The organism is Tardiphaga sp. GW821-FHT12E02, from assembly GCF_058807155.1.
In genome coordinates, this window is the sequence record NZ_JBXAQK010000001.1 from 114,486 (window position 1) to 229,828 (window position 115,343).

Consider the following 115,343-nt stretch of genomic DNA (forward strand, 5'->3'; position numbering starts at 1 on the left):
TACGGCTGCGAACTTCTCACGCCCTCGCCACCCATCCGCGAAACGTCAATGCCGCGTAGAACAACGCCACATCGCTAAACCCTGCCTCGCGTAACAGCGTCTCATCTTCTTGCGGCGACAGCGCAGGCAAATGCTCCTCGAGCGCGGCTGGCATGGCTGCCGCCTGCTTCGCTTCGATACCATTCAACACAGCAAAAGCCGCAAAGCGTGACAGCCAGCGCCGCCCTTGCTCGCCTTTCGGATAGCTATGATGCGCCACCACAAAAGGCGCGCCCGGCTTCAGCCGTCGCCGAACCTCCCGCAATGTCCGCAACCGTTCGTCCCGCGGCAGGAAATGAAGCGTCAGCAGGCATGCCGCACCATCGAATGGCCCGAGCGGCGCTGCGTCGATTGTGCCTTCGACCAATTCAGCGTGCGACTGCAGCGGCCCCAATGTCGAACGGGCCAGATCCAACATTCCAGCCGATGGATCGACGCCGAGCAGTCGCCAGTCCTTTTGCGCCTCGGCAAACAGCTTCAGCTCCAGCCCGCCGCCAGCGCCGAGCACCAGAATATCACCTATGTCCGGCACACGCTCCGCCAGTAGCAACTGCGCCATGCGCTGCAGATCATTGAAGCCCGGCACCTGGCGCTTGGCGCGCTCGGTATAGCCCGCCACCGCCGCGGGATCGTTGAATGTCTGCGTCAGGCTCATGATTCAGCCGAACACAAGAGCCCGATGCGCGGAGGTTCCTGCGGTGACGCCATCGGCCGCTGCCCAGGTCACACTATGCGGCGCCCGCGCGATATCGCCGGCGGCGTAAACGCCAGGCACGGTCGTCATCTTGTCCGCGTCGGTTTTGATCATCGGCCCCATCGGACCATCCTCAATCATCACACCGAGTTGCTCCGCCAGCGGTGACGACAGGCAAGACTCCGGCGCTATATAGAGCGCATCCGCCGCGCTGCGCCGGCCGTCGTCCAGCGCGATCGCCGACAGCGCCGTGCGCTCGCCTTCTAGTCCGATGACTTTCGCCGCCTCCACCCGCACGCCACGGCGCGCCATGGTCTCCGCGCCTTCGGCATCCAGCTCATGCCCGTTGAGATAAAGCGTCACCGGTCCCCATTCCGCGACGATGGACGCCTGATGCACCGACATCGGCGTGCGATACAGCACCCCAAGCTGGCGATCGCTGAATTCGATGCCATGGCAATAGGGACAATGCAGCACCGTCTTGCCCCAGCGCTCCTGAATGCCGGGAATGGACGGCAGCGTGTCACGCAGGCCAAAGGCAAGGATCACTTTTCGCGTGGCCAGCGCTTCGCCATTGCCCAGCACCACCGAGAAGCCATCTGCGGCGACGCGCGCATTGGTGGCTTCGCCCTCGATCATTCGCACGCCGGGATAGGCTAGAACTTGTCGACGCGCCGTGGCGAGAATCTGCTGCGGATCGCTGCCGTCATGACCGAGAAAACCGTGCGAGGCATCCGCAAATCGGTTGCGCGGCTGCCGCGTGTCGATGACGACAACATTGCGACGCGCCCGCGCGAGATAGGTCGCGGCAGCGAGGCCCGCAAAGCCGCCGCCCACGATGATGGCATCAGTCGTCATGTGCTTTCTCCAGCTTGAACTTGTCGCGTTGCCCCTTGAACCGCGCATTGAAATCCGCGCTCAGCATGGCAAGCGTGACTTCACCAAAGCGGCGCAGCAGCAGTTCTTCGGCTTCATCGAAAGCCTTGCCGAGCGCGGCATTCACCGCCTGTTCCACCAGGCAGCCGGGCATGTCCGTGCGATTGCCCATGGCGAGAATGTCCGGCTCACCCAGTGCCTCATAAATGTCGCGCAACGTCACCTTGTTGAGGTCACAGACGACCCGCCAACCGCCGCCATGGCCCTTTTCGGAACTCACCAGCCCCTGCTCGCGCAGACCGGCCATGATCCGCCGGACCACAACAGGATTGGTGCACATGGCCCGCGCCAGGGCTTCGGACGTCTTGGGCGTATCGTCCTCGGCCATGTGCAACAGCACATGGAGGACGCCGGACAGGCGGCTATCTCGTCTCATGTAACTTCATATGATGCGTGATATGGAGGCTGTCAAGCCGTGCGCGTAGGATGGGTTGAGCGCAGCGAAAACCCATCAACCGAACGATGCTGCGAACTCCGCCGATGGGTTTTCGCTCTGGCGCGATGCGCCTGCGCTCAACCCATCCTACGGTTCCTGCATCCCACCCTCGCCAAATCTTGAGTGGACCCGCGCCGCCCCGCGCTTCAAACACACCGCACCCAACCAACAACGAAATGGATAAGCCCGTGGGACAAGACATTACGCTGACCGCATCGGACGGCTTCAAGCTCGGTGCCTATCGCACCCAGCCGGAAGGCAAGCCCAAAGGCGCCGTGGTCGTGATTCAGGAAATTTTTGGCGTGAACAGCCACATCCGCACGATCTGCGATCGCTTCGCCGTGCAGGGCTATGTCGCGATTGCGCCGTCGATCTTCGATCGCGTCGAGCCCAATTTTCAGTCAGGCTATTCAGCCGAGGAAGTCGCCATCGCGCGCAAATTTGTCGCCAATCCGGATTGGGCGGCCTTCCTGCGTGACACCCAGGCGGCGATCGATGCGGTGAAGGATGCCGGCCCGGTCGGCATTATCGGCTTCTGCCTGGGCGGCAGCATCGCCTATGCGGCCGCGACCAAGCTCGACGGCCTGAGCGCCGCCATCGGCTATTACGGCGGCGCCGTGGTACGCTTTGCCGATGACAAACCGAAGGTGCCGGTGCAGCTGCATTTCGGCGAGAACGATCACGGCATTCCGCTCAGCGATGTCGAGACCATCAAGGCCAAGCGGCCAGAGGTCGAGGTGTTCGTCTATGACGGCGCCGAACACGGTTTCAACTGCGACCAGCGGGCGAGCTACAACAAAGCAAGCGCGGATGTCGCGCGCGAGCGAAGCCTGGCGTTCCTGGCGAAGCATTTGAAGTAAGCGGCGCGCTGCACCGCTCCACAACACTCACTGTCATCGCCCGGCTAGACCGGGCGATCCAGTGCACTTGGCCGACACTTCTTCATCGCCAATTCTGCGTTTACTGGACCACCCGCTTTCGCGGATGGTGACAGTTCGTCAGCATTGCGAAAGCGGGCGTTTCACTCCCCCTTCACGCCAGCCGTCTTCGCCACAGTCGCCCAACGTTCGAAATCCCGCTTCAGCGTCTTTTCAAACGACTCCGCACTATCCCCGACCGGCACCAGATTCACCGCCTGCAACCCCGCGGTGCCTTCCGGTGAATTGATGATGCGGCCAAGCTCCGCCGACAGTTTGTCGACGATCGGCTTTGGCGTCCCCGCCGGCACGAACACACCGACCCAGCCTTCCGCCTCGAAGCCGGGATAGCCGAGTTCGGCCATGGTCTGCACATTCGGCAGCTTCGGCTTGCGCTTCTCGCCGCCGACAGCGAGCGGGCGGATCTTGCCCGCTTCGAGCTGCGGACCCGCGGTGGTGAAATCGAGGAATGCCGCGGTGACCTGATTGCCGAGCAGATCGTTGAGCAGCGGCGAGGCGCCGCGATACGGCACATGAGTCATGTCGATGCCGGTATTCTTCTTCAGCAGCTCGCCATAGAGATGCGAGGTGGTGGCATTGCCGAAGGTGCCATACGGATATTTGCCGGGGCTCGCTTTGGCGAGATCGATCAGCTCCTTCACCGTTTTCATCGGCTGCTGGTCGGGCACCACCAGTACGATGGGCGAGATCGCCACCTGCGTCACCGGCGCGAGATCCTTGAACGCATCATAAGGCAGTTTCGACATCAGGCTCGGCGCCTGGATGATCTGCGTGATGGCAATCAGCACGGTGTAACCATCCGGCGTCGCCTTGGCGACGAAGTCGTTGCCGATCACGCCGCCGGCGCCGGGCTTGTTCTCGACGGTGACGGTCTGCTTCCAGGATTCCTGCAGCTTCTGTGCAAGCAGACGTGCGGCCACATCGGTGGCGCCACCCGGCGCGTAGGGGACGACAAAATTGATGCGCTTGTCCGGATAGGATTTTACGGCGTCCTGCGCCTGGGCCGGCAAGGCGGACATCACCAAACTGGTTGCGCCCAGCATCGTCAAGGCAAGCGCGCGTCTGGTCATCGTCGAAGCGATCGTCATCGTTTCCCTCATCCTGAATGTTTTTGGCGCGGACAAGCGTCCGCACATGCGAGTGATCTCGCTCAGGTCTTCATACAGGAAGAAACTTGGTTCGGAACGGTACCTTGCGCGTAAACGCGAACCTGCGCGAAATCATCGCAGCATTTTTGTTGCTGTATGATGTCAGCCATTCCATCCCATAAAAAAATCGCCTGCAGGATGCCCCCTGCAGGCGATTTTGCATGATCATGAATCGGCGCGCGGATCGGCCGAGGCCACTATCCGCGCGACGCGATTGCGACGATCAAAACCAGCGTTCGCCGACCATCACCGTATCGCCGGGATCGACCGCCGTGCCGAGCGGCACTTCGGAGCGATACGATCCTTCCGGGCGATTGTGAGTCAGCATGACCGCATCGCGCTTGGCGCGCGGTGAGAAACCACCGGCGATGGCGACGGCGCTCTCGACGGTCATGTTCGGCACGTAGGGATATTGGCCGGGAGCAGCGACTTCGCCGAGAATGAAGAACGGACGATAGGTCTCGATCTCCACCGCCACCGACGGTTCGCGGATGAATCCATTGCGCAGGCGGCCGGTGATGGCGGCAGCCAGCGACGCCGGCGTCATGCCGCGCGCGGGCACGCGGCCGATCAGCGGCATGGTGATCGCGCCGCCGGCATCGATCGCATAGGAATTGGTGAGGCCTTCCTGCCCGTAAACCACGACGCGCAGCTTGTCGCCGGCATCGAGCTGGTACTGCGCATCATATTTCGAGGAAGGCACGGCATAGGCGACGGGCGGGCCCGAGCGGTTATAAGCGAGCGTGTCGAGAGACGCCGGCGCGGCCACCACGGCGACGGGGCCAGGTCGGCGCATGCAGCCGGTCATGGCGAGGGCCATGGCGGCAACGATCAATGGCAGGCGTAACGCGCGAAGTACGGGCACTGGACTCATCCCTCATAGAGACCATCCGGTTGTGCGCCCTTATGGTTAACATATGGTTGTCAGTACCGCTCAAAGCCACGCAAAAGCCCGTCTCCGAATGGTTCGGAAACGGGCTTTTTATCGGTGTTTATCTGCCCTTTAGGCGCTGACGCCGACGCCGATCGGGCACGACACGCCGGTGCCGCCGAGCCCGCAATAGCCACCCGGATTCTTGGCGAGATATTGCTGGTGATAGTCCTCGGCGAAATAGAATTTGTCGATCGGTGCAATCTCCGTGGTGATCGCACCATAGCCTTTGGCGTCGAGCGCCTTCTGGAAGGTGGCTTCGGATTCCTTCGCCGCCTTCAGCTGCGCATCGGAGAAGGTGTAGATCGCCGAGCGATATTGCGTGCCGATATCGTTGCCCTGCCGCATGCCCTGGGTCGGATCGTGATTTTCCCAGAACGTTTTCAGCAGCTGCTCGTAGGAAATCTTCGTCGGATCGAACACCACCAGCACCACTTCGGTATGGCCGGTCAGTCCCGAGCACGTCTCTTCATAGGTCGGATTCGGCGTGAAGCCGCCGGCATAGCCGACCGCGGTCGTATAGATGCCATTGCCGAGCTCCCAGAACTTGCGCTCCGCGCCCCAGAAGCAGCCAAGCGCAAACACGGCCTGCTCGAGACCGGCGGGGTAAGGCGGCAGCAGCTTGCTGCGGTTAACGTAATGGGTGGTCGCGGTCGGTATCGGCGTAGCGCGGCCGGGCAGAGCGTCGGCGGCGGGAACCATGGCGACGGGTTTGCGCGTGAACAGCATCGGTCGTCTCCTGCGTTTTTCTTCACCCTATATGGGTATCTTCGGGAGAAATGGCAGATCGTTACGCCGCTGAGATGCCGCATAGCTGCCGCAAGGAGGCCGCATCAATTTCGCGAATAACCGATCAAAGGTCGGCGCGGACGGCACAAAAGCATCAGCAAAATGCCGAGGATTCCCATCACAGCCCAGGACGGCTGATCGAGCAGCAATTTCAGGCCGCCGCGCAGCCACGGCGCATCGGCATCGATCATCGCAAGAAAGCTGCGCTGGCTGGCCTGATTGATATCGTTCCAGAATTCGCCGAGTTTGGTCAGCCGCAGCGCCTGATCGGCGATCGAACGAGCACCGTCATAGACCAGGAACACGAAACCCGCGGCCAGCAACAAAAGCCCAATCAGGCGGAAAAAACCGCGGATCATCCGAATCCCCTCATCGCTCGTCCTCTCGGCAATAATGGCTGGAAGCGAGAAATTCAACCGTTACAGCCACTTAACAAGGCGAGACAGCTCATTTGCCGCGCATTGGCGGTTTGAGAAATCGTTGACGCTGCAAAACACGGCCTCTATAAGAAGCGCCAAAGGCGGTGGGCGCGATCCCGCCGCCGCTGTTCTTTGAGCGGCGCGCCTCAAGAGCGAATAGCCGCTCCGGGGATAGCATTTCAGGAACACCCCGGAAACAGATCAGCGTTGGCCGCATCGGGCGGCAAACGTCAATCAGCCCGGCGCCCGGACGGGTCGCTGCTGAAGGATATTTGAGAATGGCCAATACGACCTCCGCCAAGAAGGCGACCCGCAAGATCGCGCGCCGCACCATCGTTAACAAGTCGCGCCGCACCCAGATGCGTTCGGCCCTCCGCACCGTTGAAGACGCTATCAAGACCGGCGACGTCAGCGCAGCGAAGGAAGCGATGAAGGCTGCCGAGCCCGCCTTGATGAAGGCCGCTCAGCAGAACATCGTTCACAAGAACCTGGCCAGCCGTAAGGTTTCGCGCCTGACGCACCAGATCGCGAAGCTCGCTCAGTAAGCGACATCAAGCATATGACTTCGAAAAGCCCGGCCTTCGCGCCGGGCTTTTTGTTTGCGTCACGTCGCGCGCGACATACTTTATGTACGGCGGGCATCACCCATCCGGATGATGAAGCAAGAAATTTGGATGACGCGAAAAGCCTATGAAATCAGGCACCGATGCGTTTCACGACATGTCGCGCGAAAGACACGGCGGGAACGGCAAGCATCGAACCGATGTCAATGCGCAGACTCTGCCTGCGCTGTCGTGATTCTCAAAAAGCAAGCGCGTTGCAATGCCGAAGCCGACGCCACGTGCAAGGTTACCCTGAGTCAGCGCACAGAAAAAATCGCGTCGCGATAATCACTTATCCACATAGCGACAGCGAGCAGTTCGAATCCGCGGATGCCGCCCGTGCTTTCGTAAATGAAATATGAATTTCTTTTTTCGGCTTACCGAATTTGCAACGCCACTGTCACAATGGGATTCAGTGCGCAGATTCAAAATCTTGTCGATATGTTTGAAAAACGAACCAACAAATTAGTCGCTGCAAGTGCGGCTTTCGCGAAGCTGCGAAAAAATGATTCCGTTGCGAGAAACGGGCCGTGCTGTATTTCTAAATCATTCGCAGCGCCCCGCCGTTCTTGAGATCAGAGCGATTTCGGAACGAGGGCGAGCCTGAAGATCAGCGACGGTTTCCAGGTTTGGCGATGCTTTCCAAGTCTCAAGCGAGTTGCAACTCATAGCAATATGAGAGCGGTCGTTCTGTGTCGAAATTTCTCGAGCATCCATGATGGATGCTTTGAAAGAGATACGAAGCAGAGATCGTGCACTGGCAAGACAAGGGGATCGTCCTGTGAAGAGGCGGGCTGAAAGACAATGCGACCCTGAACGCTTTGCCGCGTTGAGCGTTGCGCACTGACTTTGGACCATATTCGAAACTGACACCTTGCCGCGATGACCGCGGCGAGCGGGGGAGCTTCTATGCGCAAATCCATGATCACACGGCATTCTTCTTTGCGATCAGCGTCCGGCTCCAAGACTTTGGTAAAGTCCTCGGTTTCCATCTCCACCCGCCCCCCTTCGTGCGTTCCTGACAGAGCACTCAGTACGCACTGACCTCACCCGGCCCTTCTTCGACAGAGCTGATCCGCTCGCGGCGTGAACGCCGAACGGCGGAGCTTTGTCCGAAAGCAGCCACACGAGGTCACCGCGCGCTTGGCGCGCATGCTCATGGGCGCTTGCGCTCGACCAACACATTTGAATTGAGAAGCTGAAACGATGTCGAACATGGAACAGGATCACTGGACTCGCGTGAAGGGCCGTCTGCGATCGAGCGTTGGCGAGGATGTTTTCTCGAGCTGGTTCGCCCGTATGGATCTGGAAGCCGTGCAGGACGAGTCCGTGCACCTCTCCGTGCCAACCCGCTTCCTGAAGAGCTGGATCCAGGCCCATTATGCCGAGCGCGTGCTCGATGCATGGCGCGCCGAAATGCCGAAGGTGTCGCGCGTCGATCTCACCGTGCGTTCAGCTATGCGCAATGTCGCCCCGGCCAAGGAAGTCGCGGCGCAGGCCGAGCCGCGCCGTGCTGAATCCGTCGGCAATCGTCCTGCTGCAGACATCCGCAGCAACGCAACCGCGCCCGTGTCCGCCAGTCATGAAGCGCTCGGCGGCTCGCCCCTCGATCCGCGCCTGACCTTTGCGAGCTTCGTGCTCGGCCGCGCAAACACGCTGGCCCATGCTGCCGCGCGTCAGGTCGCCGAAGGGCGCCGCGGCGACCCGGTGATGTTCAACCCGCTCTATATTCATGCCGGTGTCGGCTTGGGCAAAACGCATCTGCTGCAGGCCGTGACCTGGGCCGGCAATTCGAATCCCGAGCGCAAGGTGCTGTACCTCACCGCCGAGAAATTCATGTACGGCTTCGTTGCCGCATTGAAGACGCAGACAGCACTCGCCTTCAAGGAAGCGCTGCGCGGCATCGACGTGCTCGTCATCGACGATCTCCAGTTCCTGCAGGGCAAGACCACCCAGGCCGAATTCTGCCATACGCTCAATGCGCTGATCGATGCTGGTCGTCAGGTGGTGATCGCCGCCGACCGTCCGCCGTCGGATCTCGAAAGCCTCGACGAACGCGTCCGGTCGCGCCTTGCCGGCGGCCTCGTCGTCGAAATGGGGACGCTTGGCGAAGAGCTGCGCCTCGGCATTCTGAAATCGCGCGTCGCCGCGGCTCGCGCGCATCACGCCTCGTTCGACGTGCCGGAGCCGGTGCTCGACTATCTCGCCCGCACCATCACCCATAACGGTCGCGATCTTGAAGGCGCGATCAATCGCCTGCTCGCCCATTCGAAGCTGAACGCCACCGCGGTGACGCTGGAAATGGCCGAACGCGAAGTGCGCGATCTCATTCGCCCGATGGAGCCGAAGCGCATCAAGATCGAGGACATCCAGCGTGTGGTGGCCCGGCAATACAACGTCAGCCGCTCGGATCTTTTATCCTCACGACGGACCGCCAATGTGGTGCGCCCGCGCCAGGTGGCGATGTATCTGGCCAAGACACTGACCTTGCGCTCGCTGCCGGAAATCGGTCGGCGTTTTGGCGGCCGTGACCACACCACGGTTCTCCATGCCGTGCGCAAGATCGAAGCGCTGGTCGGCAAGGACACGGCCCTGCAGGACGAGGTCGACAGCCTGAAGCGCCAGTTGGCGGAATAAGCCCAACCGCCCCATGCACTCTCCGCCCGGCCACGTGCCGGGCATCCTCGGCTTGAGCCCAGACCAAGACATGACTCAGGCTTCGGAATTTTGAGATGACGAGGAGCGTGCGGGAAATCACGACAGGCCTGTGACCATAAACGTGGGAGCTGCACAGCAATTCATCGCCAAATCTCTTGCACTTCCCGCGCTTTACCGTCACCTTGCGGTCCCCGCGGCGCTGTTCAGGCTGCCCGGAATTCCCATCGTTAATCGGGCGGATTTGTTATGAAGGTCACGGTCGAACGCGCGCAGCTCCTCAAGTCGCTCAGCCACGTGCATCGCGTGGTCGAGCGCCGGAACACGATTCCGATCCTCGGTAACGTGCTGATCCGCGCCGAAAATGCCCAGCTCTCGTTGAAAGCCACCGACCTCGATCTCGAAGTGACCGAGACGCTGGCAGCGGAAACCGGCACCCCCGGTTCCACCACCGTGCCAGCGCATATGTTCTACGACATCGTCCGCAAGCTGCCGGACGGTTCGCAGATCGTGCTGGAGAGCGATGGCGACCGCTCGGTCATGGCGATCCGCGCCGGGCGCTCGCGCTTCACGCTGCAGACGCTGCCGGAGAATGATTTCCCGGATCTCGCCGCGGGCGAAATGACGCATTCGTTCTCGCTTCCGGCCGCAGACATCAAGCGCCTGATTGATCGTACGCAATTCGCGATCTCGACCGAAGAGACCCGCTACTATCTCAACGGCATTTATCTGCATGCCGCTGGCACGGCTGCAGCCGCGACCCTGCGTGGCGTCGCCACCGACGGCCATCGCCTGGCGCAGATCGACCTCAAGCAGCCGAAAGGCGCCGAGGGCATGCCGGGCGTGATCGTACCGCGCAAGACCGTGGGCGAAGTCCAGCGCCTGATCGAGGATACCGAAGCCGAGATCACCGTCGAACTGTCGCAGGGCAAGATCCGCTTCACCCTCGGCAATGTGGTGCTGACCTCGAAACTGATCGATGGCACCTTCCCCGATTATGGCCGCGTGATCCCGCAGAACAACGACAAGGAACTGATCATCGACAAGAAGGATTTCGAGAATGCGGTGGACCGCGTCTCGACGATCTCCAGCGAACGCGGCCGTGCCGTGAAGCTAGCTTTGTCGGCCGGCAAGCTGGTGCTCTCGGTGACCAATCCGGACTCGGGGAGCGCGACGGAAGAGCTCGAGGTCGAATATGCCTCGGACGCGCTCGATATCGGCTTCAACTCGCGCTACCTGCTGGATATTGCCGCGCAGATTGAAGGCGAAGTGGCCGTGCTGCGGCTCGCGGATCCGGGCTCGCCGACGCTGGTACAGGACAAGGACAACAAGGGCGCGCTTTATGTGCTGATGCCGATGCGGGTGTAAGGCACTTCTGTTCGCGCTCTCGCTCATTCAATTGCGTCATGGCCGGGCCATAACACGAAGCGTTGCTTCGCTGGATGTCCCGGCCATCCACGTCTTTGGAGCCTCTTGGTAAAGGCGTGGATGGCCGACACAAGGCCGGGCATGACGAGAGAATTTTGCTGATGACCGCCTCCCGTATCCATCGCCTATCGCTGACCAACTTCCGCTCCTATCGCTCATCGTCGCTGGAGTCGTCCGCCGACATGGTCGCGCTCGTCGGGCCTAACGGCGCCGGCAAGACCAATTGCATCGAGGCAATCTCGTTTCTCTCCCCGGGCCGCGGCCTGCGCCGCGCTACGCTCGAAGATGTCGCCAATAATGAAGGCGACGGTTCCTGGGCGGTCTCTGCCACTGTCGAGGGCGAGGTCGGCCTGGCAACCCTCGGCACCGGCATCGACCCGCCCATCGAAGGCGCCTCCATCACGCGCCGCTGCCGCATTGATCGCGAACCGGTGGGCTCCGCCACGGCATTCGGCGATCACCTGCGCATGGTGTGGCTGACGCCAGCGATGGATCAGCTGTTCATGGGTGCGGCATCAGAGCGCCGGCGCTTCTTCGATCGCCTGGTGCTGGCCATCGACAAGGATCACAACAGCCGCGTCTCCGCGCTGGAGCGCAGCCTGCGCTCGCGCAACCGGTTGCTCGAACAACGCAGCAGCGACGGCCACTGGCTCGACGCTGTCGAACGCGAGACCGCGGAACTCGCAGTGGCGGTCGCGGCCATGCGCGGCGAGACAGTGACGCGACTGGCTGCGATGCTACACAAGCGCGGTGAGGCCTCGGCGTTTCCATCGGCGATCATTGCGCTCGACGGTTGGATGGAGCAGGCACTGACGAGTGAACCGGCGACGGCCGTGGAGGATCGCTATCGCGCGATCCTGCGCGACAGCCGCCCGCGCGATGCCGCTGCAGGTCGTACGCTGGACGGCCCGCATCTAACCGACCTGCAGGTCATCTACGCGCCGAAAAACATGCCTGCGCGCGATGCCTCGACCGGCGAGCAGAAAGCGCTGTTGATCGGCCTGATCCTGGCGCATGCGACTTTGGTGGCCGAAATGACCGGCATCACGCCCCTTCTGTTGCTCGACGAAATCGTCGCGCATCTCGACCCGGACCGCCGCCGGTCGCTGTTCGGCGAACTCGCGACGCTCGGCGCGCAGGTCTGGATGACCGGCGCCGACCCGGCTGCTTTCGTCGATCTCGGCGCCATGGGCGAACTGTTCGACGTCGTACAGGGCCGTATCACACGGCGGGCGTGATTGAACCAATCGGGCTGTTTCCAAGACTAGCACTCGACGCCGGTCGCGATGACGCGACCCGCCGGGCTGCATGATCCGGAGACAGTTATGGTTCGTTCAATGACCGGGGCATCTGTCCCGACCAGCCGATGGCTGCTGACCTTCACCGCACTCGCGGTCATTCTCGCCAGCGCGCCAACGGCACGCGCCGATATCGGCCTGGCGGATACCACCGCCTTGCCGCGGATCGAAGGCGCAGTGGAGAGCGACGCGCGCGGCAAGCCTGACACCTCGCGCACGAACTACAGTATAGCAGGATCGGCGGCGCAGGCGCGGGACAATGTGCGCAAACTGCTGATCGCCGATGGTTGGCAGCCTTATGTGCAGCCATATCAGCAGGGCGTATCCGGACAGTTTTTCAAGAAGGGCCGGCAAGCTCTGATCGTCTCGGTCACCATGACCGGCGGCAAGGCCGACCGCTCCACCGTCTCCTACTCGGCGTCGCGGATCGATACCAATGTGCCGATCCCCGCGGATGCAACCGACATCGTTTATGATTCCGCACGGCCTTATCTGAACTGCGTCACATCAGGCGCGGCGGACGCCACCGTCGGCTTTCTGCGCACGGGACTGGCCGAGGAAGGCTGGCAGCCGCTGCAGGCCAGCGAAGCAGGCCTGCGCTGGCCTGACGCCCGGCTCGACGAGCCTGTCGCTGGAGGCATGCGCGCCTTCTTCATCCATCCCGGCAAACGGTATCTCAAGCCGATCCAGCTGACGCTGACCTCGCAAGGCGACGGCAAGACGGTGATCGACATGCGTTCGGCGCCGTTTGCGCTGCCGCAGACATTGGAAGCGGACAGCGACATGGCAGGCCTGCCGCGGCCGGCCCAGACACGCGGTGCTTCCGGCACCGGCGCGTCAGACTCACCGCATCGGGAGATCAAGGCGGCTGTGCTCGCCGACCTGCCGGCGGTGACGGCGTTCTATCGCAGCGAGATGGAGAAGCGCGGCTGGCGCGAGGAGACGAAAGATACGGCTATCACCGCTGACGAGGTGAAGATGAAATTCACCTCGCCGGATGGCGAGGCGCGGATGCATATCGGCCGGCAGCACGATCTCGCCATCGTGCAGATGGTGGCGCAGGAATCTGCGGCTTCGCTGGCAGCGAAGGCCCGCGCGAAGAAGGAAGCCTCGAACCGCTTCATGCAGGACGCGCTGAGCGAGGCGCAATCGCTGATCGCGGCCGACGACAAGCGGCGCCGCAGCGAAATCGCGGTGGCGGCCACGACACCCGCCGAGAAGCTTGCCGCACAGCCCGCGCAGGGCATTCCAATCGCGATCCCCGATGGCGCGAGCGAGGTCAATCATGACGCATCGTCGGGCCAGCTCGATTTCAGCAGCAGCGCGAGCGTGAAATCGCTGGCGGCGTTCTATCGCGACGCGCTGAAGGCGCAGGGCTGGAAGGAACGGCCGTCGGTGATCAACAATCCGACCATGATGGTGCTTAATTTCAGCAAGTCAAAAGGCGACCTCGCTTTCACGATCATGCAAATGGGTCCGAAGGCGACGGTGCGTGTCAGCGGCGCTGGCCTGAAATTGACAAATGTTGCAGCGAAGCCTGCCGAGGCCACCACGGGCGTCGCCAAAGCCGAACCGGCACTGGACTCCGATGGTGATCCGACATTCCCGACACCCAAACAGCGCAGCATGCGCGTGCTCGGCACATCCGGCTGGCCGGGTGGCGCACCGTTCCGCCACGAGCTCAATGCCAGCATCCCAGCCGGGCTCGATGCGGTGCTCGGCTTTTATCGCACCGAACTCGGCAAGCTACAGTGGCAGGACATTGCGGGCGAAGCGGTGATCAAAGCCGATAGCATAAAGCTTAGTTTCAAAACTAAGGATGGCCCGGCAACGCTGCTATTGGGTCGCGACAAGAACGAGACCACGGTCCATCTCGTGCAACGGCATACGGATGTCGCCAGCAAAGCAGGCATCCTGCCAGCGCCGGGCAAAGTGCGCCTGTTGTTCGGCAATATGGGCGATGCGGAGGTGACAATTACCGTAGCCGGCAAGACGATCAAGGTAAAGGCTGGCGCCGGCACGCCGCAGGACCGCAACGGCCCGACGCTGGAACTGGCGCCGGGCGAACACAAATTGGCGATCCAGACAGCCGGACGACCAACGCATGAGGCAAAGCTCAACCTTGCCGCCAATGACAGCTGGGGCGTGATGGTGGCACCCGGCGGCCGGGACATCCTGCCGCTGCAGCTTTACTGAGCCGGAGACACGCAGCCGCGCTTTGGCTGCATGAATGATTGTGTGTTGCCCGATGTTCCGCTCCACGGCAAACATCAGACGATGCTGACATTCCTGCTGCTTCATTTGTCGCGGATCGCGCGCGCCGTCTGGGTCGAGATGCGCACGCTGCCAAAGCCTGGCCCACGCATGATCGACGAGATCGAATGCGCCTGCTCGGTGCTGCTTGCAATTCTGATCTCACATCAGATCGGCGCCGAGAATGTCGGCTGGGCTGCATTCTCCGGCTATATGGTGATGCGATCGCATGTGGCCGAGAGTTTTACCCGTGGCCTGTTGCGCGTGGTCGGCACATTGATCGGTGCCGGTGGCGCACTGCTGCTGGCGCCTTATCTGCTGCCGTCGCCATGGCTGCTTGCTTTCGGCTTGATGGTCTGGGGCGGCGTGACGCTGTATTTCGCCATTGTCGGCAAGCGGGCTTATGCCTGGCTATTCACCGGCCTCACCTTCCTGATGGTGCTGATCGAGGCAATGGAACACGCAAGTGAGCCGATCCAGCGCTTCGCCACGACGCGGGTGCTCGAAGTACTGGCCGGCACCATCGCCTGCGTCATTGTCAGCGCGATCTCGACCTGGACGATCCGGCGACGATTGCCTAGCCCGGACCGGAACCTGCGCGCCAAGCCGGTCGGCCTGCCGGCCAGACAATGGCAGGCGACGGTGGCGCGGCATGCGCTGACCGGCGCCATCGCGCTGGCGCTCATCCCCGCCGTGTGGCTGGCCTTCAAAATCCCGGAACTCAGCCAGTCCGCCATCACCATTTTCGCGGTCATGCTGGTACCTGCGGCAGCACTGGCGGATGGGATCCTCAGCCCGGTGTCGTCACGCGTGATGCAGCGGCTGGTCGGCTGCCTCGCCGGCGGCTTCCTCGGCGGCGCGATCCTGCTGCTGAGCCAGCATTCGCCGGTCGTGATGACCATCGGCCTCGTGCTTGGCGTCGTCATTGGCCGCCATATCGAGAACGGGCCGCCGTCCATGAGCTATGCCGGACTGCAATTCGTGCTCGCTTTCGTCGTGGTGCTGGTGCCCGACAACTATGACAGCGCCCAACTCACGCCGGGCTATGAGCGGCTGCTCGGCATCCTGTTTGGCATGGTGTTGCTGGAGCCAGTCGTGCTGATCGCGCATCTGATCGCGCGGCGTGGAGGCCGCAGCGAACCGCCAAAAGTGATCGAAAAATAGCGTTTTGAAGGGTTCGGAATCAGACTTCCAAAACGGCTGTTTGGCAGCTTGAAAATCAGCCTGAAAACTCCATCTATTCAACAACTTGCTGCGCATGACTTTGCGCTAGGTTCTGTGCGCAATTCGTGGCACAAATGACGGTGATCAGACGTCGCTCCCCGCGCTGATTCGGTACCATCTTCGAAGGCATTTCATGACTGAACCAGCCCGGCAGCCCATCGCCGAAACCGAGTACGTCATTCCGGCCGAATATGGCGCGGAATCGATCCGGGTCCTGAAGGGACTCGATGCGGTCCGCAAGCGGCCGGGCATGTATATCGGCGACACCGATGACGGGTCCGGCCTGCATCACATGGTCTATGAAGTCGTCGATAACGCCATCGACGAAGCGCTGGCAGGCCACGCGACGGCCGTGGAAGTCGTGCTCAATGCCGATGGCTCGGTGACCGTGCGTGACGACGGCCGCGGCATTCCCGTCGATATCCATAAGGGCGAAGGCATTTCGGCGGCCGAGGTCATCATGACCCAGCTCCATGCCGGCGGAAAATTCGACCAGAATTCCTACAAGGTGTCCGGCGGACTGCACGGCGTTGGCGTGTCCGTCGTCAACGCGCTGTCCAGCAAGCTGATCCTGCGCGTCTGGCGTAATGACAAAGAACACATCATCGAGTTCGCCCATGGCGACGCCGTGGCGCCGCTATCAGTGGTCGGCGACGCCAATGGCCGCCGCGGCACCGAGGTGACGTTCTATGCCTCGGCCGAGACCTTCACGATGGTGGAGTACGACTTCGCCACGCTCGAGCATCGCCTGCGCGAGCTCGCTTTCCTGAATTCCGGCGTCAACATCCTGCTCTCCGATCTCCGTCATCCCGAGGAGCGGCACGAGCGGATGATGTATGACGGCGGCGTCGAGGAATTCGTCAAATATCTCGACCGCAACAAGAAGGCGATGGTGCCGGTTCCAATCGTGATGCGTTCGGAACAGAACGGCATTAGCGTTGAAGTCGCTATGTGGTGGAACGACAGCTACCACGAGAATGTGCTGTGCTTCACCAACAACATCCCGCAGCGCGACGGTGGCACGCATCTGGCCGGTTTCCGCGGCGCGCTGACGCGCCAGGTCAACGGCTATGCCGAAAGTATCGCCAAGAAAGAAAAGATCGCGCTGACCGGCGACGACTGCCGCGAAGGCCTCACGGCCGTGCTGTCGGTGAAAGTGCCGGATCCGAAATTCTCGTCGCAGACCAAGGACAAGCTGGTGTCCTCGGAAGTGCGCCCCGTGGTCGAGAACGGCATCAACGAGGCGCTGGCCGCCTGGTTCGAGGAACATCCGGCCGAAGCCAAGACCATCGTCAACAAGGTGATCGAGGCCGGCGCTGCCCGCGAAGCTGCCCGAAAAGCGCGCGAACTGACGCGGCGCAAGGGAGCGCTGGATATCGCCTCCCTGCCCGGCAAGCTCGCCGACTGCCAGGAGCGCGATCCCGCCAAGTCCGAACTGTTCATCGTCGAGGGTGACTCGGCAGGCGGATCCGCGAAACAGGGCCGCAACCGCGAATTCCAGGCGGTACTGCCGCTGCGCGGCAAGATCCTGAACGTCGAGCGCGCGCGCTTCGACAAGATGTTGTCGTCGGAGCAGATCGGCACGCTGATCACGGCGCTCGGCACCGGCATCGGTCGCGACGATTTTGATCTGTCGAAGCTGCGTTATCACAAGATCATTCTGATGACGGACGCCGACGTCGACGGCGCGCATATCCGCACGCTGCTGTTGACCTTCTTCTTCCGCCAGATGCCGACACTGATCGAAGGCGGCTATCTCTATATCGCGCAGCCCCCGCTCTATAAGGTGACGCGCGGCAAGTCCGAGCAGTATCTCAAGGACGAGCGAGCGCTGGAAGACTACCTGATCGAGACCGGTCTCGACGACTGCCTGTTCCGTACGTCCGCTGGCGAAGAACGCACCGGCCGCGATCTGCTGTCACTGGTGGAAGATGCACGCATCATCCGCTCGACGCTGAACAACCTGCATTCGCGCTACAATCGCAACGTGGTCGAGCAAGCGGCGATCGCTGGCGTTCTCAATGTCGAAGTCACGCGTGATCTCGCCACCGCCAACGAGGCTGCGAGCTACATCGCGCGCCGCCTGGATTCACTGGCCGACGAAGTCGAGCGTGGCTGGACCGGCGCATTCCGCGAGGGCGAAGGCTTCTTCTTCGAGCGCACCATCCGCGGCGTGAAGGATGTGGCATTCATCGACGATGCGCTGCTTGGCTCTGCCGATGCCCGCAAGCTCGATGAATATGCCAGCCGGCTGCAGGATGCCTATCCGAAGTCCGGCGTTCTGCGCCGCAAGGATATCGAATTTGCCATTCACGGCCCGGTCACGCTGTTCGAGGCCGTCACCGATGCCGGCCGCAAGGGCGTGGCGCTGCAGCGTTATAAAGGCCTCGGCGAGATGAATCCCGGCCAGCTGTGGGAGACCACGCTCGATACCAACGAGCGCTCGCTGCTGCAGGTCAAGATCAAAGAGGTCGACGAGGCCGACGATATCTTCACCAAGCTGATGGGCGACGTGGTGGAACCGCGCCGCGAATTCATCCAGGACAATTCGCTCAGCGCCAACGTGGACGTCTGAGCATCCGCCAACGAACCTTCAAGAAAAGGCCGTCGTTCGATCAATCGAACGACGGCCTTTTTGTTTTCTGGAGCTGGCCAAAGGCCGCAATTCGGCTTCCAGAGTAGCGCGTATCAGTTTGAAATCTTGGCCTTGGCGCGCTTCACGATGCTTTCCATCCGCGCTGAATCCTTGGCAATGGTCGCCTGGAATTCCGCCGGCTTGTCGGCGATCACCGTCAATCCGAGGCCTTCCATGCGTGCCGTTACGACGGGATCACGCAGTGCTTCGACGATCGATGCATTGAGCTTCTCGATCACATCCTTCGGGGTCGCCGCCGGGGCAATGAAGCCATACCAGTTGCCAGCCAGCAGATCAGGCGAACCTGCCTGCGGCGATGTCGGCACATTCGGAAGCTGCTTGCTGACTTCAGGCGCGGTCACGACGATCGGACGCAACTGACCGCTCTGCACCTGCTGAACCGTGTTCGAGAGATTGTCGCACATCATCAAGACCTGGCCACCGATGACGTCCTGAAGTGCCGGCGCTGCGCCCTGATACGGGATGTGAACAGCATCGACGCCTTCGAGCACTTTCAGCGTCTCGCCGCACAGATGGCTGGTGCTGCCGATACCTGCCGAGGCAAATGTCAGCTTGCCAGGCTCGGCCTTGGCCAGCGCGATCAGTTCCTTCAGCGAGCTCGCCTTGACCGACGGATTAACGACCAGGATGTTCGGCGTCGAAGCGCCGTTGGTGATCGGCGTGAAGTCCTTCTCGGCATTGTAGGCCGGCTTTTCATAGATCCACGGATTGATCGCCATCATGCCGGTCGTCGCAAGCAGGATCGTATAGCCGTCCGCCGGCGAAGTCGCTACGCGTGCCGCGCCGATCGATCCGTTCGCACCACCGCGGTTTTCGATGATGACGTTGACGCCGAGTGATTTCTGCATCAGCGGCGCCACCAATCGCGGGATCGCATCAGCCGTGCTGCCGGCGGGATACGGGACCACGATCGTGATCATCTTTTCCGGAAAGCCGGCCATGGCCGTTCCGACGGAGAGAGGCGCCATTAGCGCCGCAAGAATGAATGTCTTCCACTTCATCGAAAAATTATTTCGCATTCTGAACACCCTGCATGACATTTCGAGAACCACGGCCTTGGCACCTCCACTCACGCAATTCTTGTTCAGCCGATGGTCGGTTGCCATCGGTCCTCGCCTCGGGACGTGACGGCAATTACGCCGGCCCACCCACATGCAATGCGCCCGCCCGTTCGAGCGAATCCAGCATCGCAATACGACGCAGCAGCGCGCGACCCTTCTCGGGATCGGCTGCGGCAGCGCGAATATCATCGCGGAAACGGGCCCGATCAGCCTCGTCCTTCGCTTCGAGATTTTTCTTGTTGCGGATGGTGTCGCCCTGGATCGCCTGCATGGTCACCGTGCGGCGCTGCAGATCGTAATCGGCGAGAATGTTCTCGTCGTCCTTGACGTTGATCACGGCACCGAGCTTCGATGTCAGATTTAGGGCATCGTGGATGCCGCCATTCATCCCCATGCCGCCAAGCGGATTGTTGATATGCGCGGAATCACCGGCGAGGAAGGAACGCCCCTTCCGGAAATTCGCAGCAACGCGCTGATGCACGCGATAGAGCGTGGTGTGCGTGATCGGCGCATCCACACCGACGGGCACGACGCGGCGGATCGACGAGGTGACGTAGGCTTCTGACAGCGCCTCTTCATCAGACATTTCGGCCGGCACCGGCATCATCACGCGCCACGCGCCGATGATCCGCAGCAGGAAATGCCAACGCTCGGGGTCGGCGACATAGCTAACGGACGACACGCCAGGACGCAGCGCGGCGAAATCCACCGGCGTCGTCATGACGAGGAAACGCTCCGGCCAGGTAAAGCCTTCGAATTCCATGCCCTGGCTACGACGAACGATGCTGTTGGCGCCATCAGCGCCGATCAGCCAATCGCATTCATAGGTCTTGTCCTCGCCGCCGACCGTCGCCGTCAGGGTGACCGTATCGCTGGTTTGCGTCACGGATTTCGCTTCGCAGCCGAACACGATGGAGAGCAGTGGATTGTCCTTCAGGCCATCGAGAATGATGCGCGTCAGCTTGAACTGCTCGGCCTGCAGGCGGAACGGATGCCGCACCAGGTCCGAGATCGCGCTGAAATCGAATGTTCCAAGAACGCCGTCGGCGGAGGAGGAATACTGGACGGTTGGCGCCTTAAGCCCCTGCGCGATCAATTCCTTGGCGAAACCAAGATCGTCAAGCATATCGAGGGTTGGCGGATGGAAGGTCGATGCGCGCGACTCTCCGCTCAGTTCCGTGTTCTTTTCCAGCACCAGAACCGAAATGCCCTGCCTCACCAGATCCGCGGCGGCGACCATGCCGACAGGGCCCGCACCAGCAATAATGACCGGATACTTTTTCGCGCTCATTCGTCCACAACCTCAATTGGCGATCGGACCACAGGCATCGCGGCGCGGTCAGATCGGTCAGCCAGATCGCGGAGAAAGGTCCGCGTCATTGCTGACTTTCATCATGAGACGGAAGCTATGTGCCTTGCACTTAGGCATGCAAACAATTTAATCTGCAGACATCTTGCGTTTTTGGAATGAACTATGCGTCGCAGAATCCCGAGCCTGGGCGCGCTGATGGCCTTCAGCGCGGCTGCCAAGCATCTCAGCGTAACCCGCGCGGCTAGTGAACTAGCGCTGACCGAGAGCGCGGTATCACGCCAGATCGCACAGCTGGAGACCCAGCTTGGTGTCAAGCTGTTCCACCGCATCAAGAAGCGCATCACGCTGACGCGCGCCGGCGAGGCTTACAGCACCCGTGTGGCGCGGACCATCGAGCAGATCGAACGCGATGCGCTGGAAATCATGGGCTATGAGGCTGACGGCACCGTGCTCGACGTGGCGGCCTTGCCGACCGTCGGCACCCAATGGCTCATTCCGCGCCTGCCGGATTTTTACGCGCGGCATCCAGGCGTCGCCGTGAATGTCAGCGCGCGCAACACGCGCTTCTTTTTCAGCGAGACCGCGCTGGATGGCGCCCTGTATTTCGGCCAGCCCGACTGGCCCGGCACCCAGGCCGATTACCTGTTCGATGAGGTGTTGCTGCCGGTCGGCTCCCCCGCGCTGATCGGCAGACGCGGCGAATTGCCGCCGCGCGAGGTCGCCGAATTGCGGCTGCTGCATCTGGTGACACGGCCGGACGCATGGCGGCGCTGGTTTGATGCGGCTCAGCTCGAGGGCACCAATGTGATCCGCGGGCCACGCTTCGATATTCAATCGACCTTGATCAGCGCAGCGAGTTCCGGGCTCGGCGTTGCGCTGCTGCCGGAATTCCTGATCTCCGACCAGCTGAGGTCCGGCAAACTGCGCGTGCTGTCGAGCCTGACGCTGAAAAGCGTCGGCTCCTATTATTTTGCCTCCCCGGAGGAGAAAGCCGGGAATCCATTGCTCTCGGCTTTCCGTGCCTGGTTGCTGTCGCAGGCCCAGGGATCAGCGCCTCAGGACGTTACTTCTTGACTAGCGGGCACCGCGACGCCGACAGCGGCTGGAAAGCCTGATCGGCAGGGATTATCGCAAGCAGCTTATAATAATCCCACGGCGCCTTCGACTCGGCCGGCTTCTTCACTTCGAACAAATACATGTCATGCACCATGCGGCCATCCTCGCGGATTTTTCCGTTCTTGTAGAACACGTCATCGACCGGCAATTCGCGCATCTTCTTCATGACCGCTTCGGTCTCGTCAGTGCCAGCCGCCTGAACAGCCTTCAGATAGTGCAGCACGGATGAATAGGTGCCGGTCTGCAGCATGTTCGGCATCGCATTGACTTTGTCATAGAAGCGCTTCGACCATTTCCGAGTCTCGTCGTTCATGTCCCAGTAGGACGCTTCGGTGATCGTCAGCCCTTGCGCTTCCTTCAGCCCGAGTCCGTGAACGTCGTTGATGAAGCCGGCCAGCGCCGAGAGCTTCTGCCCGCTCGAGGTCAGGCCGAATTCCGCTGCCTGCTTGATCGAATTGATGGTGTCGCCGCCGGCATTGGCGAGTGCCACCACCTTGGCCTTGGACGACTGCGCCTGCAGCAGGACCGAAGCGAAGTCCGCGGTACCGACTGGATGCTTGGTCGCGCCGACAACCTTTCCACCGGCCGCCTTAACGACATCGCCGGTGTCCTTCTCCAGACTTGCCCCAAACGCGTAATCGGCGACCACGAAATACCAGCTATCGAACCCCTGGCTGACCAGCGCCTTTCCGGTGCTGTTGGCGATCGCGAAGGAATCATAGGCCCAGTGAACGACAAAGGGACCGCACACCTCATTCGTGATTCGCGTCGAGCCGGGTGAACTCAGCGTGATGATCTTCTTTTTCTCTTTGGCGATCTCGAGGACGGCCAGCGCCGGCGACGAGGACGCCACGTCGAGAATGGCATCGACCTTATCATTATCGAACCATTTTCGCGCAGTTGTGGCGGCGATGTCAGGCTTGTTCTGATGGTCGGCAAACACGACCTCGATCGGCATGCCGAGCACCTTGCCGCCGAAATCCTCGACCGCCATCTGCGCGCCCGTCACGGCGCCCTTGCCAGTGATGTCGGCATAGACGCCCGACATGTCCTCGATCACGCCGACGCGGACGACACCGTCCGAGATCTGCACGGTCTGGGCATGTGCCGAGGCTGAGCAAAGGAATGCGCTCGCAAGTGCAGCTGTCAGGTAACGGGCACCGAAATCGATCTGTCTCATGCTTCCCCCTTCCGCGTATCGATTGGCTCGATACGTCTGTTGCGATGTGGTCGTGTAACTACTTCGCGGCTCTGTTCGCGAAGGCGGCGAGGCCGCGCTTGGCGTCCGCGCTGGTGAAGGTGCGCTGGCCGAGTGTGGCCTCCTTGTGGAAGGCATCCGCGAGCGGCAGATCCTGCAGCGTCAGCGCGGCCTCCTTGATGGTCTGAATTGCGACCGGGCTCAGCGCCGCGATCTTGGTGGCGAGCTCGAACGCCACAGGTTCAACCTGATCCACATCGACGACGCGATTGATGACACCTTTGGCTTGCAGGTCGTCGGCCGAAAAACGCTCGGCCGTCAGCATAATCTCCATGGCATGGGCGTATCCGATTTGCCGGACCAGACGCACCAGCGTGCCGCCAGCCGGCACAAAGCCGTGCTTCGGTTCAGGCAATTGAAAGACCGCATTGCGCGCAGCGACGCGGATATCGGTCGCCAGCATGATCTCGAAACCGCCGCCCATGCACATGCCTTTGATGGCGCTGACTACTGGCTTGTAGAAACCGGGAAACTTGATATGCGCGGGATCCCAGGCGGAAATATCCATCTTGTCGGAGGCAAGTGCCGGGATTGACTCCATCAGGTCCGCGCCGACACAGAAGGCACGGTCGCCAGCGCCGGTCAGCACAACGGCACGCACGGCGTCGTCGTCTTTGATCGCATGGAAGGCACGGCCGAGATCGTCATACATCGCCAGCGTCAGCGCATTCATCTTGTCCGGCCGGTTGATGCGGACCGTGGCGACATGACCGTCCGTGGTGAAATCGATCGACATCAGATCGCTCCCGATGCTTTGAGACGATCAAGCTCGTCCGACGTCACACCAAGCAGCGATGCCAACACCTCCGCATTGTGCTCACCGGGAGACGGCGCCTTTTCGAAAGTCGATTGATCGGTGTCGGAGAGCTTGATCGGCAGACCGAACATGCCGATCAGCTTGCCCGCCACCGGCACATTGACGATCATGTTGCGGGCCGCGATATGCGGATCTTCCACCACTTCCGGAATCGTCTTGATGGCGCTGAGCGGCACTTGGTCGCCGGCCATCTCTTCCAGTTCGGCCTTGGTATATTTGCTGAACCAGCGCTCCAGCAGCGGCTTGACCCTGGTCTCCGCCACGACAGGATCGAACCGTTTTTCCATCGTTTCGATGCCGGGAGCCCGCGCCATCTCGGGCTCGCCGAACAGCCCGCAGGTGATCGCCCAGAACTTGTCGGTGTAACCGCCGAAGAAGACGTAGCCGTCCTTGCAAGGAAACTGGCCATAGGGCCGCACGAACGGATGGTCGTTGCCGAGTGGCGTCGCGACGTCCTTCTCGACGGTGTAGCGCACCACGGCATTCTCGGTAAGCGTCAGCACCGAGTCCTGCTGCGAGACATCTACCACCTGGCCTTTGCCATTGCGCTCGGCTTCGCGCAGCGCCGCGAGGGTGCCGATCGCCGCATAGAGGGACGCTGCGAGATCGCCGATAATGGTACCGACGCGCACCGGCGGCAGATCGGGATAGCCGTTCATCGACCACAGACCGCCCACGGCCTGGCCCGTATTGTCATAGGCCGGACGCGACGAATTCGGACCGGTGCGGCCAAAGCCGCTAATCGCGGTATAGACGAGCTTCGGATTGATCTCGCGCAGCGTCTCATAGCTGAGACCGAGCTTGTCCATGGTGCCCGGGCGAAAGTTCTCGACCAGGATATCGGCCTTGGCGACCAGCTTCTTCAGCAGCGCCTTGCCGTCCTCGGATTTAAGATTGAGCGTGATGCCGCGCTTGTTGCGATTGAACTGGGTGAAGAAAGCGCTGAACTGATCGTCGCCAGTGCCAACGAAGGGCGGAAACGTACGCGCGTAATCGGGATCGCCGGGATGCTCCACCTTGATCACGGTGGCGCCGAGATCCGCGAACAGCATCGAGCAAAACGGACCGGCGACCACGCGGGTGATGTCGAGAACGGTCACGCCCTGCAGCGGACCGCTGCGCTCCCCGAGCCCTTTGGTATCGTTCTTTGCGTTCACATTGGCCTCCCGTTTCGTGTCCCTCGCCAGCTTTGGTGGCGAGGGGTCATTGTCGTATAAGTGCGCGCGCGAAAACAGGCGTGTTCGCGCAGCGCGTGGGGCTCAGGAGCGGAGCTTCTCAAGGACTTCCTTAGCGCGATCGACGCGAACATCGTGATTGGCCGCAAGCGCAGCAGCGACCTTCTCGATCTCGTCGCCGCTGGCGCCGGCAACGATGGCAATGTTGCGCGCGTGCAGTGCCATATGACCTTTCTGGATGCCCTCGGTCGCGAGCGCGCGCAGCGCCCCCATGTTCTGCGCCAGACCTACGGCAACGGCGACTTCCGCCAGTTCCTGCGCGCTCGTGACGCCGAGGATCTTCAATGCCGCCTGCGCAGCGGGATGGGTCTTGGTGGCGCCGCCGACGAGGCCTAGCGCCATTGGCATTTCGATGGTGCCGACCAGATTGCCCTTGGTGTCGATCTCCCAATTGGTCAGCGACGTATAGCGGCCCGAGCGGGAGGCCCAGACATGCGCGCCGGCTTCGATAGCGCGCCAGTCATTGCCGGTGGCGACCACGATGGGATCGATACCGTTCATGATGCCCTTGTTATGGGTGGCAGCACGATAGGGATCGACGATGGCAAAAGCACAAGCCTCGACAATGCCCTGCGCGATGCGCTCACCAGAATATTCCTCGGTCTTCAGCGCCTCCGGTGTTACCGACACCATGGCCCGGGCGAGCCGCAGATCGGCATAATTGGAGAGGATGCGCAGCCGCACGGTGCCGCCGGTGACCTTTTCGATCAGGGGCGCCACGGTTTCCGCCATGGTGTTGACGGTGTTAGCCCCCATCGCATCGCGGACGTCGACGATCAGATGCACGGCCATCATCGGTCCCACCGGCGTGGTCTCGAATATATGCACCTCGACATCGCGGCAGCCACCGCCGAGCGAGATCAGCACCTTGTCCTTGGCATTGGCCGCCGCAATGATCTCATCGCGGGCGCGCAATACGCGGGCGCGCGCGCCGTGAACATCGGTAACACCTAGCACCTGCACTTGCGCACGCATGATCGGCGCAGAACTCGACGTCTGGAAGCCACCGCATTTGCGGACGATGCGCGCCATATAGGACGCCGCGGCCACGACTGACGGCTCCTCGACCGCCATCGGAATCAGATAATCGCGGCCATTGACGGTGAAATTTGTGGCGATGCCGACCGGCAGCTCGAATGTGCCGATGACGTTCTCGATCATGCCATTGGCAAGCTCGATCGGCAGCGTGCCTGGACTGAAGGCCGAGCGCTCGTTGTCACCACGTGACGTGGCATCGATCACCTTGCCGAGCCGCTCAGCTGGAGAGAGGTTGCGCAGGTTTTCCAAACGCGAATTGATGTTTCCGGACTGTTCGCCCGACGTCGTAATGGCCATTGCGGCGCCTCCCACACAAAAAGTGTCTTCTGTTGGCGCGCAGTTAGGCATCGGGACGCAGCGTGCGGAAGGGACAGTTTTCAAATATTGTCCTGTACTGTACCCATGACCGGATGATCATTTTAGCAAATGCATTTCTCTCACAGGACCTTTGCAGTGCAACATTTTATCGATGATCTTCGGGAGACATGCGGCTGCGTGGTCACGCTCAAGCGTGCCGTAGAGGGTACGCTTTTGATCAACCGCCCAGCACTGTACCCAAGAGCATGACGCCGTGACGCCGCGTAAACCACCCGATCAGAACGCGACGCTGGCCGGCAATCTCGCCAGCCGCTTGCGCGCACAAATCCTCTCCGGCGCCTTGCCGGAAGGCCATCGCTTGCCCTCAATCCGAAAAGCCGCTGAAGGATTTCGCGTCTCGAAGAACACCGTTGTCGACGCCTATGACCGGCTGGTGCTCGGGAATCTCGTCGCCGCCAAGGCTGGCTCCGGTTTCGTCGTCATCTATCGCGGCGATGACAGCGGCCGACCGAAACATGTCAGCGAAGCCGTCGATATCGCGTCACTGCTCAACGCACAGCTATCGCAGAATTTCGAGATCCGCGTCGGCGACGGACGACCTCCTGCTTCATGGACCGAGCAATCCGAGATCAAGCGTCATCTCAGCGGGGGCGGACGCATCCTTCCGGTGGCCGCTGACGGTTATGGCTCGGCGCTGGGCTTCCAACCGCTTCGACAACAGATCGCGTTGCGACTGCAGCGGCAGCAGCTCGCGGTCAAGGAAGACGGACTTCTTCTGACCTTCGGTGCCAATCACGCGCTCGACCTGATCATTCGTGCGATGCTGTCGCCGGGCGATACGGTGCTGGTGGATGAGCCCGGCTATTATCCGCTATTCGCCAAACTGACCCTGGCGCAGGTGCGCATTGTCGGCGTTCGGAGACTGGCTGATGGTCCGGATGTGGATGACCTCGCGGCAAAGATCCAATCGGAGCGACCAAAGCTGTTCTTCACGCAGTCGCTCGGCCACAATCCGACCGGCGGCTCGATCACGCTCCCAGTCGCGCATGCGGTGCTGCAGACGGCCATGCGCGCCAATCTCGTGATTGTCGAGGACGATCCGTTTTCCGATCTGCCAACGGCCGCCAACAGCCGCCTCGCCACGCTCGATCAGCTCAACAATGTGATCTCGATCGGAACGTTTGCGAAAACCCTATCGGCAAGCCTGCGCTCGGGCTTCATCGCTGCCCGCCGTGATCGCATCGCGACCCTGGCTGAATTAAAAATGCTCACCTCGGTGAACAGCTCTGGCCATGTCGAGCGATTGCTGCACAGGCTGCTCGCGGATGGTCATTACGATCGCCATCTGAAGCGGCTGGGACAACGCAGTGACGCTGCGATGAGCCAGGTGCGCGCGCAATTGCTGCGCGCCGGTCACCGGCTCTATGCCGACGCACGGACCGGCTACTATCTCTATCTGATGTTACCCGATGGCATCGACGACATGGCGCTGGCACGCGACGGCGCCAAGGAGAGTATCTTCATCGCACCAGGCAGCCTGTTCTGCATCGACAAGAACAGCCCGCTGGCGAAAGCGATCCGGATCAACGTATCGCGAGCGGAAGACCCGAAATTCTACGACTTCCTGCTCCGTAAACTGCGATAGCAAACCCCTTAATGCGCTTCTTCCGCATAAGGCGCCAGCACATCGACGAGATCGCGCCCGCGGGCCGGGCTTGGCTCGACCAGCGCCCGCGTGGCCACTTCGCCAAGATGCGAATGCATCAGCGCCATCGCTTGATCGACATCGCCGCCCTGCAGCGCATCGATGATAGCGATATGCTCGTTGATGCCGCATTCAGATGAATGCGGCCGACTGAATAACGACAGCGTCAGGCAGCAGCGATAGGCGATCTCGCTGACATAGCGGACCAACACGGGGCTGTTTGTCATCGACGCCAGCAGAATGTGAAATTCCGTGGCAAGCCGGATCGACACGGCGTTTGGGCCGCCATGCGCTTCCTGCTCAGCCACCACATGTGCCTTGAGGCGCGCGATCTGGGCCGGCTTCAATTTGCCCACGAGCTTCCGCACGATCAGGCGCTCGAGCTCCATCCGGATGTCAAAGATGTCGCGCGCATCCTGCCAGCTCGGCGTGACGACCACAGCGATCCGGTTACGGCGCAGCTCGACAAGGCCTTCCGACGCCAGTTGCCCAAGCGCATGGCGCGCAATGGTGCGGCTGACGCCAAACCGCTCGCCGAGGGAATCCTCGGGCAGCTTGGTGCCGGGCTCAAGCGCCTGCTCGATGATCGCACGCCGGAGAGCGCGACAGATCATTCCGACTTTGTCTTTGGGATTCGACGTTTCTGGCATTCTGACAGACCTCTAGCACCCGGCGCATACAAGCGCCTGCGCGAAGTGCATGCACTTTACAGCGGGGGCTGCTCAATAAATTCGCACTAATTGGCAGATGGCGGCAATTTGAGGAGGATTCACGCCGGACTCAAGTGGCACCCCAATTGCATACACTTCCAGTCATGATCAGTATGCAAGAAGCCGGGGCCTCGGCCCAGACCACGCCACGCGCTCCGACCGCCATCGAACTGTCGCGCACATCCGTGACGTTCGGGCGAGGCGCAACCGCAACGCCGGCGTTGTCCGAGACCAATCTTAGCATTCCCGATGGCGAATTCCTCGCTTTGGTCGGCCCCTCCGGCTGCGGCAAATCGACGATTCTCAAGCTGGTCAGCAATCTCATTCGCCCGACCACCGGCGTCGTCATTGTCGGCGGCCGCGAGGTGGCGGCCAAGGCGCTGCGGATCGGCATGGCCTTCCAGAATCCGACCATGCTGCCTTGGCTGACCATCGAGCAGAACATCATGCTGCCGCTGAAAATCGTGCAGCCATTCCGCTCAGAGTATCGCCAGAAGCGCAAAACCGAGTTTCGCGACAAGGCGCATGCCCTGCTGGCGCAGGTCGGCCTCAAGGATTTTGCGAAGAAGTATCCGTGGCAACTCTCGGGCGGCATGCTGCAGCGAGCAAATCTTTGCCGCGCGCTGATCCATGAACCGCGCATGCTGCTGCTCGACGAGCCCTTTGGTGCCCTCGACCAGTTCACCAAGGAAGAGCTGTGGTCGATTCTGCAAGGTCTGTGGCTGCAGCACAAACCCACGGTGTTGCTGGTCACCCATGATCTACGTGAGGCCGGCTTCCTGGCCAGCCGCATCTGCGTGATGAGCGCTCGGCCGGGCCGCATCCTCGACGATAGCACGGTGGATTTCCCCCGCCCGCGCACGATTCCAATGACCTTCGAGCCGGACTTTGTCGCGCTGAACCAGCGGCTACGCGACCTTATCGTCAATGCCCGGAGCAATGCTCCCATTGCGCAGGAGGCATAAATGAACCTCGGCCTTCGTCAAAAGCTCTGGTCGTTCGGGCTGATCGTCGCCTTCTTTGTGGGATGGCAGCTCTTCTGCGTCGTCTCGGGCATGTCCGATCTCATCCTCCCGCGCCCGACTGACGTTCTCGCCACGCTGATCGCGCGCTTTCCGGTGCTGTGGCCGCATATCCTACAGACGCTGGCCACCACCATGACTGGCTTTGCGCTCGGCGTCGGTCTCGGCGTGGTGCTTGGCGCAATCATCGGGGTGTCACGGGTCGCCTATGACACGGCCTATCCGCTGCTGGTCGGCTTCTCGTCGATCCCGAAAGTGGCCGTGGTGCCGATCTTCGTCTTGTGGTTCGGCTCCGGCTCAGTGCCGGCCATCCTCACGGCGCTGTCGATCTGCTTCTTCCCGATCGTCGTGAATATCGCCACGGGCCTCGCCACCACCGAGCCGGAGTTGGAGGACGTGCTCAAGGCGCTCGGCGCCAGCAAGATAGACATTCTGTGGAATGTCGGCCTGCCGCGCACGATGCCGTTCTTCTTCGCATCGCTAAAAGTTGCGGTGAGCTACGCCTTTGTCGGCGCGGTGCTGGCGGAGACGGTCGCGTCCAATCGCGGCATCGGCAATGTGATGATGAGCGCTTCATCGAACTTCAATGTGCCGCTCGTCTTCGCCTGCCTTTTCATCCTCGCGGCTCTCGGCGTCGCCCTCTACGTCATCTTCTCCCTGATCGAAGCGCGCGTGACCGGCTGGGCCACACGCAAGAACGACCTCGTCGCCACTTAATCATCACGCAACCAGGAGACCGCCATGTTGAAGAGATTGACTGCCCTCGCCTTCTCGAGCCTGCTGCTCGCGGGTGCCGCCTCCGCACAGGAGACCACCATCAAGTTCACGCTCGGCTGGAAAACCCAGGGCAGTGACGCCGCGTTCTTCTACGCGAAAGACAAAGGCTATTTCAAAGAAGAGGGCTTGAACGTCGTCATCGACCAGGGCGAAGGCTCCGGCGCCACCGTGACCCGCATCATGTCCGGCGCCTGGGATGCCGGCTTCGGCGACGTCAATGCCATCATCCAGAACTCATCGACGCGTCCGCAGGATGCGCCGGTCATGGTCTATATGATGTGGAACCAGCCCCCCTTCTCGATCGTCACCAAGAACTCCAGCGGCATCAAGACGATCAAGGATTTCGAGGGCCGCACACTGGGTGGCGCGCAGGGCACGCCGACGACGCGCCTGCTGCCGGTGTTCATCCAGAAGAACGGCCTCGCCGCCGACAAGATCAAGGTGTCGAACATGGCGCCGAACCTGCAGGAACCGATGCTCATCAAGGGCGATATCGATGCGGCGCTCGTGTTCAACATCACCAGCTATTTCAATCTCGTACTGAACCGCCAGGATCCGGACAAGGACTTCAAGTGGTTTTCGTTCGGTGAATTCGGCCTTGATCTCTATTCGAACGGCGTGATGGTTTCCCAGAAACTGCTGAAGGAGAATCCGAAAGCCGTGGCCGGTCTCGTTCGCGCGATCAACAAGGCGAACATCGCGACTGCCAAGGATCAGAACGAGGCCATGAAGTCGGTGGTTGCCTTCGACAACCTGGTCGATGTTCCCGTCGAGAAGCGTCGTATGCAGTTCGCCTTCGACAAGCTGATGGTCTCGCCTGAAATGAAGGAAATCGGCGTCGGCGACATCAAGGATGACCGCATGGCTCGCGCCATCGGCATCGTGGTGGAAGGCTACGAGTTGAAGCGCACACCGACGCCGAAGGAGATCTTCTCGCGCGACTTCCTGCCGCCACGTGGCGAACGCGATCTCGTCTATACCGCGAACTAATCGCTGTCATGACCGAGGTGTTGTCTGCGACGCATGTCTTCACCGGCACCGAGCGAGACCTCGTGCCTCAGGCCAGCATCGCTTATGCGGGCGGCTTGATCACGGAGGTCTCGACCGGTGCCGTGACCTCGCCGCAGACAAACCACCTCATCATCCCCGCGCTGGTCAACGCCCATGACCATGCGCGACCTTCCATGACCTCCTTCGGCGCGTCTGGTATGCCGCTGGAGTCATGGATTTTACGATCGGCGTTCGGCGCACCGCCGGACGCCTATCTCGCCGCCGCCGTCTCGCTCGCCCGCTCGGCACGCGCTGGCTGCGGTGGCGCAATGATCCACTACACGCGCCCGAGCGGAAAACTCCCCATCGTCGATGAGGCGATTGCGATCGGAAAAGCCGCCCGCGATGTCGGCATCCGGCTCGCTTTCGCATTGGCGGTACGCGACCAGAATCCTTTGGTCTATGGCGACAGCGACGATGTGTTGGCTGCTCTAACGGGCGATGATCGCGAGACGATACAGGACCTGTTCATCCGCCCGAGCCCGAGGCCATCGGAATATCTCGACCGCATTGATGCGATTCATGCCGCCATCGCCGGGCCGATGATCGACGTGCAATACGGACCGGCGGGCGTTCAGTGGTGCTCGCCGGCGCTGCTCGAAGCCATCGCGGACCATTCAGCCGCCACGGGCCGGCGCGTACATATGCATCTGCTCGAAACCATCTATCAGCGCCAATGGGCCGACCGTGCCTTTCCCGGCGGGGTGGTGCGCTTTCTCAAGGATATCGGCCTGCTATCAGACCGTCTCACCGTCGCGCACTGTATCCATGCACGGCCGGACGAACTCGACATGATCGCCGAATCCGGCGCGACCATCGTCACGAATTTCAGCTCAAATCTGCACCTGCATTCCGGCTTTCCCCCGATCGCTGATGCCCATCGCCGCGGCTGCAAGGTCGCATTCGGTATCGATGGCGTCGCGCTGGACGAGGACGATGACGCCATTCGCGAGATGCGGCTCGTGCAGATGGCCCATGGAGGGCTGGGTTTCGAGCGGACGTGGAGCCGCAGCGAATTCTTGTCCCTTGTGGTCCGCAATGGCCGCAAATCCATAGGCGCTCCGGGGACAGGGGCTCTCGCGGCCGGTGAGGCTGCGGATTTCGTGATGCTCGATATCGGCCAACTCGATCGGGACGCAATCATGCCCGTCGATCCCATCGACATGCTGTTTGCGCGTGGCAATAGCAGTTGCGTACGCAACGTGGTGGTTGCCGGGCGAACGATTTACCGCGACGGCAAGCTGACCGGCGTTGATCTGGATGCGATGGAGACCGAGATCCGCGGACTGTATCGCGCAAGCGTACCGCAGTTCAAAGCGCTGGAGCGGGCATGGACGCCACTCGAAGGCACATTGACGCAATGGTTCAAGCATCAGGGCTGTTGTTAGTCGCCGGGACCGAACAGCGTCCTAATTCACCTGCCGCTTCTCGAGCTTCCGCGCCAGCGTGCGGCGGTGCATACCGAGGCGACGCGCAGTCTCGGAGATGTTGAAATCACTCTCGACCAGGGTCTGATGGATGCGCTCCCATTCCAGGGTCTTGATCGATGTCGGGCGTTCGGTGAGCGCCACCTTGGTATCACCAGCAGCCTTCTGGAAGGCCTCCTCGATATCGTCGGTGTTCGACGGCTTTGCCAGATAGTGGCATGCACCGAGCTTGACCGCTTCGACAGCGGTCGCAATGCTGGCATAGCCGGTGAGGACAACAATCAACATGTCCTCGCTCAACGCATGCAGCGCCTCGACGCAGGTCAGGCCGGATGCGCCGGCAAGCTTGAGATCGACCACTGCATAGCCCGGCAACTTGTCACCAAGAACGTCGGTCAGCGTTTCAAAGCCTTCCGCATGCAGCACATTGTAGCCACGGCGCTCGAAGGATCGCTTCAGCGTGCGCGCAAAACCTTCATCGTCTTCAACGATGATCAAGAGACGTTCATCGGACATGTCTGTGCGCTCCAATGGCGAGGGCCGATAGCGGAAGTGACAATGTGACGACCGCGCCGCCGACGGGGCGATTGTCCGCCACCACCGAGCCGCCAAGCTTGCGGACGGCATTGACCACCAAGAACAAGCCAAGCCCTCGCCCCGGTCGTCCTTTACTGGAATTATAAGGCTTGCCGAGATTCGCCAGCATGTCCTGGGCGAAACCGGGGCCCATATCGCTGACTTTCAGCACCAGCCTGTCCCCCTCACGCTCAAGAGCAACGCGGATCCACAACGGTGAAACCTCGTTGGCATTGTCGAGCACGTTAAAGATCATCTGCTTCAGCGCGGTATCCGAGACGATCGGCATGTCCTCGCCAAACCGGTTCTCGTAAACGAGCGTGCCGCTCGATCGTGCCATACGCCAGTCATCAACCAGTTCACCAAAGAAATCATTGACCGAGGTCACTGCCGGTGCCTCGCCACGCATGTCGCCAGCGGACATCAGGATGCCGGTGACGATCGACTTGCAGCGCTGGACGTCCGCCTGCATCTCGGCGATCTCTTCCATCAGTTCGGAATTGCTCGCCAGCGCCGGCATGCGGCGCCAGTCGCTGAGGATGACGGAAAGCGATGCCAACGGCGTGCCGAGTTCATGCGCGGCACCGGAAGCGAGCAGACCCATCCGCACGATGTGATCTTCCTCCGCGGCCTGTTGGCGCAGCGCAGCGAGCCCGTTGTCACGATCGCGCAGGTTGCGGGCGATGCGCGTCATGAAGACGACGATCAGCGCCGCATCCAGCACGAAGCAGATCAGTGTTCCGATGATGTGGAGTTGAAAGAGGTGATCCACCATCTCGGTCGGCAACGCGAGCGGGCGGTGCAACGGAATCAAGCCCGCAAAGCAGAGCGATGCGGCTACGACGATCACCCAGGTATAGCGCGCATTCAGCAGCATGGCGCCAAGCGTAACCTGCAGCAGATAGAGCGACACGAACGGGTTTGTGGCGCCGCCGCTGAGATAGAGCTGCGCCGTCAGCGCCGCGACGTCGAGCAGCAACAGCAGGAGCAACTCCCGATCACGCGCGTCGGTCTGCTTGCGCAGCCATTCCTGACTGATGACATTGACGAAGATCGAGCCGCACAGCACCGAGATCATCGGCATCAGAGGCAGCTCAACGCCCATCACGAAATGCACGAAGCCGATGGTCAGCACCTGGCCGACCACAGCGATCCAGCGCAGCTGGATCAGCAGGTTGATGTTCTTGACATTGGTCGTTTCGTCGAGCGGCAGCGCAACGGATGAAGCGGCAATCGTACGCGAGACGGCATCCGGGCCGACGCCGGCGCCATCTGATCCAACTGTGCTGCTCAACAAGCCCTGCATTTCGCACCGTCACGCGCAACACGCCCGACCGTGCTAGCCGGGGTGACATTCATCATGTCATACGCGAGATGGTGATTTTTTCCGAATCTTCCACTCGTGGCGGCCGACATAGACGACGGCGACCGCCAGCATCAGTGCAAGGCCGAACCAGGTCAGCATGTAGACCGCATGATTGTTCGGGAAAACAACCACCGTCAGGCCGCCATGGGGCTGGCCAGGCGCATCCTGGGATTTGTCGGCGTCGATGAAATAGGGCGCGACAGCATCGAGCTTCTGGCTCGCTGCAATCTCGGCGACATCCCGCGAGTACCAGCGCCCAGCACCGGGATCATTGGTGCGTAAAAAGCCGCCCTTGGGCTCCGAGATACGGAGCAGACCGGTCACCGTGACCGGCGATGCGGATGCGGTGAACGCACCTGCCTTGCGCTCATCGGAACTGACAAAACCACGATTGACGAGAACAGTGAAGCCGGCATCCGTACGCAATGGGGTCAGAACCCAGAAGCCGGCACCGAGATCGGAGACAGCCTGTACCAGCACATCCTTGCCCTGCAAGAATGTTCCTGAGGCCGTGACGCGACGATATTCGTCATTGCTGCGAGAAATGGCCAGCCACGCCGCGGGCCCGGGTGCAGCGGCGGGTGCGGCGTGGCTGCGCTGATCGACACGTGCGATCAGATCCAGTTTCCAGGCGCGGCGCTCGACCTGCCAGATGCCGAGCGCCATGAAGCCTGCAATACCGAGGACGGCGAGAACCGCCAGCACCGAGAGCGTGACCGGGCCACGCGGGGCGCGGTCAGCGTCGCTCATCAGGGCATGTTCCTCATGTCGTGAACCGGCATCATGTTGACGTTCAGGTGGTACATCACCCAAAGCGAGCCGGCGAGCGCGATGACCACAACGATGAGCGTGAAGATCAGCGCCATCAATGTCCAGCCGCCATCCGATGTGGTGTTCATGTGGAGGAAGTAGATCATGTGAACGAAAATCTGCACGACCGCGAAAGCAACGATGATCGCGACAGTCCAGTTCTTGTTCTGGATCACGTTGCCCATCACCAGCCAGAACGGGATGGCGGTGAGAATGACCGACAGAACGAAACCGGTCATGTAGGACTTCATGGAGCCGTGGTCGCGACCGTCATCATGACCGTGGCCATGCGCGTGATCATCGTGACCGTTATTGGCGTGTGCGTCGGCGCTCATCGCACGACTCCCATCAGATAGACGAAGGTGAAGACGCCGATCCAGACGACGTCGAGAAAGTGCCAGAACATGCTGAGGCACATCAGGCGGCGCTGGTTAGCCTCGATCAGGCCGAACCTCGACACCTGCACCATCAGAACCACCAGCCAGATGATGCCGAAAGTGACGTGCAGGCCGTGGGTGCCGACCAGCGTGAAGAAGGACGACAGGAAGGCACTGCGCCACCAACCGGCACCTTCATGGATCATGTGGTGGAATTCGTAGAGCTCGATGCAGAGGAAGGCGAGACCGAACAGGCCGGTAATCGCCAGCCACATCTGCGTCGAGCCGACCTTGCCCTTCTGCATCTCCAGCATGGCGAAGCCATAGGTGATGGACGAGAACAGCAGCATCGCGGTGTTGAGCGCGACCAGCTTGAGATCGAACAGGTCCTTCGGGCCGGGTCCCGCAGCGTAGCTGGTGCCGAGTACGCCGAAGGTCGCGAACAGCATCGCGAAGATCAGGCAGTCGCTCATCAGATAGAGCCAGAAGCCGAGCATCGTGCTCTGGCCGGGCGGATGATCGTGCTCGTCGGCGACGTAGAAGACCGGAGCTTCGCCGCTCATGGTTTGGGTCGGTGCGCTCATGATGCGGCCTGTGCTGCCAGGAGCTTGGTACGCTCGGCTTCCGTGTTGATCACGTGGTCCACAGGGATGTGGTAGTCACGCTTATAGTTGAACGTGTGGTAGATGGCGCCGGCAATGACCGCGATGAAGCATACAGCTGCAAGCAGCCACATGTGCCAGATCAGTGCGAAGCCGAGCGCAGTGGCAAAGCCCGAGAGGATGATGCCAGCGCCGGTGTTCTTCGGCATGTGGATCGGCTTGAAGCCCTGCAGCGGACGCGCATAACCGCGGCTCTTCATGTCGTACCAGGCGTCATTGTCATGCACGACCGGGGTGAAGGCGAAGTTGTAGTCCGGCGGCGGCGACGAGGTCGCCCACTCCAGGGTGCGACCGTTCCACGGATCGCCGGTGGTGTCGGCGAGTTCCTTGCGCTTCCAGATGCTGACGGCGATCTGAACAAGCAGGGCGCCGATGCCGGCCGCGATCATCGCAGCACCGATGCCGGCGATGATGAACCAGATCTGCAGCGACGGATCGTCGAACACGCGCATGCGACGGGTGACGCCCATAAAGCCGAGCACATAGAGCGGCGTGAAGGCGACCCAAAAGCCGACGACCCAGAACCAGAACGACACCTTGCCCCAGAACTCATCGAGCTTGAAGCCGAACGCCTTCGGGAACCAGAAGTTGATCGCCGCGAAGACGCCAAAGACCACGCCGCCGATGATGACGTTGTGGAAGTGGGCGATCAGGAACAGCGAGTTGTGCAGCACGAAGTCGGCCGGCGGAATCGCCAGCATGACGCCGGTCATGCCGCCGATGACGAAGGTCAGCATGAAGGCCACGGTCCACATCATCGGCAGATCGAACCGGATGCGGCCGCGATACATCGTGAACAGCCAGTTGAAGATCTTCGCGCCCGTCGGGATCGAGATGATCATGGTCGTAATGCCGAAGAACGAGTTCACGCTCGCGCCCGACCCCATGGTGAAGAAGTGATGCAGCCACACCAGATAGGACAGGATCGTGATGCAGACCGTGGCGTAAACCATCGAGGTGTAGCCGAACAGCTTCTTGCCCGAGAAGGTGGAGGTCACTTCCGAGAACACGCCGAAGATCGGCAGGATCAGGATGTAGACTTCCGGGTGGCCCCAGATCCAGATCAGGTTCACGTACATCATCGGGTTGCCACCGAGATCGTTCGTGAAGAAGTTGGTGCCGACGTAACGGTCGAGCGACAACAAAGCCAGACACGCGGTCAGAACCGGGAAGGACGCGACGATCAGGACGTTGGTGCAGAGCGAGGTCCAGGTGAAGACCGGCATCTTCATCATGGTCATGCCGGGGCAGCGCATCTTCACGATGGTCGCGATCAGGTTGATGCCGGATAATGTCGTACCGACACCGGCGACCTGCAGCGCCCATATGTAATAGTCGACGCCGACATCCGGGCTGTAGCCGATATTCGACAGCGGCGGATAGGCCAGCCAGCCGGTCTTGGCGAATTCGCCGACGAACAGCGAGATCATGACGAGGATCGCGCCACCGGTGGTCATCCAGAACGAGAAGTTGTTCAGGAACGGGAACGAGACGTCGCGGGCGCCGATTTGCAGCGGCACGATGTAGTTCATCAAGCCGGTGACGAAGGGCATCGCGACGAAGAAGATCATGATCACGCCATGGGCGGTGAAGACCTGATCATAGTGATGCGCGTTCAGGTAGCCTTCGGAGCCGTTGAAGGCGAGCGCCTGCTGCAGACGCATCATCACGGCGTCCGCGAAGCCGCGCAAGAACATCACGAGACCGAGGATCATATACATGATGCCGATCTTCTTGTGATCGACGCTGGTGAACCATTCCTTCCAGAGATAGCCCCAGACGCGGAAATAGGTCAGGCCGGCCACGAGCGCGATGCCACCGAGCGCAACGGCGCAGAAGGTGGCAACGACGATCGGCTCGTGCAGCGGCAGCGATTCAAAGGTGAGGCGACCGAAGATCAACTTCGCCAGCCCGGTGTTTTCAGCAATTCCGGTTGCAGCAGACATGAGAATTGATCCGGATCAGGTGTTGGACGCGCGTCGCTCAGCGGGCGACGGCGCAGGCGTGAATTGGAAGGGCTCAGTCGCATTGCGACGACGCGGCAGGCCGGCACCGCTCATTGGTGTCGAGTCGCTTGGGGTGAAGGTGCGATCGGCAGCTTCGCGGATCGCGTCGGCGACGGTGCAAACACTGGCAACGTAATTTTTGACCGCGGCCGAGCCGTCGAGCTGCGAGACATTGTACTTGAGCGGCAGGATATTGCGGGCGCTGGCGAGACCCATGCCCCCCTTCGAGTCGATTGCCATCATCTCGCTCATGCACATCTTGCCGGGCTGGGCACACTGATTGAGGATCAGCTTGTACAGATCGGTATCGACGCTGTTGTAGAGCTTCACCGGCACCTTCTCGCTCGGCTTTTCGAGCTCAAGATAAGCGTCGCGGCTCAGCTTGTCCTGGCTGCCCTTGGCCTTGGCGATCCAGGCATCGAAGCCTGCCTGATCGACGCCGTGGAAGGCGAAGCGCATGTTGGAGAAGCCGGCGCCCGAATAATTCGCCGAGAAGCCTTCATATTTGCCTGCCTTGTTGATGACGGCGTGCAACTTTGTCTCCATGCCCGGCATCGCATAGATCTGGCCGGCCAGCGCGGGGATGTAGAACGAATTCATCACCGAGGTGGCCGTGATCTTGAAGCGGATCTGGCGATCCACCGGAGCGGCGAGCTCATTCACCGCAGCCACGCCATATTCCGGATAGATAAAGAGCCACTTCCAATCGAGCGCGACGACCTCGACCAGCAATGGCTCATTCAGAGTCGCGGCATTGCCCGGCCCGATGCGGTCAAGGCGGCGATAGGGGTCGAGCAGATGGGTGCTGCTCCAGGTGATCGCGCCGAGGCAGATGATGATCAGCAGCGGGATCGCCCAGATAACGAGCTCGAGATGGGTGGAGTGATCCCAATCCGGCTCATACTTCGCTTCGGTATTCGCCTGACGGTACTTCCAGGAGAAGAAGACGATCAGGAACATCACCGGGATAATGATGAGCAGCATCAGAACGACGGACACGACCACGAGATCGCGCTGCTGCACTGCGATGTCACCCGCAGGATTCATCACGACGAAATTGCAGCCGCCAAGCAGGGCAACCAGCGGCAGCAAAAGGAGGATTCTCAGGCGGCTCAAGGTCTTACCCATTCGATAATGTCCGTTTGCGCGCACGGTTAGGCGCATTTGCTGCAGGGCAACATTGGACAATTTGTCCAATGGTTCGGAACTGCGCTTCACGACAAATCGTCAACTAGCCGGCATGCATTCTTGCGCCGAATTCAGTATATGCAACCTACGATACAAATGGATTGAAGATATGGCGCAAGCGCAATCGACGATGGAAGAGGATGCCCGTCGCCTGCACGCGGACAGCCATGGTCAGGTGAATCCGGGTGAGATCGCTATCGGCGTGATCATCGGGCGCACGTCGGAATTCTTCGACTTCTTCGTTTATGCGATCGCCTCGGTGCTGGTGTTCCCGAAACTGGTGTTTCCGAACCACGATCCGCTCACCGGCACACTCTATTCCTTCGCCATCTTCGCGCTGGCTTTCATCGCCCGCCCGATCGGTACCATCATCTTCACCGAGATCGATCGCCGCCAGGGCAAGGGCGCGAAGATGACCATCGCGCTGTTCCTGCTTGGCGTCTCCACCGTCGCCATCGCCTTCCTGCCCGGCTACGAGACAATCGGTATCGCGTCGGCCTGGCTGCTCGCCGCCGCACGCATCGGTCAGGGCTTGTCCTGGGGCGGTACCTGGGACGGCCTTGCGTCACTTCTCGCGCTGAACGCGCCGGAAGGCCGCAAGGGCTGGTACGCCATGATCCCGCAGCTTGGCGCGCCGATCGGCCTGATCGTCGCCTCCGCGCTGTTCGCTTTCTTTGTCGATACATTGTCGGCTGAAGACTTCCTCGACTGGGGCTGGCGCTATCCGTTCTTCGTTGCTTTCGCCATCAACGTCGTCGCGCTGTTCGCCCGTCTCCGCATGGTTGTGACGCCTGGTTACACCGAACTGTTCGAAAGCCGCGAGCTCGAGCCGTCGTCGGTGCCGGAAACCCTGGCGCAGCAGGGCCGCACCATCGTGGTCGGCGCTTTCGCCCCGCTCGCTTCGTTCGCGCTTTTTCACATGGTCACGGTGTTTCCGCTGTCCTGGGTGTTCCTGTTCACCCGTGAAACGCCCGGTCGCTTCCTCGTGATCGAATGCATCGGCGCCGTGGTCGGCATCATTGCGATGCTGTTCTCGGGCTACATCGCTGACAAAGTCGGCCGCCGCACGCTGCTCGCCGGCTCGGCGATTGCGATCGCGGTGTTCTCCGGCTTCGCCCCGCAGATGCTCGACGGCGGTCTCGTTGGCGAACTGGCCTTCATGATCCTCGGCTTTATCCTGCTCGGTCTGTCGCTCGGCCAGTCTTCGGGTTCGGTCGCCTCAAGCTTCCGCAAGCGTTATCGCTACACCGCTTCGGCGCTCACCACCGACCTTGCCTGGTTGTTCGGCGCCGGCTTCGCGCCGCTGGTCGCACTCGTGATGTCGAGCCATTTCGGCCTGCCATCGTCGGGCATCTATCTGCTCTCAGGCGCGGTCTGCACGCTGCTGGCGATCTCGATCAACCGCCAGTTCGCCAGCCGCGACGCTGAAGCGGTTCAGCCGTAAGCTTTATACGTAAGATAAAATGAAACGGGCCCGGCTAACAGCCGGGCCCGTTTTCGTTTGAGCCTGGATCGGATCAGGCGATGGCGCCGCCATCCACTGTGAGGCCGGTGCCGGTGATCTGACGTGCCGCCGGGCTTGCCAGGAACGCGACGGCGGCCCCGATGTCTTCGGGCTTGCCGTAGTGGCCAAGCGCAATCATCGCGCGCTGCGCTTCGGCGTTCTCGCCCTGCGCCGGATTCATGTCGGTATCGGTCGATCCCGGATGCACCAGATTGACGGTGATCCCGCGCGGACCGAGTTCGCGGGCCAGGCCTCGGGTGAAGGACAGCAGGGCGGATTTCGACATCGAATAGACCGTAACGCCCGCAAACGGCACGCGCTCCGCAAGGCCGGAGCCGATCGAGATGATGCGGCCGCCCTCGGTCAGCAGCGGGATGGCCGCCTGTGATGCAAGCACCACCGAGCGCACATTCACATTCAGCAGCGCGTCGATATCGGCAAGGCTCATCTCCGCCACGAGGCCACCGCGGGCGATACCGGCATTGTTGACCAGAATGTCGAGCCCACCGAGCTTGTCGGCAGCTTCCTGCACAGAGCGCTTCACGGCGGTCGCGTCGGCGCTATCGCCTGGATCGCGAACGCGCGCCGGCCGATTGCCTCGATTGATCTCACAATGTCCGCGGCGCGCTCCGCTGATTTCTCGTAAGTGATTGCGACATCTGCACCTTTTTCCGCCAACGCCCATGCGATGGCAGCCCCGATGCCGCGCGATGCGCCGGTGACAAGAGCGCGTTTTCCAGCAAGTTCACTCATGACTATTTCTTTCTGTATTGAACGATACAGAATTAGCTAAGCGCGTTGCGTCGAATGGTCAAGATAATTATATATCGAATGATGCAGAATTCGGAGAAAGCTCCCGTCGCCCCCAAGCCCGCTCGCGGCCGGCCCCGTGCGTTTGATCGGGACAAGGCTCTTTGCGCTGCAACCCGCCTGTTCTGGCAGAAAGGCTTTGCCGCCACGTCCATCTCCGACCTTACGGAGGCCATGGGGATCGGCTCTCCCAGCCTCTACGCAGCCTTCGGTTCGAAGGAAGCGCTTTATTGCGAAGCGCTCCGTTATTACGGAGAGAGCCACGAAGCCATGGTCTGGAGCGGCTTCAACGCAGCCCTGACATCCCGCGCAGCGGTGGAAGCCTTGCTGATGGACTCGGCGGCGGCACTGACGGGATCGGACGGGCGCACCGAGCCACTCGGCTGCATGGTGACGCTCTCCGCGGCCGGCAGCGAAGGCCATGTGGAACTCGGCGAGATCGTGAAGTCGGCGCGCGGCGCCGGGCTCGGTCGCCTGAGGGAGCGGCTCGCACGCGCGGTGCGTGAGGGCGAACTGAGCGATGCGACCGATATCGATGGACTCGCGCGCTTCGCCATGGCCGTGCAGAACGGCATGTCGGTGATGGCGCGCGACGGCGCGAGCCGCGAAGAGCTGGAGGCCGTCGCCCGCCACACAATGGCGGGATGGGACGACCGGACTGGCGCTCAGCGCGACAGCGGCGTGTCATCCTGATGCAGGATACGCTCGGCCGCGCCTTGCAGGTCGTAATACTGGCCTGATTTCAGCGACCACAGGAACGCCGCGAGGCCGCAGAGGCCGAGACCAATGGCGATCGGGATCAGGTAGAAATAGTCCGTCATTCGGCCGGCTCCATGCGCATGGCGATGGAATTCTTCGCTCCGGTTTCGCGCGCCGTATCGGATACGCGCCGTCCACGCAGGCGTAGTGCATTGGCGACAACGACGATCGATGAGCCGGACATCGCAATCGCTGCAACCAGCGGCGTGACATAACCAAGAATGGCAATTGGCACAGCGATAAAATTGTAACCGACGGCAAGCGCGAGATTCTGCCGCACCAGTTTCTGTGCTTCGCGCGACACGGCGATCGCGAGCGGCACCGCTTCGAGATTGTCACGCAAGAAGACAAGATCGGCCGCGTTGCGTCCGACATCTGCAGCAGAGGCTGGCGCCATCGAAGCATGCGCGGCCATTAGCGCCGGCGTGTCGTTGAGGCCATCGCCGACCATCAGCACTTTCTTGCCAGCCTTGGTGAGATCGGCGACGTGGTCGGCTTTCCCACCCGGCAAAACGCCCGCAAAAGCGGACACACCGAGCGCCCCCGCAAGCGCGCGCACGGGCGCCTGACGATCGCCGGAGACGACTTCGATGGCAAAACCATCCTGCTTCAGCTCCGCCACGCTGTCGGCAGCGCCGGCGCGCAGGCTGTCTTCGAAGCGGAAATCAGCAAGGCGCTTGCTGTCGCGCGAAAGCACGACCGACGACGTATCGATATCGGCGCCCGCCACGCAATCCAGCGCCCATTCAGGACGGCCAAGCCGCAGCACGCGGCCGCCCATGCGCGCTTCCATGCCGCAACCGGGTATTTCCGCAATTGAATCCAATGCAAGTGGCGGTGTTGCAGCCGGTGCCACCGAGGCCAATGCGCGCGAGAACGGATGCCGCGAATGGGCAGCGATGGTGCCGGCCAGAGTCAGCATCGCCGGATCCAGCTTGTCGGCATCGACCAGACGCGGATTACCCTGAGTGAGGGTGCCGGTCTTATCGAACACGATCGTATCGACCTCGGCGAGACGCTCCAGCGCGCCGCCATCCTTGATCATGATGCCGGCCTCGAACAATCGCCGCGCCGCGACCACCTGCACCATCGGCACCGCGAGACCGAGCGCGCAGGGGCAAGTGATGATCAGCACAGCCACTGCAATGGTGATGGCATGATGCCAGTTGCCCTCAATGAGCATCCAGCCGATCAGGGTGAGCAGTGCCGTGAGATGCACCACCGGTGCATAGAGCGACGAGGCACGATCGGCGATGCGGCGATAGGCAGAACGCCCCTGCTCTGCCGCTTCCATCATCCGCAGCATTTCAGCGAGGAAAGAATCATTCGCTGCGGCCGTCGCGGTGATTGTCAAAGGACCGGTGAGATTGAGCGTGCCAGCACGCAAATCGGCGCCGGGTTGCGCCGGTTGCGGCACGCTTTCGCCAGTCACCAGCGACACATCGAGCTCGGACAGCCCCTGCGTGACGACGGCATCCACCGGCACGCGCTCGCCGGCTGCAAGCAGGATCGTCATGCCCGGCTTGATTTCCGCGACGGGCAGATAGGTCTGCGAACCATCCGCCTGCTGCACCAGCGCGCCACGGGCTGCAAGACGAGCCAGACCTTTGACAGCCACGCGGGCGCGTTCGCGCATCATGTGATCCAGGGTGCGGCCGATCAGCAGGAAGAACAACAGACACACCGACGCATCGAAATAGGCATGCGGGCCATGGATTGCGGTCTCATAAAGGCTCATGCCGAAAGCCAGCGACACGCCGAGCGAGATCGGCACGTCCATATTGGTGCGGCCGTGGCGCAGCGCCTGCCAGGCCGAGCGGAAGAACACACGGCCGGCATAGAGCAGCGTCGGCAGCGCGATCAGTGCGGATAGACCGTGAAACAGATCGCGCGTCGCAGGCTCAGCCCCAGACCAGATCGAAACCGAGAACAGCATGATGTTGCTGGCCGCGAAGCCGGACACCGCAAGGGCGCGGATCAGCTCGGACAGCGTCGCATCGCCGGCATCGCCATCGACCTCGAACAGATGCGCCTCATAGCCGACATTGCGCAGCGTCTCGATAAAGGGCGGCGGCGTGTCGAGATCGGCCCGCCATTTGATGGTGACTCGCTTGCTGGAAAGATTGACCCGCGCCGAACTGACACCCGTAAGCCTGCCCAGCGCCTTCTCGACAGTATGAATGCAAGCGCCGCAATGCACATCGGGCACGGAAAGGTCGGTCTGCCGAAGGTTGCCGGCGAGTGGACGGCTGGCGAGCAGAATCTCACGCGGATCCGTTGCCGCCAGCATCGCCAGTTCTGCGCCCGTGTCACAGCAACTCATGAGAGACCTCGCTAGTCCGCGCCGGACACCTCAGCACCCGGCTTCATCGCCACATAGGCGTGCCATGTCCCGTGACCGAGCACGGGAAACACAATGACCATAGCGATGAGACCGGTCATGACATTGATCAAGAACAAACCCAAAGCGATGGCCGCCCAGGTTAGCATCACCGGCAGATTGGCCCAGACCATCGCCATGCTGGTGCCCACCGTGAGCGCATCGCCCCGTTCATTGAGCAGCATGAGGATGGCGAACAAACTGATAGCAAAACAGAAAGCGGCGAAAATGCAGCCCACGGCGGTGCAAACAGTCAACATCGCCCAACCGATCGGTGTGGTGAACAGCAGGGCCGCCACACCATCGGGTCCGGGGAACGGATTAACGTCCGTCCTTCAGGTCGTAACGATAGGACTTCGAGACGATCTGCCAGCCATCGGTCAGCTTCATCGCCACGAGATAATCGGTGAAATAGCGTGGCGGCAGCTGGCAGCGAACCTTGATGAAGGCGGTCTTGTCGTCGGAACGATCGACGCTGACGATCACATCGTCTCGCGCCTTGCCTTCGGATTTCGCCGAGGTGCGCGTGCGCACCGCAGCCAGCCAATCCGGCACGGTCAGAACCTTCAACTCGCCATTCTCAACCCAGCGCAGATCTGCGCTGTCGGCAAAGATTGCGCCGAGCTTGTCGGCATCAGCCTCATAGAGGCCGTCGAAATAATGCTGGACTACCGCCTCGACGGTCGAACGATCATAGGCCACGGCAATTCCTCACGGAGAGTCAAACCGCACACACTATGACACAGAAATTGCGACCGGCATACTATACCGTTGAATTGCATCTCCTGCGTGACCGCTCAGACAATTTGTCCAAGCTTCACAACGGTCGAGCGGGTGCACACTCCTAAAAACCATCCGTTTCGAGGTGTCGATGCAGGTTTCCGAGGTCCACCCGACCATCGATCGCGATACCGTCCTGGCCGGTGCACAATTCGCCGATGCTTTCAGCATTACGGCGGATACCACGGCACTGACAGCGCGCGAGGCCGCCGAGCGCATGCTCAGCCACTCGCCGAGATGGGTGGAGGCCTTGATGAACCTGCGCGACATGATGGTGGCGCCATTCGGCTTAAAGACCACGCGCTCGGCCCGCCACGCCGACATGGACAAGGTCGGCTTATTTCCCGTGCTGAGCGAGACGCCGGAACGGCTGGTGGCCGGCTTCAACGACAAGCATCTCGATTTCCGCGTGGTCGTGGATATCGCGACCACCAGCGGCGGCCAGCGCATCACGGCAACAACCATTGTGCGCATGCATAACTGGCTAGGACGCACCTATCTCACGCTGATCACACCGTTTCATCGCATGGTCGTACGTTCCATGCTGAAGCAGGTACTAGAGGCACGCCCATCGGCGATCTGACGCAGGCGGCGCGGGAACGGCGCGGACGTGGCGCCGTTAATCTGCATGACTTTTTCAGAATTCGATTTGCAGCGTAATGAGACCGTCCATCTCGCTTTGGCTCGCGCGTTCGACGCGGCCTGGGAGCCTTTCATTGCGCACGAAGGTGAGCACGCTGATACCGACGACAATCGCCGCCGGCTGGCAGCGCGCATCGTTGCGCTGGCGCGTTCGGGACAGACTGACGAGGGCGAACTGAGCGAGGCCGGGCTGACCTACCTGCGCGTGTTGAGAGAAGCGTCGCATCTGTCAGAACGCATCCGCGAGATGCCGTCGCCCGGATTGGCGCCGGACGACCAGCAATTCGGCCATGACGCAATCGAGGCGATGTCATCGGCACTGGATCTCTGCATCGACGAATTGCCACTTGCGATTCCGGCCGACGCGGTTCAGGTGCTCTCCAGCAGCATTGTCGATGAGGCCGCGCGTGGCGAGCGCGATCCGGAGCGACTGCATTTCCACGCCATGGCGATGCTCATGTCGCGTCAATAACCGTCTTGCCACGCAGCGGCGGATCGACCTCGGCCCATTCCGACACGCAGCGTTCGAGGTCCCTCAAATTTTGTCGCATCTGCTCCAGCGAAAAGCCGATAGCGAAGAAGCGCTCGGCCATGTCGCCAGGCAGGCCGCGCGTCAGCCCTTCCTGGCGCAGCTTTGCGACTTCCTCACCATAAAGTTTCAAGGCCGTCTGCACCGGATAAATCGCCGGCGCGCCGGTGCCGCTGCGAAGCGCCACAGCGGTCGAATGCAGAAACGTGGCCATGGTATCGCTGACCCGCGCCAGCGGACCGACTAATCTGATCTGCAAGGAAGACGGCAGCGGCACCACAGTGGACCGTCCGATCATCACCAGATCGTGGCGCAACCGCAGCGTGGTGCGCAGCAATGGCCCGGTATCGGGGCCCCTTGAGAGATGCGCCGCGCGTTCGCGCTCCGCTTCGGCACCGATTGTCTGCAAGCTGGTAATCGCATGGCCGATGCCATCCTGCAGCCGATGCAATGTTTCGTTGTCGCGCCCCCGGGTCAGCGCGGCGAGAAGCTCGGTCAGCGCGGTTGCGATCAGATCGAGCGCATGCGCGGCATTGGCCCGAACCTGACTATGCGCCCGTGACGGCAGCACGAGGAAAGACACCAGCAGGCCAGTGATGGCGCCGACACTCACTTCGAGCACACGATCGATGGCTGATTCCAGCGGCGTGTTATGGTTCATCAACGGCAATAACAGCACGATGATCGCCGTCACAGGCGCGACATTGAGGCTCGGATTGATCGCCGCGACAAAGGCCAGCGGCAACACCGCCAGCACCAGAACGAGCAGCAGCATGCCCTCATTGGCATGCGGGATGAGGATTGCCACCGTACCGCCATAGACGGCGCCCCCGATCGTTCCAATCAGGTAATCGCGCGTCGCCTTCAGCGAGCGGCCGACACTCATCTGGGTGACGATGATCGAGGTCAGAACCGCCCAAAGCGGCAGCTTGAGGCCAACGGCCAGCGCGATCACCAGCGCACTCAGGGCCGCTGCGGTGACCCGGATGCCAAGGCCGAGCTCGATCGTATGGGCGCGGAAATAGGCGACCACGCGCTTCAGCGCCCCAAAGATTTTCCGAAATACGGACATGTAACGATCGACCCCCGAAACAGACATCACGGCCGACCCGCATGGCTGATCCCCGCGCCGCCATGCCGGCTTGAAACGCCGAAACAGCCCGCATAGAGCTAATTCGATAAGAGTGAGGAAACACAATGGCCAATGAGACCGCAACGCTTGCCGCCTATGTCGCCAATCTGAAATTCGACGACATTCCGCAGGAGGTGCTGGAACGCGCCAAGTGCCTCACCCTCGATTATCTCGGCAGCACCATTCGCGCCCGCAGCGAGGCGGAATCCACCCCTTCGCTGCTGAAAATGCTGGAGACCCTGTCACTGGATGGCAAGGGTGACAGCACCGTGTTCGGCGACAGCAAGACCTGGACCCCGGCCGTCGCGGCGCTGCTCAATGGCGCACTCGGTCATTCCCTCGATTTCGACGACACCCACGCCGACTCCTCGCTGCATCCGAGCGCCCCGGTGGTTCCTGCCGCCTTCGCCGTCGGCGAGATGGTCGGCGCTTCGGGCAAGGACGTGCTGACGGCCATCGTCGCGGGCTACGAAGTGTGCTGCCGGCTCGGCAATGCGCTCGACCCGACCTCGCATTATGCCAAAGGCTTCCACCCCACTGCGACGGCCGGCACCTATGGCGCCGCTGCTGCGGCCGGCAAGCTGTTCGGCCTTAACCAAGCACAGCTCATCTCGGCTTTCGGCGTCTCCGGCAGCCAGGCTGCAGGCTCGCTGCAGTTCCTGGTCAACGGCGCCTGGAACAAGCGCTATCAGGTTGGCGCCGCCGCCATGAATGGCGTCATTGCTGCCACCCTGGCGCGCAACGAATTCATCGGCGCCACCGAGTCGGTGGAAGGTAAGCACGGCCTGCTTGTCGGCTATAGCGATGATGCGCATCCCGAGAAGGCCACCGCAGATCTCGGCTCGGTCTATGAGACCATGAAGATCGGCGTGAAACCGTATCCGAGCTGCCGCTACACGCATGCGGCCATCGACACGCTGATCGCCATGCGCCGTGAGCACAATCTGACCCCGGAGCAGGTCAAGCGCGTCGAGATCGGTCTGCATCGCAATGGCATCACTCTGACCGGCGATGCATCCACCAAGCGTCACCCGACATCCATCGTCGGCGGCCAGTTCTCGATGTTCTTCACCGGTGCGCTGGCGCTGGATCAGGGTTCGTTCGGGTGGGACGACTACAAGCGCCTCGGCGACAAGGCGATCGACACGCTGGCCGACCGTTTCGACGTGGTTCAGGACGAACGCCTCGAAGGCAAGCGCCATCCGTTTGGCGCGCGCGTCAGCATTCACACCGAAGACGGCGTGCATGAGCGCATCGCGCCGGATCCGTCGGGTGAGCCAGACTCCTTCCCCGATGCATCGGCTATGCAGCAGAAATTCTTGCTGCTCGCCCGCCCCGTTCTCGACAAGCGCGCCGAGGAATTCGCCGATGCGATTTTGACGCTGGAGCGCTTTGACCGCGTAACAACAGCGACGGCGTTGGGGCGCTAACGGCCGCATCGATCACACTGCACTGCAACTACGAATAAAGCGCCCGAGGCGTTTACACTCTCTCACTCCCGTTGCTATCGTTGCGACAATAAGAAGCAATGGGAGGAGACCTTTATGAAGCGCATCACAGCGATCGCGACAGCTATCACGCTTGGCCTTATCGCAATTCCGTTCGTTCAGCCGGCGTCGAGCCAGTCCGATGGCGGATGGGTCACTCTGGTCGACAGCACCAAGATGGGCGACTGGGACAAGGTCGGCGACGCCAATTGGGAAATGAAGGATGGCGCGCTCGCCGCCGACAAGCTGTTGTCCGGCAAGGACCTCGCTTATCTCGTCAGCAAGAAGCCGTATAAGGATTTCCAGATCAAGGCAGAATTCTGGACCGACGCCGAAGCCAATAGCGGCATCTTCATTCGCTGCGACAATCCAAAAGTGATCGACGGCAAGACCTGTTACGAAGTCAACATATTCGACAAGCGCCCCGACCCATCCTACGGCACCGGCGCCATCGTGGACGTCGCCAAGGTCGATCCGATGCCGAAGGCCGCCGATAAGTGGAATACCTACGAGATCACCGCCAAAGGACCGAAACTGACCGTGATCCTGAACGGCCAGAAGACCGTCGATGTCGAGGACACCAAGCACGCCACTGGCCCGATCGCCCTGCAATACGGCTCCGGCGTGGTGAAATTCCGCAAGGTGCAGATCAAGGAGCTGTAGCTTCCGGTCCACTTGCGCTTCCGAGCCCCCTCACTCCGCCCTCATCCTGAGGTGCCCGCCGCTTGGCGGGCCTCGAAGAATGCGGAGCTGGGCACCGGTCCCTGTGCCCATCCTGCGAGGCGGTTGCGATTGCGACGGCACCTCAGGATGACGGCTGAGTGGATGGCTGGATAGTCGGACACAGCGTCGCAAAATCCGCGACTACTCCCGTCCCGCCATTTTCTGCTATGGTGCCAGCCATGAGCTGGCACCCTTCCAACGACCCCATCCTCGGCGATCCCCACACCTGCGACGCGCTGGAGCTCGCGATCATTCCACGCACGCGTGATCTCGGCGACGGCTTTGCCGTGCGCCGCGCGCTGCCTCATGGCAAGCGGCAGATGGTCGGGCCCTTTATCTTCTTCGATCATTTCGGCCCGATGCAATTCATCGCCGGTAAGGGCATGGATGTGCGGCCGCATCCGCATATCGGCCTGTCCACCGTCACCTATCTGTTCGACGGCGCCATCATGCATCGCGACAGCGAGGGCAATGTGCGCGAGATCCAGCCGGGCGCCATGAACCTGATGACCGCCGGCCGCGGGATCGCCCATTCTGAACGCACCCCGGACGTCGAGCGCGCCAACGGCCAGAAGATGCTGGGCCTGCAAAGCTGGATCGCGCTGCCAAAGGGATCCGAGGAGATCGATCCCTCGTTCCAGCATTATGGTGCCGACAGCCTGCCGACCATTCGGGACACCGGCTTCTCGGCCCGCGTGATTGCGGGCAAGGCGTTCGGCAAGGCTTCACCGGTCTCGATGGTGTCACCCTGGTTCTATGTCGAGGTGACCGCCACCGCAGGCACCACGGTCCCGCTCGATCCCGATCACGAGGAGCGGGCGATCTATGTGGTGGATGGCGAAATCGAGATCGCCGGCGACCGCCACGAGGGTCCCAAGCTGCTGATCTTCCGTCCCGGCGACGAAATCACCATCCGGGTTCAGCGCGACACCCGGATGATGTTCCTCGGCGGCGACGCCCTGGAGGGGCCACGGCATCTGTGGTGGAACTTCGTGTCTTCCAGCAAGGAGCGCATCGAGCAGGCGAAAGAGGACTGGAAGACCGGTCGCTTCGCCCATGTGCCCGATGAACACGAATTTATCCCGCTGCCAGAGTAGAACCCCGTCATTCCGAGCGCTGCGAAGCCGTCCAAAAAGCCAATAACCGGATTGCTTCGTCGCGACGTCCCCGCAATAACAGGGGACGCAAATGCCTTCTCGGAAAGACACTGACATGACCACCATGGCCTCGAGCGACCTGCCCCTCCCCAAGATCGGGCGCGGCAAGGTGCGTGACATTTACGCGGTCGGCGAGGACCGCGTGCTGCTGCTGACGACCGACCGCATCAGCGCATTCGATGTCGTCATGAACGAGACCATCCCGATGAAAGGCGCGGTGCTGACCCAGATCAGCGCCTGGTGGTTCAACCAGCTCGGCGGCGTGGTGCCGCATCACATGATCTCCGCCGATGCCGACGAGATCATCAAAGAAGTCCCCGCTCTCGAAGGCCACCACGCCGCGCTGGCCGGCCGCGCCATGCTGTGCAAGCGCACGACCGTCTTCCCGATCGAATGTGTCATCCGTGGTTACATTTCCGGCTCGGCCTGGAAGGAATATGCGGCATCAGGCACGCTGGCCGGCGAAAAACTGGAAGCCGGCTTGCTCGAGAGCCAGAAATTCCCGGAGCCTGTGTTCAGCCCGGCTACCAAGGCCGAAACCGGCCATGACGAGAACATCCCGGTGTCGCGCATGCGCGAGATCGTCGGCGAGGAGGATGCCTACACGCTCGAAAGCATGACCCGCGCCGTCTATACCCAGGGCGAGGAGATCGCCCGCGAAGCCGGCATCATCATTTGTGACACCAAGTTCGAATTCGGGCGCGACCAGGATGGCCGCATTATCCTGATCGACGAGGTGATGACTCCTGACAGTTCGCGCTTCTGGGCGGCTGATGTCTACAAGCCCGGCCAGGCGCAGCCGAGCTTCGACAAGCAGCCGCTGCGCGACTGGCTCGATATCGAGCGCAAGGCCGGCCGCTGGAATGGCGAGGCCCCGCCTCCGACACTGCCGCAGGCGGTGATCGACGCCACCAGCCAACGCTATCTCGATGCCTATCGCCGCCTGACCGGCACCGAGCTCAAGGTTAAATAACGCGCAGTTTTCTGAGCGCTTTCAGTAAAATTTCAGTGTTAGGAAACCGCGCGCTCGTCTACCAGAGATGGTAGCGCATGCGCGGTCGCGTGCGCCCTGGAAGGTCGGCACGTGGGCAATCACACAATTGGGGTGCAGCTCTCCCTTTGCGGGAGAGACTGCGCGTGAGCAGCATCGCACTTACCCCCGCTGTCCGCGGCTGGCGCAATGACCTTTTCAGCGGCGCTATTGCCAGCGTTCTCACCATCAGCTTCGGCCTGTCCTATTCGGTGCTGATCTTCTCCGGCCCGCTGGCCTCCTTCCTGCCTTATGGCATCGCCGCGACCTTCATTGCGGCCAGTGTCGCAGCAGCCGTGATCGCCCTCGGCAGCTCGTTTCCATTCGCCATCGGTGGCCCCGAAAGCTCCACCGCGGCTGTGACAGCGATCCTGTCGGCGACCCTCGTTGAGTACATTGTCGCGCAATCCGAACCGACGGCAATCCTCGGGCCGGTTCTGATCACATTGTCCGCCGCCACGATCCTGACCGGCCTGGTGTTGTGCGGCCTTGGCATCACCCATATGGGCCGTGCGATCCGTTACGTTCCCTATCCGGTCATCGGCGGCTTTCTCGGTGCGACCGCCTGCCTAATCGTCTCCGGCGGCGTCCAGGTCAGCACTGGGGTGAAGCTGCAATTCGCCAATCTCGGCAGGCTGGCCACTCCGGTCGCGCTCTATGAACTCTGCGCCGCTGGCGCGGTGGCGCTGACGATCTATGCGATCTGGCACAAATCGCGAAAGCCGATGGCACTGCCGGCCATCCTGCTTGCCGCTATCGCCGTCGCGCATCTGGTGTTCTGGCTGTCCGGGACCTCGATCCTGCAGGCGCAGGCCATGGGCTGGACCTTCGCGTCACCACCCAAGGCCAGCCTGACTCTGCCCTGGACCTTTCTTGCCGAACCTTATCCATGGGACGCCCTGCCCGGCCTGATCGGCAATTTTATCGCCGTGATCTTCGTCACTGCGGTGAGTACGCTGTTCAACACCACCGGGATCGAGGTCGCGGCCCACCGCGAAGCCGATATCGAGCGCGAGCTGAATGTCACCGGCGCGGCCAATATCCTGACGGGGTTGCTTGGGGGCTATGCAAGCTGCATTTCCATCAGCCGCTCCGTGCTCAACCTCAACAGTGGCGCCACCAGCCGCCTGTCCGGCATAACCGTGGCCGTCATTGCCGCATCCATGTTGGTGGTCGATCCCGCACTGCTGGCTTACATGCCGCGCTTCGTGCTCGGCGGGTTGTTGCTTTATCTCGGCATGGAGCAGCTGCATCGCTGGATCGTCGATAGCCGCAAGCGGCTGTCGCTGCTCGATTACCTATCGCTGCTGGCCATTATCCTCATCATTATCAAATGGGGATTTGTTGCCGGCGTGCTGATCGGCATCGTGATCGGCTGCGCCACCTTTGCACTCAGTGTCTCCCGCGTTTCATCGATCAAATACGGGTTTGACGGCTCGGAATACCGCTCGTCCCTCGACCGTTCTCTGGAAGATCAACGCACGCTGATTGCCCATGGCAAAGAGATCCAGGGCCTCAATCTGCAAAGCTATCTGTTCTTCGGATCGGCCAACCGGCTCTATCTGCATGTGAAGGCGTTGCTGCGCCGACATCCGGAATGTCGTTATCTGGTATTCGACTTCAAGCTCGTCACCGGCATCGATTCATCGGCTGCGCATTCCTTTGCCCAGATCAAGCGTGTCGCACGCGAACACGGCACCACGCTGGTGCTGGCCAATCTGCATCCCGCCGCCAACCGCAATCTGCGCGCCAGCCTGTTCATCGACAACGAAGTGCAGATCGCCGCTGACCTCGATCGCGCGCTGGAATGGTGCGAGAACGAGGTGATCACGCAGCATCGCGGCCTCGCCGAGGAAGAGGCCAATCTGCGCGACTGGTTCACCCGCATTCTGCGGACACCGGAGGATGCGGAGGAGTTGATGCGACGCTGTCAGCGTGTCGAGGTTGCTGCCGGCGGCACCGTCGTGCAGGCCGGCGACACCGCCGACTCCATGCACTTCATTCTCGATGGTCGCCTCGGCATCATGGTCCCGAATGGCGACGGTCATCTCACCCGGGTCCGCAGCCTTGGCCGCTATACGACGGTCGGCGAGATGGGGCTCGTCGCCTATGCGCCGCGCAGTGCGACCATTCAGGCAGAGGTGGCGAGTATTCTGTATGTGCTCCGTGCCGACGCCTTCGAGGACATCAAGCAGAACCACCCGGCGCTGAGCCAGAAGCTGCTGACCTATTTCGTATCGGTGATGGCCGAGCGGCTGGCTTTTGCAAGCCGGATGATTGCGGTACTGCGGCGCTAGACCCGGCGAAACCGCTTAATGTTGGTGCCCGTGACCGTCACCCGCCAGCTGGAACGACGACATCAACGACACCACGAGATTGAATCGTGTCGAATCAGGATCACCGCGAACGGCGAGCAGAATCTTTTTTCGGGCGATCGCGGGCAGGCGATCGTCCTTTGCCTCCACAAGCGGCAAGGTGATGCCGTGTCGCGGAGCCACCGCCAGACACTTCCCGCAGCGGACAGCCGTCAGCTTTGAAGAATAATCCGGCCCCGTGAACATCACGCGATAGTCACGCCCGCCATCCGACAGCGCCTTCAGGATGATGTGTTGATCCGGCGGCCAGGTAGCGAGCGGAAGCGGCGCGTCTGCGTCGAACACGAACGTCTGCGCCTTGACCCATACGAATTCAATGTCGAATTCTGCGACAAGATCGTCACCCAGGATCGATCGATGATCTTTCACATCCATCACCATGGCGACATCGACTTCGTCGTCATCGAATGACTTGACGATCTTTGAGCAAGTATCAGATGTGACCGATGCATCTCCCAGCACCGCATTGGCCGGATGATCGACGAGAAAATTCAGCAGCATGCTGCTGATACCGATCCTGACATCACCGCCATGGCCAGTTGTGTCCGAGGATCTCCGGCGCGCGTCTTTCTCGGCCAGAAGCTGACGCGCCTTGTGGAGCAGATGCCGACCAATGTCGGTCAATTCTACACCGGCGCGTGTGCTTGCGCGCATCGGCGCACCGGTCTTTACATCTTCTCGCGGACTGCGATCTCCGGGATTCTGCAAATCATGCTCCCATCACCGAAATACCAGCACCTTGTGCGAGCTTACGAGCTTATATGAATCCCCAGGCATGGCCAAGCGTGGCTTCTTGGCCGGCTCAATGTCTGCGGTGCAGCATGTTCGGACGCCAATGGTTCAACCAGCCAGCTTGATCACGGCATTGAGCAAAACGCTGGCGCCATCGCTGCACTGGGCAGGCGTACTATATTCCGTCTCGCTATGGCTGATGCCGGTTTCGCTGGGGATGAAGAAAAGGCCTGTCGGGCAAAAATCCATCATCGGTACAGCGTCATGGCTCGCGACAGTCAGTATGTCGCGCTGCGTGAAGCCAAGCGAGGTCGTCGCCTCGCGGATCAGCGCGCACATGTCATCGTGACAATTGATCGGACCGAACTCGAAATACTGATCCAAAGCGACCGACAAACCATAGTCCGTCGCAACCTTGGCGCAGGCATCGCGCAACTCGGCTTCCATCGCCAGCGCTTCGTCCGCATCAGGATGGCGAACGTCGCAACTCAATCGAACTTCATGCGGAATGACACCGCGCACATTGGGCTCAACCTCGATATAGGGCGCATTAGAACGGCCATCGCGCCCGCGTGAGCGGCCGATACGGTTGATCTCGAGGATCAGCGCAGCGGCTCCCACCATGGCATCGTGGCGCTGCTCCATCAGTGTCGGTCCGACATGCGCGGCCTGCCCTTTGATGGTGGCCACGAAGTAACGCGCCTTGAACGAGCCGGTCACCACCCCGATCTGTTCGCCCCCCTCTTTCAGCAATGGCCCCTGCTCGATATGGGTTTCCAGATAGGCGCTGAAACGTCGACCGCCGACCGGCACATCGCCGGCGGCCCCTATCGCCTGCAGCGCCTCGCCGACGCTAACTCCTGATGGGTCCTGACGCGAGAGCGCGAAGTCGAGCGCGATATCACCCGTGAAAACCGATGATCCCATCGTCATCGGCGAGAAACGAGCGCCTTCCTCATTGGTCCAGGCGATCAGTTCGATGGGCCGCTGCGTGGTGACGCCAAGATCCTGCAGGCGACGCATCACTTCGAGACCTGCGAGCACGCCATAGGCGCCGTCGAACTTACCGCCGGTCGGCACCGTGTCGAGATGGCTGCCGATCGCCACCGGCGCCGCATCACGATCCGTCCCCTCCCTGCGGGCGAAGATGTTGCCGATGCGATCCACCGTCACGACGCAGCCCGCCTCTTCGGCCCAGTGTTTGAACAGGATGCGGGCGCGACCTTCTTCCTCCGACAGAGCCAGCCGTCGGCAACCCCCACCGGCCGTGCCACCGATCGCGCCCATCTCCATCAGGGTCGACCAAAGCCGATCGCTGTTCGCCGTTGGCATGCTCATCACTCGCTCCTTGCTCGCTTGCCTATGTGGCATGCGTATCTACCAGTGGCATTGCTGATGCAGGAAATGCGCCGTCTTGATCGCGACCGCCATGCCACGAAACGGCACCGGCCTGTCGATTTTTCATGGCCGGACATGAGACCCTGCCAATACGGAAATCACACCAGAAACGCGAATGCCCGGCACAAGGCCGGGCATCAGGAATGACAGGTTCGATTGAAGGCGACGTCGCCTTAGATGCCCGACATCATGATGTATTTGATCTCGACATACTCTTCCATGCCGTGATGCGAGCCTTCACGACCAAGGCCGGATTCCTTCACGCCGCCGAACGGCGCGACTTCCGTGGTGATCAAGCCCGTATTGACGCCGACCATGCCGGACTCCAGCGCTTCAGCGACGCGCCAGACGCGACCGAGATCGCGTGAGTAGAAATACGACGCCAGACCGAACGGTGAGGCGTTGCACATGGCGATCACGTCGGCTTCATCCTTGAAGCGGAACACCGGCGCCAGCGGGCCAAAGGTCTCTTCCTGCGACACCAGCGCATCCGGCTTTACATTGGCGAGCACAGTCGGCTCGAAGAAGGTGCCGCCCAGCGCATGACGCTTGCCGCCGGTGACGACCTTGGCGCCGCCCTTCACAGCATCCGCGATGTGGCGTTCGACTTTTTCGATCGCCTTCTCATTGATCAGCGGACCTTGGGTGACGCCCTGTTCGGTGCCGTCGCCGACCTTCATCGCTGCGACCTTCTTGGACAGTTTCTCAACGAACTGGTCGTAGATGCCGTCCTGCGCGTAGAGGCGGTTGGCGCAAACGCAGGTCTGGCCCATGTTGCGATATTTCGAGACGATCGCGCCCTCCACGGCCGCATCGATATCGGCATCGTCGAACACCACGAATGGCGCATTGCCGCCGAGTTCGAGGCCGAGCTTCTTCACGCCGACCGAGGCCTGCTTGTAGAGGATCTTGCCGACATTGGTGGAACCGGTGAAGCCGACAAACCGCACGGCGGGATGCTCGCAGAGCACCAGACCGATCGACGACGCATCGCCGGTGAGAATGTTGAGCACGCCCTTCGGCACGCCGGCGCGCTCGGCGAGCTCGGCAAGCACCAGCGCGGACAGCGGCGTTTCATTGGCGGGCTTGAGCACCACGGTGCAGCCTGCGGCCAATGCCGGCGCCACCTTGCGGGTGATCATCGAATTCGGGAAATTCCACGGCGTGATGGCGCCGCAGACGCCGATCGGCTGCTTGATGGCGAGCAGGCGGGCATCGGCGCGCTGGGTCGGGATGGTCTCGCCGTAAACGCGGCGTGCTTCCTCGGCGAAGAACTCGATATAGGCGGCGCCGATATCCACCTCGCCCAGAGCTTCGGCCAGCGGCTTGCCCTGCTCTGTGGTCAGGATCAGCGCGAGATCCTCGCGATTGGCGATGATCAGCTCAAACCACTTGCGCAGGATGTTAGAGCGCTGCTTGGCAGTGAACTTGGCCCAGGCGGGGAAAGCCTTCTCGGCCGCTTCGACGGCCTGTGTCGTTTCCTTGGCGCCGAAATTCGGCACCTTGGCGATCTCGACAAGGTTAACCGGATTGGTGACCACGGTCTCGCCCGTGCCGACCCAGGCGCCGTCGATGTAGCACTTGTCGCGCAGCAGCGAGGGGTCTTTCAGGCGGGCGGCAAGCGAGGACGAGGTCGATGACATGGGCTATTCTCCTGCAGAAAATGTCGCGGACGTATAGCCGCGGAACAAGGCAGGAGTACAGGCCCGATTGCCCCCGCGCCGGGAATGGCAGCTATCGGGGCGGCAAATCGCCTGCAATCAGGCAGCACCGCGCATATAGGTCTCTCGTCGGTCGATCATCCGCTCAAAGGCAATCTTTGCGGTAGCGCGGCTGGAAGTCGGGAAAGTCCGATATTCGAGCTCTGGCAGCATCGCCGCATCCCGGCGCCCGAACCACGAAATGAAGGATTTCGGCGGTGCCGAAATTTTCGCCAGCGCCTGCGCCAGATTGTCAGTCGCCTCGAACGCAAACAATGCGCCCGTCTGGGCAACCCGGATTTCGAACAGCCCGGCCCCGATTGGCGCCTCTATGATTTCGCCACGCGATGCGCGGGGATAGCGCTTCCATTCGGTCCAGTTCGCAATCATTGGTCGTACTCCGCAGCCCCTGCGCTGCATCTGCCATACTCGTTAGTGTCGAAAGGCGCTTGCACGTTCAGCTCGATTTTGAACATAGCTGCGCCGGTTTTGTTCCGGCGGGGATCGCGTGATCGCCTCTTCAACCCAGATGGGTGCGCTCAGGCGCCGAAACCAGCGCATTTTAATCACTTCAAAGAGATCTCAAGCTTTCGCATGGCGTTCGAAAGCCGGTAGCATGATCAAAATCAAAACTTGAACGCCTCTTGGGGAGGATCTCCATGCCATCCAGCATCGATATCGACCGGATCATGCAGCAGGCCTGCGACAGCGGCGCCATACCCGGCGCGGTTGTGATGGCGGCGACGGGCGATGAGGTTATCTATCAGGGCGCCTTTGGCAGACGTGACATCGGCAAGGATGCCGCGATGACGACCGACAGCGTGTTCTGGATTGCCTCCATGACCAAGGCGATCACCGGCACGGCTGCGATGCAGCTGGTCGAGCGCGGCCAACTGTCGCTGGATGCGCCGATCGGCGAGGTGCTGCCTAACCTCTCGGCCATCCAGGTGCTGGAAGGCTTTGACGCCGACGGCGAGCCACGGCTGCGCCCGGCACGGCGCCCGATCACGCTCCGGCAGCTCCTGACCCACACCGCCGGCTTCTGCTACGACATGATGAATGCCGATATGGGACGGTGGCTGGAAAAGACCGGAACGCCCGTCTTCCGCACCGGCCTTAATGCCGCGATGCGGGTGCCGATCATGACAGATCCCGGCACCCGGTGGGAATATGGCACCAATATCGACTTCGTCGGCAAAGCCGTGGAAGCGGCGAGCGGGCAACCGCTCGATGTGTATTTTCGCGAGCACATCCTCGGTCCGCTCGGGATGTCCGACACGGCCTTCAAGATCGGCGATGCGCAACGCCAGCGATTGGTGAAAGTCCATCGGCGGAGCGCTGATGGCGGGCTTGCGCCAATGGATTTCGAAATCAGGCAAGACCCGGAATTCTTCGCCGGCGGCGGCGGGCTGTATGGTACCGCGCCCGACTATATCAAATTCACGCGGATGATGCTGAACAAGGGCACAGGCAACGGCCACCGCCTGCTGCAGCCCGAGACCGTGGCGCTGATGAGCGAGAACCACATTGGCGATCTCCATGTCACGCCGATGCTATCGGCGCTGCCGGCCGTCACCAATGATGCAGAGCTCTGCCCCGGCATCGATAAGAAGCACGGCCTGAGCTTTGTGATCAACATGGCTGCCACACCCGAAGGCCGCAGCGCCGGTAGCCTGGCCTGGGCCGGACTCGCCAACACCTATTACTGGATCGACCCGGTACGCGACGTCACCGGCGTGATCCTGATGCAGGTGCTGCCCTTTGCGGACCGCACCTGCCTTGAGGTGTTTTCGGACTTCGAGCGCGCCGTCTATGCGGGCCTGGATGCGAGGAAAGCAGCGTAACGTTACGCCGCGCTCTTGTCGGCCACCTGCAGCACGCCGCGGCGGATCTGATCTTCTTCGATCGATTCGAACAGCGCCTTGAAATTGCCTTCGCCGAAACCATCGTCACCCTTGCGCTGGATGAACTCGAAGAAGATCGGGCCGATGGCATTCGCCGAGAATATCTGCAGCAGCACCTTCGTCTCGCCACCCTCGACCACGCCTTCGCCGTCGATAAGGATGCCGTTGTGCTGCAGGCGCGGCACGTCCTCGCCATGCTTCGGAAGACGTGTATCGATCTTCTCGAAATAGGTCTGGGGCGGCGACGGCATGAAAGGCAGGCCATCGGCACGCAGGCTTTCGATGGTCGTGTAGATATCCTTCACACCGCAGGCGATATGCTGAATGCCTTCGCCGCGATAGGTGTTGAGATATTCCTCGATCTGCCCGCTATCGCCGGCATCCTCATTGATGGGAATGCGGATCTTGCCATCGGGGCTGGTCAGCGCCCGAGAGAACAGGCCGGAAGCGCGGCCTTCGATGTCGAAGAAGCGGATCTGGCGGAAATTGAACAGCTTCTCATAGAAGCCGGTCCAGACATCCATTCGGCCGCGATGAACGTTGTGGGTGAGGTGATCGAGATAGAACAGGCCGGCGCCGACAGGGCGCGGGTTGTTCGCGCCGAACCAGTCGAATTCACTGTCATAGGCCGAACCCTTCGCGCCGTAGCGATCGACGAAATAGAGCAGGCTGCCGCCGATGCCCTTGATGGCAGGCACGTTGAGCGTCTTCTCCGTCGCGCTCACATCGGCAGCTTCGGCACCGAGCGCAATGGCGCGATCATAGGCCTGCTGCGCATCCACGACCCGAAAGGCCATAGATGGCGCACAGGGGCCGTGGGCTGCAACAAATTTGAAGCCATGGGTACCGGGCTCTTCGTTAACGAGATAGTTGATGTCGCCCTGGCGATAGACTGTGATCTTCTTGGTCTTGTGCTTAGCGACCGGCGCGTAGCCCATCAGTTTGAACAGCGCATGCAGCTCTTCAGGATTCGGATGCGCATATTCGACGAATTCAAAGCCGTCGGTCCCCATCGGGTTATCGGCCGAAATTCTGGCGGCCGGCGCGTCGTGCGGAAACGGACCCATTCTGTTCTCCCTGCTATGCTGCGGACACATGTCGCTTGGATGGCAGTCTGGGGTGCGGGACACGCAAGGTGCGTGCAATCTGGGTTGCGAAATGTCATGGTCATGCACGATCCGTGCATGATGGGAGCATTTCGCGCATGATCGAGGTTGATTCGTTCGATCTGAAGATGCTCGCTGCGTTGCAAAGCGATGGCCGGCTCACCAATCAGCAGCTGGCCGACGCTGTTGGTCTGTCAGCCTCGCAATGCTCGCGGCGGCGCATGCGGCTCGAGGATGAGAAAGTGATATCCGGCTATCATGCTGATCTCACGCCGGAAGCCCTCGGCTTCGGCGTCATCGCTTTCATCCAGGTGACGCTCGCCACGCATTCTCCCGACAATGCGAAGAAGTTTCGCACGCTGGTGCAGCGCGTGGACGAGATCCAGGAGGCCTATTCGCTCACCGGTGATGCCGACTATGTGCTCAAGGCCATCCTGCGCGATCTCAAGGGACTGTCCGATCTCGTCAACGACGTCCTGATGCCGCATCAGAGCGTCGCACATGTGCGTTCGTCGATCGTACTTGATCGATTGAAGGAGACGAGCAAACTGCCACTGAAGGCGTTGCGATAGCAGATCTACGGCTTGCTCGGATCGAAACGCTTCTCCAAACCGTTCCAGCAATCCGCATAGTCGCTCTGCAGCGCCGGGGTCGTCGCCGCATATTCAGTGACCCGCTGCGGAAAGCGCGTCTCGAACATGAAGGCCATGGTGCCCGTGAGCTTCACCGGCTTCAGTTCGCCATTGCTGGCGTGATCGAAGGCCTCGCGATCCGGGCCATGTGGCAACATCATATTATGCAGGCTGATGCCACCGGGCACGAAGCCCTGCGGCTTCGCATCATAGACGCCGTAGATGAGCCCCATGAACTCCGACATGATATTCATGTGATACCACGGTGGACGGAAGGTGTTTTCACCCACCATCCAGCGCTCGGGAAAGATGACGAAGTCGATATTCGCGGTGCCAGCCGTCTCCGACGGAGATGTGAGCACGGTGAAGATCGACGGATCGGGATGATCGAAGCCGATGGCGCCGATCGGCGAAAAGCTGCGCAGATCGTATTTGTACGGCGCGTAATTGCCGTGCCAAGCCACGACATCGATGGGTGAGTGACCAAGCTTTGTCACATAGAGCTCGCCGCCCCATTTGACATAAAGCTCGGTCGGCGTGTCCTTGTCTTCATAGGATGCCACGGGGGTGAGAAAATCACGCGCATTGGCAAGGCAATTCGCCCCGATCGGGCCACGCTCCGGCAGCGTGAAGGCGCCGCCATAATTCTCGCAGAGATAGCCGCGTGCCGGCCCATCCGGCAGCTCGACGCGGAACTTGACGCCGCGCGGAATTACCACGATCTCGCCAGGCTCGGCGTGAATGCGGCCGAATTCGGTGACCAGCAGCAACTGGCCCTGCTGCAGCACGAACATCAGCTCGCCATCGGCATTGTAGAAATTCTGGTCCACCATGGACGCGGTGATCAGATAGACATGCGCGGCCATGCCGGCCTGCGCGCCCGCATCGCCCGCGGTGGTCATCGTATGGATGCCGTCCACGAAAGTGCGCTTCTCGCCCGGCATGGGCAGCGGATCCCAGCGCAATTGAGCGATAGGAAGATCGTTCTCATGGCACGGCGCGGTGCGCCAATGTTGGCGATCGACTTTGGTGAAGCGGCCTGAATGTTTTACCGACGGGCGGATGCGATAGAGCCAGGAACGTTCATTGGTGCCGCGCGGCGCTGTGAATGGTGAGCCAGAAAGTTGCTCAGCGTAGAGGCCGTATGCACAGCGTTGTGGCGAGTTGCGCCCGATCGGCAGCGCGCCGGGCAGCGCTTCGGTCTCGAAGGAATTGCCGAAGCCGGACATATAGCCCGGTGTCACCTGTCCGGTGGCACGCGTCAGGTTCTCAGGCGCGGTGTTGACATTCATGGCTCAATCTCCCTGCAAAGCGGCCCACATCTCGCGGTCGCGCTTGTCGGTCCAGATCACGGGATCGTCGATGCCGGATGCTTCATCATAGGCGCGCGAGACATTGAAGGGCAGGCAATGCTCGTAGATGGCGAAGCTTCCAAACTTCTTGTCCATCACATCGCGGGTCGCCGCCATACTCTCCTTCAGGCTGCGCCCTTTGGCGACGGATAGTTCGGCTGCGCCATAGAGCGAGGTGACGAAATCGCGCGTCATGGCGATGGCTTCGCGGGTGGTATCGAGGCCCTTCAGCGCATCACCTCGGCCCGGCGCAATGGCTTTCGGATTGAAGCTGCGGATTTCGTCCAGCGTGCCCGGCCATTCGCGCAGCCATGCATCGCCGCAGTAACAGGCCGAGTGATATTCAATGAGATCACCCGAGAACATCACTTCGGCATCGGGCACCCAGGCGACGATATCGCCTGACGTATGCCCGGCCCCCAGTTGCATCAGCCGCACCTCGCGCTTGCCGAGATAGATCGACATCTCGCCTTCGAAAGTGAGCGTCGGCCAGGTCAGACCGGGAATGCTCTCTGAGCCCTGGAAGAGACGCGGGAAACGGCCAAACTCGGAATCCCAGTCCTGCTGCCCGCGCTCTTCGACCAACCGATAGGTCTCCTGCGAGGCCACGACGCCCTGTGCTTGGAAGGCAGAGGCGCCGAGCACGCGCACCGCATGGTAATGCGACAACACCACATACTTGATCGGCTTGTCGGTCACCGTGCGGACGCGTTCGATTACCTTGTTCGCAAGTGTCGGCGTCGCCTGAGCATCGAATACGACGCAGCCGTCGTCGCCGACGATGACGGCGGAATTCGGATCCCCCTCGGCGGTGAAGGCGTAGAGATCCGGGCCGATTTCCGAGAAGGTGATTTTCTTCTCGGCCATATCCGTGGTGGATGCGAAACCTTTTGCCATCGTCGATATCCTTGTGGCTTATAGAAATCAGGTTGTGACGCCGGACTGCGTATCATCGGGCAATCGGCGTTTTGCGAAGGCGATCGCATCATCGAGTACACCGATGTCGCCGATATGATTGGCAAGGATCAACACCAGCGCCGCATCGAGCGTGGCGCTTTGCTCGTCGCTGAGACCGCGATGCGCTTCGACGATACGGCGATAGGCGGCGTCGGGATTGGCGAAATTGGACTGCGTGGCCAGCGCCATGGTCACGCTCGTCCACTCGCGCGCGCATGAGCTGCGGCGATGGCCTCGGGCGTCGGACGACGGAAGCGCGCGGCGACATAGCCATCGGGCCGCAGCAGATAGGCCGCATCAGTGCCGTATCGGGCCTTGAACAGTCCGGATTCATCGCGCAGCTGCGCATCGTCACCGATCACCAGACGTGCAACGCCATCGGGCAACGCGATCGGCATGGCATCCGAATGTAGTACGGCGAAGCCGCGCCCGGCCTGCGCGAAACATTCGGATAAGAAGACTTGCGCGCCGTCGTCGGTGACGAGCGGTGCATCCGGCATATGCGCGCCGGTGCACGGACCGATCTGCCAATCGTCATCATCGGCGGTTGAAAGCGGCGTTTGATAAACGGACGGTACCGACAAACGCCCGCCATTGATCATGCGCTTGGCGAAATCCGCTTCCTTGGCAAGCGACAAGACCGCCTTGCGCAAACGGCTTTCCTGCTTCGAATGCGGCGCGATAAAGTCCGTCGCGTGAGTGGATGCACGAATGTTCTCATCCGCCGCCGGGCCGCGCTCGTTATCATAGCTCGCCAGAAGGGATGCCGGCGCTTCGCCACGCAAGATTAGCGCCAGCTTCCAGGCGAGGTTCTCCGCATCTTCGAGGCCGGAATTGGCGCCGCGCGCGCCGAAGGGCGAGACTTGATGCGCGGCATCGCCGGCAAAGATCACGCGCTCGTGGAGAAAGCGACGCATGCGGCGACACTGGAATTTGTAGACCGAGACCCATTCGAAATCGAACGCATCATGGCCAAGCATGCGCGCAATGCGCGGACGTACCCGCTCGGGACGCCGCTCCTCGGCCGGATCGGCATCAGGTCCAAGCTGCAGATCGATCCGCCAGACATCATCGGGTTGGCGATGCAGCAGCGCCGACTGGCCGGAGTGAAAGGGCGGATCGAACCAGAACCAGCGTTCGGTCGGAAACTCCGCCGTCATCTTGACGTCGGCGATCAGGAACTGATCCTCGAAGACCTCGCCCTCGAAATCCGCGCCGACCATGCCGCGCAGGGCCGAGCGCGCTCCGTCGCACGCGGCGACATAGGCGGCGCGCAGTTTGTAGGGGCCGTCAGGCGTGTCGATGCTGAGCTCAACATGATCATTTCCCTGAACGAGCCCCACCACTTTGTTGCGCCAGCGCAGATCAATCCCGGGCAGTTCGAGCGCGCGATCGACGAGAAACGCTTCGGCATAATATTGCTGAAGATTGATAAAGGCCGGCATCTTGTGGCCGTCCTCGGGCTGGAGATCGAATTGATACAGCATCTCCGAACCGAGAAAGATCTTGCCCACCTTCCACACCACGCCTTTATCGATCATGCGATCGCCGACACCGAGGCGATCCCAATATTCGAGCGAACGCTTGGAAAAACAGATGGCGCGCGATCCATCACCAATCCGGTCGGCATCATCGAGCAACACCACCTTCTGGCCGCGGAGTGCGAGATCGATGGCAAGCGAGAGGCCGACAGGTCCCGCGCCGACCACGACCACGGGATGATGCGCAGCATCCAACGGCGCCCGCGCCTGATCGGGATGCCGGCGATAGCTGAACTGACGGGCCTGTTGCGCCATCGCTCGCGTTCCTGATCGTTTCCTGCCTGCGGGTCTGGGCAAACCGGTCTGGCCAACCAATCATGCGCCCGCTAGGATAGTCTCACCCGCAACCATCTAAGCGCCGACCTGCGGGTAACGTCAACCGAAGAATTGCAACCCATGGCCGACTTCGACCTGTTCCGCTTCGTTCCTTTCCGGCTCAACCGACTGGCGGCCGAGGTCAGCAATGCGCTGTCGGAAGAATATCAAGCGCGCTACGGGCTCGACATTCCGGAATGGCGGGTGATGGCGACGCTAGGTTTTCGCGACGAGGCCTGTAGCGCCCAATTCATCGCGCAGTGTACGCGAACGCATAAATCGACCATCAGCCGCGCGGTGACGACGCTACTGGCGCGTGAACTCATCGAGCGCGTCGAGAACAGCGATGACCGGAGAGCCTTTGAGCTGCGGCTCTCGCCCAAGGGGAAGGCGCTGTATGACGAGTTGATTCCGCGCCTGCTATCGAAGGAGCAAGACATTCTGTCATGCCTCACGGCACAGGAGCGCAGCAACTTTGCACGCGCACTGGACAAGATCGAGCAAAGCCTCGACCTCGTGCAAACGAGACATACGCAAAAGGCCGATGCTTACTGAGATCTAGCTCTCGGCAAAGGAGCGCGATGGAGACTGATGCAGGGCATAAGCATCGGCCGTGCCGTTCACGCGCGGATAAAGCTCCCGCACCAGCGGATCGTGGCCAGGAATAATGCGATCGGGATGGCCGGCGAGACGTTCGCAGGTCTGCCAGCCATCGACCATGTCTCCTATATTGTAGACGATCGGAAATGGACTACGGCGCTGCAGGTTGCCGTAATAATGCGAGGCATCGGAAGCCAACACGACCGGGCCGCGCTCGGTCTCCACACGCACGACCTGCAAACCATCGGAGTGGCCGCCCACGCGATGCAGCGTAATGCCTGGCGCGACCTCACCATCGCCATTATGAAAGGTGACGCGCTCGCTATAAACGTGGCGCACCATCAGCGTGACGTCTTCAGCCGAGAACGGATGCCGGAGCAGGCCGTTGCACATGCAGCGACCGGTCGCATAGGCCATCTCTCGATCCTGCAGATGGAAGCGCGCATTCGGAAACCGATCGAGATTGCCGGCATGGTCATAGTGCAGATGCGTGATCACGACGTCACGGATCGTGTCCGCGGCCACGCCGAACTGCGCCAGCGCATCGACCGGATTGATCTCAAGTACACGATTGCGCTGTTTCGACGCAGCCTCGTTGAAGCCGGTATCGACAAGGATATCGCGAGAGCCGCCACGAATGAGCCAGACGAAGTAGTCGAGATCGGCAGCCGTGGTCTCATGAGGATCGGGCGACAGATAGTTCATGGCCGGCGTCCGCGGCGTCATCGTGGCATAGCGAATGGCATAGATTTCATAGGCTGGCTTCATAGGGCGTCGTCCCGCGTTTCTGTTGTTGCCGCCACCAAGCCAGTTCCATGCGCAAAAATCAAACCGTTCCAACCTTCGGAACGACGACCTTCATGACGCCGTCATGGCGCGATGAATGGTGATGCACCGCAAAGGAAATCAGTGCGTTGACAGCCATAAGGGGGATGGTTTGATAATCGATATTGCGTGGACTAAGGTCGCCGCGGCGCGGGGTTCGTTGCCGCGTCTTATGGGGTTGGACCGGCTCATTATGAAGATTCGAATTGCCCTGCTTGCCTTGCTGACGCTTTCCGCCGCCCCTGTCTGGCAGGCTTCCGCCCAGGAGCGCGCCCCCCGCATCGCCCTGGTAATCGGCAATGCTAAATATCCCGACGCCGAAGCGCCGCTCAAGGAACCGATCAACGACGCGCGCGACATTGCGGCCGAGCTGAAGCGCGATGGTTTCGAGGTCGAAACCGGCGAAAATCTTGGCGGCGACGGCATGCGCCGCGCGCTGGAAAAGCTTTACGGCAAAGTGACGCCGGGCACGGTGGCGCTGGTGTTTTTCAGCGGTTACGGCATCCAGTCGTCGCGGCAGAGCTATATGATCCCCGTCGATGCCCAGATCTGGACCGAGGCGGACGTCCGCCGTGATGGTTTCAGCCTCGAGACCGTGCTCAACGAGCTCAATGGCCGCGGCGCCGGGGTGAAGATCGCGTTGCTGGATGCCTCGCGCCGCAACCCATTCGAGCGCCGGTTCCGCAGCTTCTCCGCCGGCCTCGCCCCGGTGATTGCGCCCAGCAACACCTTGGTGATGTATTCTGCAGCCCTCAGCTCCGTGGTCAGCGACGCCGGCACCGACCGCAGTCTGTTTGCCACCGAACTGCTCAAGGACATCAAGGTTCCCGATCTCACTGCCGAGCAGACCCTGAACCGCACCCGCGTGAGCGTTACCCGCGCCTCGCGCAGCGAGCAGGTGCCGTGGATTTCGTCGTCGCTGGCAGAGGATTTTGCCTTCATCGCAGGCGCCCGCCCGTCATCTCCGGCCGTCGCCGCAGCGCCTGCTGCCGCCCCCGCCGCGGCGCCGGCGGCAACACCGCGGCCCGAGCCAGTTGCACCAGCGCCAGCCAAGCAGGCTGCGGTCACGCCTGCTCCAGCCCCGCAGCCAGCCGCGCCTGCTCCTACGCCAGCACCTGCCCCCGCGGTCGCACCTGCCCCACCGCCGGCCGCCGACGCGCCGCGCGATGAGACCAAGATCCTGCTGGCACTGGCTGACGATCCCACGGTGAAATCACTCAACGTCAAGATTACCGAGAATGCCGAAGACGTCGGCGCGCTCTACCGGCGCGGCCAGGTCTATGCCAGCAAAGGCGCGTATTCCGCCGCGCTGAAGGATTTCGACACCACGATCAAGCTCAGCCCCAAGGATGTCGAAGCCTATAATAACCGCTGCTGGGTCCGCGCCGTGACCAGCGATCTCTCTGGCGCCCTCAAGGACTGCAACGAAGCCCTGCGGCTACGCCCGAATTTCGTCGATGCGCTGGATAGCCGCGGACTGGTCAATCTCAAAAACGGGCAAAGCCGGAACGCGATCATCGATTTCGATGCCGCCTTGAAGATCAATCCGCAGCTAACCTCCTCGCTCTATGGCCGCGGAATCGCCAAGCAGCGCCTCGGCCAGGCGGCAGAGGGTGACCTCGACATCAACAATGCCAAGGCGATGGACCCGGATATCGTGAAGGAATTTGCGACCTACGGCGTGCGCTGAGACATCGTCGCTGCCCCTTGGGGCGGTGACACACAATTTTGCCAAAATGGATTTGAACCCGTCCCGCGCAGACGGACACTATTGAACACAAGCCGGATGCCGATCCTTCCAGCCGGCTAGGAAACAAATTTGGATTGAGCACGCGCCTGTTGCGCGATCAGAAATAAAGGGGTGCTTCCATGTTGCGATCGTCCTCACGCTTCAGCGTCAACGCCATCCGCGCAGCCTTTATCGCAGGCGCAGCCATCACCTTTACCGCAAGCGCGGTGATCGCGGCCGAACAGGTCACGTCCGACCAGATCCTGCGTGCACTGGCACCGAATAAGCCATTGACCCGCGGCCTCTCGATGGCTCCTCCGGCAGAACCCGCCGTAAATGCCGCCGAAGGCAAGTTCGTGGACTCGCTTCGCAACCGCAGCACCCGGTCGCTGTCCATGGGGGAGCGCGAGCAGATTGCCACCATCGCGCAGACCAAGCCGGCGATCGATCTCGAAATCACCTTCGACTACAATTCCGCCAATATCAGCAAGCGCTCCGTGCAGTCGGTGCAGGCTCTCGGCAAGGCGCTGAGCAGCCCGGACCTGAAGGGCTCAACCTTCGTGGTCGCCGGCCATACGGACGCCGTCGGCGGCGACGAGTACAATCAGGATCTGTCGGAGCGCCGCGCGGACGCCATCAAGCGTTACCTCGCCGATAAATATGGCATCGCAGGCGCCGACCTCGTCACCGTCGGATATGGCAAGACCAAGCCCAAGAGTGGCCTCGCTCCCACCGATCCGAGCAATCGTCGCGTGCAGGTGGTGAATATGGCCAATAAGGCAACGGCCTCGTCACAGTAATGCGGTGAGGTTCACTCACCGCTGCGGATTGCCGCATGACAGCGTTCCGAGCCCCACGGAGCGCTGTTTGCTTTGGCGATCACACGCATCCCGTATAGGATCGAACCACCCTGCCGCCGCGCCGCGCATTGACCGGTGCCCCATGCCAAGTGGACTCATTCGCTAATGAAGGCCTCCGCCCGCTTCGCCCCGGCTCTCGCCCTCCTGTCGCTGGCGGTACCGGCTATCGCCGCCGATCCCGCGCCGAGCGGATCGCCGAATGGCGCGATCGTCACGGTCGCCAAGGCGACCAATGCCTGTTTTTCCGATCAGGTACGGGTGACCGGATTTGTCGTGCCCAAACGCGAAGCACAGGTGGGCGTTGATACGGAAGGCTCGCGGGTCTCTGAGGTTCTGGTGAAGGAAGGTGACATCGTCACCGAAAACCAGGAACTCGCCCGCCTGATCCCGCCGCCATCTGCAAGCAACGCGCGGCCCAATGCGGTGCCGCTCCGCGCGCCCGCTGCGGGGTTGGTCACGTCAGTGATGACCCAGGCAGGCGCACCTGCTTCGCCGCAGGCCGGGCCGATGTTCAAGATCGCCATCAACAACGAACTCGAGCTCGACGCCGAAGTGCCGAGCATCCACATTCTCAAGCTGAATCCCGGCGCCACCGCGCGGATCAGCCGCGACGGCCTTGCCGATGTGTTCGGCAAGGTGCGTGTGGTGTCGCCGCAGATCGATCGCACCACGCAGCTCGGTCACGTCCGGCTGTCACTGGCACCCAATCCATCGATCAAGGTCGGCATCTTCGCACGGGCCAATATCGATGCGCGGCGCAGCTGTGGCGTCGCCATTCCGCGTTCGGCCATCGAGCACTTCACCGTGCAACTGGTGAAGGGCAATGTGATCGAGACACGGCGCGTCAAGGTCGGCCTCGTCTCCGACAACTCCACCGAAATCCTCGAAGGCGTCGAGGTCGGCGACATCGTCGTCGCCGATGCCGGCACGTCGCTGCATGACGGCGACAAAGTTCAGACCATCTTCATCGACGATCTCGATCGCTCGCGGGTGCGCTAAATGGCAATGAATATCTCTGCATGGTCGATCCGCCATCCGCTCCCCTCCGTCGTCTTCTCCATCATCCTGTTGCTGCTCGGCTGGGTGAGTTTTACCAAGCTCGCAATCACGCGGCTGCCGAGCGCAGATATTCCCGTGATCTCGGTGGCCGTGGCGCAGTTCGGCGCCGCACCGGCAGAACTCGAAGCGCAGGTCACCAAGACCATCGAAGACGGCGTCTCCGGCGTCGAAGGCGTCAGGCACATCTCATCGTCGATCACCGACGGCCTGTCGGTCACCACCGTCCAGTTCGCGCTGGAAACCAATACCGACCGCGCCCTCAATGACATCAAGGACGCTGTCACTCGCGTCCGCGCCAATCTCCCGCAAAACGTCAACGAGCCCCTGATCCAGCGCGTGGATGTGATCGGCCTGCCGATCGTCACCTATGCTGCGATCTCGCCGGGCAAGACGCCCGAGCAATTGTCATGGTTCGTCGATGACGTCGTGAAGCGCGCACTGCAAGGGGTGCGCGGTGTGGCGCAGGTCGAGCGTATCGGTGGTGTCGAGCGCGAAATCCTCGTCTCACTGGATCCTGATCGGCTGCAGGCCGCAGGTCTCACTGCCGTAGATGTGTCTCGTCGTCTGCGCGGCACCAATGTCGATCTCGCAGGTGGCCGCGCCGAAATCGGCAAGAACGATCAGGCGATCCGGACATTGGCCGGCGCCAAGACGCTGAACGAACTCGCCGGCACCATGATCAGCCTGCCCTCCGGCGGCGAAGTGCGGCTGGAAGATCTCGGCACCGTCACCGATACCATCGCCGATCGCCGCACCTTCGCGCGTCTCAACGGCGAACCTGTCGTGGCTCTCGGCATCAAGCGCTCCAAGGGTGCCAGCGACGTGGTGGTCGCAGAGGCAGTGCAGAAGCGCATCAGCTCGCTGAAGGACTCCTATCCCGATGTCGACCTGAAGCTGATCGACACATCGGTCGAATTCACCAAGGGCAATTACGACGCAGCCATGAGTACCCTGTTCGAGGGGGCTGCACTGGCGGTCATTGTCGTCTTCCTGTTCCTGCGCGATCTCCGCGCCACTGTCATCGCCGCCGTGTCGTTGCCGCTCTCCATCTTCCCGGCCTTCTGGGTGATGGACATGCTCGGCTTCTCGCTCAACCTCGTCAGCTTCCTCGCCATCACGCTATCGACGGGCATTCTCGTCGACGACGCCATCGTCGAGATCGAGAACATCGTGCGGCACATGCGCATGGGTAAATCCCCCTATCGCGCAGCGCTCGAGGCCGCCGACGAGATCGGTCTCGCGGTGATCGCGATCAGCCTCACCATCATCGCGATCTTCGCGCCTGCCAGCTTTATGTCGGGCATCGCCGGTCAGTTCTTCAAGCAATTCGGCATCACCGTCTCGGTGCAGGTGTTCTTCTCGCTATTAGCTGCGCGCTTCGTCACGCCTGTGCTTGCGGCCTATTTCATGAAGGACCACAAGCACGACGATCCACCGCCCGGTCGCATTCTTCAGCTCTACCACAAGCTCGTGACCCTCTCGGTGAAGCGCTATTATTTCACGGTTCTGATCGGCATCGGCGTCTTCGCTCTCTCGATCCTCAGCATCCAGTTGCTGCCGCAGGGGTTCCTGCCCGCGCAGGACACCGCGCGCTCGCTGATGGCGATGGAATTGCCGCCAGGATCGCAGCTTGCTTTCACGGAAAAGACGACCGAGGAGATCGTGCAGCGGCTGCGCAAGCGGCCGGAGATCAAGAGCGTCTTCGTCGATGGTGGTCGCGTGCCGCCCGGCATTTCCGAGGTCCGCCGCGCGTCGCTGATCATCAACTATACGCCAAAGGGCGATCGTAAGATTTCGCAGCGCGAGCTCGAACTTGCCATTGGCGAAGAGCTTCAAGGCGTCCCCGATATTCGGTACTGGTTCCTGGACGAGAACGGCCTGCGCGCCATCTCGCTGGTCGTGACGGGGCCTGACATCAACATTGTCAGCAATGTAGCCAATGAGCTCGCGACACAGATGAAGCGCATTCCGCTGATTGCCAATGTGATCTCGGAAACCTCGCTCGATCGCCCGGAACTGCGCGTGCAGCCGCGTGCCGATCTCGCCGCACGCCTCGGCGTCTCGACCGAAGGCCTGTCGGAAACGATCCGTGTCGCGACCATCGGCGATGTCGGCCCCGCACTGGCGAAGTTCGATGCCGGCGATCGGCTGGTGCCGATCCGCGTCCAGCTCGAAGACAGCGCGCGGTCCGACATCCAGGTACTCGAGCAGCTCCGCGTGCCCATCGGCGGCGGACGTGGCGGCGTCCCCCTTTCGGTTGTTGCCGATATCAAACTCGATCAGGGACCGACCAGCATCAATCGATACGATCGCGAACGGCAGGCCACTGTCGCGGCGGATCTTGTCGGCACCGCTGCCCTCGGCGATGCCTTGAAGAAGATCTACGAATTGCCGGTCATGAAGACGCTGCCGAAGAACGTCAGCGTCAAGCAATCCGGCGATGCCGAAAGCCTGAACGAACTCGCTGACGGCTTTGCGACTGCCATCTCGGCCGGCCTGATGATGGTCTATGCGGTGCTGGTGCTGCTGTTCGGCACTTTCCTGCAGCCGATCACCATCCTGTTCTCGCTGCCGCTCTCCATCGGCGGCGCGATCCTGGCGCTGCTCATCACCGGCAAGCAACTGACCACGCCGGTGTGGATCGGCATCCTGATGCTGATGGGCATCGTCACCAAGAACGCCATCATGCTGGTGGAATTCGCGGTGGAGGCGATCCGTGAGGGCAAGCCGCGCGAGGTCGCCATTATCGAGGCCGGCATGAAACGCGCACGGCCGATCATCATGACCACCATTGCCATGGCGGCCGGCATGATGCCCTCTGCACTCGCATGGGGCGCTGGCGGCGAATTCCGTTCGCCGATGGCGCTGGCCATCATTGGCGGCCTCATCTTCTCGACCGGGTTGTCTCTTATTTTCGTGCCAGCGATGTTCATGATGATGGACGATGTCGGCAATCTGTCGTGGCGTTTCGGCCGCAAACTGCTGGTGTCCAGCGGTGAAGAAGATCGCAGCCATCCGCAAAACGAGCACAAGCAGGTCGAACGATGAGCGCGTCGCATCCTTTCTCCACGCAACGGGCGACCACCATGCTGAAGCACCTTCTGCTCGCAACCGCGCTCTGTTCTCTCGCGACACCAAGCCTTGCTGCCGACGAGGCCGACGCGGTCAAAGGCGCTGCCGTCACGGTACTAGCCGCATCCAAGCAGTGTTTCGCCGATACCGTGGATGTCGCAGGCTTGCTCCTGCCGCGCGAGGAGGTTTCGATCCGGCCCGATCGTCCCGGCCTGAAGGTCGCTGAAGTGATGGTCGATGCCGGCGAGAACGTCACTGCAGGCCAGATCCTCGCGAAGCTGACGTCGCCGGATGGTAGTTCGATCCAGCTTCAGGCGACCGTCGCAGGCCTCGTCAGCGCTTCGACCGCGGTGGTGGGCACGATCGCCTCTGCCCGCGGCGAGGCTTTGTTCAGCATCATCTCGCGCAGCGAATTCGATTTCATCGGCCAGGTGCCGACCCGCGATTTACCGAAATTGAAAGTCGATCAGCCGACCAAGATCAAGGTGATCGGCATCGGCGAACTCGACGCCAAGGTGCGCCGCGTCGCGTCATCGGTGGAGCCGAACAGCCAGCTCGGTCAGGTCGTAGTCGCACTCAATTCGCCGCGCCGGCTGATGACCAACTCCTATGCGCGCGCCAGTATCAAGACTGGAGAGAGCTGCGGTGTCGCCCTGCCGCTCACGGCCATTCTCTACAGCTCAGGCGGCACGGTCGTGCAGGTCGTCCGTCGCCACCGGATTGAAACGCGCCGCGTTGAGGTCGGGCTTCTGTCCGGCGGCCGCGTCGAAATTCGTGAAGGTCTGAATGAAGGCGACATCGTTGTCGCCCGCGCGGGTGCCCTGCTTCGCGAAGGCGATCCAGTGCGACCGGTGACGGTTGGCGCGGGAAAATAAAGCGGTTCGCGGTTGCGGAGCGAGGGCGTTTGCCCTCACTGCTCTCAGCTGCCGGCGCGCGCCGTCACAGCTGTGCCGAACTTCACTTCATCGACAAGCGACGATGACACGGCAGGCACCTGCGCGCCGTCGGAGGCACGGGTCACCGCGGTGCGGGTGTTGGTGAACACGGCTTCGGCGCTGACCGGCTTCGTCTTCAGGCTCTTCAGGAATTCGGTGGCGAGCAGGCTATTCTGGCCATCGGCATCGTCGGCGACCTTGCCAGGCGTTGCCGACGTGAGGATCAACGCCTTCTCCGGCACATCGATGGGCGCGAGGCCACGCGAATAGGCGCGGAAGCGGCGCTCATAAGGATTACGGCGGGATGCATCGAGCACCACCAGCTTGGCCTGAGCCCCCTGTTCTTTCATGACATCGAGCACGGCTTCGACGCTCATGCCCTGGCTGCGCACATCGCGCTCACGCCAGATCGCGGCATCGACGGGGATCATGTAGCTCTGGCGGCCAACCTGCACGCCATAGCCGCCGAAATAAAGCATCACTGTGCTGTCGGGCTTGATCTTGCCTTTCAGGCGCGCCACAGCGCGGGTCATGTCATCGCGTGTGGCGTCTTCGATCACATCGACGTCGAACCCATCCTGGCGCAGCGCATGGGTCACCGCGCGTGCATCATTGATCGGCTGCAGCAACGGCGAACCGGCGTCGGGATAGTGGCCGTTGCCAATCACCAGAGCGAAGCGCGAATTGCTTGGGATAGACTGTGTCGTTTCGAGACCGACGGCTGCGCGGGCCGAGTCCAGGACATGCTTGTTGAGCGCGGCATGGGCACCGAGCGCCAGCGACACCAGACCGGCAAAAGCAACGGTCATGGTGATCGAGCGTCGGGATACGCGAAACTGCCCTACGTTCATTACGTCGTTTCCTGCTCATCATTCACGCGCAACCATTGGTCGCGTGGACGTCTGACTAGGTTTGAAAGGATGCCGAACCAATGAGCATCAAATACGCTCAATTTGCGGCACCGCAGCGAACCCGGTGTTAACCCGTGGAGATCAACCGGGCAACGGGTAAAGGGCTCCGTTTAAGACAGGGTTACTGACGCAACGGAACCGTCCATGCGCCCCTGACAATTGAATTCCAGATCAATTCATGCTGGATTTCAATGGCTTGCAGGTGTCGGGAGAGTTTTTCGCGCATGCGCGGCGGCCGATTTCCTAAGACGTGCGCAGACGTCTCACCGAAAGATGCTCCATGACTGTGACCTCTCAGGCCCGCGCCGCCTTTGATGCGCTCACCGCCCGCAAGGACGGGCCGACGCTCTACGACCTCTGCGATCCCATCCTTCGGCGTCCTGGTACCGGCAATGGGCATATTACCAAATTCTACAATACCGCACTCGGGAACCCAGCCCTGCGGCCTTTGCTGCGGCGGGCCGGATTGTCCGAATTGCGCGATCCCGTCCGCTTCAGGGCCCTGCAGGACGCCCTGATTGCCGCGCGGGACGACGCAGAGCCGGACTGGGAGACGATTGGTCGGCCGGTAGCGGAGTTGCTGGACACTGTGGACCTTCAGCACCCGGCGCCGCCAAAGGTGCCTGTGGCCAATTCCGTCCCGTCGATCCGCGAGATCGACGAAGTGATCCAGAGCTGCGGGAAGCACCTGCTCGGTTCGTTCGACAGAAATGGCTTCATCCCGACCTATGCGGCCTTCAATCTGATCGGCGATCCCGACATGCACGGCCGCGAGTTCCTGATGGCGCTGACCGGGCTGAATGCCCGCGGCTACAAGAATTCGACGCTGCTCTTCACGCTGGCCCGCATTTTCATCGCCCGCTCGCCGGCGGGCCGGCTGATCAACCCGCCCTGGACCGGCATTGCCGAACCGATGTGGGAGCCGGTGCAGATCCGGCATCGCTCGGCTTATTACGATGCCTTTTTCATCGAGGCACTGCTCGCGTTCGGCGAAACCGGATTGCCGACCACGGAGGAAACCGCAACATCGCGCCGCGCCATCGATGCGATGATCGAATTCTGCCTCGTCACCTCGCGCGAGGAAGTGAAGGCGCATGACGGCAGCAGCGTCCATGTGATCACGGCGCTGGCGCCGCCGCCGCATCCGCGTTTCAGCCGCTTCTTCGCGCAGATCAAGCAGGATCTCGGCTTCGGCATCTATGTGCCGGACTGCGACACCACTGCCTGTTCCTTCTCAGCAGCAACGCAGGCCGGATCGAGCGATCCCATCCTCGATCAACCGCTGCTCGATTTCTATGCCGGCTATCAAGTCAATGAAGGCGCCAACGAACCTCTGGTCACGGTGCCGATCAATGACAACATCAGTTATGACGGCGCCATCGCCACCTGGATCGACAACCTCGCCGGCCAGCGTCCTTACGGCAACGATCTCGACCCCACATTGAACCTCGACGTGCTGGAAGTCTCGTTCCGCAACTGCATGCGCTGGCAAGTGCTGGAAACGCCGAAGCGCCTCGAGACGGTGCATCGGATCATCGGCTTTCAACGGCGCCTCGTCGAATCCGGCGCCTTCGCCGACCCGAAGTCGCATATCTATTATCTGCCAGAACTCTATTGCGCCTATTTCGGCCGCTGCTACGCAGCATTTCGCGCCTTGCCCACCGACGCACAGCGTAAGCTCGATCCCGACAACACGTTCGACTTCATCAAGCCGCACATTCTCGCTTATGTGGCCGATGAGCTAATCGCGCGCGAGATGAATGCCTTCGATGCTGCGCTTGCGCTGATCGCGCTCGGACATCTCGGCGGCGACATCGCGCTGTTCACGCCAGCGCTGCAATGCATCATGCGCAGCCACGGCGAAGGTGGTCGCAAAGGACCGTTCAAGGCTTATGAATGGAACAAGATGAAAACACCGACTCGCATTCTGGTCGGCGGGCCTGAGGTCACGTCGGCCTTCGCTCTTATGGGCCTGGCGCTGGCGCGGCATGCGATGCAGGCGCGTTGATCGCGCCGCTCGCGCGGAGTTGAGACAATCTATCCATCGCGCACTGGCATCTGCGACGAAATGACGGCACTGTTCTCCGATTGTCGTCACGATGTTGTAATCCAAGGCCTCATGCGCATGACCCGCCTGCTTTGTCTCGCCCTGCTCGTTCTCTGCCTGCCGACATTGGCTGATGCGGCCGACCACACCGGCGTGCCGAAAATCCGCGATGCCAATCAGGTGACCATCGGCAATACGCGCATCCGTCTTGCCGGCTCCGATGCGCCCGGCCTCGATCAGATGTGCCTCAACGCCAGCGGCGAGCGCTGGAACTGCGGCGTGGCCGCCAACGATGCCCTGGTCGCGCGCGCGGGCGACAAGAGCTGGACCTGCCAAAGCCAACGCACCGACCGCTTCGGCCGCATCGTCGCCAAATGCCAGGCCGACGGCGAGGATATTGCGCAATGGCTGGTGAAGAGCGGCTGGGCGCTCTCCTATGTGCGCTTCTCGCACATCTACGACCCCGAGGAGAAAGCAGCGCGCGAGGCGCAAGTGGGGTTGTGGACCGGGGCCTTCGTTGCCCCGTGGGAATGGCGCGTGCGCAACAAGAAGGCCGGCACCCTCGGTGCCATCAAGCCGAAGCCCGAGATGCTCCCGATCCTGTTTGCCTCGGCATCCGGCGCCACAGCACCCTCGCCGGCGTGCCGGATCAAGGGAAATGTCAATCGCGCCGGCGTTTGCATCTACCACACACCGGAAAGCCGCTGGTATGCCAAGATCAAGATGCGCGTCAGCAAGGGCACGCGCTGGTTTTGTTCTAAAGAAGAGGCCGAAGCCGCCGGTTGCCGCGAGACCCGCCGCTGATCTGGGCGGCTTGGCGATGACATCGCGGCGCTGACGTGGCAGGGTCCGCCCGCGATTCCCCATGGGCGAGATCTTGGACCAGCCGGACAGCCATCCCATAGCAGAGCAGCAGCGCCGCAGCCGCACCTATCGTGCGCTGCGACTGACCCTGCTTGCCACCATTATCTATGGTGGCATTGCCTACCTGCTGTTGCCGGAGCTCTGGACCCACTATGAGCACCAGAAGTCGCTGGCCGGCATGCCGATGACGACCATGACCCCGCAGGGCATTCCCGGCGATCCCATCAATGTCGGGCTGATCGGCGACAAGAGGGACATCATCTGCGCCATGCACGCGGCGGGTTGGTATCCAGCCGACCCCGTCACGTTGAAATCGTCGATCGAGATCGTCGGCAGCGTGCTGCTCGATCGCCCCTACCACAATGCACCGGTGTCGCCGCTCGTTTATCTCGGCCGTCGTGAAGATCTCGCTTTCGAGAAGCCATCAGGCACCAGCCCCGATCAGCGCCATCACGTTCGACTGTGGATGGTGCTCGAAAAGGGGCAGGAAGATCGCCCGGTCTGGCTTGGCGACGCCACTTTCGATCGCAGTGTCGGCGTCAGCCGATACACCGGCGCCATCACGCATCATATCGCCGCCGATATCGATGCCGAGCGCGCGCTACTCGCCGACGATCTGGAAAAAGCCGGCATGGTCGAAGCCAAATATCAAGTCACCGGCGTCGGCCCCACCATTGCCGGTCGCAATGGCGGCGGCGATCTCTACTACACCGACGGCGAGATCTGGATTCAACGCCTCGTCGTCGACTGCGCCAAACGCCTGGAGCCGCCGGAGACGATCCCGAGCCCGGCCGCCACGGAGATCAAAGACCAGATTTTCCGCGCCGTGGCGAATGTAATCAGCCCGACCTCGACGCACTGACGATGCTCCACTGCCGTCACCCGGCTTGACCGGGTGACCAGGTAAACACTGCAGCTTTGATGAGTACTGGATCGCCCGGTCAAGCCGGGTGACGACATCACAAGCAGCTCGCGACCGGCTTTGATTTCCCGCGCCATCATGCGACGATGGCAAATAAATCCAACAAGGACAGAAAATGGTCGTTCGCGCAGGTCGTGAATTTCTCGCCATCCCCGGCCCCACAACGATGCCGGATGACGTGCTCCGCGCGATGCATCGCGCACCGCTGGACATCTATTCCGACGCTATGGTGAAGCTGACTTACGGTCTGCTGGACGACCTCCGCACCGTGTTCGCCACCAAAGGCAAGACCTATATCTACATCGCCAATGGCCACGGCACCTGGGAAGCGACGCTCACCAATATTTTGTCGCGCGGCGACAAGATTCTGGTGCTGGAGAGCGGCCGCTTTGCCGTGGGCTGGGGCAATGCCGCGCGCCTGATGGGCGTCGAGGTGCAGAGCCTGAAGGGCGACTGGAATCGCGCCATCCGCCCCGCCGAAGTCGAAGCCGCGCTGCGGCAGGATACCGAGCACAAGATCAAGGCCGTGCTGGCCGTGCAGATCGATACCGCATCCGGTGCCTATAACGACATTGAAGCGATCAGCAAGGCGATCAAGGCCGCCGGCCATCCCGCGCTGTTCATGGTCGATGCTGTCGCCTCATTGGGCTGCATGCCGTTCGAGATGGATGCCTGGGGCATCGATGTGGCGATGTCCGCGTCGCAGAAGGGGCTGATGACGCCACCCGGCCTCGGCTTCGTTGCCGCGAACGATCGTGCGCGCGAGGTGCACAAGTCGGCCAATCTGCGCACGCCCTATTTCGACTGGACCGAGCGCGACGGCAACGAGCACTATCAAAAGCATTCCGGTACGGCGCCGGTGCATCTGATGTTCGCACAGCGCCAGGCGCTGGACATGATCTTCGACGAGAAGCTGGAGAATGTGTTTCTGCGTCACCGCCTGCTCGCGGAGGCCGTGCGACGCGCTGTGGCTGTATGGTCTGAAGGCGGTGTGCTCAGCTTCAATATCACCGAGGCGAGGGAGCGAGCCGACACGGTCACGACGATCAAGATGGCAAACCCGGCGCCGTTGCTCGCTTATTGCCGCGAGAAATGCGGTGTCATTCTGGGTGTCGGCATCGGCGATCTGCACGGCAAGGCGTTCCGCATTGCCCATATGGGCCATGTGAACGCCCCCATGATCCTGGGCACACTCAGCGTCGTTGAAATGGGCCTGCAGGCGCTCGGCATTCCGCATGGCAAGGGCGGCGTGACCGCTGCGATCAACTATCTCGGTGAGAGCGTGAAACCTTAGGCCTTCTCCGCCTCGCCGTGTTCGCGCTTGGTCTCCGGCATCACCAGCAGGATGAGCAGGAAGCCGAGCGCGGCAACGCAGGACAAGCCGACAAAGGCGATGGGTGCACCGAACTTGTCCGCGACGAAGCCAGCGGTGACGGTGCTAAGTGATGCACCAATGCCCGTCGCTGTACCGACGATGCCCTGCGCGAGACTGAACCGGCCGCGCCCGAAGGTGATATCCGAGACGATCAACGGGATCATCACGGCAAACACCGCGGCGGTGACGCCGTCGAAGATCTGCACGGCCACGAGCGCGAATGGATCGGTCACCACCGAGAAAAGCAAGCCGCGGATCGTGAGCGCTGTGAACGCGGCCAGCAACAGCGGCCGACGCCCCCATTGCTGAGCCTTGCGGCCGACCGTCGGCGACGTCGCAGCGACAAAAGCCTGCGGCACCACGATGCAGAAGGCAATAAGCGCCGGTGCCCAGTCGGCCGAGCGCGTGGTGACGACGCCGGCCATCAAGGGCAGCATCGCTGCATTGGCGAGCTGCAGCAACAGCACAGCGCAGGCGAAGATCAGCAGCGGCTTCTGACGTACGAGATCACGGAAGCGGAATGGCGGACTACTCTCGGCCTGCTCCGCAGCATGACCATGGGCCCGCGCGGGATCGATCTCCTGATGCCGAATCCGCGACAACGCATAAAGCACCGGGATCGCCAGCAGGAAGGTGACGATGAACACCGAGCGACTCGATAGCAGATAACCGCACGTGCCCATGACGGCCGCCGCTACGCCATTGCCGAGCGACGCGAAGCGCGCATTGCGGCCAAGCCGCTCGCCGATGTTCATCGGCCCGACCAGGCCAAGACTCATGGCCGCGATGGCGGGGCCAAGCACGCAGCTGGCCATCGCATGAACCGTGGCTGCCGTCACCACCACCGGGAAAATGGGCGCTGCCGCGTAAGCCAGCGCACAGCAGGCAATCGCCGCAACCGCCGCCCCGACGACCAGGCGTGTCGAACGAACCGCATCGACAATGGCCCCGCCAGGCATCTGCCCGAGCAAAGCGACCACCCCGCCGATCGAGAGCACGAATCCGATCTCGACCTGTGTCCATTTTTGCGTAGTCAGATAGACGGCAATGAAAGGACCAAAGCCTGTTTGCACATCGGCGAGGAAGAAGATGAACCAGTCGAGACCGCGCAGGCTCTGCTTCGACGGTTCTGGCGCTCCATGGTCGGGCTTTTTGTCTTCAGGCTCAGGCGCGATTCCGGGCGCGCACGCGACCTCAGGCACCGCCGTCTGGTCGTCGGAACCAGTGCGATCTGGAATACGCGTGGGCGCCTGAACGGCCAATTATCGCTCCTGCATGGTGATGGGTGGAAATTTCAGCGGCGTCAGCGAGCCGGACGCGCCGAGCACGACCATTGGCGCATCGTCCTTGTATTCCGGCGCTGCGCGGACCTGCTCGCGCGTCAGATCGAGCGTGATGCTGGCGGTCTTGTCGGCCACGTTCCAGAAATGCAGCGCGGCCCAATCGACCACGATCTTGCGCGAGCCGACGCCGAGAAAACCGCCGAAATCGATGATGGCGCCACGCACCTGCCCGGCGCGATCGACGATCACATCCGCAATGCGGCCCATATTCTCGCTGGCGGGGCTGCGCACATCGCGGCCAAGAATACCTTTGGCATCAAATGTATCGATGACCGTCACCGATGGCGGCTTGGCGGCAGGCGGCATGGCTGCAGGCGCGACATCGGGTTTTGGCGGAGTAGCGGGTTTCACCGGCTCGATGGTTGCCGGGGGTACAGCAGCTTGCGCGGGCGGTGGCTGACTATCAGGCGCGGGTGAAGCTGGCGGTGATGGCGCGGCCTCTGATTTGCTGGTTGGCGCTGGTTCAGGCTGCGTTGCTTGTGCGGGCACGGGCGGAGGCACAGGCGCATCAGCCGCGAATGCGGACGCGCTTGCAATTGATACGGCAAGCAGTCCGACCATAAAGCGGATTGCGGACATGGATTGTTCCTCACTCAAACTTGTTGCTGACGCGAAACGCATCAATGCGTCAGCACGATCGAAACCCTGATCTGGCCGCGGCTGCGAAGCACCTCCAGCGACACATCATCATTGTGCTTGCGCAGGCATAGATCGACGCTGGAGTCGCCGAGCCTGACATCACGCAGGATGACATGCTGCAGGAACGACGGCAGCCGCGGATCGCGGAAACGGATCTCATTGCGGGCAATATCGAATTCGATGCCGAGCGCCGCCTCAAGCAATGTGAACGGCGTGGCGCTGGCCCAGGCCTGTGGCGCACAGGCCACCGGATAAAGCGTGGGGCCCCGCCGCTTCTCGCGCTGGAAGCCACAAAACAGCTCCGGCAGGCGACGCAGGTCCATGTAGGTCGCTGTGTCGAACAATCCCTTGAACACGGCTTCGACCGAATGTTTGAGGCCATAGCGCGACAGGCCGAGCGCGATGAGCGCATTGTCATGCGGCCAGATCGAGCCGTCGTGATAGGACATGGGATTGTAGCGGGCTTCGCCGCGCGCGATGGTGCGGATTCCCCATCCGGTGAAGAAATGCGGCCGCATCATATCGGCCGCGACCATGCGCGCACGTTCCTCGCGCACAATGCCGGTAAACAGCAACTGGCCAGCATTGGACGAGCGGACGACACAAGGCAGCTTGGCACCATCCAAGGCCAACGCATAAGTGCCGATCTCCTCGCACCAGAATGATTCCTCGAACCGATCAGCGAGCTGCTGGGCCTCTGCCTCGAGCTGTTCGGCGCGCCCGGCCATCTCCAGCCGCAGCGCCATCCGGGCGGCGAGGTGCTTGGCGGCATAGACATAGCCCTGCACTTCCGCGAGCGCGATATTGCCTTCCGCTAATTTGCCATCGGCATGGAAGATCGCGTCATACGAATCTTTCCAACCCTGGTTCTGCAGGCCTTGCTCGGTGGCGCGCTGATATTCGACGAAGCCATCGCCATCCGGATCGCCGGGGCCGTCGATCCATTTCAACGCAGCCTCGATGGCCGGCCACAGTTCGCGCAGAGTTTCATCATCGCCGGTCCGCTCGACATAAAGGCCCGCCAGCAAGACGAAGAGCGGGGTCGAATCCACGCTTCCATAATATTGCGCAAACGGCACCTCGCGCAGTGCCGCCATTTCGCCACCGCGCATTTCATGAAGGATCTTGCCGGGCTCGGCATCGTTGAGCGGATCGACTTCCTTGGCCTGGAAGGCCGCCAGTCGGGACAATACGCCCTTCGCCACGCGCGGATCGATCCACAGCATCTGCAAAGCCGTGATCAGACCATCGCGTCCGAATGTGGTCGAATACCAGGGAATGCCTGCATAAGGATAACGCCCCTGCGGCGTGTTGGTCATGAGGATGTTGAGATCACCCATGGCCTGACACAACACTTCATTGAAGATGTCGTTCGAGGTCTCGATGGTGGTCGCGCCCTTGCTGAAATTGCGCATCTCGCGGCGGTGCGCCAGCAATCCGCGCAGAAACGGCACAGGCTTGTGATCGACGCCGACATTGCAGCTCGCTGCAACGAAAAGCGATGTCACCTCCTGCGGCCCCAGATCGAAATGATAGGTCGCCTTGTTGGCGGACAACTGCGTCGGGCGCGGGTCGAAATACATCATGGTGCGCAGCGGCTTGTCATCGAGCCCGGTATATTCCAGCGCCACATGGCTGGGATCAACGAGACGGCTGGTCGCGACACCGCGATGCTTGCGCTTCTCGCCGCGTACCTCGAACAGATCGGCAAAATCGTTATCGAACGACAAAGTCAGATCGAAGCTCGCCCGCTCATTGCCGTGATTTTGCAAGCCGATGCGCTGATAGGCGGCCCCACGCCACAAAAAGACAGTGCGCACGACATGCAGCATGTCCTTCTGCAGGACGATCCGCCCGTTGCGATAAATGTCAGGATTGGTCAGATCGATGGTCAGTGACGAGTTGTCGTCGCGCAGATTGGAGCCGAGAAGAAGCGGCTGAACGTCATCCAGCGCCAGTTCGAGGCGCGCGAGATAGCGCGTATCCTTGTTGAACAATCCATCCGGCCCCCCGGCGGATGCACCGATGTCGCCATGGCTGTCGAGCACCGCGAATGTATCATCATGCTTGAGCGCGCGGCGCGGCCGCGAGGCCGGACCTGTCATCGGAATATAGAACGGCGACTCGCTGACTTTCTGATCGGCGAGGGCGTCGCGTTTTGCAGCAATAGCTTCGACGGGCATGGGTGACCTCTGCCAGTTGAATGGAGATGGCGATACGCATGCGGGAACGCATCGTGCAGATTAGCTGAGTCGTCAGGCCGCGTGAGCGGCCAACCGACTCATCTCCTGCGTCACGAGTTCGCGATAGGGGCCCTGCCCCTGCATCAGGAGATCGGGCTTGCCATCCTCGATGATCTTGCCGCTTCGCAGCACGACGACGCGATCGAAATTCCGCAGTGTCGCAAGACGATGGGCGATGGCAATGACCGTGCGTCCTCGCATCAGGCGCGCGAGCGCCTCGCGGATGGCTTCTTCGGACTCGCTGTCCAGGGCAGCGGTGGCTTCGTCGAGCAGCAGGATCGGTGCGTCCTTCAGGAACGCACGGGCAATCGCAATGCGCTGACGCTGCCCGCCCGACAGTTTGACGCCGCGATCGCCGACCATGGTATCCAGACCTTCCGGCAACTGCTCGATGAAATCGCAGCGCGCATCGACTGCGGCTCGCAGCACATCCTCATCGCTGGCATTCGGGCGCCCGTAACGGATGTTCTCCATGATGGAGCGATGGAACAGCGAGATATCCTGCGGCACCACCGAGATGGCGTGACGCAGGCTTTGCTGCGTGACGCGCGAAATATCCTGACCGTCGATACTGATGCTGCCTTCCTGCGTGTCGTAGAAGCGCTGCAGCAACACAAACAGGCTCGACTTGCCGCCGCCGGATTGCCCGACCAGACCGACGCGCTGACCGGCATTGAGGCGCAGCGTGAACTTATCGAACACCTTCTGCCCGCCCGGATATTGGAACGAGATATTATCGAAGGCGATGGCCGCGCCAGATTTCACCAGCGGCTCGGCTTCGGGGTGATCGCGCAGCTCATGCGGCACCAGCAGTGTCGCCAGCGCCTCCGACAGACGCGCGATATGCTGCGTAACATCCACCAGCGCCACCGCGAGATCGCGTGTCGCATGAAGGATGGAGAGGCCCAGCGTACAGATCAGCACCACGTCGCCTGTGGACGCACCGCCACGCTGCCACAGCATGATGGCCCAGCCGAGCAACCCGATGGTGAGCACCACCGTAATCGCTGCGTGAGTTAGTCGAAGACGTTCGAGATAGCGCAGGCTGCGTCCGCGTGCATGCAATTCGCGATCGACAGTATCGTCGAAGCGATCATGCTCGAAGCTCAGGCCGCAAAATGCGCGGACTAGCGGCAAGTTATTGATGACATCGACCATCTCGCCATCGACAGCAGCAGCCTTGTCGGCGAAGTCATTGTGCAGGCCCTTGCCCGCCGCGGCCATCTTGAACATCAGCGCCACGACAGCACCGGCGACGACGGTGAGGCCTGCGGCCATCGGCAGGCTGACGGTGCCGATCAGGAGGATGGCCGCGAAAGTCGCGACGATCGGCGGCAACACATTCCAGATGAACATGTTTTCGACAGTGAAGACGGCATTCGACGTCGCCGTGATCCGGCTGGTCAGCATGCCGGGCAGGCGATCCGTGAAATAGCTCGGTGCGTGTCCGGTCAGATGGCGAAAGATATCGCGACGCAGATCGCCGGTCACGCTGACAAAGGTGTAGCTCGCAATCCAGCTGGCGACACGCCACAGGAACATGTCCGCCGTAATCAGCGCGATCAATCCACCGAAGGCCCACCAGATCACGTTGGTCGCATGACTTGGACCTGCAGACAGCCCGTCGACCAGATGCTTGATGCCGTATTGCGTGCCGACAGAGCAAGCAACTGCGCCAAGCACGGCAAGCAGAATGACGGAATGCGAGACAGAGCGCCGCTTGATGTATCGCATCACAAACGCAAACGGGTGCTGTGCGTATCCGGAAAGACTGTCCATTGAGAACTAAACCCCTTGAGGAGGAACTGGAAGCTTTACGGACAGCGTCCCCGCCCGTGGACGAAACTTATGTGGCCGCGAATTACTCACGCTCTCGCCTTTTCTGCGCAACATTCGATCAGCGTCAGTAGTTCCCTGAACCTGAAAGAGCGTGATGGCGGCAGCAAGACGACAGTGTGGAGGAAAGTCGCAGATGGGTAAGGAACTTCGCAGATGCGAGAACGTTCCCCTGCCTGGCAATGCCGGTGCCTCAATGCTCACATGTCGTGAGCTCCTCACTTCCAACATGGGAGATATGTAAATGCGCATCGCGCAAGTGGCTCCACTGACTGAAGCTGTTCCACCCAAGCTCTATGGCGGCACTGAACGTGTCGTCCACTGGTTGACTGAAGAGCTTGTCGCGCAAGGGCACGACGTGACGCTTTTCGCCAGTGGCGATTCACAGACCACAGCCAAGCTCGACGCCGGCTGGCCGAAGGCGCTCCGCCTCGACGGCTCGGTGCGCGATCCGAATGCACTTCACATGGAAATGCTGGAGCGGGTGCGTCAGAAATGTGATGATGACGAATTCGACATTCTGCACTTCCATCTCGATTACTACCCGTTCTCGCTATTCTCCCGCCAGCCGACACCGTTCGTGACCACGTTGCACGGCCGCCTCGATCTGCCGGAGCATCAGCCGACCTTCACGACATTCTCGAAAGCGCCGGTGATCTCGATCTCGGACGCCCAGCGTCGTCCGGTGCCGCAGGCGAATTTCATCAAGACGATCTATCACGGCCTGCCGGAGAAACTGCTGACGCCGCAGGACGTCAAGCCGAGCTATCTTGCGGTGCTCGGCCGCATCGCTCCGGAAAAGGGCGTCGATCGCGCCATCAAGATCGCCATCCGCGCCGGCATTCCGCTGAAGATCGCTGCCAAGGTCGATCGCGCCGACGAGGAATATTACGAAGCCGTGGTGAAGCCGCTGATGGATCACCCGCTGGTCGAGTTCATCGGCGAAATCAGCGATCGCGAAAAGCCGGACTTCCTGTCGGGCGCCTATGGCCTGCTGCTGCCGATCGACTGGCCCGAGCCGTTCGGCTTGGTCATGATCGAATCGATGGCCTGCGGTACGCCGGTGATTGCCTATAATCGCGGTTCGGTGCCGGAGATCATCGACCAGGGCCTCACCGGCTTTATTGTCGAGGATGAACTCAGCGCCGTGAATGCCGTGGGCCGCCTCGCCGGCATGGACCGCGTCGCGATCCGCAAGCATTTCGAAAAACGCTTTTCGGCCCGTCGCATGGCGGAAGACTATGTCGAGGCCTATCGCAGCCAGATGGATCAGAAGACGCAGCTCCGGCTCGTCAGCAGCGCCGAATAAAGCTGCGACATTGATGATTGGATCGAGGGCGGCCGCAAGGTCGCCCTTTTTTCTGCACCAAAATTTTATCGCGGATACCGAAGCTGTACAGCCTGTCCGGCTTTTGCGACAACATGCCTGCGGCGCTCGGTCGCGCCTCGGCATTCATATTCAAAACGACAAGCGCCCGATCGTGGCGCGGCAACGGGAGAGAAACCACATGAGACTTCAGGGCCTGTCCACCATCGTCACCGGCGGCGCATCCGGATTCGGCGCCGAAATTGCGCGATCCTATGCGCGTGAAGGCGCCAAGGTCGTGATCTTCGATCTCAACGCCGACGGCGCGAAGAAAGTGGCTGATGAAATCGGTGCGAGCGCCATCGCCCATGGCGGCAGCGTCGCCAACAAGGCCGATGTGGATGCCGCCGTGAAGCTCGCGGTCGATAAATTCGGCAAGCTCGACGTGGTCGTCAACAATGCCGGCTGGACCTTCCGCAACAAGCCGATGCTGGAAGTAACCGAGGAAGAATTCGACCGTGTCTTCGACGTCAATGTGAAGGCGATCTTCCTGATGACCAATGCCTGCGTGCCCGTGATGAGGAAGCAGAAGAGCGGCCGTATCATCAATATCGGCTCCACAGCCGGTGTGCGTCCCCGTCCCGGCCTTACCTGGTACAACGCCTCCAAGGGCGCGGTGAACCTGATGTCGAAATCCATGGCCGTGGAGCTCGCCCCCGACGGCATCCGCGTCAATTGCATCGCGCCGGTGATGGGCGAAACCGGCCTGCTGGAAGCCTTCATGGGCGTGCCCGATACGCCGGAAAACCGCGCCAAATTCATCGGCACCATTCCGCTCGGCCGCATGTCGCGCCCATCGGATATCGCCAATGCCTGCGTTTATATGGCCGGTGAGGAATCCGAATTCCTGACCGGCGTGATTCTGCCGGTGGATGGCGGGCGAACCATCTAGGGAATTTCGTAAACCATCGAATCCAGTCAGATTTGATTCACCAATTCCCTTAAGCAGTTCAGCCCAGGTTCATGCGATGATCCCTGCATGATCGAGGGACAAACCTCGGCAGGGAAGGCGTCAGGGTCAGGTCGGTCAACGGCCTGACCCGTCTCTTTGGGGATCATCACCATGGCAGCGAAGAAGAAAACGGCTCCGCGCAAGAAAGCGGATACCCATGAGGCCGCTCATCCGGCTTTCGCCGTTCTGCGCACGGCCACCCGAAGCGTCATCAATATGGCCATCGTCTGCGCCGCCTGCGGCATCACGCTGCTGACCTTGATGACGGCGCTGAAATTCCAGCTCGCTTAATTGCTCTTCATCTCACTGAGAAGCGTCGGGATCAATTCCGACACCGTGGGATGCACCGGCACCGCCCATTGCAGCTCGGTGTAATCCGCGCCGGCATTCATGATGTCCAGAATGCCGTGGATCGCCTCGTCGCCTGACGTACCAAGGATCGCTGCACCCAGAATCTTCTTCGTCTCCGCATCGACGACCACCTGCATCTTGCCGAACGTCTCCCCCTTTTCCACCGCGCGCCCGACATGTGTCATCGGTCGCTCGCCGATGAGCAGCTTTTTGCCCGTCGCCTTTGCCTGTGTCACCGTCATGCCGACACGACCGAGCGGCGGGTCGATGAACAGCGCATAGCCGGGAATGCGATCGCTGACCTTGCGGCTCGCACCATCGAGCTGATTGGCAGCGATGATCTCGAAATCATTATAGGCCGTATGCGTGAAGGCGCCGCGGCCGTTGCAATCGCCCATCGCATAGATGCCCGGGACATTAGTGGCGAGGCTGTCATCGACCTTGATATAGCCGCGCTCATCCGTGGCCACGCCGGCCTTGTCGAGACCGAGATCATCAGTATTCGGCCGGCGTCCCACCGCAAGCAGCACATCGCTGCCGATCACCTCGGGCGCACCTTCAGTGCAATCGACCCCGACAGCAACGCCATCCGCATGCGGCTTGAAGGTGATGCATTCAGCGCCGGTGCGGATGTGAATTCCTTCGGCTTCCAGTATCTCTCGGATCAGTGCGGAGATATCTGCATCCTCGCGCGATACCAGCCGCGGCCCCTTCTCCACCACCGTCACCTCGGCACCAAAGCGGCGAAACATCTGCGCGAATTCGAGACCGATATAGCTGCCGCCGACCACGACCAGATGTTTCGGCACGCGGTCGAGTTTCAACATGCCGCTATTGGTGAGATAGGGCACATCATTCACGCCCGGAAAATCCGGGATCACGGGGCGACCGCCGACATTGATGAAGATCTTTGGCGCAGTCAGAACATCGTCACCCACACGCAAGCTGTTCGCGGTTTCGAAGCGCGCATGGCCATCAAACACCGTACAATTCTTCATATGGCGCAGCCAGCCTTCGACGCCGTTCCGCGAATCCTTGATGACCTTGTCCGCACGCGCGCGAACCTTCGCCATGTCGATCCGCACCGGCGCGTCGATGATCACGCCATAATCGCCACCACGCCTTGCCAGATGCGCAGCATAGGCGCTCGCCACCATGGTCTTGGTGGGCTTGCAGCCGGTATTGACGCAAGTGCCGCCGAACAGATGGCGCTCGATGATCGCGACATTCTGCCCGGCCGCGGTGAGACGGCCCGCCAGCGACGGGCCGGCCTGACCGGCACCGATGATGATGGCGTCGAAAGCCTGGGTCATTTCAGCGCCAATACGATCAATATTGCACCCATAATAGCGACAGCATCCTCGATGAAGGCGGCGGGCGCATCCTTGCCGAAGCTTGATGCGAGTATGCCGCGGATATGTGCGCCGCCGAGTGTGCCGATAACTGCACCGATGGCACCGACCGCACCGCCGAACAGCCAGTTGGCCGTCCCCGCAATCGCAATCCCGGCAATCGCGCCGACAACAATGCGGGTGGCGAACTGCACCGGCACTTTACGACTTGGTGTCGATGGCAGTTGATCGGTAATCAGTTCAACGGCAGCAAGGATGGTGACGATGGCGACGGCCCAGCTCGAGCCGAGAAATGCGAGCCAGGTGCCAGTGACCTTTGCGACCCCGAGATAGGCAGCCCAGCTGGCTGCCGCCGCTCCTGTCATCGCCCGCAAGCCGGTGACCACGCCCAACAACAATCCAAGCAGATAGATCATCGCAATCCCCCAGCGGGCACGGAGCGCCCCCGTCGAGTTCCGATACTAGCCGTACAGTTTCAAATTGCGAGTCGAAAGGTATCGCAATAGTCTCAGTCAGAGCGTTGTCACTGCGAAGCCAATGCGCGGAAAGTGAACGGCGACTGTCCCGACTGCGGGATCATTCCTCTGCAATGTGACGCGGTCCGGGCCTGCGGCAAGGCAGGTGCCCGTCACCGTGTCGAAGCCCCAATCCGTCGGCGTCACCGCAAGCGGCGTGCCGAGCGGCCATTCCGACGCGGTAGCGCTGACGATGTCTGGTTCGGCAGCGCGAGCCACATCGAGCGCCGCGTCCGGCGTCATCGCGTCGCTATGGCCATGGCCGAGCGCGCCCATGCGATCCATCCATGCCAGCACGCGCGGATGATCGGACACGCCCTCGCCTTCTCCAAGATTCCCGCGCGCGTACCATAGTGGATGATAGACGGCGAGATCAGCGAGCGAAGGCGCATCACCCAAGATGAAGGGACCGCTCTCAGTCAGGCCTTGATCAATCCATGTCAGATGCTGCCGAAACTGATCGCGCAACGATGGCACGCGCGGGCGCATCTTCTCGCTGTCCCATCCATCGAATTTGCCGGCCGTGAATATTGCACGATCGGCATGCAGCTCCGGCGGAAAGCGATCGCCATTGAGGCCGAAAACGAGACCCAGCGATGTGGCAAACAAAGCCTGATCAGCCCAGCCCGCGACCATGTCGGCCATGCCACGCGTGCCCGGCGGATATAAAGTTCGCTCAGGATATCGTCGCTCCAGCTCGGCGAGAATAAGCCGGGTGTCGCAATAGATATCAGCGCCGATTTGCAAAACGGGGATACGGCGATAGCCGCCAGTGAGCGGAACGAGCTGCGGCTTCGGCGCCATGCGCGGCTGCTCGACCGAGCGCCAGCGCAGACCCTTCAACCCGAATGCGACCCGGATTTTCTCGGCGAATGGCGAACGCGGATAGTGGTGAAAGATGAGTTCCGATGCCGCCACCTGCCCGACGATCCGTCAGTCAGTGCTTGGTCGCCGATGGCGCATCCTGAATCGCCTCGAACTCGGCGAGCGGATAGACGAGGCCGTCGGGGCTGACGATCTCGATATCCCAGCTGCCGTCGTCCAGCAGCTCCTTGGCCTTCTTGACCGCACCCGCGGCATTGTCGCGGCGCAGTGAAACGGTACCGGACGTATCAGTCCCTTTGACGAAGAAAGGCAAGTTATCCTCCTCCTGCAAATCTACTGTTCGCGACGTCATTGCCGCGTCACACCACATCTGATCACAAGCGAATGCGTCGCGCCAGCACCTTGAAAGCGGCGAAATCGCCGCGTCATCACGGTTTCGCGCGCTGCATCGACGGGCGCGTCAAAGCAAAGAAAATCAAGGCGCCTGTGGTCAAACATACCGCCATGACGATCAGCACAGCAGGCAGCCCCCAATAGGCCGCAACCGGGCTGGTAACCGACTGCACCACCGCCGTGCCCAGGAAGAAAGCCAGATTGGCTGCTGACAGCGCCTTGCCGATATTTTCGGGGGCAACAGCCTCACGGACCATCCCATAGATCAGCGGCTGCATGGAGACGAGGAAGCCGAACGTCACCAGCAACACGGTATCGACGGCTACTGGCATCAGTGGAATACCGAACAGACGCGCCAGTGGATAGCCGGGCGCACCGAGCGCCATGGTCAGCAGCAAGACGGCAGCGATCAGATGTACGCTGAGCAACAACACACGCCGATGGCCGAACTTGCGATCGATGATGCCGGACACCGCCGGCGCGATCACCAGCGCGAGCGTGAACAGCAGCAACACATTGCCAGCCTCGATACGCGACAGGCCCTTGATCGTCATCAGCCAGGGCCCCGCCCAGATCCCGCGTAGCACCAGCTGCATTGCCAGTGAGACGAAAGCGAGGATGATGATGCCGCGTACTGCGCGCGACAGTCCGAGGCGCAGCACCGACACCATTTCCGCGCCGAGCGCGCGCTGCTGTCCTTCCGGTCGGGCGGCCGGCACGATGACTGCGATCAGGCAGGCCACCACGACAGCAGCTGCAACTGCGGTCCAGTAACCGGCACGCCACCCCCAATGCTCGACGACATAGGCCAGCGGGCTTGCCGACAGCAGCAGGCCGGAATTGCCGAACGACAGAATGACACCGGACCACAAACCGAACTGCGCCGGCGTCAGCCGCTTGGCCGCGAGGGTGATGGGGCACATCAACATGCCCGACGTCGCCATGCCGATCGTGGCCTGTGAGACGAAGAAGGACACAGGTCCAGTCGAAAAGGCCGCGATCGCCGCGCCGATAATGGTGCCGACAAACAACACCAGAGACACTGAGCGAATGCTGTAGCGATCCAACGCAACACCGATCGGGATCTGCAGCATGGCGAAGAAGAAGTGATAGGCCGAGGTCAATGCAGCCAGACTCTGCGGCGTGACGCCAAGATCCGGCGCCATGACGTCGATCGCCAGGGCCGGCGTCGTCCGCAGCATGTTGGACAGCACATGGCCGCAGGTGAGAATGAGAAGTGCCGCCAGCAGCGCTGTGCTCACAGGCGCTTCGATGGCTTCGGGCTTGGCAGGAGACAGAGTTTCAGCAGCAGACATGATGCTGCTCGCCTACGCAAAAATGTCGCAGGCGGCAACCGCCACTAAAGCAGTGGCGGTCATGCATTGCTCATGCTGCGCTGCAGCTAGGCGGCAGCGCTGATTTTCACCGGCACCGATTTGTAAGCCGGCGTTCCCGAGCGCGCATCGTGCTCTTCGAGCGCGACCAGAACATTGGCCTCGGGATAATAGGCCGCGATCGAGCCTTTCGGGATGTCATATTCCACGGCCGTAAAGCCGCGCATGGCGCGTTCGACTCCGCTCTTGCCATCCAGCACGACATCGATCACATCGCCATGGGCGAGACCGCGGCTGGCAAGATCTTCCGCATTGACGAACACGATATCGCGCCGGCCGGTGATGCCCCGATAGCGGTCGTTCATGCCGTAGATCGTGGTGTTGTATTGGTCATGGCTGCGCAGTGTCGTCAGCGTCAGCGCATGTTGATCCGAGCCGTCTTCATAAACGCCGGGGAGCACGAGAAATTGCGCTTTGCCGCTTTCGGTCAACCACTCGCGCTCCGACGCTGCATTGCGCAGGCGGAAGCCACCGGGCTTCTTGATGCGCTCGTTATAATCCTTGAATGCAGGAAACACACCCTCGATGGCATCGCGGATCTTGTTGTAGTCGGCCACGTAATCGAGCCAATCCACCTTGGTATCAGGCAACGTGGCGATCGCCATATCGGCGACGATGCGGGCTTCCGAGCGCAGATGCTCCGACGCCGGCTTCAATCCCCCGCGCGACCCATGCACCATCGACATGGAGTCCTCGACGGTGACGAGCTGCTTGCCACCTGCCTGTATGTCGATCTCCGTGCGGCCGAGGCACGGCAGGATGATCGATTCCTTCGCGATCAGAAGATGCGAGCGATTGAGCTTGGTGGCGATATGCACGACCAGATCGAGACTGCGCATCGCCGGATAGGTGACCTCCGGATCTGGCATCGCCACCGCCAGGTTGCCGCCAAGCGCGACCAGCGCCTTGGAGCGGCCATCGCGAATGGCCTTCACCGACGCCACCGCATCATGTCCATGGGCGCGCGGCGGATCGAAGCCGAACACGCGCTTGATGCCGTCGAGCAGTGCATCATTCGGCAACTCGGTGATCCCGACCGTGCGATCACCCTGCACATTCGAGTGCCCGCGCAATGGCGAGATGCCGGCGCCCGGACGACCGAAATTGCCGCGCAGCAGCAGCAGATTGGCGATGTATTGCACATTGGCGACGCCGTGGCGGTGCTGGGTGATGCCCATGCCGTAATTGATGATGACGCTCTTGGCATTGGCGTAGATGCGGCCGAGATGCTCGATGTCCGCGCGCTTCAGACCCGATGAAGCCTCGATCGACTCCCATGACGTCGCGTCGAGATCGGCCAGCAGACCGTCGATACCCTGGGTATGTTCGGCGATGAAGGCGCGGTCGAGCACATCCGGTCCGCCGGCAGCGCGACTCTCCGCATCGAGCGCCACCACGGCCTTCATCATGCCCTTCAGCACCGCGAGATCACCGCCAACCTTGATCTGGTAGTAGACCGATGACAGCTGCGTCGCATTGCCCGTCAGCATTTCCGACGGATGCTGCGGCGAGATGAAACGCTCGAGCCCACGCTCGCGCAGCGGATTGATCGACACGATCGCCGCCCCGCGCTTGGAGCAGGCACGCAGCGTGTTGAGCATGCGCGGATGATTGGTGCCGGGATTATGCCCGATGCAGAACACGGCGTCGGCGTGATCGAAATCTTCCAGCGTCACCGTGCCCTTGCCGATGCCGATCGACTTCGGCAGGCCGACACTGGTGGCCTCGTGACACATGTTCGAGCAATCAGGGAAATTGTTGGTGCCGTATTCGCGCACGAAAAGCTGATACAGGAACGCCGCCTCATTCGAGCAGCGGCCCGACGTGTAGAACTCCGCCATGTTCGGATCTGGCAAAGCACGCAGGCCGGCGCCGATGCGCGCCATCGCATCGTCCCACGAGACTTCAACGAACTTGTCGCTTGCGGCGTCATAGGCGACCGGATGGGTCAGGCGACCATGATTTTCCAGATCGTGATCGTGCCATTTCCAAAGCTCGCTCACCGTATGCTCGGCGAAGAACTCCGGCGTCGTCCGCTTGGCCGTCGCTTCCCACGACACCGCCTTGGCGCCGTTCTCGCAGAATTCAAAAGATGACGTATGCTTCGGATCGGGCCAGGCGCAGCCGGGGCAATCGAAGCCCGCCGGCTGGTTCATGGTGAGCAGGCCGCGGGTTTCATCGACCACCGCGAGCTGGCTGCGCACCACATCCGCCACGGCCTTCAACGCGCCCCAGCCGCCAGCTGCGCTATTATATTCGCCGACGCCCTCGACCTTCTTCTTCACCAGCTCCGTCATCGCAACCGTCCTCGTCAATTCCGGGCCCATATGGCCAAAACATTCCGTCTCGTAGCATCATCGCTGCACTGCAGCGAATGGTGTTTTTACAACTTTGATTGACCAGTGGTGCCTGCGTATTGGACGATACGCATGCGTCGCATCGTTTTCGCTGCTATCACCCGATTTGATTTTTGAATGGAGTACAGATGACGTCGTCTTCGTTGTTCAAGCCGCTAAAGGTTGGCCCGTTCCAGCTCAGCCACCGCGTCGCCATGGCTCCCCTGACGCGCATGCGCGCTGAGAAGGCGGCGCTCGCCCCCCGTCCACTCAATGTCGAATATTATGCGCAGCGCGCCAGCCAAGGCGGCCTCATCATCGCTGAAGCCTCGCAGGTGATGCCGGAAGGACAGGGCAGCCCGAACACACCCGGCATCTATTCGAAGCAGCAGATCGCCGGCTGGAAAGAGGTCGTCGATGCCGTACATGCCAAAGGCGGCATCATCTTCCTGCAGCTCTGGCATGTCGGCCGCGCCTCGCATTCCTCGTTGCAGCCCGATGGCAAGCTGCCAGTTTCCGCCTCGGCCATCGCCATCAACGCCACCACGCGCACGCCTTCCGGCGAAACCGTGCCGTATGAGACGCCACGCGCGCTGGAGACCGATGAGATCCCCGGCATCATCGCCGCCTATGCGCAAGCGACACGCAATGCCCGCGAAGCCGGCTTCGACGGCGTCGAGGTGCACGGCGCCAATGGCTATCTGCTCGAACAGTTTTTGCAGACACGCAGCAATCAACGCACCGACCAATATGGCGGCTCCATCGAGAACCGGGCTCGCCTGCTGCTTGAGGTGACCAAGGCCGTCGTCGATGCATGGACTGCGGATCGCGTCGCTGTGCGCATCTCGCCCTATGGCGTCTCCAATGATTCCGGCGAAGCCGATCCGATGCCGCTCTACACCTATGTGGCCAATGAGCTCGACAAGCTCGGCCTCGCTTATCTCCACCTCGTCGAACCCCGCACCAGCGGCGTCGGCCGCGCGGAAGTGTTTCACGACAATGTGCCGAAGGCCTATGAGCTGTTCCGCCCACTCTGGAAGGGCGTATTGGTCACTGCCGGCGGTTTCGACGGTGCCTCGGCGGAGGAAGCCGTTGCCTCAGGCAATGTGGACGTCATCGCCTTTGGGCGGCCCTTCATCGCCAATCCCGATCTCCCGGAGCGTGTCAGGCTGAACGTGCCTTTCACCCCCTATAACCGCGCCACCTTCTATGGCGGCGAGGAGAAGGGATATACCGATTATCCGGTCCATTCGGCTGCGAGCTGACGATCGTTCAATGGAAACCGGCTCCGGACCCACTAAGTGTTATGGACAGCCCGTTGCGGGCCACGGAGATCACCATGAGCGTTCCCCTATCCGCCGCCGAACTTGACGATCGCATCGCCATTGTCCGTGACAATATCCGCCAGTTGATCGAACAAGCTGCTGGGGCTGCAGGCGACGGCAACGAGGAACGCGCCGCCGACCGTCTGGCCAGCCAGAACGAGGAATTGGACCGGCTGGTCGCCCAGCGCGACGCGCTGGACAAATAGCTGCGAAAACGTGGCGTTCAGGGCGGCCTGCCTGACGGACAGGCCGCCCTGCATAAAACCACGGCTTTTCCTCCAGTAAACTTTTGGCTAGCGTGGCGCCATGAACGTGCAAGCCAAGATCGCAATCAAGAACTCCACCTGCCCGCATGACTGCCCATCGGCCTGCGCGCTCGATATCGAGGTGATCGACGGCAAGTCGATCGGCCGGGTCCGTGGCTCCAAGCAGCAGACCTATACCGCCGGTGTCGTCTGCGCCAAGGTCGCCCGCTATGCCGAGCGCGTCCACCATCCCGACCGGCTCATGTATCCGATGCGCCGCACCGGCCCGAAAGGCTCCGGCCATTTCGCGCGCATCACTTGGGATGAAGCACTCGACGAAATCGCGGCGAAGTTCGACGCGGCCGAACGCGATTTTGGCGCGGAATCTGTCTGGCCCTATTATTATGCAGGCACCATGGGCCTGGTGATGCGCGACGGCATCAACCGCCTCGCCAATGTGAAGCGCTATTCGCGCTTCTACAGCACCATCTGCGCCAGCATTGCCTGGGCCGGATTCGCCGCCGGCACCGGCAAGGTGGCGGGCGTGGATCCGCGCGAGATGGTGAAGTCCGACCTGATCGTGATCTGGGGCACCAATCCGGTCTCGACCCAGGTCAATGTGATGACCCACGTTTCCCGCGCGCGCAAGGAGCGCGGCGCCAAGCTCGCTGTCGTCGATATCTACGACAACGACACCATGAAGCAGGCCGACATCAAGATCCTGCTCAAGCCGGGCACCGATGGCGCCTTCGCCGCCGGCGTGATGCATGTGCTGTTCCGCGACGGCCTCGCCGATCGCGACTATCTGGCGAAATATACCGACGCCTCTCCGGAGCTTGAAGCACATCTGGCGACCCGTACGCCGGAATGGGCATCGCAGATCTGCGGTGTTCCTGCGGAAGAGATCGAGGCCTTTGCGCATCTCGTCGGCGAGACCAAGCGCAGCTTCTTCCGTCTCGGCTACGGCTTCACCCGCCAGCGCAACGGCGCCGTGCAGATGCATGCGGCCCTGTGCGTGCCGACGGTCACAGGCGCCTGGCAGCATGAAGGCGGAGGCGCCTTCTACAACAACATGGCGATCTGGAAATTCGACAAGACGCTGATCGAGGGTCTCGATGCCATCGATCCCACGACACGGCGGCTGGATCAGTCGAAGATCGGTCGCATCCTCACCGGAGACACCGAAGCACTGCAGAGCGGCCCGCCGGTGAAGGCAATGCTGATCCAGAATACCAATCCGATGACGGTGGCACCGGAACAGGCACTGGTGCGTCAGGGCTTTGCGCGCGACGACCTGTTCGTTGTCGTGCATGAGCAGTTCATGACCGAAACCGCCATGATGGCCGACATCGTACTGCCCGCCACCATGTTCATGGAACATGACGATCTTTATTACGGCGGCGGCCAGCAGCACATCTCGGTCGGCACCAAGCTGATCGACGCGCCGGAAGAATGCCGCTCCAATCACGACGTGCTGCAGGGCATCGCCGAACGGCTCGATGCCAGGCATCGTGCCTTCGACATGACGCCGCGCGAGATCATTGATGAGACGCTGAAGGCAAGCGGCCGCGGTGGCGTCGATGAACTCGAAGCCGATATCTGGCGCGACATCCAACCCGACTTTCGCGCTTCGCATTATCTCGATGGGTTCGCCCATGCCGACGGCAAATTCCATTTCAAGGCGGATTGGTCGAAAGTGCCGGTGCCCAATGCCGGCCTGATGGGCGCGTGGGACGAGATGCCGTCCTTTCCCGACCACTGGGCGGTGATCGAACAGGCCGATGACGCGCACCCGTTCCGTCTCGCCACCAGCCCGTCGCGCAGCTTTCTCAATACGAGCTTCAACGAGACGCCATCATCGCAGGCCCGCGAAGGCGCGCCGACGGTGATGATCCATCCGGCGGATGCGGCAGGGCTCGGCATCGCCGATGGCGATGCAGTGGTGCTCGGCAATATGCGCGGCGAGACGACGCTGACCGCGCGCATTTTCGACGGGCTTCGCCGCGGCGTGCTGATCGCGGAATCGATCTTTCCGAACAAATCCCATATCGGCGGCCGCGGCATCAATATGCTGACAGGTGGCGAGGCCGTCGCGCCCTATGGCGGCGCTGCGTTTCATGACAACAAGGTGTGGGTGAAGAAGGCGTAAGCTAAAAGCCTCCCGGACTGTCGTCGCCCGGCTTGACCGGGCGATCGCGTGAACACCGACCTCGGTGATGAAACACACCCACCGATGTCTACTGGATCACCCGCTTTCGCGGGTGATGACAAGCGAGGGATAACCGGCGCCTACCGCGCATCCTCCAAAATCATATCCGACGCCTTTTCCGCGATCATGATCACCGGCGCATTGGTGTTCCCCGACATCAGGTCCGGCATGATCGACGCATCGATCACCCGCAGGCCTTCGATGCCGCGCACACGCAGGCGCTGATCCACCACCGCACGCGCATCATTGCCCATGCGGCAGGTGGATGTGGGATGATAGACCGTGCTGCCGCGCTGGCGACAGTAAGCGAGCCATTGCTCATCAGTCACGGTGCCGGGGCCCGGCTCCACCTCTCGCGTGACGAATGGCTTCATCGCCGGCGCATTGAGAATGTTGCGCAGGATCTTCAATCCTTCCACATTCGCGGTGCGATCGGTTTCCGTCGCCAGATAATTGATGCGGATCGCCGGCGGCACGGATGGATCGGCGCTCTTGATCCGCAGCGAGCCGCGGCTCTCGGGCCGCAACTGGCACACCGATGCCGAATAGCCGGAGAACGGATGCAGCTTCTCGCCCATTTTATCGGTGGAGAACGGCAGGAAGTGAATCTGGATATCCGGCGACGCCATCCGCGGATCGGTCTTGAAGAATGCGCCGGTGGTGCCCGCCGCGTAAGTCAGCGGCCCCTTGCGGAAGGCTGCATATTGCAGGCCCATCATCACCTTGCGTACGGGATGATTGACGAAATCGTTGAGCGTGATCTTTTGCGGACACTCCATCACCATGCGCACCTGCATGTGGTCCTGCAAATCCGCGCCAACGCCGGGCGCATCGAGCAGCACGTCGATGCCATGCTCCTTCAGCAGATCGGCCGGGCCAATGCCCGAGAGCTGCAGCAGCTGCGGTGAGTTATAGGCGCCGCTCGCCACCAGCACTTCCTTGCGCGCGAAGGCCGTCTTGATCTTGCCGTGCTGCTTGAACTGCACGCCCACCGCACGCTTGCCTTCGAACACGAGGCGCTGCGCCGGCGCTTCGGTCTCGACGCGCAGATTGCCATGACCGTTCTTCAGCGCCGGACGCAGATAGACCCGCGCCGTCGAGGCACGGCGGCCGCCTTTCGTGGTGGTCTGAAACCAGCCGGCGCCTTCCTGGCTCGCGCCGTTGAAATCATTGTTGACGGGAAGACCGGTCTGCGCCGCCGCCGCAATGAAGGCCTCCGACAACGGATCGGGGCAACGCGAATCCGACACCGGCAGCGGACCTCCGGTGCCGTGATAATCGTCCGGCCCGCGCGTCTGATCCTCGGCTTTCTTGAAATAGGGCAACACGTCGTCATAACCCCAGCCGGCATTGCCGAGCTGGCGCCAGCGATCGTAATCCTCATGCTGGCCGCGCACATAGAGCAGGCCATTGATGGAGCTGGAGCCGCCGAGCACCTTGCCACGCGGCTGAAACACCTTGCGGTCGTTGAGGCCGGGCTCGGGCTCGGTCTCATACATCCAGTTGACGGATTTTTCCTTGAACAGCTTTCCGTAGCCGAGCGGGACGTGGATCCAGATATTGCGATCCTGCGGGCCGGCTTCGAGCAGCAGCACCGAGTATTTTCCGGACGCCGACAACCGATTGGCGAGTACGCAACCGGCCGAGCCGGCACCGACGATGACGTAGTCAGCCTCGATGGCATTCGCCGGCGCGCGCGCCGACGCAGATGATCCGCTCATGTTTCCCCCGAATGGTTTTCGGCAACTGAAAACGGAAACGGGAGGGATGTAAATGGGACGAAATGAGCGCATGGCGGGCATGCGCTTTTTCCCTCTCCCCGCATCTTGCGCGGGGAGAGGGTGGCCGCGCGAAGCGCGGTCGGGTGAGGGGCATGGCACAACGCCAATGTCACAGAAGCTCGATCGAAGCGAAGGGAAGATGCGATTCGTTAAAGATCGCCAAGCGGAATACGCGTGCCATGCCCCTCACCCGGCGCGAAGACGCGCCGACCTCTCCCCGTTAAGAACGGGGAGAGGTTAGAAACTCAAGTATATCGCGCCATCGCCAACGCGGTCACATCCAGCTCCGGCGCCTTGCCGGAGATCTGGTCGGACAGCACCCGCGCGGTGCCACAGGCCATGGTCCAGCCGAGCGTGCCGTGGCCGGTGTTGAGATGAAGGTTGCCGAACTTGGTCGGGCCGACGATCGGCGGACCATCCGGCGTCATCGGCCGCAAGCCGCTCCAGAAGGTCGATTGCGCGAGATCGCCCGCTTTCGGGAACAGGTCCGTCAGTGACTTGTCGAGCGGCAGACGGCGCGGCGCCGTCGGCTGCGGCGTGTAATTGCCGACCTCCGCCGTGCCACCGACACGGATGCGATCGCCGAGGCGGGTGATCGCCACCTTGTAGGTTTCGTCCATCACCGTGGACTCAGGCGCCACGCTCGCATCGGTGATCGGCACTGTGAGCGAATAGCCCTTCACCGGATAGACCGGCGCATCGATGCCGAGCGGACGCAGCAGCAGCGGCGAGAAACTGCCGAGCGCCATCACATATTGATCGGCGGTGAAGACCCCCTTGTTCGTTGTCACCTGCGCGACGCGGCCACCCGTGACATCCACCGACTTGATGCTCGTCTCATAGATGAACTTCACGCCGAGACCGGCGGCGACCTTCTCAAGCGCCTGGGTGAACAGATGGCAGTCGCCGGTCTCGTCATCGGGCAGGCGAAGCCCGCCGATGAACAGATCCTGCACGCCGGCCAGGCCCGGCTCGTATTGCACGCAGCCGGCTTTATCGAGCACCTGGTAAGGCACGCCGTACTGCTTGAGAATCTCGATATCGCTGCCGGCGCCGTCGAGCTGCGACTGCTTGCGGAACAGCTGTAGCGTGCCCTGGCTGCGCTCGTCATAGGCGACGCCGGTCTCGGCGCGCAGTGTGCGCAGCTGGTCGCGGCTATATTCGGCAATGCCGACCATGCGCGACTTGTTGAGCGCATAACGTTCGCTCGTGCAGTTGCGCAGCATCTGCAGCATCCAGCGCCACTGATACGGATCGGCCTGCGGGCGCACCACCAGCGGACCATATTTGTCCATGATCCAGCCCAGCGCCTTTTTCGGCACGCCCGGCCCGGCCCAGGGCGAGGCATAGCCCGGCGAAACTTCGCCGGCATTGCCAAAGCTCGTCTCCAGCGCCGGGCCGGGCTGACGGTCGATCACCGTCACCTCATGGCCGGCCTTGGCGAGATAGTAGGACGTGGTGACGCCGATGACGCCGGCGCCGAGAACAAGAACCTTCATAGTGCAATCTTCCCAGCACGACCGCGCCAGCGCGTGTCGATTTCCTCAGCATAGATTCGTTCGTAGCGGCGACCGAGCGATGTCAGCATCTCGTAACCGATGGTCCCGGCAGCAGATGCGAGATCATCGATGGTCTGATGCCCGCCGATGATCTCCACTTGCGAACCGCGTGCCAAGGCCCCCTCGGGCAGCTCGCTACAATCCACGATGAGCGAGTCCATGGAGACACGTCCGGCAACCGGCAGTCGCTTGCCGCGAAAATAGACTGCGCCACTTGCGCCAAATGCGCGCTGCAGGCCGTCGGCATAGCCGATCGAGAGAGTCGCAAGCCGCGTCGGCCGCGCCGTCTGCAAGGTCCAGCCATAACCGACATGCGCACCGGCCTCGACATCGCGCACCTGCACGACCTGCGCAGTGAGCCGGATCACCGGCAGCATCGGATTGACCTGCCCGGGCAATGGATTGATGCCATAAAGGGCACCACCGGGCCGCACCAGATCGTGGTGATAGCTGCCGCCGATGAAAATGCCGGAGGAATTTGCGAGCGATTTGCGGACACCGGGGAAGCGAGCCGCCAGCGCTGCGAATGCCGCGTGCTGATACGCATTGGCCGGATGCAAGGCTTCATCGGCGCAAGCCAGATGGCTCATCACCAGCGTGACATCGATGCCGGGGAGCGGAGCTTCGACAAATTGCGCGACTTCACGCGGCGACATGCCAAGCCGCGACATGCCGCTATCGACCTGCACCACCGCAGCCAGCTTTCGCCCGCGCTCCCGCGCCTGCTGTGACCACGCCTGCGCCTGATCGAGCGAATTCAGCACCGGCACGAGGCCCGCTGCCGCGCAGTCACCCTCGCCGCCAAGCGGCAGGCCGTTGAGCACATGGATGGTCACATCGCGCGGCAGATGACGGCGCAGATCGAGCCCTTCATCGAGATGCGCGACGAAGAACGACCGGCAACCGGCCTGATAGAGTGCCGGAGCCACGCGATCAGCGCCGAGCCCGTAGGCATCCGCCTTGACCACACCTGCACACGTGACGTTGGGGCCCACTTTGCTGGCGAGCAGCCGGTAATTCCGGCCGATCCCGGCCAGATCGATGGTCAGCACCGCGCCTGCGTGCTGCGCACTGTCGTTCACATCCACCCGCGCCAGCATGATCGCCACCTCCATTCGAGGACCAACGAGTCACTATCTCACCCCATTCACGACGCTTTACGGCGATTTAGGCCAATGCTAACATCTCAGGCGCCGGATTCCGGCGAATATGGTCGATATATTAGCGAATTTCTGCGATCCGAGGGAACCATGCCTGCCGACCTCGATTCCATCGACCGAAAGATCCTGCGCGAGATCGTGCAGGATGCCCGCATCAGCCAGATGGCGCTAGCTGAGAAGGTCGGCCTGTCACCCACTGCCTGCACGCGGCGGCTGGGCGCTCTGGAGAAGAAGGGGATCGTCCGCGGTTATGCCGCCGAGATCGAAGCAGCCGAGCTCGGCTACATGATGACCGTGCATGTCCACATCACGCTGGACAAGCAGAGCGAGGATGCCCTCTCCGCCTTCGAGCGCGCCATCGCGCAATGCCCGGACGTGGTGTCCTGCTATCTGATGTCCGGCAATGACGACTACCTCGTCCATGTCCAGGCGCGTGACATGCAGGACTATGAGCGCATCCACAAACAGCATCTGTCGCGCATGCCGGGTGTGTCGCGTCTGCATTCGAGTTTTGCGATGCGGACGGTGGTGAAGCGCGGCGTGTCGCTGTCGGCGCTGAAGGGGTGATGCGCACCACACACCGCCCCTCATCCTGAGGAGCGCGCAAAGCGCGCGTCTCGAAGGATGGCTGCGGAGCTCAGAGCCAGGCCAGCTCATGGTTCGAGACGGCGCTGCGCGCCTCCTCACCATGAGGGGCTGAGCTAGCTATGCAGCCCCGGCGCTTCCTGGCCGGTGCGCTCGACATATTCGTTATAGCCGCCGCCATATTGATGGATGCCGTCCGGCGTCAGCTCCAGCACGCGGTTCGACAGCGCCGCCAGGAAGTGGCGGTCATGCGATACGAACAGCATGGTGCCCTCGAAATCCGCCAGCGCCTTGATCAGCATTTCCTTGGTGGCCATGTCGAGATGGTTGGTCGGCTCGTCCAGCACCAGAAAATTCGGCGGATCGAACAGCATTTTTGCCATCACCAGACGCGCCTTCTCGCCGCCTGACAGCACGCGACAGCGCTTCTCGACATCGTCGCCGGAGAAGCCGAAGCAGCCGGCCAGCGCGCGCAGTGTGCCCTGCCCTGCCTGCGGAAAGGTGTCTTCGAGATTCTGGAAGATGGTGCGCTCGCCATCGAGCAGATCCATCGCATGCTGGGCGAAATAACCCATCTTCACGCTGCCACCGATGGTCACGCTGCCGGTGTCCGGCTCGGATGCGCCAGCCACCAGCTTCAGCAGCGTCGACTTGCCGGCGCCGTTGATGCCCATGATGGCCCAGCGCTCCTTGCGGCGAACCATGAAGTCGAACCCTTCATAGATCACCTTGCTGCCATAGGCCTTGTGGATGCCCTTCAGGCTGGCGACGTCTTCACCCGAACGCGGTGCCGGAAGAAAATCGAACGACACGACTTCACGGCGCTTCGGTGGCTCCACCCGCTCGATCTTGTCGAGCTTCTTGACGCGGCTCTGCACCTGCGCCGCATGGGAGGCACGCGCCTTGAAGCGCTCGATGAACTTGATTTCCTTGGCGAGCATCGCCTGCTGGCGCTCGAACTGCGCCTGCTGCTGCTTCTCGTTCATGGCGCGCTGCGCCTCGTAGAACTCGTAATCGCCGGAATAGGAGTTCAGCGAGCCGCCATCGATCTCCATGATCTTGGTGACGATGCGGTTCATGAATTCGCGGTCATGCGAGGTCATGAGCAGCGCGCCCTCATAGCCCTTCAAGAATCCCTCGAGCCAGATCAGGCTTTCCAGATCGAGATGGTTCGACGGTTCGTCGAGCAGCATCACGTCCGGCCGCATCAACAGAATGCGGGCCAGCGCCACGCGCATCTTCCAGCCGCCCGAGAGCTTGCCGACATCGCCGTCCATCATCTCCTGCGAGAACGACAGACCGGCCAGAACCTCGCGCGCGCGGCCCTCGAGCGCGTAGCCATCGAGCTCCTCGAACCGCGCCTGCACCTCGCCATAGCGGGCGATGATCTCGTCCATCCTGTCGGCCTGATCCGGATCGGCCATGGCCGCTTCCAGCTCTTTCAGCTCGGTGCCCACCACGCTGACGGGGCCCGCGCCCTCCATCACCTCGGCGGTTGCGCTGCGACCCGACATTTCGCCCACATCCTGGCTGAAATAACCGATCGTGACGCCGCGCTCGACCACCACCTGGCCTTCATCCGGCAGCTCGCGGCCGGTGACGAGGCGGAACAAGGTGGTCTTGCCGGACCCGTTGGGGCCGACAAGGCCGATCTTCTCGCCCTTCAGCAGCGCGCCGGCGGCTTCGATGAAGACGATCTGATGACCGTTCTGCTTGCTGATATTGTCGAGGCGGATCATGGGCGGCGGGACTCGCGGGCAATAAGGAAGGCCTCGCAATAAGGCATCGCACCGGCCCGCGAAAGGATATTTTGCGCTGCAAACGCCGGTTCAGCCGGTAAGCTGTGCCGCAGAATCGGAAATCAGGGGCCACCAATGATGCAGACCATCCAGCCGACACCCGCCACCGTCCATTGGGGCTATTTCGACGCCGCGCAGAAGCCGATCGCCACGATCGAGCCGGGCGAAACCGTCATCATGACCAGCGTCAGTGGCACCCGCGACCACCTGCCGACAGATTCCGGCATGACACCGCGCCCGGAACTACTCGCCATCATCGACGCCGTCACACCCGATCTCGGGCCGCATATTCTCACCGGCCCCGTGGCCGTCCGCGGCGCCGAGCCGGGCGATGCGCTACGCGTCCAGATCCAGGACGTCCAGCTCGCCGACGACTGGGGCTACATGCTGTTCCGCCCCGGCATGGGCACATTGCCCGACGATTTCGACTATTTCCGCCGCATCCATATCGGGCTCGATCGTGCCAACAACATCGTCAAGACGCCGTGGGGCATCACGTTGCAGGCACAGCCGTTCTTCGGCGTGATGGGCACCGCACCCAAACCCGAAGTCGGGCGCGCCTCATCGACCATGCCGTCGCATTTCGGCGGCAATATCGACAATAAGGAGCTCGGCGCCGGCAGCGTGCTATATCTGCCGGTCTGGGCCGCAGGCGGCCTGTTCTCCTGCGGCGACGGCCATGCCGTGCAGGGCGACGGCGAAGTCTGCGTCACCGCCGTCGAAACAGGCCTCACCGGCACGTTCAAGATCGATCTCGTGAAGAATGCCCAGCTCGAAGCGCCCCATGCCGAGACGAAGGACCATCTCATCACCATGGCCTTCGATCCCGACCTGGATGAGGCTGCACGGATTGCGCTGCGCCGGATGATCGCGATGGTCGCTGCGCGCACCACGCTGTCGCCCGAGGACGCCTACATGCTCTGCAGCCTTGCGGCAGATGTGCGCGTCACCCAGCTCGTCAATCTCGAAAAGGGCATCCATGTGATGATGCCGCATGACGTGATCGCGCAGGCGAAGCGCTAGCGGTTGCGCCGCTGCCCTGCGAGCCAGGCGTTGTTCTCGGCCAGCGTCTTCAGGGCCAGCGCCACCTGGCGCAGCTCATTGCGTTCGGGGCCCGGCGGCAAGGCGCGTGCCTTCCGCAAGGCGATGCGGGCGAGATCTCGGAATTCCTCTGCGATGCGTTCGGTCATGCCGAAACAACGCCGCAAACGGGAACTTCGACAGCTGCGCGGAACAGCTATTCATGGGGAACCCGCAAGGAACTTGAGGGAACTCGGCCGCGCCACACATGTGGCAATTCGGTTGGCGTGTGCACATGAGGATAGTGCTCGGCCTGCATAGTTCGAGACGCCCGCTTCGCGGGGTCCTCACCATGAGGGACGTCTGTAGCGACAAACTCCACCCTCATCCTGAGGAGCCGCGCAGCGGCGTCTCGAAGGATGGCCGCGAGCTGAACCGATTACTTGCGGATCGGGATGCCCTTGGTGGTGAATTTGCCCATCCGGGCACCGCCCGGACGCACCGGTCGCTGTGTGCCGGCTGCCTTGCCCGTACCCGGCGGCTGATGTGCCGGCACAAGCTGCTCCGGACGCGGGCCGATCAGATCGGCGCGGCCCATCGCCCGCAGCGCATCGCGCAGCACCGGCCAGTTATCGGGATCGTGATAGCGCAGGAACGCCTTGTGCAGCCGGCGCTGGCGCAGGCCCTTGATCGCATCGACCTTCTCGCTGGCGCCGCGGCGGATGCCGCGCAGCGGATTGAGGCCGGTGTGATACATCGCCGTCGCAGTCGCCATCGGCGACGGCAGGAAGGTCTGCACCTGATCGGCGCGGTAGCGGTTCTTCTTCAGCCACAGCGCGAGGTTCATCATGTCCTCGTCGGTCGTGCCGGGATGCGCCGCGATGAAATACGGGATCAGGAAGTACTTCTTGCCGGCCTTCTGCACAGCGGCATCGAACATTTTCTTGAAGCGGTTATAGGTGCTGATGCCCGGCTTCATCATCTTGTCGAGCGGCCCGCGCTCGGTGTGCTCCGGCGCGATCTTGAGATAACCGCCGACGTGATGGGTGACGAGCTCCTCGATATATTTCGGGCTCTCCACCGCCAGATCGTAACGCACGCCGGACGCGACCATCACCTTCTTGATGCCCTTGGTCTCGCGCACCTTGCGATACAGACGGATCAGGTCGTCATGCGACGTGTTCAGGTTCGGGCAGATCTCGGGGAAGACGCAGGACGGCAAGCGGCAGGCCTTCTCGACCTTCGGATCCTTGCACGCCATCCGATACATGTTGGCCGTCGGCCCGCCGATATCGGAGATGACCCCCGTAAAACCCGGCGTCTTGTCGCGGATCTTCTCGATCTCCTGCAGGATCGAGCCTTCGGAGCGGTTCTGGATGATGCGGCCTTCATGCTCGGTGATCGAGCAGAAGGTGCAGCCGCCGAAGCAGCCGCGCATGATCGTCACCGAGAACTTGATCATGTCCCAGGCGGGAATCTTGGCATCGCCATAGGACGGATGCGGCGCGCGCGCATAAGGCAGGTCGTAGACCGAGTCCATCTCGTCCGAGGTCAGCGGGATCGGCGGCGGATTGAGCCAGAGATCGCGATCGCCATGACGCTGCACCAGCGCGCGCGCATTGCCCGGATTGGCTTCCCGATGCAGCACACGCGAGGCGCGGGCATAGGCTTCCTTGTCCTGCTCGACCTGTTCGCAGGACGGCAATCGCACAACCGTATCGCCGCTGCGGCGCGTGGCGCCTTCATCGGCGGAGTCGATATCGTCCGCTGGCAGTTCGGTGTAATTCTCCGGCACGCGGCGGAACAGCGCGACGCCGCGGATGTCATCGAGATCGCGCGGCGATTCACCATCGGCCAGCCGATGGGCGACTTCAACCACGGCGCGCTCGGCATTGCCGTACAGCAGCAGATCAGCCTTCGCGTCGGCGAGAATCGAGCGACGCACTTTCTCCGACCAGTAATCGTAATGCGCGATGCGGCGGAGCGAGGCCTCGATGCCGCCGAGAATGATCGGCACGTCCTTGAACGCCTCACGGCAGCGCTGTGCATAGACCACCGTGCAGCGGTCCGGTCGCTTGCCGCCTTCGCCATTCGGTGTGTAGGCGTCATCGCTCCGGATGCGGCGATCCGCGGTGTAGCGGTTCACCATGGAATCCATGTTGCCGCCGGTGACACCGAAGAACACCAGCGGCCGGCCCAGCGCCTTGAACGGCTCGGCCGAATGCCAGTCCGGCTGCGAGATGATGCCGACACGAAACCCCTGAGCTTCCAGCAGGCGGCCGATGATCGCCATGCCGAAGGAGGGATGATCCACATAGGCGTCGCCGGTGACGAGCACGATGTCGCAGGCATCCCAGCCAAGCTCGTCCATCTCGGCACGGCTCATGGGCAGGAACGGCGCCGGCTTGCGCAGCAGCGTCTGGCCCGACCAGGCCATCAGGGGTTTTTCGGCGACAGCGAGGTTGTTCATGCGCCGTGGAATAAGGCTCCACAGCCCGGATTACAACGGCGACGCCGTATTTCAGGCGAAAAGGAACCGACACCGGACCTGCGGCATGCTGAAAGCTCCACGCCTGCGGTAATATTGCACGCCTCGCTTCAGGGAACATCTCGCGCCCTTCACCGTTCTCGTGGGCTAAGCGCGTATAAGATTGCAGTGTGATGGCCTGGTCCGACCGTTTTACCGACCCTATCGAGATCCCGAATGGTGACAGGCTTGCGACGCTCCGCGATGCGGGCGCCTATATCGCCCGGCTTCCCAATTCCGAATACAAGACGGACGCGTGGCGCACCGCGACGCATCTGCTGATTGAAGCAGCCGAAGGCGCGGTGTCGATTGAACTTGCCCGCTTCGCTATCCTGCAGGCCTTCGCCGTCGAGCAGCAGAAAGAAGCACTCGCGGGCTGATCAGCGAGCAACGGCCGCCGCAAACGCCCGATCGACGATCGCGAGCTTCACGGCCTGGGCCGTCGCATATTCCCGCCAGAAACCGTGCGAGATCCAGAGTGTCGAGCGGTCCGGTCGCCCCTCCCAGCCGAGACTGCCCAGCGCCTCAGCCTCGCGCAGCTTGCGCACCAGATGCGAGCGCGACAGTACCAACCCGCCGATCAAGGAATCCACCGACGAGACTCCGCTCGGAATGCAATCGGCGGCCGGGTCGATCTGCGGGATGCTGGTCATGATGCGATCCATCACGATGCCGCCCCCGTTTAGCCAGGTGAACAGCGCGAACGTATGCACGGGCTCACGGATCGGCGGTGTCGTCAGCAAGGCATCGGCGATCAGCGGCTGAGTGCGTGGCAGGATATCGGCGCCCGCATGCAGCATCTGCATCCGCGTGCCGCCGTCGAGACCGTCGAGCGTGGCCAGATGCAGCATCAGCCAGCCGCCGATCTGCTGCAGGCTCTCATCGCTCGGGACGATGGGCCGCGTGCGCTTGTCGTGCGCATCCTCCACCGGCCGCGCCAACCCGTATTGCACCATTTCCTTGATGAACGCGTCGGCCGTATTGCGGCTTGCAACCTTGTGGTGCTCCACCAGCTTGAGGAAGTCGCTGGGCACAATGCGGCTGTCCTGGCTTCGGAAATAAAGCCCGAATGCTGCATGCGCCATCAGCCAGCGCTGCTGTGTCGCGAAGACCGATGTCGGCCGCGGATCGGACTCGAATGCGCCGATCAACGCACCCGATTGCCGACGGATGAGCTCAGGAAGCCGCGCATGATCGACAATCTCATCGAAGCTCAGGACGACATGGGCCATTTGTGAGTACGCGATCCCCAATCAGGACTGCGCAGATAGCACCACTTCCGCCTGTCGTCTCGCACAAGCGGACGGACCGTGGTCGCGCCGTGTCCGGTTTAGGAAAGCCGAGCATTTTCCGCAACTTGCAAGCAAACCAGCGAAGCGAGCGCTGGTCACGACCATGACTTACCGCAAATAGCTCGCGAGCGTCAGGCTCTGCACCTTGGCAATCGCTGCATAGGATGCGGTGAGCTGCGCCTGGTAGGTCGATAGCTTGGCGGTGACGGCGGCGACATCGACACTGGTCAGATCGCTGCCGAGCGTCTGCGCATAGGACTGATACTCGGCCTGATAGGCGCTCGCCTTTTCGATCGATGCCGAGGCGTTGGAGATCCGGGTCTGCACAACGCCCAGCTTGTCGATGGAATCCACCGCGAGGTCGAGCGCCTCGTTGAGCGTCTCTGTCGAGAGCGGCGAGTTGCTGGCCACCAGATTGATGGCGCGCATGATCTGCTCGAAGGCTGCATTGTCGGCGGTCACGCCATACGACACAGTCTGGTTGTCCGACACGCGGACCGACGCGATCTGATCGTTGCCCTGATAATAACTGGTATCGGTGCTCGACGGCGACGTCGCCGCGGCAAAGGTCGTGCTCGAAATATCGACCGGCGCAGTTTTGGTGTCGGAACCGCCAAACAGGTAGCTGCCATTGTACTGGGTGTTGAGCAGCGAGGCCATCTGGTCGAGCATGTTGCGGGCAGACTCGGTGACGCTGGCCGCGTCCGTGCTGGATGCGCTCGATGCACTCGTGAGCAGCGTCCGGAACTGGGTCACGAGGTCGGAGACCGAATTGACCGCGGAATACATCACCTGGATCTTGCTGTTGGTCAGCGTCGCCGCGTCGATATAGGACTGCGACCGCGTCACCGAGACCTGCAGATTCAGGACCTGCTGCGCCGACGAGCCCAATCCACCGAAATCGGACGAGATCAGGCCCGACGCCTCCTGGATCTGCTGGTTCGCCATGGTGCTCTGCGTGCGCAGCGCCGAGGCGATCATCTGGTCGTTCATCGCAAACGTGGCAACACGCATCTGCATCACACGGACCTCATCAATTTGCGCTCTGGACTGCGCTGATCAGCGACGAGAACATCTCGTTGATCGCCTGGATCAGCTGCGAGGCGGCCGTGTATTGATTTTGCAGCGAACTGATCTTCGCGGTTTCTTCGTCGAGGTTGACGCCGGATTGCGATGCCATGGCGCTGACATAGGACGCATGCGCCGTCGATTTCGACGTATAGGCGCTGGCCGCGAGCGTCGCCTTGGACGCAACATTGCCGATGATGTCGGCTGCATAGTCGGCAAATGATCCCGTCGAAGAACCGAGCCCTCCCGTTGCGGAAAAGGTCCGTGACTCCGTCAGCGCCGCGTAGAGCGCGTTCACCACCGTCGTCCCGCCGGAGGTCAGCACCTTGCTGCCGGTGGCCGGACTCGCCGAACTGTCGAGAGTGGCAACCGGGAACAGGCCGGAATTGGCGAGAATGTCGCTGCGCACCGCGAAATTCGAGGCACCGCTGCCGGTGACGAGATCGTTCAGTCCGAAATAGTCGGACAGGCCGAGATTGCTGCTGCCGACCGCGCTGCTCATGCTGCCGATGGCCACGCCATTGCTGCTGGTCGTGCTCGTGATCACCAGCTTGCCGCTGGCGTTGATCGATGCGCTGAGGCCTGAAATGCCGTTGATGGCGTCGACGAGATCGCCGACCGTGGCAAGGCTCGACAGATCGAGATCCGCATAGGATACGAGATTGCCGGACTGATCGGCGGTCGCAATCCGCACCGTTCCGGTCGCATCCAGCGCCGCAGTGGCCGACACGGTCGTGGTGCCGGTGAGCGTCGTGGGTGGCGGCACCGACGTGCCCTGATTGCTCGCGGCGTTCAGCACGTCCGCCA

General features: G+C 61.7%; 101 protein-coding genes and 2 pseudogenes (1 of these 103 only partly in view). 45 read left to right on the top strand and 58 right to left on the bottom strand.

What is annotated here, in order from left to right; all coding sequences use genetic code 11:
* Positions 1-16: 16 nt before the first annotated feature.
* From AC1RQ5_RS00555 to AC1RQ5_RS00565, 3 genes are read right to left on the bottom strand one after another with little or no spacing between them, the layout of a single operon-like run.
* On the bottom strand, positions 17-694 hold the full coding sequence (locus AC1RQ5_RS00555; protein WP_493196685.1) for a class I SAM-dependent methyltransferase: 678 nt from the start codon (positions 692-694) through the stop codon (positions 17-19).
* A 3-nt stretch (positions 695-697) separates the two neighbouring features.
* Positions 698-1,591, bottom strand: a complete 894-nt coding sequence (locus tag AC1RQ5_RS00560; protein WP_493196686.1) for an NAD(P)/FAD-dependent oxidoreductase — start codon at positions 1,589-1,591, stop codon at positions 698-700.
* A complete protein-coding gene (locus AC1RQ5_RS00565) occupies positions 1,581-2,045 on the bottom strand; it encodes an Rrf2 family transcriptional regulator (RefSeq protein ID WP_493196687.1) in 465 nt (154 codons plus the stop codon). The genes AC1RQ5_RS00560 and AC1RQ5_RS00565 overlap by 11 nt, the downstream gene beginning before the upstream one ends.
* A gap of 248 nt (positions 2,046-2,293) precedes the next feature.
* Between AC1RQ5_RS00565 and AC1RQ5_RS00570 the strand changes: the two genes are divergently transcribed.
* Positions 2,294-2,965 carry a dienelactone hydrolase family protein gene (locus tag AC1RQ5_RS00570; RefSeq protein WP_398476283.1) on the top strand — a complete coding sequence of 224 codons (672 nt, stop codon included), beginning with the start codon at positions 2,294-2,296 and terminating at the stop codon, positions 2,963-2,965.
* A gap of 161 nt (positions 2,966-3,126) precedes the next feature.
* Here AC1RQ5_RS00570 and AC1RQ5_RS00575 read toward each other — a convergent pair whose 3' ends face one another.
* From AC1RQ5_RS00575 to AC1RQ5_RS00595, 5 genes are all read right to left on the bottom strand, one after another.
* Positions 3,127-4,131, bottom strand: a complete 1,005-nt coding sequence (locus tag AC1RQ5_RS00575; protein WP_398476285.1) for a Bug family tripartite tricarboxylate transporter substrate binding protein — start codon at positions 4,129-4,131, stop codon at positions 3,127-3,129.
* 283 nt (positions 4,132-4,414) lie between these two features.
* Positions 4,415-5,065, bottom strand: coding sequence for a polysaccharide biosynthesis/export family protein (locus tag AC1RQ5_RS00580; RefSeq protein ID WP_398476287.1), 651 nt, complete (start codon positions 5,063-5,065; stop codon positions 4,415-4,417).
* Positions 5,066-5,194: 129 nt separating this feature from the next.
* Complete coding sequence (gene msrA, locus AC1RQ5_RS00585) at positions 5,195-5,851, bottom strand: peptide-methionine (S)-S-oxide reductase MsrA (RefSeq protein WP_398476289.1); 657 nt, start codon at positions 5,849-5,851, stop codon at positions 5,195-5,197.
* A gap of 104 nt (positions 5,852-5,955) precedes the next feature.
* On the bottom strand, positions 5,956-6,270 hold the full coding sequence (locus tag AC1RQ5_RS00590) for a hypothetical protein (RefSeq protein WP_398476291.1): 315 nt from the start codon (positions 6,268-6,270) through the stop codon (positions 5,956-5,958).
* An 88-nt stretch (positions 6,271-6,358) separates the two neighbouring features.
* The gene (locus AC1RQ5_RS00595; protein ID WP_398476293.1) at positions 6,359-6,616 is read right to left on the bottom strand and encodes a hypothetical protein; all 258 of its coding nucleotides are present in this window, start codon (positions 6,614-6,616) and stop codon (positions 6,359-6,361) included.
* On the opposite strand from AC1RQ5_RS00595, the gene rpsT reads away from it, so the two are divergent.
* The 7 genes from rpsT (at position 6,609) to gyrB (ending at position 18,365) form a co-directional block, all read left to right on the top strand.
* Positions 6,609-6,875 (top strand): 30S ribosomal protein S20, encoded by a 267-nt coding sequence (rpsT, locus tag AC1RQ5_RS00600; RefSeq protein WP_398476295.1) that lies wholly within the window; start codon positions 6,609-6,611, stop codon positions 6,873-6,875. The genes AC1RQ5_RS00595 and rpsT overlap by 8 nt on opposite strands.
* A gap of 1,263 nt (positions 6,876-8,138) precedes the next feature.
* Positions 8,139-9,569, top strand: a complete 1,431-nt coding sequence (gene dnaA, locus AC1RQ5_RS00605) for a chromosomal replication initiator protein DnaA (protein ID WP_398476297.1) — start codon at positions 8,139-8,141, stop codon at positions 9,567-9,569.
* Between the two features lie 267 nt (positions 9,570-9,836).
* Complete coding sequence (gene dnaN, locus AC1RQ5_RS00610; protein ID WP_398476300.1) at positions 9,837-10,955, top strand: DNA polymerase III subunit beta; 1,119 nt, start codon at positions 9,837-9,839, stop codon at positions 10,953-10,955.
* Between the two features lie 161 nt (positions 10,956-11,116).
* On the top strand, positions 11,117-12,253 hold the full coding sequence (recF, locus tag AC1RQ5_RS00615; RefSeq protein WP_493196688.1) for a DNA replication/repair protein RecF: 1,137 nt from the start codon (positions 11,117-11,119) through the stop codon (positions 12,251-12,253).
* Positions 12,254-12,340: 87 nt separating this feature from the next.
* Positions 12,341-14,509, top strand: coding sequence for a hypothetical protein (locus AC1RQ5_RS00620; protein ID WP_493196689.1), 2,169 nt, complete (start codon positions 12,341-12,343; stop codon positions 14,507-14,509).
* Positions 14,510-14,554: 45 nt separating this feature from the next.
* Entirely contained in the window at positions 14,555-15,730 is a 1,176-nt protein-coding gene (locus AC1RQ5_RS00625; RefSeq protein ID WP_493196690.1) for an FUSC family protein, read from the top strand.
* A gap of 193 nt (positions 15,731-15,923) precedes the next feature.
* Complete coding sequence (gene gyrB, locus AC1RQ5_RS00630; protein WP_493196691.1) at positions 15,924-18,365, top strand: DNA topoisomerase (ATP-hydrolyzing) subunit B; 2,442 nt, start codon at positions 15,924-15,926, stop codon at positions 18,363-18,365.
* A 113-nt stretch (positions 18,366-18,478) separates the two neighbouring features.
* On the opposite strand, the gene AC1RQ5_RS00635 is transcribed toward gyrB, so the two are convergent.
* Both AC1RQ5_RS00635 and AC1RQ5_RS00640 read right to left on the bottom strand, forming a co-directional pair.
* On the bottom strand, positions 18,479-19,447 hold the full coding sequence (locus AC1RQ5_RS00635) for a Bug family tripartite tricarboxylate transporter substrate binding protein (RefSeq protein WP_493196692.1): 969 nt from the start codon (positions 19,445-19,447) through the stop codon (positions 18,479-18,481).
* A gap of 133 nt (positions 19,448-19,580) precedes the next feature.
* Entirely contained in the window at positions 19,581-20,798 is a 1,218-nt protein-coding gene (locus tag AC1RQ5_RS00640; RefSeq protein WP_493196693.1) for an FAD-dependent oxidoreductase, read from the bottom strand.
* A gap of 183 nt (positions 20,799-20,981) precedes the next feature.
* On the opposite strand from AC1RQ5_RS00640, the gene AC1RQ5_RS00645 reads away from it, so the two are divergent.
* Positions 20,982-21,893 carry a LysR substrate-binding domain-containing protein gene (locus tag AC1RQ5_RS00645; protein ID WP_398476314.1) on the top strand — a complete coding sequence of 304 codons (912 nt, stop codon included), beginning with the start codon at positions 20,982-20,984 and terminating at the stop codon, positions 21,891-21,893.
* Here the strand turns inward: AC1RQ5_RS00645 and AC1RQ5_RS00650 are convergent.
* The 4 genes from AC1RQ5_RS00650 to AC1RQ5_RS00665 all read right to left on the bottom strand — a co-directional run bounded on the left by AC1RQ5_RS00650 (position 21,883) and on the right by AC1RQ5_RS00665 (position 26,580).
* Positions 21,883-23,115 carry an ABC transporter substrate-binding protein gene (locus AC1RQ5_RS00650; RefSeq protein WP_493196694.1) on the bottom strand — a complete coding sequence of 411 codons (1,233 nt, stop codon included), beginning with the start codon at positions 23,113-23,115 and terminating at the stop codon, positions 21,883-21,885. The genes AC1RQ5_RS00645 and AC1RQ5_RS00650 overlap by 11 nt on opposite strands.
* A 58-nt stretch (positions 23,116-23,173) precedes the next feature.
* Complete coding sequence (locus tag AC1RQ5_RS00655; protein WP_493196695.1) at positions 23,174-23,929, bottom strand: enoyl-CoA hydratase/isomerase family protein; 756 nt, start codon at positions 23,927-23,929, stop codon at positions 23,174-23,176.
* Positions 23,929-25,167, bottom strand: coding sequence for a CaiB/BaiF CoA transferase family protein (locus tag AC1RQ5_RS00660; protein WP_493196696.1), 1,239 nt, complete (start codon positions 25,165-25,167; stop codon positions 23,929-23,931). The genes AC1RQ5_RS00655 and AC1RQ5_RS00660 overlap by 1 nt, the downstream gene beginning before the upstream one ends.
* Before the next feature lie 102 nt (positions 25,168-25,269).
* On the bottom strand, positions 25,270-26,580 hold the full coding sequence (locus AC1RQ5_RS00665; protein WP_493196697.1) for a hydroxymethylglutaryl-CoA reductase, degradative: 1,311 nt from the start codon (positions 26,578-26,580) through the stop codon (positions 25,270-25,272).
* Positions 26,581-26,854: 274 nt separating this feature from the next.
* Here AC1RQ5_RS00665 and AC1RQ5_RS00670 point away from each other — a divergent pair, with 274 nt between their 5' ends.
* Entirely contained in the window at positions 26,855-28,246 is a 1,392-nt protein-coding gene (locus AC1RQ5_RS00670) for an aminotransferase-like domain-containing protein (RefSeq protein ID WP_493196698.1), read from the top strand.
* An 8-nt stretch (positions 28,247-28,254) separates the two neighbouring features.
* On the opposite strand, the gene AC1RQ5_RS00675 is transcribed toward AC1RQ5_RS00670, so the two are convergent.
* Positions 28,255-28,920 (bottom strand): GntR family transcriptional regulator, encoded by a 666-nt coding sequence (locus AC1RQ5_RS00675; RefSeq protein ID WP_493196699.1) that lies wholly within the window; start codon positions 28,918-28,920, stop codon positions 28,255-28,257.
* Between the two features lie 200 nt (positions 28,921-29,120).
* Here AC1RQ5_RS00675 and AC1RQ5_RS00680 point away from each other — a divergent pair, with 200 nt between their 5' ends.
* From AC1RQ5_RS00680 to AC1RQ5_RS00695, 4 genes are read left to right on the top strand one after another with little or no spacing between them, the layout of a single operon-like run.
* Positions 29,121-29,981: an ABC transporter ATP-binding protein gene (locus AC1RQ5_RS00680; RefSeq protein ID WP_493196700.1), complete on the top strand. Its 861-nt coding sequence runs from the start codon at positions 29,121-29,123 to the stop codon at positions 29,979-29,981.
* Positions 29,982-30,755 (top strand): ABC transporter permease, encoded by a 774-nt coding sequence (locus AC1RQ5_RS00685; protein ID WP_398476331.1) that lies wholly within the window; start codon positions 29,982-29,984, stop codon positions 30,753-30,755. It begins immediately after the preceding gene.
* Positions 30,756-30,779: 24 nt separating this feature from the next.
* Positions 30,780-31,805 carry an ABC transporter substrate-binding protein gene (locus AC1RQ5_RS00690; RefSeq protein WP_398476333.1) on the top strand — a complete coding sequence of 342 codons (1,026 nt, stop codon included), beginning with the start codon at positions 30,780-30,782 and terminating at the stop codon, positions 31,803-31,805.
* 8 nt (positions 31,806-31,813) lie between these two features.
* Positions 31,814-33,253: an amidohydrolase family protein gene (locus AC1RQ5_RS00695; protein ID WP_493196701.1), complete on the top strand. Its 1,440-nt coding sequence runs from the start codon at positions 31,814-31,816 to the stop codon at positions 33,251-33,253.
* Positions 33,254-33,274: 21 nt separating this feature from the next.
* Here the strand turns inward: AC1RQ5_RS00695 and AC1RQ5_RS00700 are convergent, their stop codons facing one another.
* The 7 genes from AC1RQ5_RS00700 to cyoA all read right to left on the bottom strand — a co-directional run bounded on the left by AC1RQ5_RS00700 (position 33,275) and on the right by cyoA (position 40,217).
* Positions 33,275-33,808, bottom strand: coding sequence for a response regulator transcription factor (locus AC1RQ5_RS00700; RefSeq protein ID WP_493196702.1), 534 nt, complete (start codon positions 33,806-33,808; stop codon positions 33,275-33,277).
* Positions 33,798-35,162, bottom strand: a complete 1,365-nt coding sequence (locus tag AC1RQ5_RS00705; RefSeq protein ID WP_493196703.1) for an ATP-binding protein — start codon at positions 35,160-35,162, stop codon at positions 33,798-33,800. The genes AC1RQ5_RS00700 and AC1RQ5_RS00705 overlap by 11 nt, the downstream gene beginning before the upstream one ends.
* A gap of 69 nt (positions 35,163-35,231) precedes the next feature.
* Positions 35,232-35,984 carry an SURF1 family protein gene (locus AC1RQ5_RS00710; RefSeq protein ID WP_493196704.1) on the bottom strand — a complete coding sequence of 251 codons (753 nt, stop codon included), beginning with the start codon at positions 35,982-35,984 and terminating at the stop codon, positions 35,232-35,234.
* Positions 35,984-36,379, bottom strand: coding sequence for a cytochrome o ubiquinol oxidase subunit IV (cyoD, locus tag AC1RQ5_RS00715; RefSeq protein ID WP_398476344.1), 396 nt, complete (start codon positions 36,377-36,379; stop codon positions 35,984-35,986). Before cyoD ends, AC1RQ5_RS00710 begins: the two co-directional genes overlap by 1 nt.
* Entirely contained in the window at positions 36,376-37,005 is a 630-nt protein-coding gene (gene cyoC, locus AC1RQ5_RS00720) for a cytochrome o ubiquinol oxidase subunit III (protein WP_493196705.1), read from the bottom strand. The genes cyoD and cyoC overlap by 4 nt, the downstream gene beginning before the upstream one ends.
* Positions 37,002-39,029 (bottom strand): cytochrome o ubiquinol oxidase subunit I, encoded by a 2,028-nt coding sequence (gene cyoB, locus AC1RQ5_RS00725; protein ID WP_493196706.1) that lies wholly within the window; start codon positions 39,027-39,029, stop codon positions 37,002-37,004. The genes cyoC and cyoB overlap by 4 nt, the downstream gene beginning before the upstream one ends.
* 15 nt (positions 39,030-39,044) lie before the next feature.
* Positions 39,045-40,217 (bottom strand): ubiquinol oxidase subunit II, encoded by a 1,173-nt coding sequence (cyoA, locus tag AC1RQ5_RS00730; RefSeq protein ID WP_493196707.1) that lies wholly within the window; start codon positions 40,215-40,217, stop codon positions 39,045-39,047.
* Positions 40,218-40,386: 169 nt separating this feature from the next.
* Between cyoA and AC1RQ5_RS00735 the strand changes: the two genes are divergently transcribed.
* A complete protein-coding gene (locus AC1RQ5_RS00735) occupies positions 40,387-41,721 on the top strand; it encodes an MFS transporter (RefSeq protein ID WP_398484411.1) in 1,335 nt (444 codons plus the stop codon).
* A gap of 73 nt (positions 41,722-41,794) precedes the next feature.
* Here AC1RQ5_RS00735 and AC1RQ5_RS00740 read toward each other — a convergent pair.
* A pseudogene (locus AC1RQ5_RS00740) lies at positions 41,795-42,534 on the bottom strand (3-oxoacyl-ACP reductase family protein).
* A gap of 81 nt (positions 42,535-42,615) precedes the next feature.
* Between AC1RQ5_RS00740 and AC1RQ5_RS00745 the strand changes: the two are divergent.
* On the top strand, positions 42,616-43,284 hold the full coding sequence (locus AC1RQ5_RS00745) for a TetR/AcrR family transcriptional regulator (RefSeq protein WP_493203246.1): 669 nt from the start codon (positions 42,616-42,618) through the stop codon (positions 43,282-43,284).
* Here AC1RQ5_RS00745 and ccoS read toward each other — a convergent pair.
* The 4 genes and pseudogenes from ccoS to AC1RQ5_RS00765 form a co-directional block, all read right to left on the bottom strand.
* Positions 43,257-43,412, bottom strand: coding sequence for a cbb3-type cytochrome oxidase assembly protein CcoS (gene ccoS / locus AC1RQ5_RS00750; RefSeq protein WP_493196708.1), 156 nt, complete (start codon positions 43,410-43,412; stop codon positions 43,257-43,259). The genes AC1RQ5_RS00745 and ccoS overlap by 28 nt on opposite strands.
* Entirely contained in the window at positions 43,409-45,673 is a 2,265-nt protein-coding gene (locus tag AC1RQ5_RS00755) for a cation-translocating P-type ATPase (RefSeq protein ID WP_493196709.1), read from the bottom strand. The genes ccoS and AC1RQ5_RS00755 overlap by 4 nt, the downstream gene beginning before the upstream one ends.
* Before the next feature lie 11 nt (positions 45,674-45,684).
* A pseudogene (locus tag AC1RQ5_RS00760) lies at positions 45,685-46,050 on the bottom strand (DUF2189 domain-containing protein); the annotation flags it as partial.
* A gap of 1 nt (position 46,051) precedes the next feature.
* Positions 46,052-46,432: a nuclear transport factor 2 family protein gene (locus AC1RQ5_RS00765; protein WP_493196710.1), complete on the bottom strand. Its 381-nt coding sequence runs from the start codon at positions 46,430-46,432 to the stop codon at positions 46,052-46,054.
* 169 nt (positions 46,433-46,601) lie between these two features.
* Here AC1RQ5_RS00765 and AC1RQ5_RS00770 point away from each other — a divergent pair, with 169 nt between their 5' ends.
* A complete protein-coding gene (locus AC1RQ5_RS00770; protein ID WP_493196711.1) occupies positions 46,602-47,093 on the top strand; it encodes a DUF2867 domain-containing protein in 492 nt (163 codons plus the stop codon).
* Between the two features lie 45 nt (positions 47,094-47,138).
* A complete protein-coding gene (locus AC1RQ5_RS00775) occupies positions 47,139-47,624 on the top strand; it encodes a hypothetical protein (protein ID WP_493196712.1) in 486 nt (161 codons plus the stop codon).
* Here AC1RQ5_RS00775 and AC1RQ5_RS00780 read toward each other — a convergent pair.
* Positions 47,608-48,753: an FUSC family protein gene (locus tag AC1RQ5_RS00780; RefSeq protein WP_398477313.1), complete on the bottom strand. Its 1,146-nt coding sequence runs from the start codon at positions 48,751-48,753 to the stop codon at positions 47,608-47,610. The genes AC1RQ5_RS00775 and AC1RQ5_RS00780 overlap by 17 nt on opposite strands.
* A gap of 125 nt (positions 48,754-48,878) precedes the next feature.
* Between AC1RQ5_RS00780 and AC1RQ5_RS00785 the strand changes: the two genes are divergently transcribed.
* The 5 genes from AC1RQ5_RS00785 (at position 48,879) to AC1RQ5_RS00805 (ending at position 55,507) form a co-directional block, all read left to right on the top strand.
* The gene (locus tag AC1RQ5_RS00785; RefSeq protein ID WP_493196713.1) at positions 48,879-50,243 is read left to right on the top strand and encodes an MmgE/PrpD family protein; all 1,365 of its coding nucleotides are present in this window, start codon (positions 48,879-48,881) and stop codon (positions 50,241-50,243) included.
* Between the two features lie 114 nt (positions 50,244-50,357).
* On the top strand, positions 50,358-50,963 hold the full coding sequence (locus AC1RQ5_RS00790; RefSeq protein WP_493196714.1) for a 3-keto-disaccharide hydrolase: 606 nt from the start codon (positions 50,358-50,360) through the stop codon (positions 50,961-50,963).
* A 239-nt stretch (positions 50,964-51,202) separates the two neighbouring features.
* Complete coding sequence (locus tag AC1RQ5_RS00795; RefSeq protein ID WP_493196715.1) at positions 51,203-52,120, top strand: pirin family protein; 918 nt, start codon at positions 51,203-51,205, stop codon at positions 52,118-52,120.
* A gap of 115 nt (positions 52,121-52,235) precedes the next feature.
* Complete coding sequence (locus AC1RQ5_RS00800; RefSeq protein ID WP_493196716.1) at positions 52,236-53,153, top strand: phosphoribosylaminoimidazolesuccinocarboxamide synthase; 918 nt, start codon at positions 52,236-52,238, stop codon at positions 53,151-53,153.
* 164 nt (positions 53,154-53,317) lie between these two features.
* Entirely contained in the window at positions 53,318-55,507 is a 2,190-nt protein-coding gene (locus AC1RQ5_RS00805; RefSeq protein ID WP_493196717.1) for an SLC26A/SulP transporter family protein, read from the top strand.
* 15 nt (positions 55,508-55,522) lie between these two features.
* Here the strand turns inward: AC1RQ5_RS00805 and AC1RQ5_RS00810 are convergent, their stop codons facing one another.
* On the bottom strand, positions 55,523-55,966 hold the full coding sequence (locus AC1RQ5_RS00810) for a type 2 periplasmic-binding domain-containing protein (RefSeq protein WP_493196718.1): 444 nt from the start codon (positions 55,964-55,966) through the stop codon (positions 55,523-55,525).
* Between the two features lie 93 nt (positions 55,967-56,059).
* Between AC1RQ5_RS00810 and AC1RQ5_RS00815 the strand changes: the two genes are divergently transcribed.
* A complete protein-coding gene (locus AC1RQ5_RS00815; RefSeq protein WP_493196719.1) occupies positions 56,060-56,350 on the top strand; it encodes a hypothetical protein in 291 nt (96 codons plus the stop codon).
* A 75-nt stretch (positions 56,351-56,425) separates the two neighbouring features.
* On the opposite strand, the gene AC1RQ5_RS00820 is transcribed toward AC1RQ5_RS00815, so the two are convergent.
* From AC1RQ5_RS00820 to AC1RQ5_RS00830, 3 genes are all read right to left on the bottom strand, one after another.
* Positions 56,426-57,655: a Zn-dependent hydrolase gene (locus AC1RQ5_RS00820; protein WP_493196720.1), complete on the bottom strand. Its 1,230-nt coding sequence runs from the start codon at positions 57,653-57,655 to the stop codon at positions 56,426-56,428.
* A gap of 233 nt (positions 57,656-57,888) precedes the next feature.
* Positions 57,889-59,358, bottom strand: a complete 1,470-nt coding sequence (locus AC1RQ5_RS00825; RefSeq protein WP_353922933.1) for an NAD-dependent succinate-semialdehyde dehydrogenase — start codon at positions 59,356-59,358, stop codon at positions 57,889-57,891.
* Between the two features lie 117 nt (positions 59,359-59,475).
* Complete coding sequence (locus AC1RQ5_RS00830) at positions 59,476-59,805, bottom strand: hypothetical protein (protein WP_353922932.1); 330 nt, start codon at positions 59,803-59,805, stop codon at positions 59,476-59,478.
* 269 nt (positions 59,806-60,074) lie between these two features.
* On the opposite strand from AC1RQ5_RS00830, the gene AC1RQ5_RS00835 reads away from it, so the two are divergent.
* Complete coding sequence (locus AC1RQ5_RS00835) at positions 60,075-61,259, top strand: serine hydrolase domain-containing protein (protein WP_493196721.1); 1,185 nt, start codon at positions 60,075-60,077, stop codon at positions 61,257-61,259.
* Positions 61,260-61,261: 2 nt separating this feature from the next.
* On the opposite strand, the gene hppD is transcribed toward AC1RQ5_RS00835, so the two are convergent.
* The gene (gene hppD, locus AC1RQ5_RS00840) at positions 61,262-62,386 is read right to left on the bottom strand and encodes a 4-hydroxyphenylpyruvate dioxygenase (RefSeq protein WP_493196722.1); all 1,125 of its coding nucleotides are present in this window, start codon (positions 62,384-62,386) and stop codon (positions 61,262-61,264) included.
* A 137-nt stretch (positions 62,387-62,523) separates the two neighbouring features.
* Between hppD and AC1RQ5_RS00845 the strand changes: the two genes are divergently transcribed.
* The gene (locus AC1RQ5_RS00845) at positions 62,524-62,997 is read left to right on the top strand and encodes an Lrp/AsnC family transcriptional regulator (RefSeq protein WP_493196723.1); all 474 of its coding nucleotides are present in this window, start codon (positions 62,524-62,526) and stop codon (positions 62,995-62,997) included.
* 5 nt (positions 62,998-63,002) lie between these two features.
* Here AC1RQ5_RS00845 and hmgA read toward each other — a convergent pair whose 3' ends face one another.
* Genes hmgA through AC1RQ5_RS00865 form a run of 4 tightly spaced genes read right to left on the bottom strand, consistent with a single transcriptional unit; the run spans position 63,003 to position 67,162 of the window.
* Positions 63,003-64,349 carry a homogentisate 1,2-dioxygenase gene (gene hmgA / locus AC1RQ5_RS00850; protein ID WP_493196724.1) on the bottom strand — a complete coding sequence of 449 codons (1,347 nt, stop codon included), beginning with the start codon at positions 64,347-64,349 and terminating at the stop codon, positions 63,003-63,005.
* A 3-nt stretch (positions 64,350-64,352) separates the two neighbouring features.
* The gene (locus AC1RQ5_RS00855) at positions 64,353-65,306 is read right to left on the bottom strand and encodes an MBL fold metallo-hydrolase (protein WP_493196725.1); all 954 of its coding nucleotides are present in this window, start codon (positions 65,304-65,306) and stop codon (positions 64,353-64,355) included.
* A gap of 27 nt (positions 65,307-65,333) precedes the next feature.
* Complete coding sequence (locus AC1RQ5_RS00860; RefSeq protein WP_493196726.1) at positions 65,334-65,555, bottom strand: DUF2783 domain-containing protein; 222 nt, start codon at positions 65,553-65,555, stop codon at positions 65,334-65,336.
* Between the two features lie 2 nt (positions 65,556-65,557).
* Positions 65,558-67,162 carry an FAD-dependent oxidoreductase gene (locus tag AC1RQ5_RS00865; RefSeq protein ID WP_493196727.1) on the bottom strand — a complete coding sequence of 535 codons (1,605 nt, stop codon included), beginning with the start codon at positions 67,160-67,162 and terminating at the stop codon, positions 65,558-65,560.
* A 141-nt stretch (positions 67,163-67,303) separates the two neighbouring features.
* Here AC1RQ5_RS00865 and AC1RQ5_RS00870 point away from each other — a divergent pair, with 141 nt between their 5' ends.
* On the top strand, positions 67,304-67,777 hold the full coding sequence (locus AC1RQ5_RS00870; RefSeq protein ID WP_493196728.1) for a MarR family winged helix-turn-helix transcriptional regulator: 474 nt from the start codon (positions 67,304-67,306) through the stop codon (positions 67,775-67,777).
* A 3-nt stretch (positions 67,778-67,780) separates the two neighbouring features.
* Here AC1RQ5_RS00870 and AC1RQ5_RS00875 read toward each other — a convergent pair whose 3' ends face one another.
* On the bottom strand, positions 67,781-68,590 hold the full coding sequence (locus AC1RQ5_RS00875) for an N-acyl homoserine lactonase family protein (protein ID WP_493196729.1): 810 nt from the start codon (positions 68,588-68,590) through the stop codon (positions 67,781-67,783).
* Positions 68,591-68,840: 250 nt separating this feature from the next.
* Here AC1RQ5_RS00875 and AC1RQ5_RS00880 point away from each other — a divergent pair, with 250 nt between their 5' ends.
* The 5 genes from AC1RQ5_RS00880 (at position 68,841) to AC1RQ5_RS00900 (ending at position 76,242) form a co-directional block, all read left to right on the top strand.
* Positions 68,841-70,337, top strand: coding sequence for a caspase family protein (locus AC1RQ5_RS00880; RefSeq protein WP_493196730.1), 1,497 nt, complete (start codon positions 68,841-68,843; stop codon positions 70,335-70,337).
* Between the two features lie 179 nt (positions 70,338-70,516).
* On the top strand, positions 70,517-71,176 hold the full coding sequence (locus AC1RQ5_RS00885) for an OmpA family protein (protein ID WP_398477273.1): 660 nt from the start codon (positions 70,517-70,519) through the stop codon (positions 71,174-71,176).
* Positions 71,177-71,341: 165 nt separating this feature from the next.
* Positions 71,342-72,235 carry an efflux RND transporter periplasmic adaptor subunit gene (locus tag AC1RQ5_RS00890; RefSeq protein WP_493196731.1) on the top strand — a complete coding sequence of 298 codons (894 nt, stop codon included), beginning with the start codon at positions 71,342-71,344 and terminating at the stop codon, positions 72,233-72,235.
* Entirely contained in the window at positions 72,236-75,343 is a 3,108-nt protein-coding gene (locus tag AC1RQ5_RS00895) for an efflux RND transporter permease subunit (RefSeq protein WP_493196732.1), read from the top strand.
* 38 nt (positions 75,344-75,381) lie between these two features.
* Positions 75,382-76,242, top strand: coding sequence for an efflux RND transporter periplasmic adaptor subunit (locus AC1RQ5_RS00900; protein ID WP_493196733.1), 861 nt, complete (start codon positions 75,382-75,384; stop codon positions 76,240-76,242).
* A 44-nt stretch (positions 76,243-76,286) separates the two neighbouring features.
* On the opposite strand, the gene AC1RQ5_RS00905 is transcribed toward AC1RQ5_RS00900, so the two are convergent.
* Positions 76,287-77,153: a caspase family protein gene (locus tag AC1RQ5_RS00905; protein ID WP_493196734.1), complete on the bottom strand. Its 867-nt coding sequence runs from the start codon at positions 77,151-77,153 to the stop codon at positions 76,287-76,289.
* Between the two features lie 340 nt (positions 77,154-77,493).
* Between AC1RQ5_RS00905 and AC1RQ5_RS00910 the strand changes: the two genes are divergently transcribed.
* The 4 genes from AC1RQ5_RS00910 to AC1RQ5_RS00925 all read left to right on the top strand — a co-directional run bounded on the left by AC1RQ5_RS00910 (position 77,494) and on the right by AC1RQ5_RS00925 (position 82,340).
* Positions 77,494-79,221: a hypothetical protein gene (locus tag AC1RQ5_RS00910; RefSeq protein WP_493196735.1), complete on the top strand. Its 1,728-nt coding sequence runs from the start codon at positions 77,494-77,496 to the stop codon at positions 79,219-79,221.
* A gap of 117 nt (positions 79,222-79,338) precedes the next feature.
* Positions 79,339-80,064 carry a thermonuclease family protein gene (locus AC1RQ5_RS00915; protein ID WP_398477261.1) on the top strand — a complete coding sequence of 242 codons (726 nt, stop codon included), beginning with the start codon at positions 79,339-79,341 and terminating at the stop codon, positions 80,062-80,064.
* Between the two features lie 61 nt (positions 80,065-80,125).
* Positions 80,126-80,986: an LssY C-terminal domain-containing protein gene (locus AC1RQ5_RS00920; RefSeq protein ID WP_493196736.1), complete on the top strand. Its 861-nt coding sequence runs from the start codon at positions 80,126-80,128 to the stop codon at positions 80,984-80,986.
* A gap of 175 nt (positions 80,987-81,161) precedes the next feature.
* On the top strand, positions 81,162-82,340 hold the full coding sequence (locus AC1RQ5_RS00925) for a pyridoxal-phosphate-dependent aminotransferase family protein (protein ID WP_493196737.1): 1,179 nt from the start codon (positions 81,162-81,164) through the stop codon (positions 82,338-82,340).
* Here the strand turns inward: AC1RQ5_RS00925 and AC1RQ5_RS00930 are convergent.
* From AC1RQ5_RS00930 to AC1RQ5_RS00945, 4 genes are all read right to left on the bottom strand, one after another.
* A complete protein-coding gene (locus AC1RQ5_RS00930; protein ID WP_493203248.1) occupies positions 82,337-83,596 on the bottom strand; it encodes an MFS transporter in 1,260 nt (419 codons plus the stop codon). The two genes, AC1RQ5_RS00925 and AC1RQ5_RS00930, sit on opposite strands and share 4 nt — an antisense overlap.
* Positions 83,597-83,683: 87 nt before the next feature.
* Complete coding sequence (locus AC1RQ5_RS00935; protein WP_493203249.1) at positions 83,684-84,325, bottom strand: PRC-barrel domain-containing protein; 642 nt, start codon at positions 84,323-84,325, stop codon at positions 83,684-83,686.
* A gap of 59 nt (positions 84,326-84,384) precedes the next feature.
* Positions 84,385-86,586, bottom strand: coding sequence for an amylo-alpha-1,6-glucosidase (locus tag AC1RQ5_RS00940; protein WP_493196738.1), 2,202 nt, complete (start codon positions 86,584-86,586; stop codon positions 84,385-84,387).
* A 72-nt stretch (positions 86,587-86,658) separates the two neighbouring features.
* On the bottom strand, positions 86,659-88,425 hold the full coding sequence (locus tag AC1RQ5_RS00945; RefSeq protein WP_493196739.1) for an ABC transporter ATP-binding protein: 1,767 nt from the start codon (positions 88,423-88,425) through the stop codon (positions 86,659-86,661).
* 301 nt (positions 88,426-88,726) lie between these two features.
* On the opposite strand from AC1RQ5_RS00945, the gene AC1RQ5_RS00950 reads away from it, so the two are divergent.
* The 3 genes from AC1RQ5_RS00950 (at position 88,727) to AC1RQ5_RS00960 (ending at position 91,091) form a co-directional block, all read left to right on the top strand.
* On the top strand, positions 88,727-89,791 hold the full coding sequence (locus tag AC1RQ5_RS00950) for a glycosyltransferase family 4 protein (protein ID WP_398477251.1): 1,065 nt from the start codon (positions 88,727-88,729) through the stop codon (positions 89,789-89,791).
* Between the two features lie 199 nt (positions 89,792-89,990).
* The gene (locus AC1RQ5_RS00955) at positions 89,991-90,740 is read left to right on the top strand and encodes a glucose 1-dehydrogenase (RefSeq protein WP_398477249.1); all 750 of its coding nucleotides are present in this window, start codon (positions 89,991-89,993) and stop codon (positions 90,738-90,740) included.
* A 171-nt stretch (positions 90,741-90,911) separates the two neighbouring features.
* Positions 90,912-91,091, top strand: coding sequence for a hypothetical protein (locus tag AC1RQ5_RS00960; RefSeq protein WP_493196740.1), 180 nt, complete (start codon positions 90,912-90,914; stop codon positions 91,089-91,091).
* Here AC1RQ5_RS00960 and AC1RQ5_RS00965 read toward each other — a convergent pair.
* From AC1RQ5_RS00965 to AC1RQ5_RS00990, 6 genes are all read right to left on the bottom strand, one after another.
* Positions 91,088-92,464, bottom strand: a complete 1,377-nt coding sequence (locus AC1RQ5_RS00965; RefSeq protein WP_493196741.1) for an FAD-containing oxidoreductase — start codon at positions 92,462-92,464, stop codon at positions 91,088-91,090. The genes AC1RQ5_RS00960 and AC1RQ5_RS00965 overlap by 4 nt on opposite strands.
* Positions 92,461-92,919, bottom strand: coding sequence for a DUF4126 family protein (locus AC1RQ5_RS00970; RefSeq protein WP_493196742.1), 459 nt, complete (start codon positions 92,917-92,919; stop codon positions 92,461-92,463). The genes AC1RQ5_RS00965 and AC1RQ5_RS00970 overlap by 4 nt, the downstream gene beginning before the upstream one ends.
* A 96-nt stretch (positions 92,920-93,015) precedes the next feature.
* Positions 93,016-93,936 carry a glutathione S-transferase family protein gene (locus tag AC1RQ5_RS00975; RefSeq protein WP_493196743.1) on the bottom strand — a complete coding sequence of 307 codons (921 nt, stop codon included), beginning with the start codon at positions 93,934-93,936 and terminating at the stop codon, positions 93,016-93,018.
* A gap of 19 nt (positions 93,937-93,955) precedes the next feature.
* Positions 93,956-94,156, bottom strand: a complete 201-nt coding sequence (locus tag AC1RQ5_RS00980; RefSeq protein WP_398477239.1) for a hypothetical protein — start codon at positions 94,154-94,156, stop codon at positions 93,956-93,958.
* A gap of 115 nt (positions 94,157-94,271) precedes the next feature.
* The gene (locus AC1RQ5_RS00985; RefSeq protein WP_493196744.1) at positions 94,272-95,552 is read right to left on the bottom strand and encodes an MFS transporter; all 1,281 of its coding nucleotides are present in this window, start codon (positions 95,550-95,552) and stop codon (positions 94,272-94,274) included.
* 86 nt (positions 95,553-95,638) lie between these two features.
* Positions 95,639-97,918, bottom strand: a complete 2,280-nt coding sequence (locus AC1RQ5_RS00990) for an FdhF/YdeP family oxidoreductase (RefSeq protein WP_493203250.1) — start codon at positions 97,916-97,918, stop codon at positions 95,639-95,641.
* 197 nt (positions 97,919-98,115) lie between these two features.
* Here AC1RQ5_RS00990 and AC1RQ5_RS00995 point away from each other — a divergent pair, with 197 nt between their 5' ends.
* From AC1RQ5_RS00995 to AC1RQ5_RS01005, 3 genes are all read left to right on the top strand, one after another.
* Positions 98,116-99,231 carry an alkene reductase gene (locus AC1RQ5_RS00995; RefSeq protein ID WP_493196745.1) on the top strand — a complete coding sequence of 372 codons (1,116 nt, stop codon included), beginning with the start codon at positions 98,116-98,118 and terminating at the stop codon, positions 99,229-99,231.
* Between the two features lie 74 nt (positions 99,232-99,305).
* The gene (locus AC1RQ5_RS01000; protein WP_493196746.1) at positions 99,306-99,497 is read left to right on the top strand and encodes a hypothetical protein; all 192 of its coding nucleotides are present in this window, start codon (positions 99,306-99,308) and stop codon (positions 99,495-99,497) included.
* 100 nt (positions 99,498-99,597) lie between these two features.
* Entirely contained in the window at positions 99,598-101,685 is a 2,088-nt protein-coding gene (locus tag AC1RQ5_RS01005) for a molybdopterin-containing oxidoreductase family protein (RefSeq protein ID WP_493196747.1), read from the top strand.
* Positions 101,686-101,825: 140 nt separating this feature from the next.
* On the opposite strand, the gene AC1RQ5_RS01010 is transcribed toward AC1RQ5_RS01005, so the two are convergent.
* The 3 genes from AC1RQ5_RS01010 to alr form a co-directional block, all read right to left on the bottom strand.
* Positions 101,826-103,466 carry a GMC family oxidoreductase gene (locus AC1RQ5_RS01010; protein ID WP_493196748.1) on the bottom strand — a complete coding sequence of 547 codons (1,641 nt, stop codon included), beginning with the start codon at positions 103,464-103,466 and terminating at the stop codon, positions 101,826-101,828.
* A 305-nt stretch (positions 103,467-103,771) separates the two neighbouring features.
* The gene (locus AC1RQ5_RS01015; RefSeq protein ID WP_493196749.1) at positions 103,772-105,025 is read right to left on the bottom strand and encodes a D-amino acid dehydrogenase; all 1,254 of its coding nucleotides are present in this window, start codon (positions 105,023-105,025) and stop codon (positions 103,772-103,774) included.
* A complete protein-coding gene (gene alr / locus AC1RQ5_RS01020) occupies positions 105,022-106,185 on the bottom strand; it encodes an alanine racemase (protein ID WP_493196750.1) in 1,164 nt (387 codons plus the stop codon). The genes AC1RQ5_RS01015 and alr overlap by 4 nt, the downstream gene beginning before the upstream one ends.
* Positions 106,186-106,335: 150 nt before the next feature.
* Between alr and AC1RQ5_RS01025 the strand changes: the two genes are divergently transcribed.
* On the top strand, positions 106,336-106,812 hold the full coding sequence (locus tag AC1RQ5_RS01025) for an Lrp/AsnC family transcriptional regulator (RefSeq protein ID WP_493196751.1): 477 nt from the start codon (positions 106,336-106,338) through the stop codon (positions 106,810-106,812).
* Between the two features lie 134 nt (positions 106,813-106,946).
* Here AC1RQ5_RS01025 and AC1RQ5_RS01030 read toward each other — a convergent pair whose 3' ends face one another.
* Positions 106,947-108,569 (bottom strand): ABC-F family ATP-binding cassette domain-containing protein, encoded by a 1,623-nt coding sequence (locus tag AC1RQ5_RS01030; protein WP_493196752.1) that lies wholly within the window; start codon positions 108,567-108,569, stop codon positions 106,947-106,949.
* 135 nt (positions 108,570-108,704) lie between these two features.
* On the opposite strand from AC1RQ5_RS01030, the gene AC1RQ5_RS01035 reads away from it, so the two are divergent.
* Complete coding sequence (locus AC1RQ5_RS01035) at positions 108,705-109,652, top strand: acetamidase/formamidase family protein (protein ID WP_493196753.1); 948 nt, start codon at positions 108,705-108,707, stop codon at positions 109,650-109,652.
* Here the strand turns inward: AC1RQ5_RS01035 and AC1RQ5_RS01040 are convergent.
* Positions 109,649-109,819, bottom strand: coding sequence for a hypothetical protein (locus AC1RQ5_RS01040; protein ID WP_398477217.1), 171 nt, complete (start codon positions 109,817-109,819; stop codon positions 109,649-109,651). The two genes, AC1RQ5_RS01035 and AC1RQ5_RS01040, sit on opposite strands and share 4 nt — an antisense overlap.
* 269 nt (positions 109,820-110,088) lie before the next feature.
* Positions 110,089-112,119, bottom strand: a complete 2,031-nt coding sequence (locus tag AC1RQ5_RS01045) for a YgiQ family radical SAM protein (protein ID WP_398477214.1) — start codon at positions 112,117-112,119, stop codon at positions 110,089-110,091.
* A 191-nt stretch (positions 112,120-112,310) separates the two neighbouring features.
* Here AC1RQ5_RS01045 and AC1RQ5_RS01050 point away from each other — a divergent pair, with 191 nt between their 5' ends.
* Positions 112,311-112,556, top strand: a complete 246-nt coding sequence (locus AC1RQ5_RS01050; protein WP_493196754.1) for a hypothetical protein — start codon at positions 112,311-112,313, stop codon at positions 112,554-112,556.
* Here the strand turns inward: AC1RQ5_RS01050 and AC1RQ5_RS01055 are convergent, their stop codons facing one another.
* The 3 genes from AC1RQ5_RS01055 to flgK all read right to left on the bottom strand — a co-directional run.
* Complete coding sequence (locus tag AC1RQ5_RS01055) at positions 112,557-113,408, bottom strand: hypothetical protein (protein WP_493196755.1); 852 nt, start codon at positions 113,406-113,408, stop codon at positions 112,557-112,559.
* Between the two features lie 168 nt (positions 113,409-113,576).
* Positions 113,577-114,488: a flagellin gene (locus AC1RQ5_RS01060; protein ID WP_493196756.1), complete on the bottom strand. Its 912-nt coding sequence runs from the start codon at positions 114,486-114,488 to the stop codon at positions 113,577-113,579.
* A 13-nt stretch (positions 114,489-114,501) separates the two neighbouring features.
* Positions 114,502-115,343, bottom strand: the final stretch of a protein-coding gene (gene flgK / locus AC1RQ5_RS01065; protein WP_493196757.1) for a flagellar hook-associated protein FlgK. 928 nt of this gene lie beyond the right edge of the window; 842 of the gene's 1,770 nt are visible here — the last part of the coding sequence; the start codon falls outside the window, past its right edge; it ends in the stop codon at positions 114,502-114,504.

Coding starts and splice junctions, on each gene's coding strand:
- AC1RQ5_RS00650 (WP_493196694.1), bottom strand. CDS start 23,115: ATGAGACAGATCGATTTCGGTGCCCGTTACCTGACAGCTGCACTTGCG.
- AC1RQ5_RS01060 (WP_493196756.1), bottom strand. CDS start 114,488: ATGCAGATGCGTGTTGCCACGTTTGCGATGAACGACCAGATGATCGCC.
- AC1RQ5_RS00830 (WP_353922932.1), bottom strand. CDS start 59,805: ATGATTGCGAACTGGACCGAATGGAAGCGCTATCCCCGCGCATCGCGT.
- rpsT (WP_398476295.1), top strand. CDS start 6,609: ATGGCCAATACGACCTCCGCCAAGAAGGCGACCCGCAAGATCGCGCGC.
- AC1RQ5_RS00745 (WP_493203246.1), top strand. CDS start 42,616: ATGCAGAATTCGGAGAAAGCTCCCGTCGCCCCCAAGCCCGCTCGCGGC.
- AC1RQ5_RS00880 (WP_493196730.1), top strand. CDS start 68,841: ATGAAGATTCGAATTGCCCTGCTTGCCTTGCTGACGCTTTCCGCCGCC.
- AC1RQ5_RS01025 (WP_493196751.1), top strand. CDS start 106,336: ATGCCTGCCGACCTCGATTCCATCGACCGAAAGATCCTGCGCGAGATC.
- AC1RQ5_RS01005 (WP_493196747.1), top strand. CDS start 99,598: ATGAACGTGCAAGCCAAGATCGCAATCAAGAACTCCACCTGCCCGCAT.
- AC1RQ5_RS00620 (WP_493196689.1), top strand. CDS start 12,341: ATGGTTCGTTCAATGACCGGGGCATCTGTCCCGACCAGCCGATGGCTG.
- AC1RQ5_RS00555 (WP_493196685.1), bottom strand. CDS start 694: ATGAGCCTGACGCAGACATTCAACGATCCCGCGGCGGTGGCGGGCTAT.
- cyoC (WP_493196705.1), bottom strand. CDS start 37,005: ATGAGCGCACCGACCCAAACCATGAGCGGCGAAGCTCCGGTCTTCTAC.
- AC1RQ5_RS00690 (WP_398476333.1), top strand. CDS start 30,780: ATGTTGAAGAGATTGACTGCCCTCGCCTTCTCGAGCCTGCTGCTCGCG.
- AC1RQ5_RS00755 (WP_493196709.1), bottom strand. CDS start 45,673: ATGAGTTGCTGTGACACGGGCGCAGAACTGGCGATGCTGGCGGCAACG.
- AC1RQ5_RS00835 (WP_493196721.1), top strand. CDS start 60,075: ATGCCATCCAGCATCGATATCGACCGGATCATGCAGCAGGCCTGCGAC.
- AC1RQ5_RS00825 (WP_353922933.1), bottom strand. CDS start 59,358: ATGTCATCGACCTCGTCCTCGCTTGCCGCCCGCCTGAAAGACCCCTCG.
- AC1RQ5_RS00875 (WP_493196729.1), bottom strand. CDS start 68,590: ATGAAGCCAGCCTATGAAATCTATGCCATTCGCTATGCCACGATGACG.
- AC1RQ5_RS00675 (WP_493196699.1), bottom strand. CDS start 28,920: ATGATCTGTCGCGCTCTCCGGCGTGCGATCATCGAGCAGGCGCTTGAG.
- hppD (WP_493196722.1), bottom strand. CDS start 62,386: ATGGGTCCGTTTCCGCACGACGCGCCGGCCGCCAGAATTTCGGCCGAT.
- AC1RQ5_RS00790 (WP_493196714.1), top strand. CDS start 50,358: ATGAAGCGCATCACAGCGATCGCGACAGCTATCACGCTTGGCCTTATC.
- AC1RQ5_RS00925 (WP_493196737.1), top strand. CDS start 81,162: ATGGTCGTTCGCGCAGGTCGTGAATTTCTCGCCATCCCCGGCCCCACA.
- AC1RQ5_RS00795 (WP_493196715.1), top strand. CDS start 51,203: ATGAGCTGGCACCCTTCCAACGACCCCATCCTCGGCGATCCCCACACC.
- AC1RQ5_RS00575 (WP_398476285.1), bottom strand. CDS start 4,131: ATGACGATCGCTTCGACGATGACCAGACGCGCGCTTGCCTTGACGATG.
- AC1RQ5_RS00815 (WP_493196719.1), top strand. CDS start 56,060: ATGATCGACGAGAAAATTCAGCAGCATGCTGCTGATACCGATCCTGAC.
- AC1RQ5_RS00945 (WP_493196739.1), bottom strand. CDS start 88,425: ATGGACAGTCTTTCCGGATACGCACAGCACCCGTTTGCGTTTGTGATG.
- AC1RQ5_RS00905 (WP_493196734.1), bottom strand. CDS start 77,153: ATGAACGTAGGGCAGTTTCGCGTATCCCGACGCTCGATCACCATGACC.
- AC1RQ5_RS00640 (WP_493196693.1), bottom strand. CDS start 20,798: ATGAGCGCGAAAAAGTATCCGGTCATTATTGCTGGTGCGGGCCCTGTC.
- AC1RQ5_RS00920 (WP_493196736.1), top strand. CDS start 80,126: ATGGGCGAGATCTTGGACCAGCCGGACAGCCATCCCATAGCAGAGCAG.
- AC1RQ5_RS00895 (WP_493196732.1), top strand. CDS start 72,236: ATGGCAATGAATATCTCTGCATGGTCGATCCGCCATCCGCTCCCCTCC.
- AC1RQ5_RS01010 (WP_493196748.1), bottom strand. CDS start 103,466: ATGAGCGGATCATCTGCGTCGGCGCGCGCGCCGGCGAATGCCATCGAG.
- AC1RQ5_RS00965 (WP_493196741.1), bottom strand. CDS start 92,464: ATGACCCAGGCTTTCGACGCCATCATCATCGGTGCCGGTCAGGCCGGC.
- AC1RQ5_RS00900 (WP_493196733.1), top strand. CDS start 75,382: ATGCTGAAGCACCTTCTGCTCGCAACCGCGCTCTGTTCTCTCGCGACA.
- AC1RQ5_RS01035 (WP_493196753.1), top strand. CDS start 108,705: ATGATGCAGACCATCCAGCCGACACCCGCCACCGTCCATTGGGGCTAT.
- AC1RQ5_RS01040 (WP_398477217.1), bottom strand. CDS start 109,819: ATGACCGAACGCATCGCAGAGGAATTCCGAGATCTCGCCCGCATCGCC.
- AC1RQ5_RS00855 (WP_493196725.1), bottom strand. CDS start 65,306: ATGGCAAAAGGTTTCGCATCCACCACGGATATGGCCGAGAAGAAAATC.
- AC1RQ5_RS00885 (WP_398477273.1), top strand. CDS start 70,517: ATGTTGCGATCGTCCTCACGCTTCAGCGTCAACGCCATCCGCGCAGCC.
- AC1RQ5_RS00685 (WP_398476331.1), top strand. CDS start 29,982: ATGAACCTCGGCCTTCGTCAAAAGCTCTGGTCGTTCGGGCTGATCGTC.
- AC1RQ5_RS00950 (WP_398477251.1), top strand. CDS start 88,727: ATGCGCATCGCGCAAGTGGCTCCACTGACTGAAGCTGTTCCACCCAAG.
- AC1RQ5_RS00820 (WP_493196720.1), bottom strand. CDS start 57,655: ATGAGCATGCCAACGGCGAACAGCGATCGGCTTTGGTCGACCCTGATG.
- AC1RQ5_RS00680 (WP_493196700.1), top strand. CDS start 29,121: ATGATCAGTATGCAAGAAGCCGGGGCCTCGGCCCAGACCACGCCACGC.
- AC1RQ5_RS00870 (WP_493196728.1), top strand. CDS start 67,304: ATGGCCGACTTCGACCTGTTCCGCTTCGTTCCTTTCCGGCTCAACCGA.
- AC1RQ5_RS01050 (WP_493196754.1), top strand. CDS start 112,311: ATGGCCTGGTCCGACCGTTTTACCGACCCTATCGAGATCCCGAATGGT.
- cyoD (WP_398476344.1), bottom strand. CDS start 36,379: ATGAGCGCCGACGCACACGCCAATAACGGTCACGATGATCACGCGCAT.
- AC1RQ5_RS00700 (WP_493196702.1), bottom strand. CDS start 33,808: ATGTCCGATGAACGTCTCTTGATCATCGTTGAAGACGATGAAGGTTTT.
- AC1RQ5_RS00995 (WP_493196745.1), top strand. CDS start 98,116: ATGACGTCGTCTTCGTTGTTCAAGCCGCTAAAGGTTGGCCCGTTCCAG.
- AC1RQ5_RS00580 (WP_398476287.1), bottom strand. CDS start 5,065: ATGAGTCCAGTGCCCGTACTTCGCGCGTTACGCCTGCCATTGATCGTT.
- AC1RQ5_RS00940 (WP_493196738.1), bottom strand. CDS start 86,586: ATGCCCGTCGAAGCTATTGCTGCAAAACGCGACGCCCTCGCCGATCAG.
- AC1RQ5_RS00665 (WP_493196697.1), bottom strand. CDS start 26,580: ATGGCCATTACGACGTCGGGCGAACAGTCCGGAAACATCAATTCGCGT.
- AC1RQ5_RS00970 (WP_493196742.1), bottom strand. CDS start 92,919: ATGATCTATCTGCTTGGATTGTTGTTGGGCGTGGTCACCGGCTTGCGG.
- alr (WP_493196750.1), bottom strand. CDS start 106,185: ATGCTGGCGCGGGTGGATGTGAACGACAGTGCGCAGCACGCAGGCGCG.
- ccoS (WP_493196708.1), bottom strand. CDS start 43,412: ATGACGGACTATTTCTACCTGATCCCGATCGCCATTGGTCTCGGCCTC.
- cyoB (WP_493196706.1), bottom strand. CDS start 39,029: ATGTCTGCTGCAACCGGAATTGCTGAAAACACCGGGCTGGCGAAGTTG.
- recF (WP_493196688.1), top strand. CDS start 11,117: ATGACCGCCTCCCGTATCCATCGCCTATCGCTGACCAACTTCCGCTCC.
- AC1RQ5_RS01030 (WP_493196752.1), bottom strand. CDS start 108,569: ATGATCCGCCTCGACAATATCAGCAAGCAGAACGGTCATCAGATCGTC.
- AC1RQ5_RS00735 (WP_398484411.1), top strand. CDS start 40,387: ATGGCGCAAGCGCAATCGACGATGGAAGAGGATGCCCGTCGCCTGCAC.
- AC1RQ5_RS00710 (WP_493196704.1), bottom strand. CDS start 35,984: ATGAGCGACGCTGACCGCGCCCCGCGTGGCCCGGTCACGCTCTCGGTG.
- cyoA (WP_493196707.1), bottom strand. CDS start 40,217: ATGGGTAAGACCTTGAGCCGCCTGAGAATCCTCCTTTTGCTGCCGCTG.
- AC1RQ5_RS01045 (WP_398477214.1), bottom strand. CDS start 112,119: ATGAACAACCTCGCTGTCGCCGAAAAACCCCTGATGGCCTGGTCGGGC.
- AC1RQ5_RS00810 (WP_493196718.1), bottom strand. CDS start 55,966: ATGGTGATGGATGTGAAAGATCATCGATCGATCCTGGGTGACGATCTT.
- AC1RQ5_RS00695 (WP_493196701.1), top strand. CDS start 31,814: ATGACCGAGGTGTTGTCTGCGACGCATGTCTTCACCGGCACCGAGCGA.
- AC1RQ5_RS01055 (WP_493196755.1), bottom strand. CDS start 113,408: ATGGCCCATGTCGTCCTGAGCTTCGATGAGATTGTCGATCATGCGCGG.
- AC1RQ5_RS00860 (WP_493196726.1), bottom strand. CDS start 65,555: ATGGCGCTGGCCACGCAGTCCAATTTCGCCAATCCCGACGCCGCCTAT.
- AC1RQ5_RS00915 (WP_398477261.1), top strand. CDS start 79,339: ATGACCCGCCTGCTTTGTCTCGCCCTGCTCGTTCTCTGCCTGCCGACA.
- AC1RQ5_RS00590 (WP_398476291.1), bottom strand. CDS start 6,270: ATGATCCGCGGTTTTTTCCGCCTGATTGGGCTTTTGTTGCTGGCCGCG.
- AC1RQ5_RS00565 (WP_493196687.1), bottom strand. CDS start 2,045: ATGAGACGAGATAGCCGCCTGTCCGGCGTCCTCCATGTGCTGTTGCAC.
- AC1RQ5_RS01000 (WP_493196746.1), top strand. CDS start 99,306: ATGAGCGTTCCCCTATCCGCCGCCGAACTTGACGATCGCATCGCCATT.
- AC1RQ5_RS00845 (WP_493196723.1), top strand. CDS start 62,524: ATGATCGAGGTTGATTCGTTCGATCTGAAGATGCTCGCTGCGTTGCAA.
- AC1RQ5_RS00960 (WP_493196740.1), top strand. CDS start 90,912: ATGGCAGCGAAGAAGAAAACGGCTCCGCGCAAGAAAGCGGATACCCAT.
- hmgA (WP_493196724.1), bottom strand. CDS start 64,349: ATGAATGTCAACACCGCGCCTGAGAACCTGACGCGTGCCACCGGACAG.
- gyrB (WP_493196691.1), top strand. CDS start 15,924: ATGACTGAACCAGCCCGGCAGCCCATCGCCGAAACCGAGTACGTCATT.
- AC1RQ5_RS01015 (WP_493196749.1), bottom strand. CDS start 105,025: ATGAAGGTTCTTGTTCTCGGCGCCGGCGTCATCGGCGTCACCACGTCC.
- AC1RQ5_RS00770 (WP_493196711.1), top strand. CDS start 46,602: ATGCAGGTTTCCGAGGTCCACCCGACCATCGATCGCGATACCGTCCTG.
- AC1RQ5_RS00890 (WP_493196731.1), top strand. CDS start 71,342: ATGAAGGCCTCCGCCCGCTTCGCCCCGGCTCTCGCCCTCCTGTCGCTG.
- dnaA (WP_398476297.1), top strand. CDS start 8,139: ATGTCGAACATGGAACAGGATCACTGGACTCGCGTGAAGGGCCGTCTG.
- dnaN (WP_398476300.1), top strand. CDS start 9,837: ATGAAGGTCACGGTCGAACGCGCGCAGCTCCTCAAGTCGCTCAGCCAC.
- AC1RQ5_RS00775 (WP_493196712.1), top strand. CDS start 47,139: ATGACTTTTTCAGAATTCGATTTGCAGCGTAATGAGACCGTCCATCTC.
- AC1RQ5_RS00635 (WP_493196692.1), bottom strand. CDS start 19,447: ATGAAGTGGAAGACATTCATTCTTGCGGCGCTAATGGCGCCTCTCTCC.
- msrA (WP_398476289.1), bottom strand. CDS start 5,851: ATGCTGTTCACGCGCAAACCCGTCGCCATGGTTCCCGCCGCCGACGCT.
- AC1RQ5_RS00800 (WP_493196716.1), top strand. CDS start 52,236: ATGACCACCATGGCCTCGAGCGACCTGCCCCTCCCCAAGATCGGGCGC.
- AC1RQ5_RS00935 (WP_493203249.1), bottom strand. CDS start 84,325: ATGGTCGGACTGCTTGCCGTATCAATTGCAAGCGCGTCCGCATTCGCG.
- AC1RQ5_RS00985 (WP_493196744.1), bottom strand. CDS start 95,552: ATGTCTGCTGCTGAAACTCTGTCTCCTGCCAAGCCCGAAGCCATCGAA.
- AC1RQ5_RS00865 (WP_493196727.1), bottom strand. CDS start 67,162: ATGGCGCAACAGGCCCGTCAGTTCAGCTATCGCCGGCATCCCGATCAG.
- AC1RQ5_RS00645 (WP_398476314.1), top strand. CDS start 20,982: ATGCGTCGCAGAATCCCGAGCCTGGGCGCGCTGATGGCCTTCAGCGCG.
- AC1RQ5_RS00955 (WP_398477249.1), top strand. CDS start 89,991: ATGAGACTTCAGGGCCTGTCCACCATCGTCACCGGCGGCGCATCCGGA.
- AC1RQ5_RS00785 (WP_493196713.1), top strand. CDS start 48,879: ATGGCCAATGAGACCGCAACGCTTGCCGCCTATGTCGCCAATCTGAAA.
- AC1RQ5_RS00655 (WP_493196695.1), bottom strand. CDS start 23,929: ATGTCGATCGATTTCACCACGGACGGTCATGTCGCCACGGTCCGCATC.
- AC1RQ5_RS00560 (WP_493196686.1), bottom strand. CDS start 1,591: ATGACGACTGATGCCATCATCGTGGGCGGCGGCTTTGCGGGCCTCGCT.
- AC1RQ5_RS00780 (WP_398477313.1), bottom strand. CDS start 48,753: ATGTCCGTATTTCGGAAAATCTTTGGGGCGCTGAAGCGCGTGGTCGCC.
- AC1RQ5_RS00910 (WP_493196735.1), top strand. CDS start 77,494: ATGACTGTGACCTCTCAGGCCCGCGCCGCCTTTGATGCGCTCACCGCC.